Source organism: Streptomyces sp. NBC_00691 (genome assembly GCF_036226665.1).
GTDB lineage: Bacteria > Actinomycetota > Actinomycetes > Streptomycetales > Streptomycetaceae > Streptomyces.
Genome location: NZ_CP109007.1, coordinates 7,500,304 through 7,615,646 on the forward strand (window position 1 = coordinate 7,500,304; position 115,343 = coordinate 7,615,646).

General features: G+C 72.8%; 80 protein-coding genes and 1 pseudogene (1 of these 81 running past the window's edge). 39 read left to right on the forward strand and 42 right to left on the reverse strand.

Going from position 1 to position 115,343, the window contains the following annotated elements:
* Positions 1 to 69 precede the first annotated feature (69 nt).
* Positions 70 to 834, forward strand: coding sequence for a hypothetical protein (locus OG392_RS33780; RefSeq protein WP_329285844.1), 765 nt, complete (start codon positions 70 to 72; stop codon positions 832 to 834).
* Positions 835 to 865: 31 nt separating this feature from the next.
* Here OG392_RS33780 and OG392_RS33785 read toward each other — a convergent pair whose 3' ends face one another.
* The 4 genes from OG392_RS33785 to OG392_RS33800 form a co-directional block, all read right to left on the reverse strand.
* Positions 866 to 2,269, reverse strand: a complete 1,404-nt coding sequence (locus OG392_RS33785) for a GH1 family beta-glucosidase (RefSeq protein ID WP_329285846.1) — start codon at positions 2,267 to 2,269, stop codon at positions 866 to 868.
* Between the two features lie 71 nt (positions 2,270 to 2,340).
* Positions 2,341 to 3,252 (reverse strand): carbohydrate ABC transporter permease, encoded by a 912-nt coding sequence (locus tag OG392_RS33790; protein WP_329285847.1) that lies wholly within the window; start codon positions 3,250 to 3,252, stop codon positions 2,341 to 2,343.
* Positions 3,249 to 4,214: a carbohydrate ABC transporter permease gene (locus tag OG392_RS33795; RefSeq protein ID WP_329285849.1), complete on the reverse strand. Its 966-nt coding sequence runs from the start codon at positions 4,212 to 4,214 to the stop codon at positions 3,249 to 3,251. Before OG392_RS33795 ends, OG392_RS33790 begins: the two co-directional genes overlap by 4 nt.
* 54 nt (positions 4,215 to 4,268) lie before the next feature.
* On the reverse strand, positions 4,269 to 5,588 hold the full coding sequence (locus tag OG392_RS33800; protein ID WP_329285850.1) for an ABC transporter substrate-binding protein: 1,320 nt from the start codon (positions 5,586 to 5,588) through the stop codon (positions 4,269 to 4,271).
* 317 nt (positions 5,589 to 5,905) lie between these two features.
* Between OG392_RS33800 and OG392_RS33805 the strand changes: the two genes are divergently transcribed.
* Positions 5,906 to 8,683, forward strand: a complete 2,778-nt coding sequence (locus OG392_RS33805; RefSeq protein ID WP_329285852.1) for a glycosyl hydrolase — start codon at positions 5,906 to 5,908, stop codon at positions 8,681 to 8,683.
* A gap of 112 nt (positions 8,684 to 8,795) precedes the next feature.
* Here the strand turns inward: OG392_RS33805 and OG392_RS33810 are convergent, their stop codons facing one another.
* On the reverse strand, positions 8,796 to 9,821 hold the full coding sequence (locus OG392_RS33810) for a LacI family DNA-binding transcriptional regulator (protein ID WP_329285854.1): 1,026 nt from the start codon (positions 9,819 to 9,821) through the stop codon (positions 8,796 to 8,798).
* Between the two features lie 295 nt (positions 9,822 to 10,116).
* Between OG392_RS33810 and OG392_RS33815 the strand changes: the two genes are divergently transcribed.
* The 4 genes from OG392_RS33815 to OG392_RS33830 all read left to right on the forward strand — a co-directional run bounded on the left by OG392_RS33815 (position 10,117) and on the right by OG392_RS33830 (position 17,713).
* Entirely contained in the window at positions 10,117 to 10,833 is a 717-nt protein-coding gene (locus OG392_RS33815; RefSeq protein ID WP_329285857.1) for a hypothetical protein, read from the forward strand.
* Positions 10,834 to 10,855: 22 nt separating this feature from the next.
* Positions 10,856 to 11,443, forward strand: coding sequence for a Fic family protein (locus OG392_RS33820; RefSeq protein WP_329285859.1), 588 nt, complete (start codon positions 10,856 to 10,858; stop codon positions 11,441 to 11,443).
* A 49-nt stretch (positions 11,444 to 11,492) separates the two neighbouring features.
* On the forward strand, positions 11,493 to 16,322 hold the full coding sequence (locus tag OG392_RS33825) for a hypothetical protein (protein ID WP_329285861.1): 4,830 nt from the start codon (positions 11,493 to 11,495) through the stop codon (positions 16,320 to 16,322).
* Between the two features lie 305 nt (positions 16,323 to 16,627).
* The gene (locus OG392_RS33830; protein ID WP_329285863.1) at positions 16,628 to 17,713 is read left to right on the forward strand and encodes a branched-chain amino acid aminotransferase; all 1,086 of its coding nucleotides are present in this window, start codon (positions 16,628 to 16,630) and stop codon (positions 17,711 to 17,713) included.
* A gap of 187 nt (positions 17,714 to 17,900) precedes the next feature.
* Here OG392_RS33830 and OG392_RS33835 read toward each other — a convergent pair whose 3' ends face one another.
* On the reverse strand, positions 17,901 to 18,725 hold the full coding sequence (locus tag OG392_RS33835; RefSeq protein ID WP_329285865.1) for a CbtA family protein: 825 nt from the start codon (positions 18,723 to 18,725) through the stop codon (positions 17,901 to 17,903).
* A 14-nt stretch (positions 18,726 to 18,739) separates the two neighbouring features.
* Positions 18,740 to 18,967 carry a CbtB domain-containing protein gene (locus OG392_RS33840; RefSeq protein ID WP_329285867.1) on the reverse strand — a complete coding sequence of 76 codons (228 nt, stop codon included), beginning with the start codon at positions 18,965 to 18,967 and terminating at the stop codon, positions 18,740 to 18,742.
* Positions 18,968 to 19,302: 335 nt separating this feature from the next.
* Between OG392_RS33840 and OG392_RS33845 the strand changes: the two genes are divergently transcribed.
* Positions 19,303 to 19,899, forward strand: a complete 597-nt coding sequence (locus OG392_RS33845) for a histidine phosphatase family protein (protein WP_329285869.1) — start codon at positions 19,303 to 19,305, stop codon at positions 19,897 to 19,899.
* Positions 19,900 to 19,961: 62 nt separating this feature from the next.
* Here OG392_RS33845 and OG392_RS33850 read toward each other — a convergent pair whose 3' ends face one another.
* The 4 genes from OG392_RS33850 to OG392_RS33865 all read right to left on the reverse strand — a co-directional run bounded on the left by OG392_RS33850 (position 19,962) and on the right by OG392_RS33865 (position 23,958).
* A complete protein-coding gene (locus OG392_RS33850) occupies positions 19,962 to 21,062 on the reverse strand; it encodes a FecCD family ABC transporter permease (protein ID WP_329285871.1) in 1,101 nt (366 codons plus the stop codon).
* Positions 21,059 to 22,027, reverse strand: coding sequence for a FecCD family ABC transporter permease (locus OG392_RS33855; RefSeq protein ID WP_329287614.1), 969 nt, complete (start codon positions 22,025 to 22,027; stop codon positions 21,059 to 21,061). Before OG392_RS33855 ends, OG392_RS33850 begins: the two co-directional genes overlap by 4 nt.
* An 81-nt stretch (positions 22,028 to 22,108) precedes the next feature.
* Positions 22,109 to 23,161 (reverse strand): iron-siderophore ABC transporter substrate-binding protein, encoded by a 1,053-nt coding sequence (locus tag OG392_RS33860; protein WP_329285873.1) that lies wholly within the window; start codon positions 23,159 to 23,161, stop codon positions 22,109 to 22,111.
* 206 nt (positions 23,162 to 23,367) lie between these two features.
* The gene (locus OG392_RS33865) at positions 23,368 to 23,958 is read right to left on the reverse strand and encodes a TetR/AcrR family transcriptional regulator (RefSeq protein ID WP_329285874.1); all 591 of its coding nucleotides are present in this window, start codon (positions 23,956 to 23,958) and stop codon (positions 23,368 to 23,370) included.
* A gap of 197 nt (positions 23,959 to 24,155) precedes the next feature.
* Here OG392_RS33865 and OG392_RS33870 point away from each other — a divergent pair.
* The 3 genes and pseudogenes from OG392_RS33870 to OG392_RS33880 all read left to right on the forward strand — a co-directional run.
* A pseudogene (locus OG392_RS33870) lies at positions 24,156 to 24,644 on the forward strand (ABC transporter transmembrane domain-containing protein); the annotation flags it as partial.
* 394 nt (positions 24,645 to 25,038) lie between these two features.
* Positions 25,039 to 25,689, forward strand: coding sequence for an ABC transporter ATP-binding protein (locus OG392_RS33875; protein ID WP_329287615.1), 651 nt, complete (start codon positions 25,039 to 25,041; stop codon positions 25,687 to 25,689).
* A 151-nt stretch (positions 25,690 to 25,840) separates the two neighbouring features.
* On the forward strand, positions 25,841 to 26,344 hold the full coding sequence (locus OG392_RS33880) for a GNAT family N-acetyltransferase (RefSeq protein ID WP_329285876.1): 504 nt from the start codon (positions 25,841 to 25,843) through the stop codon (positions 26,342 to 26,344).
* A gap of 103 nt (positions 26,345 to 26,447) precedes the next feature.
* On the opposite strand, the gene OG392_RS33885 is transcribed toward OG392_RS33880, so the two are convergent.
* Both OG392_RS33885 and OG392_RS33890 read right to left on the reverse strand, forming a co-directional pair.
* Complete coding sequence (locus OG392_RS33885) at positions 26,448 to 27,191, reverse strand: MarR family winged helix-turn-helix transcriptional regulator (protein WP_329285878.1); 744 nt, start codon at positions 27,189 to 27,191, stop codon at positions 26,448 to 26,450.
* A gap of 148 nt (positions 27,192 to 27,339) precedes the next feature.
* Positions 27,340 to 28,287 carry a methionyl-tRNA formyltransferase gene (locus OG392_RS33890; RefSeq protein WP_329285880.1) on the reverse strand — a complete coding sequence of 316 codons (948 nt, stop codon included), beginning with the start codon at positions 28,285 to 28,287 and terminating at the stop codon, positions 27,340 to 27,342.
* Positions 28,288 to 28,527: 240 nt separating this feature from the next.
* Between OG392_RS33890 and OG392_RS33895 the strand changes: the two genes are divergently transcribed.
* From OG392_RS33895 to OG392_RS33910, 4 genes are all read left to right on the forward strand, one after another.
* On the forward strand, positions 28,528 to 29,904 hold the full coding sequence (locus OG392_RS33895; RefSeq protein ID WP_329285882.1) for a lysine N(6)-hydroxylase/L-ornithine N(5)-oxygenase family protein: 1,377 nt from the start codon (positions 28,528 to 28,530) through the stop codon (positions 29,902 to 29,904).
* Positions 29,905 to 30,011: 107 nt separating this feature from the next.
* The gene (locus OG392_RS33900) at positions 30,012 to 31,073 is read left to right on the forward strand and encodes an iron-siderophore ABC transporter substrate-binding protein (RefSeq protein WP_329285884.1); all 1,062 of its coding nucleotides are present in this window, start codon (positions 30,012 to 30,014) and stop codon (positions 31,071 to 31,073) included.
* A 134-nt stretch (positions 31,074 to 31,207) separates the two neighbouring features.
* Complete coding sequence (locus OG392_RS33905) at positions 31,208 to 45,517, forward strand: non-ribosomal peptide synthetase (protein WP_329285887.1); 14,310 nt, start codon at positions 31,208 to 31,210, stop codon at positions 45,515 to 45,517.
* Positions 45,514 to 45,723, forward strand: a complete 210-nt coding sequence (locus tag OG392_RS33910; RefSeq protein WP_329285890.1) for an MbtH family protein — start codon at positions 45,514 to 45,516, stop codon at positions 45,721 to 45,723. The genes OG392_RS33905 and OG392_RS33910 overlap by 4 nt, the downstream gene beginning before the upstream one ends.
* A gap of 168 nt (positions 45,724 to 45,891) precedes the next feature.
* Here the strand turns inward: OG392_RS33910 and OG392_RS33915 are convergent, their stop codons facing one another.
* The gene (locus OG392_RS33915) at positions 45,892 to 47,721 is read right to left on the reverse strand and encodes an ABC transporter ATP-binding protein (protein WP_329285892.1); all 1,830 of its coding nucleotides are present in this window, start codon (positions 47,719 to 47,721) and stop codon (positions 45,892 to 45,894) included.
* 74 nt (positions 47,722 to 47,795) lie between these two features.
* The gene (locus OG392_RS33920) at positions 47,796 to 49,493 is read right to left on the reverse strand and encodes an ABC transporter ATP-binding protein (RefSeq protein ID WP_329285894.1); all 1,698 of its coding nucleotides are present in this window, start codon (positions 49,491 to 49,493) and stop codon (positions 47,796 to 47,798) included.
* A gap of 234 nt (positions 49,494 to 49,727) precedes the next feature.
* Between OG392_RS33920 and OG392_RS33925 the strand changes: the two genes are divergently transcribed.
* From OG392_RS33925 to OG392_RS33940, 4 genes are read left to right on the forward strand one after another with little or no spacing between them, the layout of a single operon-like run.
* Complete coding sequence (locus tag OG392_RS33925; RefSeq protein ID WP_443054992.1) at positions 49,728 to 50,831, forward strand: FecCD family ABC transporter permease; 1,104 nt, start codon at positions 49,728 to 49,730, stop codon at positions 50,829 to 50,831.
* Positions 50,828 to 51,958, forward strand: coding sequence for a FecCD family ABC transporter permease (locus OG392_RS33930; protein WP_329285898.1), 1,131 nt, complete (start codon positions 50,828 to 50,830; stop codon positions 51,956 to 51,958). Before OG392_RS33925 ends, OG392_RS33930 begins: the two co-directional genes overlap by 4 nt.
* Positions 51,955 to 52,872: an ABC transporter ATP-binding protein gene (locus OG392_RS33935; protein WP_329285900.1), complete on the forward strand. Its 918-nt coding sequence runs from the start codon at positions 51,955 to 51,957 to the stop codon at positions 52,870 to 52,872. Before OG392_RS33930 ends, OG392_RS33935 begins: the two co-directional genes overlap by 4 nt.
* Before the next feature lie 20 nt (positions 52,873 to 52,892).
* Positions 52,893 to 54,467 (forward strand): amidohydrolase, encoded by a 1,575-nt coding sequence (locus tag OG392_RS33940; RefSeq protein ID WP_329285902.1) that lies wholly within the window; start codon positions 52,893 to 52,895, stop codon positions 54,465 to 54,467.
* Positions 54,468 to 54,601: 134 nt separating this feature from the next.
* Here the strand turns inward: OG392_RS33940 and OG392_RS33945 are convergent, their stop codons facing one another.
* The 6 genes from OG392_RS33945 to OG392_RS33970 form a co-directional block, all read right to left on the reverse strand.
* Positions 54,602 to 55,780: an acetylornithine transaminase gene (locus OG392_RS33945; RefSeq protein WP_329285904.1), complete on the reverse strand. Its 1,179-nt coding sequence runs from the start codon at positions 55,778 to 55,780 to the stop codon at positions 54,602 to 54,604.
* On the reverse strand, positions 55,777 to 56,829 hold the full coding sequence (argB, locus tag OG392_RS33950; RefSeq protein ID WP_329285905.1) for an acetylglutamate kinase: 1,053 nt from the start codon (positions 56,827 to 56,829) through the stop codon (positions 55,777 to 55,779). Before argB ends, OG392_RS33945 begins: the two co-directional genes overlap by 4 nt.
* A 17-nt stretch (positions 56,830 to 56,846) precedes the next feature.
* Positions 56,847 to 57,998, reverse strand: coding sequence for a bifunctional glutamate N-acetyltransferase/amino-acid acetyltransferase ArgJ (argJ, locus tag OG392_RS33955; RefSeq protein ID WP_329285907.1), 1,152 nt, complete (start codon positions 57,996 to 57,998; stop codon positions 56,847 to 56,849).
* Positions 57,995 to 59,035 (reverse strand): N-acetyl-gamma-glutamyl-phosphate reductase, encoded by a 1,041-nt coding sequence (argC, locus tag OG392_RS33960; RefSeq protein WP_329285908.1) that lies wholly within the window; start codon positions 59,033 to 59,035, stop codon positions 57,995 to 57,997. The genes argJ and argC overlap by 4 nt, the downstream gene beginning before the upstream one ends.
* A 239-nt stretch (positions 59,036 to 59,274) precedes the next feature.
* Entirely contained in the window at positions 59,275 to 60,021 is a 747-nt protein-coding gene (locus tag OG392_RS33965; RefSeq protein WP_329285909.1) for a hypothetical protein, read from the reverse strand.
* A gap of 184 nt (positions 60,022 to 60,205) precedes the next feature.
* Positions 60,206 to 60,844: a beta-glucanase gene (locus tag OG392_RS33970; RefSeq protein WP_329287617.1), complete on the reverse strand. Its 639-nt coding sequence runs from the start codon at positions 60,842 to 60,844 to the stop codon at positions 60,206 to 60,208.
* A gap of 276 nt (positions 60,845 to 61,120) precedes the next feature.
* On the opposite strand from OG392_RS33970, the gene OG392_RS33975 reads away from it, so the two are divergent.
* The 5 genes from OG392_RS33975 to OG392_RS33995 all read left to right on the forward strand — a co-directional run bounded on the left by OG392_RS33975 (position 61,121) and on the right by OG392_RS33995 (position 66,358).
* Positions 61,121 to 61,762: a TetR/AcrR family transcriptional regulator gene (locus OG392_RS33975; protein ID WP_329285911.1), complete on the forward strand. Its 642-nt coding sequence runs from the start codon at positions 61,121 to 61,123 to the stop codon at positions 61,760 to 61,762.
* Between the two features lie 9 nt (positions 61,763 to 61,771).
* Positions 61,772 to 62,650, forward strand: coding sequence for an SDR family NAD(P)-dependent oxidoreductase (locus tag OG392_RS33980; protein WP_329285913.1), 879 nt, complete (start codon positions 61,772 to 61,774; stop codon positions 62,648 to 62,650).
* 85 nt (positions 62,651 to 62,735) lie between these two features.
* On the forward strand, positions 62,736 to 63,776 hold the full coding sequence (locus OG392_RS33985; RefSeq protein WP_329285915.1) for an NAD(P)-dependent alcohol dehydrogenase: 1,041 nt from the start codon (positions 62,736 to 62,738) through the stop codon (positions 63,774 to 63,776).
* A 129-nt stretch (positions 63,777 to 63,905) separates the two neighbouring features.
* Positions 63,906 to 65,492 (forward strand): FAD-dependent monooxygenase, encoded by a 1,587-nt coding sequence (locus OG392_RS33990; RefSeq protein WP_329285917.1) that lies wholly within the window; start codon positions 63,906 to 63,908, stop codon positions 65,490 to 65,492.
* Positions 65,493 to 65,632: 140 nt separating this feature from the next.
* Positions 65,633 to 66,358, forward strand: a complete 726-nt coding sequence (locus OG392_RS33995) for a TetR/AcrR family transcriptional regulator (RefSeq protein WP_329285918.1) — start codon at positions 65,633 to 65,635, stop codon at positions 66,356 to 66,358.
* 218 nt (positions 66,359 to 66,576) lie between these two features.
* On the opposite strand, the gene OG392_RS34000 is transcribed toward OG392_RS33995, so the two are convergent.
* Complete coding sequence (locus tag OG392_RS34000; RefSeq protein WP_329285920.1) at positions 66,577 to 68,136, reverse strand: pectate lyase family protein; 1,560 nt, start codon at positions 68,134 to 68,136, stop codon at positions 66,577 to 66,579.
* A gap of 667 nt (positions 68,137 to 68,803) precedes the next feature.
* Between OG392_RS34000 and OG392_RS34005 the strand changes: the two genes are divergently transcribed.
* Positions 68,804 to 69,178: a VOC family protein gene (locus OG392_RS34005; RefSeq protein ID WP_329285922.1), complete on the forward strand. Its 375-nt coding sequence runs from the start codon at positions 68,804 to 68,806 to the stop codon at positions 69,176 to 69,178.
* A gap of 57 nt (positions 69,179 to 69,235) precedes the next feature.
* On the opposite strand, the gene OG392_RS34010 is transcribed toward OG392_RS34005, so the two are convergent.
* The 3 genes from OG392_RS34010 to OG392_RS34020 all read right to left on the reverse strand — a co-directional run bounded on the left by OG392_RS34010 (position 69,236) and on the right by OG392_RS34020 (position 73,082).
* A complete protein-coding gene (locus OG392_RS34010; RefSeq protein WP_329285924.1) occupies positions 69,236 to 70,588 on the reverse strand; it encodes an amidohydrolase family protein in 1,353 nt (450 codons plus the stop codon).
* A gap of 254 nt (positions 70,589 to 70,842) precedes the next feature.
* Entirely contained in the window at positions 70,843 to 72,138 is a 1,296-nt protein-coding gene (locus OG392_RS34015) for an amidohydrolase family protein (protein ID WP_329285927.1), read from the reverse strand.
* A 206-nt stretch (positions 72,139 to 72,344) separates the two neighbouring features.
* Positions 72,345 to 73,082, reverse strand: coding sequence for a GntR family transcriptional regulator (locus tag OG392_RS34020; protein WP_443054994.1), 738 nt, complete (start codon positions 73,080 to 73,082; stop codon positions 72,345 to 72,347).
* Positions 73,083 to 73,289: 207 nt separating this feature from the next.
* On the opposite strand from OG392_RS34020, the gene OG392_RS34025 reads away from it, so the two are divergent.
* On the forward strand, positions 73,290 to 75,023 hold the full coding sequence (locus OG392_RS34025; RefSeq protein WP_443054995.1) for a BCCT family transporter: 1,734 nt from the start codon (positions 73,290 to 73,292) through the stop codon (positions 75,021 to 75,023).
* Positions 75,024 to 75,038: 15 nt separating this feature from the next.
* On the opposite strand, the gene OG392_RS34030 is transcribed toward OG392_RS34025, so the two are convergent.
* The 3 genes from OG392_RS34030 to OG392_RS34040 all read right to left on the reverse strand — a co-directional run bounded on the left by OG392_RS34030 (position 75,039) and on the right by OG392_RS34040 (position 78,361).
* Positions 75,039 to 76,331, reverse strand: a complete 1,293-nt coding sequence (locus tag OG392_RS34030; protein WP_329285931.1) for a sugar ABC transporter permease — start codon at positions 76,329 to 76,331, stop codon at positions 75,039 to 75,041.
* A complete protein-coding gene (locus OG392_RS34035) occupies positions 76,331 to 77,113 on the reverse strand; it encodes an ATP-binding cassette domain-containing protein (protein ID WP_329285933.1) in 783 nt (260 codons plus the stop codon). The genes OG392_RS34030 and OG392_RS34035 overlap by 1 nt, the downstream gene beginning before the upstream one ends.
* A 162-nt stretch (positions 77,114 to 77,275) precedes the next feature.
* Positions 77,276 to 78,361 (reverse strand): sugar ABC transporter substrate-binding protein, encoded by a 1,086-nt coding sequence (locus OG392_RS34040; protein ID WP_329285934.1) that lies wholly within the window; start codon positions 78,359 to 78,361, stop codon positions 77,276 to 77,278.
* A gap of 192 nt (positions 78,362 to 78,553) precedes the next feature.
* Here OG392_RS34040 and OG392_RS34045 point away from each other — a divergent pair, with 192 nt between their 5' ends.
* Complete coding sequence (locus OG392_RS34045; RefSeq protein WP_329285935.1) at positions 78,554 to 79,318, forward strand: ankyrin repeat domain-containing protein; 765 nt, start codon at positions 78,554 to 78,556, stop codon at positions 79,316 to 79,318.
* Positions 79,319 to 79,345: 27 nt separating this feature from the next.
* Here the strand turns inward: OG392_RS34045 and OG392_RS34050 are convergent, their stop codons facing one another.
* The 5 genes from OG392_RS34050 to OG392_RS34070 all read right to left on the reverse strand — a co-directional run bounded on the left by OG392_RS34050 (position 79,346) and on the right by OG392_RS34070 (position 88,256).
* Entirely contained in the window at positions 79,346 to 83,500 is a 4,155-nt protein-coding gene (locus OG392_RS34050; protein ID WP_329285937.1) for a bifunctional nitrate reductase/sulfite reductase flavoprotein subunit alpha, read from the reverse strand.
* Positions 83,501 to 83,684: 184 nt separating this feature from the next.
* Entirely contained in the window at positions 83,685 to 84,449 is a 765-nt protein-coding gene (locus OG392_RS34055) for a hypothetical protein (RefSeq protein ID WP_329285939.1), read from the reverse strand.
* Between the two features lie 180 nt (positions 84,450 to 84,629).
* Positions 84,630 to 85,880 (reverse strand): serine hydrolase domain-containing protein, encoded by a 1,251-nt coding sequence (locus tag OG392_RS34060; protein ID WP_329285941.1) that lies wholly within the window; start codon positions 85,878 to 85,880, stop codon positions 84,630 to 84,632.
* Positions 85,881 to 86,134: 254 nt separating this feature from the next.
* Positions 86,135 to 86,959, reverse strand: coding sequence for a DUF4436 domain-containing protein (locus OG392_RS34065; protein WP_329285943.1), 825 nt, complete (start codon positions 86,957 to 86,959; stop codon positions 86,135 to 86,137).
* A gap of 112 nt (positions 86,960 to 87,071) precedes the next feature.
* A complete protein-coding gene (locus OG392_RS34070; RefSeq protein WP_329285945.1) occupies positions 87,072 to 88,256 on the reverse strand; it encodes an agmatine deiminase family protein in 1,185 nt (394 codons plus the stop codon).
* Positions 88,257 to 88,683: 427 nt separating this feature from the next.
* Here OG392_RS34070 and OG392_RS34075 point away from each other — a divergent pair, with 427 nt between their 5' ends.
* The 5 genes from OG392_RS34075 (at position 88,684) to OG392_RS34095 (ending at position 92,355) form a co-directional block, all read left to right on the forward strand.
* Positions 88,684 to 89,265 (forward strand): TetR/AcrR family transcriptional regulator, encoded by a 582-nt coding sequence (locus OG392_RS34075; RefSeq protein ID WP_329285947.1) that lies wholly within the window; start codon positions 88,684 to 88,686, stop codon positions 89,263 to 89,265.
* 223 nt (positions 89,266 to 89,488) lie between these two features.
* Positions 89,489 to 89,977, forward strand: a complete 489-nt coding sequence (locus tag OG392_RS34080; RefSeq protein ID WP_329285948.1) for a DUF1269 domain-containing protein — start codon at positions 89,489 to 89,491, stop codon at positions 89,975 to 89,977.
* A gap of 50 nt (positions 89,978 to 90,027) precedes the next feature.
* Positions 90,028 to 91,122 (forward strand): baeRF3 domain-containing protein, encoded by a 1,095-nt coding sequence (locus OG392_RS34085; protein WP_329285950.1) that lies wholly within the window; start codon positions 90,028 to 90,030, stop codon positions 91,120 to 91,122.
* Positions 91,123 to 91,195: 73 nt separating this feature from the next.
* The gene (locus OG392_RS34090) at positions 91,196 to 91,822 is read left to right on the forward strand and encodes an FxLYD domain-containing protein (RefSeq protein ID WP_329285952.1); all 627 of its coding nucleotides are present in this window, start codon (positions 91,196 to 91,198) and stop codon (positions 91,820 to 91,822) included.
* A gap of 29 nt (positions 91,823 to 91,851) precedes the next feature.
* The gene (locus tag OG392_RS34095; protein ID WP_329285954.1) at positions 91,852 to 92,355 is read left to right on the forward strand and encodes a DUF1269 domain-containing protein; all 504 of its coding nucleotides are present in this window, start codon (positions 91,852 to 91,854) and stop codon (positions 92,353 to 92,355) included.
* A 119-nt stretch (positions 92,356 to 92,474) separates the two neighbouring features.
* Here OG392_RS34095 and OG392_RS34100 read toward each other — a convergent pair whose 3' ends face one another.
* Positions 92,475 to 93,737 (reverse strand): arginine deiminase, encoded by a 1,263-nt coding sequence (locus tag OG392_RS34100; RefSeq protein ID WP_329285956.1) that lies wholly within the window; start codon positions 93,735 to 93,737, stop codon positions 92,475 to 92,477.
* Positions 93,738 to 93,792: 55 nt separating this feature from the next.
* Entirely contained in the window at positions 93,793 to 95,253 is a 1,461-nt protein-coding gene (locus OG392_RS34105; RefSeq protein ID WP_329285957.1) for a basic amino acid/polyamine antiporter, read from the reverse strand.
* 565 nt (positions 95,254 to 95,818) lie between these two features.
* Between OG392_RS34105 and OG392_RS34110 the strand changes: the two genes are divergently transcribed.
* The 3 genes from OG392_RS34110 to OG392_RS34120 all read left to right on the forward strand — a co-directional run bounded on the left by OG392_RS34110 (position 95,819) and on the right by OG392_RS34120 (position 99,639).
* A complete protein-coding gene (locus OG392_RS34110; RefSeq protein ID WP_329285959.1) occupies positions 95,819 to 97,228 on the forward strand; it encodes a family 2B encapsulin nanocompartment shell protein in 1,410 nt (469 codons plus the stop codon).
* Positions 97,229 to 97,438: 210 nt separating this feature from the next.
* Positions 97,439 to 98,740 carry a family 2 encapsulin nanocompartment cargo protein terpene cyclase gene (locus OG392_RS34115; protein ID WP_329285961.1) on the forward strand — a complete coding sequence of 434 codons (1,302 nt, stop codon included), beginning with the start codon at positions 97,439 to 97,441 and terminating at the stop codon, positions 98,738 to 98,740.
* 14 nt (positions 98,741 to 98,754) lie between these two features.
* Complete coding sequence (locus OG392_RS34120) at positions 98,755 to 99,639, forward strand: geranyl diphosphate 2-C-methyltransferase (RefSeq protein WP_329285962.1); 885 nt, start codon at positions 98,755 to 98,757, stop codon at positions 99,637 to 99,639.
* Positions 99,640 to 99,712: 73 nt separating this feature from the next.
* Here OG392_RS34120 and OG392_RS34125 read toward each other — a convergent pair whose 3' ends face one another.
* On the reverse strand, positions 99,713 to 100,621 hold the full coding sequence (locus tag OG392_RS34125; RefSeq protein ID WP_329285964.1) for an adenosine kinase: 909 nt from the start codon (positions 100,619 to 100,621) through the stop codon (positions 99,713 to 99,715).
* 263 nt (positions 100,622 to 100,884) lie between these two features.
* Here OG392_RS34125 and OG392_RS34130 point away from each other — a divergent pair, with 263 nt between their 5' ends.
* From OG392_RS34130 to OG392_RS34145, 4 genes are all read left to right on the forward strand, one after another.
* Positions 100,885 to 102,027: a S1 family peptidase gene (locus OG392_RS34130; protein WP_329285966.1), complete on the forward strand. Its 1,143-nt coding sequence runs from the start codon at positions 100,885 to 100,887 to the stop codon at positions 102,025 to 102,027.
* A 126-nt stretch (positions 102,028 to 102,153) separates the two neighbouring features.
* Positions 102,154 to 103,242, forward strand: coding sequence for a chitinase (locus OG392_RS34135; RefSeq protein WP_329285968.1), 1,089 nt, complete (start codon positions 102,154 to 102,156; stop codon positions 103,240 to 103,242).
* A gap of 383 nt (positions 103,243 to 103,625) precedes the next feature.
* Positions 103,626 to 104,483, forward strand: a complete 858-nt coding sequence (locus OG392_RS34140) for a DUF1684 domain-containing protein (protein WP_329285970.1) — start codon at positions 103,626 to 103,628, stop codon at positions 104,481 to 104,483.
* A 237-nt stretch (positions 104,484 to 104,720) separates the two neighbouring features.
* On the forward strand, positions 104,721 to 105,959 hold the full coding sequence (locus tag OG392_RS34145; RefSeq protein ID WP_329287622.1) for an MFS transporter: 1,239 nt from the start codon (positions 104,721 to 104,723) through the stop codon (positions 105,957 to 105,959).
* A gap of 89 nt (positions 105,960 to 106,048) precedes the next feature.
* Here the strand turns inward: OG392_RS34145 and OG392_RS34150 are convergent, their stop codons facing one another.
* The 4 genes from OG392_RS34150 to OG392_RS34165 form a co-directional block, all read right to left on the reverse strand.
* Positions 106,049 to 106,441, reverse strand: coding sequence for a hypothetical protein (locus OG392_RS34150; protein ID WP_329285972.1), 393 nt, complete (start codon positions 106,439 to 106,441; stop codon positions 106,049 to 106,051).
* Positions 106,442 to 106,543: 102 nt separating this feature from the next.
* Positions 106,544 to 108,064, reverse strand: coding sequence for a diacylglycerol/lipid kinase family protein (locus OG392_RS34155; protein ID WP_329285974.1), 1,521 nt, complete (start codon positions 108,062 to 108,064; stop codon positions 106,544 to 106,546).
* A gap of 100 nt (positions 108,065 to 108,164) precedes the next feature.
* Complete coding sequence (locus OG392_RS34160; protein WP_329285975.1) at positions 108,165 to 108,725, reverse strand: hypothetical protein; 561 nt, start codon at positions 108,723 to 108,725, stop codon at positions 108,165 to 108,167.
* A complete protein-coding gene (locus OG392_RS34165) occupies positions 108,722 to 109,096 on the reverse strand; it encodes a PadR family transcriptional regulator (protein WP_329285977.1) in 375 nt (124 codons plus the stop codon). Before OG392_RS34165 ends, OG392_RS34160 begins: the two co-directional genes overlap by 4 nt.
* A gap of 135 nt (positions 109,097 to 109,231) precedes the next feature.
* Here OG392_RS34165 and OG392_RS34170 point away from each other — a divergent pair, with 135 nt between their 5' ends.
* Positions 109,232 to 111,031, forward strand: a complete 1,800-nt coding sequence (locus tag OG392_RS34170) for an ATP-binding SpoIIE family protein phosphatase (RefSeq protein ID WP_329285979.1) — start codon at positions 109,232 to 109,234, stop codon at positions 111,029 to 111,031.
* 51 nt (positions 111,032 to 111,082) lie between these two features.
* Here OG392_RS34170 and OG392_RS34175 read toward each other — a convergent pair whose 3' ends face one another.
* Positions 111,083 to 113,251 (reverse strand): OmpL47-type beta-barrel domain-containing protein, encoded by a 2,169-nt coding sequence (locus OG392_RS34175; protein ID WP_329287624.1) that lies wholly within the window; start codon positions 113,249 to 113,251, stop codon positions 111,083 to 111,085.
* Between the two features lie 53 nt (positions 113,252 to 113,304).
* A protein-coding gene (locus tag OG392_RS34180; protein WP_329285981.1) for a ThuA domain-containing protein crosses the window boundary here: on the reverse strand, positions 113,305 to 115,343 show its 3' portion. 454 nt of this gene lie beyond the right edge of the window; only the last 2,039 of its 2,493 coding nucleotides appear in the window; its start codon lies off the right edge, out of view; the stop codon is at positions 113,305 to 113,307.

A 115,343-nucleotide genomic window follows, 5' to 3' on the forward strand; every position in this document is an offset into this window, starting at 1 on the left:
CGACAGTCTTGGTCAACGACAGGGTGCCGTCGTCGGAACGGCACGTGCGCCTCGCGGGGGAGTCGGCACATGAGCAGGATTCGGGCAGTCGTGGCTTCGGTCGTCCTCACCTCGTCCGTGGCGGTGACACTGACGGGCTGCGGCTCCGGCGAGCCCGCGGAGGCCACCGGGGCGGCGGGGCAACCCTCGACGGGGAAGGCTTCGGTGGGACGGTCCGCCGACGGAGGTTCGGCCTCCGGCGGCGGAGAGGCCGGGACCTCCCCGGCCGCCGCCGGGCTCGCCGCCGACAACGGCGTCCGCTACACGGCCATCGCCGTCCCCCAGCTGGAGGGACTCGTCTGCGACGAGGGCGACGGAGGCTTCCACTACGGGAGCGGCCTCGACATGCGCGTCAGCGGCGACGACGACCTCAAGGAGATCGAGGGTGACAGCAACGACGTCGCCGACGAGGTGTCGTGCTTCGGCAGCCCGAGGAACATCCTCCGCAAGGGCACGATGTCGGCCTCGGCGCCCATGTTCACGGCCAGGAGCCATCTGTACGAGAAGGTGGCGGACCCCGCCGCCGCGCTGAACAAGATCTTCGCCGCGTCCACGGACAACGCGACGAGCGACGGCCGCGACTTCGTCGGCGAGGCCGAGACCGCCACGGACAGCGCCCTCGTCGTCAAGTGCCGGCAGAACGTCACCGACACCTTCCCGATGACCACCTGCTTCTGGGCGAACTACGGGGCGGCGGGGGTCGTCGACTTCTTCCCGGCGGACGATCAGTACATCCCCGTGGAGTCGGCCGTCCCGTGGACCCGGTCCTTCGTCGCCGGCGCGCTGCGGACCTAGGGTCTGTCTCGTCGATCAGGCCGGCCGCCCGTCAGGCCTCCGCCAGGCCCCCGCGCGCGATGACCCCCGCGTACCAGCGGGCGCTGTCCTTCAGGGTCCGCCGCTGCGTCGCGAAGTCCACGTGCACGATGCCGAACCGCTTGCTGTAGCCGTACGCCCACTCGAAGTTGTCCAGGAGCGACCACAGGAAGTACCCCCGGACGTCCGCGCCGTCGACGAGCGCGCGGTGCACGGCCGCCAGGTGCTGGTGGAGGTACGTCACCCGCTCGGGGTCCTTCACGTTGCCGGAGGGGTCGGCGTAGTCGTCGTACGCCGCACCGTTCTCCGTGATCACCAGCGGTACGTCCGGCAGTTCGTCCCGCAGCCGGATCAGGAGCTCGTGCAGCCCGTCCGCGTCGACCGGCCAGTCCATCGCCGTACGCGGCCCCGGCGCCGGCTCGAACCGGACGTGCCGCTCCGCGCCCGCCCACGGCGAGGGCGACTCCGAGCTGCCCGCCCCGACGACCGAGGGGGAGTAGTAGTTGATGCCGAGCGAGTCGATCGGCGCGGCCGCCGCCGCCAGGTCGCCGTCCCGCACGAAGGACCAGTCCGTGACCGACGCCGTGTCGCGGACCAGGTCCTCCGGGAGCCGGCCGTGGAAGACCGGGTCCAGGAAGATCCGGTTGCCGACCGCGTCGATCCGGCGCGCCGCGTCCAGATCCTCCGGAGACTGCGAACAGGGCCGTACCGCGTGGAGGTTGAGGGTCAGCGACACCTCGGCCGAGCCGGGCAGGGCCCCGCGCAGAGTGCGCGCCGCGAGCCCGTGCGCCAGGTTCAGGTGGTGGGCGGCCCGCAGCGAGGCGAGCGCGCTGGTGCGGCCCGGGGCGTGCACGCCGTTGCCGTAGCCGAGGAAGGCCGCGCACCAGGGCTCGTTGAGCGTGGTCCAGGTCGCCACCCGGTCGCCGAGGGCGTCCGCCATGATGGCCGCGTACTCGGCGAACCGGTGCGCGGTGTCCCGCTGCGGCCAGCCGCCGGCGTCCTCCAGCTCCTGCGGCAGGTCCCAGTGGTAGAGCGTCGCCACCGGCCGGATGCCGGCGTCGATGAGGCGGTCGACGAGCCGCCGGTAGAAGTCCAGACCCTTGCGGACGGCGGGGCCGCGCCCGGTGGGCTGCACCCGGGGCCAGGCGACGGAGAAGCGGTAGTCGGTGACGCCGAGCCGCCGCATCAGCTCGACGTCCTCGTCGACCCGGTGGTAGTGGTCGGCGGCGATGTCACCGGTGTCGCCGTTGCGCACCTTGCCGGGCGTACGGCTGAACGTGTCCCAGATGGAGGGGGTGCGGCCGTCCTCCCCCGCCGCCCCCTCGATCTGGTAGGCGGCCGTGGCGGTGCCCCAGCGGAAGCCCTCGGGGAAGCGGAGGGCGGTCGTCGTGTCGGTACGTGCGTCGAGCGCGGTCATGGGATGGGAACTCCCTGGAGTGAGAGGTCTGGGGGATGGTGGAGCGGCGAGGGGGGTGCCGGGCGGAGGGGTCAGCCCTTGACCGCGCCCTGCATGATGCCGCCGACGATCTGCCGGCCCAGCAGGCCGAAGACCAGGAGCACCGGCAGGGTGCCGAGCAGCGTGCCCGCCATGATCACGGACTGGTCGTGGACGTATCCGCCGCCGAGCTGGCGCAGGGCGACCTGGACCGTGGGCTCGGAGGAGGTGAGGGCGACGACCGGCCAGAAGAAGTCGTTCCAGGCGGCCATGAAGGTCAGCAGCCCCAGGACCGCCATGCCGGGCCGGGCGATCGGCACCACGATCGACCAGAAGATCCGGGCGGTGGACGCGCCGTCCACCCGCGCCGCCTCGATCAGCTCGTCAGGCAGCGACTGCATCAGGTACTGGCGCATGAAGAACACACCGAACGCGGACACCAGGCCCGGCAGGATCACCGCCTGGAGCTGGTTCACCCAGCCCAGCTCGGCGATCAGCATGAACAGCGGGATCACTCCCAGCTGCGGCGGGATCATCATGGTGCCGACGGTGATCGCCAGGAGCGCGCCGCGGCCCCGGAAGCGGAGCTTGGCGAAGGCGAAACCGGCGAGCGTGCAGCACAGCACGGTGCCGAGGGTGATCGAGCCGGACACGATGAGGGAGTTGAGCAGGGCCTTTCCGATGTCCGCCTCTTCGAGGACCGCCTCGAAGTTGCGGATCAGGTTCGGGCCCGGCAGCAGCGTCGGCGGCACCTTCGCCAGGTCGGCGTTGGAGCGGCTCGCCGCGACGATCGTCCAGTAGAAGGGGAACGCGGAGAACAGGACGGCGACGACGAGGATCCCGTACGCGAGCGGGCCCGCGTGCAGGGTGCGGCCGGCCCGGGAGGGGCCTCGTGACACCGTGGGACCGGGCGTGCCGCCGGTCCGGGCGGGGTCTCGCGTCACGGTGGGACCGGGCGCGGTCATCGGCCGGCCTCCTTGCGGGAACGGCGGCGCGCGATCAGGGCGTTGGCCCCGACGAGCACCACGATGAGCAGGAACATCACCCAGGCGATGGCGGCGGCCCGGCCCAGGTGGAAGAAGCCCCAGCCCTGCTCGTACATGTACAGGCCGAGCGTCTGGTACTGGTGCGAGATGCCGCCCGAGACGGATCCTTCGAGCAGCAGCGGCTCGCCGAACAGCTGCGTCGCGCCGATCGTCGAGACGATGACGGTGAACAGGATCGTGGGCCGCAGCCCCGGCAGCGTGACGTGGAAGAACTGCCGCCACCGCGAGGCCCCGTCCATCGCGGCGGCCTCGTACAGCTCATGGGGGATCGACTGCATGCCGGCCAGGTAGATCAGCGCGTTGTAGCCGGTCCAGCGCCAGACGACGACGGTCGACACGGCGATCTGTGAGGCGACCGTGCCGTTCTGCCAGTCGACGGGGTCGATGCCGACCAGACCGAGCGCGTAGTTGATCAGGCCGAAGTCACGCCCGAAGAGCTGGGCGAAGACGAGGGTGGCGGCGGCCACCGACGTCGCGTACGGAAGGAGGACCGCGGTCCGCAGGAAGGTGCGGCCGCGCATCTTGTAGTTCAGCAGATGCGCGAGCCCGAGGGCCATGACGAGCTGCGGCACGGTGGAGAGCACACCGATGGTGAACGTGTTCCGCAGCGAGAGCCAGAAGTACGAGTCGCCGAAGAGCGCGGTGTAGTTGCCGAGGCCACGCCACTCCATGTCACCGGGCGTCTGGAGCTCCACCCGGTAGAGCGAGACGAAGGCCGTGTAGAGCAGCGGGAAGAGCCCGAAGGCGACGAACAGGGTGAAGAACGGGGCGAGGTAGGCGTACGGGGAGAACGACTGCCAGGCCCGCCGGGCGGACCCCCGCCGCGCGGGCGGCGGGACCGGCTTCGGCGGGGCCGGCGTCTCGGGTGCGGTGAGGGTCACGGCGCGGCCCTTCGGAGGAGTGGAGGAGACGTGGGGAGGGGACGTCGGCGAGGGTCAGCCGATGGTGTTCTCGACGCCCTTCTTCGCGTTCGACCAGGCCTGCTCCGGAGAGGTCCCCTTGCGCTCGACCTCGCTCAGCGCGTTCGTGATCTGGGTCGTGATGTTCTGGTCGTGCACGCCGAGCACCTGGACCGGGGCCGCCTTCGCCGCGTCGCCGAAGATCTGTCCGATGGGGGCGTCGGAGAAGAACGGGTCCTTCGCGCCGGCGACCTTCTCGATCGCACCCGTGGCGGAGGGGAAGTTGCCCTGCTTCTGGAAGAGCTTCGTCTGCTGCTCGGGGGCGGTGAGCCACTTCACCAGCTCGTACGCCTCCTTCTTGTGCTTGGCGGCCTTCGGGACCGAGAGGTACGAGCCGCCCCAGTTGCCGGCGCCACCGGGAAGCTTGGCGACGTCCCACTTGCCCTTGCCGGCCTCACCGGCCTGGCCCTTGATGTAGCCGAGCATCCAGGCGGGGCACGGGATGGTGGCGAAGGAGCCGCCGGCGAAGGCCTGGTTCCACTGCGGGGACCACTGGTCGAGCTTGGCGGTCAGCCCGTCCTGGGCCGCCTTGACGGCGTGGTCCCAGGCGTTGCGCAGGGCGGGGTTCTGCTCCCAGATCAGCTTCCCGGAGGCGTCGTAGTACCGCTCCTTCTCCTGCCCGATGATGATCGAGTAGAGGCTGCCGGTGCTGTCGATCCAGGAGCTCTTCCCGGGCGCCTTCGCCTTGTACTGCTTGCCGAGGGCCAGGTAGCCGTCCCAGGTGGACCACTTCTGGGCGAGCTCCGCGCGGTCGGTGGGGAGTCCGGCCTGCTTGAAGAGGTCGGTGCGGTAGCACATCGCCTCGGGGCCGACGTCGGTGCCGAGGCCGAGCACCTCGCCGCCCTTGCCGCCGGCGGCGGCCCACTTCGCCGGGGCGAACTGGTCCTTGAGGGAGTCCGCGCCGTACTTCCTGAGGTCCTCGAACCGGTCGGCCTGCTGCTGGGTGACGGAGGCGATCCGGCCCACCTCTATGCCCTGCACGTCGGCCAGGCCGGCACCGCCGGCGAGGCGGGTCTGGAGGGACTTCCAGTAGTCGGCCTCGTCCTCGGTGTCCGTCTGCTTGATGGTGACACCGGGGTGGAGCTTCTCGTACTCGGCGTAGAGCCCGGCCTCCTTGTACCCGAAGGAGCCGAACAGGTCGACGGTGATCGTGACCTCGCCTCCCGCGCCATCGGTGGAGGTGTCGTCCGACGCGCCTCCGCAGGCGGCGAGCAGGGCCCCGGTGAGCGCGACCGCCCCCAGGCGGACGACGGCTCTCCTGGCGGTGGTCGTGATGGCGGCTCGGGCGATGGGCATGGGAAGCCTCCCTTGGCTCCGGAACGAGCGAGAGCGACTGAGAGCGCTCTCAAGCGTGCGGGGGGAGCGTGCCTGTGATGGAGCCCATCCGTCAAGGCTCGAAGGCGTAACGGACGGGAGGAGCTCTCAAGTCCGGCCTGTGTTCAATCTCTTGACACACGTGTTTCGGCGGTTTTACGTTTCCGGCGTCTTGAGAGCGCTCTCTCGGAGTGTTCGCCCCCGGCGTCCACCACGAGACCGTCCCCTCTTCCCGCGCATCCCCGCCCCGCGCATCCCCTCCGTGCCCCACTCGTCGCGAACGACATGAGGTGCCGTACATGCCAGCCCCCCGCACGAGACCGGCCGCCGCGCTGGTCCTGGTCTCCGCCCTCGCCGCCCTGGGACTCGGCCCCGCCGCCGCCCCCGCGGCAGCGGCCACCGTCCCCACGGGCGCCGGAAGCTACTCCGACACCCGACCCGCCGGAACCTCCGGCCCCACCACCAACACCGGCGCACCGGTCACCCCCAAGGTCACCGCCGCCGCCCAGGGCAAGCCCGTCCCCACCAACGACTGGTGGTCCTCCCTCGCCTTCCAGCGCTACGGGGACAACCCGTACTCCACCCCCATGTACGGCCACCCGCTCACCTACCAGGCCGTCGCCGGCGGCCTCGAGCTGGGCTACCCCACCACCCCCGCCATCGTCGGCGACGGACGCCAGTACGAGTTCGCCCACAAGGCCGACCTCACCCTCGGGCTCACCGGGCTCAACTCGCCCGACACCAAGGCCGACGCCTGGTCCGACTGGACCGTCACCCCCTACTGGTCCGACGGCGCCCGCACCCTGCGCACCACCATCGGCCACGGCATGCCCTTCGTGTACGCCAAGGGCACCGGCGGCGACGCCCGGATCACCACCGCCGGCGCGCCCACCGTCTTCGCCGACCAGGGCAACGTCCTCGGCATCACCGTCGCGGGCCACCACTACGCCCTCTTCGCCCCCAGCGGCACCGACTGGACCGTCTCCGGCTCCAGCGTCACCGCCGGGCTCGGCGGCAAGGACTACTTCTCCGTCGCCGTCCTGCCCTCCACCGACGCCCTCGCCACCTACCGCAAGTACGCCTACAGCTTCGTCACCGGATCCACCGTGAACTGGAGCTACGACGCGGGCACCGTCCGCGCCACCTACTCCCTCACCACCGAGGCGAAGGAGGGCACCGAGCGCGGCACCCTCCAGGCGCTCTACCGCCACCAGTGGCTGAACACCACCGACCCGCTCACCCCCTACACCTATGTCTCGCCCCGAGGCACCATGAAGGTCCGGGAGTCGGCCTCCTTCACCACCAGCCAGAAGGCGGCCGCCACGCTGCCCGGCCTGCCCGGCGGCAGCGGCGTCGACACCGCCCGCCTGCGCGGCTACCTGAACGAGGTCGCGAACTCCGCCGATCCCTTCTCCGGGGCGGTCGACACGTACTGGACCGGCAAGGCGCTCGGCAAGCTCGCCCAACTGGTGCCGCTCGCGGACCAGATAGGCGAGACCGCGCTCCGCGACAAGCTCCTCGGCCAGATCAAGGGCCGCCTCCAGGACTGGTTCACGGCAGGCGGCGCAAGCGAGTTCTCGTACGACACCGCCTGGAAGACCCTCACCGGCTATCCGGCCTCGTACGGCAGCGACACCGAACTCAACGACCACCACTTCCACTACGGCTACTACGTGTACGCCGCCGCGATCGTCGCCCAGTACGACGCGGGCTGGGCCGCGGACTCCGCCTGGGGCGCGATGGTGAAGACCCTGGTCCGCGACACCGCCAACCCCAGCCGCACCGACAGCGCCTTCCCCTTCCTCCGCGGCTTCGACGTCTACGCCGGACACAGCTGGGCCAGCGGACACCAGGGCTTCGCCGCCGGCAACAACCAGGAGTCCTCCTCCGAGTCGACCAACCTCAGCGCCGCCCTCGTCCTCTGGGGATCGGCCACCGGCAACAACCAACTCCGCGACCTCGGCACGTACTTGCTCACCACCGAGGGCGAGGCCATCGCCCAGTACTGGTTCGACGCCGACCAGCAGGTCTTCCCCGGCGCCTTCCAGCACGACACCGCCGGCATGGTCTGGGGCAGCGGAGCCGCCTACGCCACCTGGTGGACCGCCAACCCCGAGGAGATCCACGGCATCAACGTCCTCCCGGTGACCGGCGGTTCACTCCACCTCGGCGGTCACAAGGACGCCGTCCGCCGCAACATCGCCGAGATGGAACGGGAGAACCCCGGACCCGCCGTCGAATGGCGCGACATCCTCTGGGAGTTCCAGTCCTTCGCAGATCCGGCCGCCGCGAAGGCCAAGTGGGACGCGGGCAACGCCGGTTACACGCCGGAGGCGGGCGAGTCCAAGGCCCACACCTACCACTGGCTCACCGCACTCGACACGCTCGGCGCCCCCGACGCGACGGTCACCGGGTCCATCCCCACCTCCGCCGTCTTCACCAAGGGCACCACGCGGACGTACGTCGCCCACAACCACGGCACCAGCGCCCGTACCGTCACCTTCTCCGACGGCAAGTCGCTCTCCGTACCCGCACGTTCCACCGCCAGCGGCACGGGGACGGGCGGCACCGACCCCGGCCCGGACCCGGAGCCGTCCACCGGCAACACCTTCCAGCTCCGCACGGGCGGCACGCTCACCACGGCCACCGGCGCCACGGCGGGCAGCGACACCGTCCTCTCCGCGCAGGGCGGCAACCACGACGGCACCCCCAGCCGGCCGGTCGTCTACGAGGCCCGGGGGGTCAACGGCACGCTGAAGGCCGGCGGTTCCACCGCCTTCCGCCTCCAGATCGACGCGGGCACCGCCGTCGGGCTGGGCCAGCAGGCCCGGATCAGCTACGACCTCACCGGTGACGGCACCTTCGAGCGGACGGAGACGTACCACTACTTCGCCACCGACCCGGTCACCGGCTGGGAGGAGTACGGCCAGTCCCGCGGCCTCAAGTCCGCCACCGGGACGCTCGGCAACCTGACGGGCGGCACGGTGCGCCTGGAGGTCTGGAGCGCGATCGGCAACGGCGACTCGCGCGTCCAGACGGGCACGGACCGGTCGGTGGTGGTCATCCCCTTCGACTGACCGTCCGATCCCTTCGGGGAACGGAGCGGCGGGCCGGGTTCCTCCTCACCCGGCCCGCCGCTCCCTGTCCGCCGGCCGGCCGTGCCCCGGGGACCTCGCCGCAGGCGCGCCCTCAGGCCGAGTCGCGGAGGACGAGCGCCGTCGGCGTGATCACGGACGCCGGGTTCACGGAGCCGGTCCCGTCGAGCAGCCGCATCAGCAGCTTCACCATCAGCCGGCCCATGTCCTCGATGTCCTGGCGCACGGTGGTCAGGGACGGGGACGTCCTGCGCACCACCGAGGCCATGTCGTCGAAACCGACGACCGCCACGTCCTCCGGCACCCGCACACCGCGCTCGCGCAGCGTCAGCAACGCACCCGACGCCATCAGGTCGTTGGCGACGAACACGGCGTCGACGTCGGGCCGCCGGTCGAGCAGCTCCGCCATCGCGCGGGCGCCGCTCTCCTCGGTGAAGTCCCCCCGGGACAGCAGGGCGGGGTCGGCGTCGATCAGGACGTCGCGATAGCCGTGGAGCCGGTCGATGGCCGACGTCTGGTCGTCGGGCCCGGAGATGTGGGCGATGTTCCGGCGGCCGAGATCCACCAGATGCCGCACCGCCTCGCGGGCGCCCCCGCGGTTGTCGCAGTCGACGAACGGAACGGTCGGACTCGTACCGGGAGCCGGCCGACCGCCGTAGACCACCGGGATCCGCGTCCGGTCGATGACGGCGGGCAGGGCGTCGTCGTTGTGCAGCGAGAACGCCAGGGCGCCGTCGACGTGCCCGCCCCCGAGATAGCGGGCGATCCTGTCGTGGTCCCCCGGACCCTCCACCCACAGCAGCACCAGCTGGGCGTCGTGCGCGGTCAGTTCCCGGCTGATGCCCCGTACCTGCTGCTCGAAGAACGGGTCCGAGAAGATCCTGAACTCGGGCTCCGCGATGATCACCGCCACGGCGCCGTTGCGCCGGGTGACCAGGGTGCGGGCCGCGTGATTGGGCACGTAACCGAGTTCGTCGACCGCCCGGCGGACCTTCTCGACCAGCGGAGGCCGTACGCCCGCGCCCCCGTTGACGACCCGCGAGGCCGTGGCGCGGGACACGCCGGCGCGAGCGGCGACGGCTTCCAGCGTGGGGCGTGGCCCCGTGGTCTGCTCGGGCAAGGCGTGCGCTCCTCGGCTGCGTGGGTGGGGCTGGGGTCGCGTGCGGTGTACGTTCCCGTACGGATCAGGATATCTGTAGCCCCCACCCTCTGAGAGCGCTCCCAGAAGGATCGGCCGCCACTTTCCCCTGGGCAGGGCGCCGGTCACGGACGCCCCGCGGGGCGCGGCCCGAAAACCAGTCGCGATCCCACGGGCTCCGAGCCCAGACTGAGGGGTCGACCACTTCGAACGGGACGAGTGACCAGCGCTGACCTACAACCTTGACACCCTGCCCTTCCCCGCCAACCGCGTGCCCATGGTCACCTTCGAGGCCATCCGGGACTGGGGGACGTTCGACCCCGCCCGTCAGCCGTTCGCCTGGGACGAGGACGAGGAGGCGCGCCTCCGCTCAATGGTCCGGGAGTGGGTGCCGCCCGTGCTCTCCGGCATGGACGGCTGGTGGCAGGGCGAACAGTGGTGCGCAAGCCAGATAGGCGCGCTCGTCCGGGAGCGATACGGCACCTGGGCCTGGGGCTGGAACTGGTGCTATCGCGACGGCGGGCCCATCGGCCACTGGGCCGGCGGGGCGACCTCGGTGACGACCCCGGACGAGACCGCGGCACGCGTCGTCGCCGCGCTCCTGGAGTGGCGGGCGTGGCTGGAGCGCACGGCCCGGCGTTTCGCCGAACTGGCGCCGCCGCCCGACGTCCCGCCCGAGGACCGCAGCTGGTACCTGGAACGGGCCTGCGTCCGGCTCGTGACCTACGCGATGGACTCGTGCGCGGACAACGCCTGGCGCGGCCAGACCTCGTTCGTCCTCGGCTGGTTCCTCACCAGCACCGGCCTGGACCCGGTCGAGGCCGGGCGAGCGGTGGAGCGTGCGATCGGCGGCCGGTTCGAGAGCTGGGTCGTTCCGAAGCACACGCTGATCGAATCCGTGGCCGAGGACCTCGCCGTCGGCCTCACCGGGCACACCCCGTACCAGGACCACCGCGAGAGGGAGGAGCTGGAGCATCTCCACGACCGCTCCTGACAGCCTGGCGGTGTGGCTGCGCGTGCGCCGTGAGGCCGACTGGCGGAGCGCACCGGCCCTTCACCGCGTCACGCCCGACCGCGACGGGTTCCGGTCCTGGTGCGAGGGACCGGTGCGCCGACGCGACCCGGCGCGCGCCGAGCGACTGCTCGCCGCGTACGCCGTGGCCCGAGCGGACGCCGCACGCCGCGCCCCGCTGGACTTCGCTCTGCTGGCGGGCTGGCAGCGCGAGGTCCTCGCCGTGCCCGAGGCACCCTTCCGCGTGGGCGACGCCTACGCGAAGGCCGGCCGTGAGCGCTACGGCCTGACGCCCCGAACCCGCGCGGACTTCGCCTCCTGCCTGCGCGAGGCGACCGACCCGGCCCTCCCGCCGGCGGCCCGCGCGGCCCGCGCCTACCTCGACGTGGCGTTCTTCCACCCCTTCGCCGACGGCAACGCCCGCGCCGCGCTGCTGACCCTGGTCCATGTACTGGCCCGGGAGGAGATCGTCCTCCCCGAGGTCGGCCCCCTCCAGACGACCCGCTACGCGGACGACCCGGCGGGCGCGGCCGACCTCGCTACCCTCATCGGCGTGCTCCACCACCGCCGGCGCCGAGGCGTTCCGCGGTGAACACCCGCCGCTCCGGGCCGTGTCAGTGGTGCGTGCGACGATTCCGGACATGATCGCCTCGCTCGACACCCTGTTGCCCGCCAGCGGCACGTCACACGTCTCGACCACGTACGCCGACTGGGTCGCCGCGCACGACCCGGACGCGCTCGCGGCCGCCACCCGGCTGGTCGAGGAGATGGGGTCCGAGCTCGCGCGGTCCTGGACCAAGCCCGGAGCGTTCGTCGACCTGATGGCCCGGCGGGCACGGCAGTTGCCCCTCGCGCACCTCCCGTGGTTCTGGGACACCGTCGGGCACCGGCTGATCGGATACGGGAGCCGCCCCGGCGGCCGTGCCTTCGTGGCCGCGCGGGCCGTCGAGGCCGAGCACGGCCTGACCGTGGATCCTGCCTACCGCCGGGCCAACGGACTGTTGTTCGCCCGGGGCGGGGCCATGCCCGCGAAGGAGTTCGGTGCCCATCAGAAGTTCCTCGCCGAGTCGCTCGATCCCGTCGAGGCCCATGCCGCGCTCGGGGAGTTCCTGACCGCCTGGGCGGGATCGAAGGCCGATCTCCCGGCCGACCTCGTGCGCCGCGTGCGGGCCTCCGCCAAGGCCGCCGGGCACGGGGACGACGAGGTCGCGCGCGTGGTCGGCACGATGCTGTCGGTCGCTCGGAAGAAGTCCGTGCCGGACGCCCTCCTCGTCGGCGCCGAGCCGGTCCTGACGGCCCACCGGCCGACGGACGAGGTCGCCGCCGGACTCGTCGAGGTCTTCCCCGAGGGCGCCACCGACGGCGGCCCGTGGCTGCGGGTGCTGATCGGATGCGGCGCCACGGAGGCGATGGAAGCGGGACGGCTCGTGCCGGAGGGCGGACTGCACCACTGGGTCGGCCACTTCGTCCACATGTACCAGTACACGCGCGTGTCCGGCGGCGGCGTCGGGCGCCAGCAGCTGCCGCCCGAGTTCCTCGACCTCGTGGTCAGGCTCGGGCCCCGGCTGAGGGCCGCCGAGGGTGCCGTGACCGCGCACACCACCCGCCACCACTACCAGGGCTTCGACGCCGACGTCCTGGACGCCTGCCTGGCGGCCGGGGCCACCGTCGTCGACCCCGGCCCGGAGGCCCGGATGCGCTTCTGGGGCGAGCGGTCCCGGCGTGACCTCACCGCCCTCGCCGCCGACCCCGTGTTCGGCCCCCGCCTCGAAGGCACCGTGCACGCCCGCCTCAAGCCCACCTGGTACGGCGCACCCGCCCGCAAGCCGGGATCCGCGGTGACCCTGCTCCCCGGCAACGAGGGCATCGCCCACGAGGTGGCCGTCCGGGTCGGCAAGCTCGTCGACGCCGTCGGAGGCGGCGGCATGGCGGGCGCCGAGGAGTCCGTCGCCGAGCTGGAGACCCTCCTCGACCGGCCGACGGTGACGGTGCTCGGCGGGATCGGCGACGCCCTCGCGGCCGCGTCCGCCGGGGGCGCGCTGCGGCGTTCGCTCGCGGCCGGTCTGCCGGAGGAACTGGCCTGGCCCGCCCTCGAGGCCGTGTACGAGGAGTTCGCGGCGGACGCCGTCGGCACCGGGGACACCACCGGTGCGGCGGACGCCGGAGATGCGGCCGGTCCGGGCACCGCGGCGGACGCCTGCGCAGCCGTCGACCTGATCGGTGCCGCCGGACTGCCCGGCGTGGCCGGTGTGACCAGCACCTGGCCCGTGCTGACCGTCTTCGGACGCGACCGCGCCGTCGCCGTCGCCCCGGACGGGGTAAGGGGCTCCTGCCGGTTCACGGTGCCGGAGGACGCGACCCTGTTCGCCGTCCACTACGTCGGCGGTTCGTTCCTCGTCAGCTGGAGCCTCAAGCCGCGCCCGTACTACTGCGACACCGCCGTCTGGGCGGACCGGCCCGAGGAGCCGTTCACCCCGGAGGACATGGGCGGCATGGTGCCGTTCGGCGGCAGCCTGGACGGGGCGTACGGCTTCCAGTTCGAGACCGCCGACGGAGGCGGGCGGCACGGCGGCCTGCGGGTGACCCGGCCCGGCGGCACGGAGGGCATCGACCGGGAGGAGCTGCAGCTCGGCGACGGCACCCGGATCTGGACCAACGCCGTCTACGGCCGACGGGACTGGGAGGTCGTCGACCCGGTCACCGGCGAGCGTCAGGGCCCGACCCCGCTGCCCCACTTCCCCGGCCGCCCCGCGAGCACCGATCCGGCCCTGGAGCCGACCGAGGCGGACAAGACCCTCGACCGCGAGGCGCTGCAACTCGCCCCGCTGCCCGCCGGCATGACCGACTCCCCGCTGGGCAGCCGCGACGGACTCGTCGGCACGCGGGTGCTGTTCCGCACCCGCTACCGGGACAACGCGCCCGACCACTACCTCCTGGAGAGCATCGACGGCCGCAAGGCCCGCTTCGACATCGACCGGCCCGGACAGGAGCCCTGGGGACTCTGGGCGGCACCCGAGGGCGCCCTGGAGGACGTCGTCCTCGCCGAGGCACAGACCCGCACGGGCGTGCGCGCGTACGCCGCGGACGGCGTCCTGCTGTGGGAACTGGACGGCCACCACTCGCCCGCCCACCCGCGCGTGAAGCCGCCCCGCCGTGTCACCGCCTCCCACGGCGTGGCTCTGCCGCCCGCCTTCTGGTATCTGCTCCGGACCCGGGACACGGCCGGTTCCAAGGCTCTGCGGACCGTGGAACAGGCGACGGCCGACACCCTCCTGACCGCCGCCCTCGACGGCCCCGACGCACTGCGCGCCGCCGTGGCACGGGAGTTGCCCGAGGTCACCGACCCGGTCCTGGTCGAGGCCGTCGTCGCGGTGGGCGAGCGGGCCGCCCGCGTGGAGGAGCGCCGGCACGCCCTGCACCGCCGCGTCACCCTGCTCGCCGAGGCACCGCCCGTCCTGCCGGGCCGCGCCGTGCCGGACACCGAGCTGATGCCGGCGCTGTGCGGCCTCGTCGCGGACGGGAAGGACGACAGCCGGCAGCGGAGCGGGGACGTCGGTCAGCCCGCGACCCTGAGCGCGCTCGCCGCCGACGGCGCCTGCCTGGCCGGGACGATCGTGGAGGAGGTCCGGCGGCTCTCCCCGCCCGCCCTGCCGCACGACTGGTCGCAGCTGCTCGGCGCTATCGACGCCGTCGCCTGGCGCGCGGCGGTCGCGCCCACCCCGGACCCGGAGCGGGCCGCCCTGCGCGCCCTCCTGGAGACCTGGGCCGACCAGCCGTTCGCCCGCGAGGGCGGTCGGTGGTGGGTCGGCCGCACGTCCGGGGTCGCACCCCTGGACGGACTGAGGGCCGGCGGGACCCCCGTGGTGTCCGCAGCGCGCTGGGACGCCGGGAAGGCCTGCTGGTTCGTCGCCCCCGCCACCGACGGGACGGACGGCGACCCCGTGCCGGCGGCGGTCGCCGACGCGCGGCTCGTCCGGGTGGAACGGGACGACGCGGGCCGGCTGCGAGCCCTCCTCGCGGCGATCGACGCACACGGACCCCTGCCCGTCCCGGAGTCGGCCGCGGCCCGGTTCGCCGAACTGACGGGCGTACGGCGGCCCGTGGCCCGGCTCGTGGTCGCCGGTCTCGTCGGGCGCTTCGACCGGGACGAGGACCGCGCCCTGGCCCGCAAGGCGCCGTACAAGGCCAGTCCGATGACGGCCGAGGCCTATGAGCGGCTCCGTGCCCGCCTCGGCGGCGCCGGCCGGAGGGCCGTTCTCGCGGCCGCGCTGCCCGGGGACCCGGCCGAGCTGTGGCGGCCCGGCGGCGTCGACGCGGCCGTGGAGCGGATGGCGGACGTGTGGCGGGAGCGGATCGGGGGACTGCCCCCGGTGCACGACGAGGCGGCCGACACCTTGGAGGCCGACCTCGGCCTCCCCGAGGTGTGGGCTCGACGCCTCGCGGGCGGCTACGAGGCCGCCGATGACACGACCGTTCCCGCGGCGGGCTGGGACCTCGCGGCACCCCGGTACGGCCTGGGCGTGGAGGTGAGGGCCCTGCCGCCGGAGGGCCCCGAGCCGCCCTACGGCACCCCCGTCGGCCTCGCGGTCGAGCAGATCGCGAGCGCACTGGTGTGGGCGTGGACCGACCGGCCCGCCGGCGACCCGGCGGTGGCCGGAGCGACGGCCCTGCACGAACGGCTCCGGGCCGAGCTGTCCCGTCCGGAGCTGCTCGTCGAGCTGCCCGGCGGGCGCGTCCGGGACACCTCGGCGCGAATCGCCGAGCGGTTCGGGCCCGCGACGCTGCCGGTCTCCCTGGACCGCCGGAAGGAGGAGGGCGAGATGCCGTCCATGACGGCGTACGACTCCGGCCCCCTGGTGGTGTGCGCCCCCGGCGGCAACGCCTTCCTGCGGCCCGCCGAGGTCGCCGACCCCGAGGTGTGGCGCCGGGTCCGCGAGACCACCGACCTCGCGGAGGAACTGGACCGGGTGGCACCGCTGCTCGTCGGCGGCGGACTCGACCGGATGTGGCGGCGCGCCGCCTCCGGAGCCGTACCGGACGGCGCGTACGAGGTGGATCCCCGGCAGTCCTGCCCGGAACTGGTCGCGCGCGTGGCCGGCGCACTCGGCACCGGCAGGGACGCCGCCGCCCTGTACCTCCAGCTCGCGACGCTGGCCGCCCCCACCGACCGCAACGTGCGCAGGTGGAACGGCTGGACGACCAAGCGGTTCGCGGAGGTCCGGGCGGACGTCCTCGCCACCGGCGCGGTCTTGGAGGCGAAGCGGTCACGGGCGGGCCGGACCCTGTTCCTGCCCGGCGAGTGGACCGAGTTGAAGGCCCCGCACCTCCCGCTGGAGGAGGTGAAGCTGGCGAGCCACCGGGTGCGCACGCTGTGGAGCGACCGGATCCGCTCCCCGTTCGTACGGCTGCTGCCGACGGCCCCGCCGCACGAGATGTTCGCGGAGGCGTGGGAGCGGGAGCAGCGAGCCTGACACGGACGCCGGGTCCCGGCCCGGCCGTCGCCGGGATCGAGGGGAGCCCTCGATCCCGGCGCGGTCGCGGGTTCGGCGTGGACGGCCGGACAGGCGGACGGGCGCACGGGCGGATGGGCGCACGGCGTGGCCGCGCGCCGGCGGTGGCCGGTGCCGGGGCCCGCGCCGCAGTGCCTCAGGAGTCGGCCCGTCGAGGCCTCAACTGTCGCGCACCGTAAGGAAATCGGCCGTCACCGTGTCGAGCCGTCCTCCATCATGGAGTACGTACGCGCCACTACCGAGCGCCCACCGAGAGGGTCCCCGCGATGAGTCTGCGGTTCACGCTTCAGCCCAACCCCACTCCCACGAGTGCCGAGCGACGCGCCGAGATCCTCACCGACCCCGGGTTCGGGCAGTACTTCACCGACCACATGGCCCGCGCGGTGTGGACCTCGGACCGCGGGTGGAACGACGCGGTGGTGGTTCCGTTCGCGCCGATCCCCATGCACCCGGGGGCCGCGGTCCTGCACTACGCGCAGGAGATCTTCGAGGGGATGAAGGCCTACCGGCACGCGGACGGATCGGTCTGGACGTTCCGCCCGGAGGCCAACGGCGAGCGGTTCGCCCGTTCCGCGCGGCGCCTGGCCCTGCCCGAACTCCCGCTGCCGGCCTTCCTCGAATCCGTCACGGCGCTCGTCCGCGCCGACGAGGCGTGGGTGCCGACCGGCGAGGAACAGAGCCTCTACCTGCGCCCGTTCATGTTCGCCTCGGAGGCCTTCTTCGGTGTGCGTCCCGCCGCGGAGGTCACGTACATGGTGATCGCCTCGCCCGTCGGCCCGTACTTCTCCGGCGGCGTCAAGCCGGTCTCGATCTGGCTCTCCACCGAGTACACCCGCGCCGGACGCGGCGGCACCGGGGCCGCCAAGTGCGGCGGCAACTACGCGGCGAGCCTCGCGCCGATGCTGGAGGCCGGTGAGCACGGCTGCGACCAGGTCTGCTTCCTCGACGGCACCGAGGGCCGGTACGTCGAGGAGCTCGGCGGCATGAACCTGTTCTTCGTCACCGACGACGGCCGCCTCGTCACGCCGGGGCTCGGCACCATCCTCGAAGGCGTGACCCGCGCGTCGATCCTCGCCCTCGCCAAGGAGATGGGCCTCGACATCGAGGAACGGGCCGTCGAGATCACCGAATGGCAGGAGGGCGCGCGGACCGGCGCGATCCGCGAGGTCTTCGCCTGCGGCACCGGTGCGGCGGTGACCCCGGTAGGGCGTCTCGTCTGGTCCGACGGCGAGGTCGTCGCGCCGGACACGGGCGCCGAGGACTCGGTGACGCTGCGCCTGCGCCGTCGACTGGTGGACATCCAGTTCGGCCGGGCGGAAGACCCCCACGGGTGGATGCGGCGCCTCGTCTGACGGAGCCGACCGCAGCGTCACCGACGGCGCCCCGGCACCCCGTCATCCAGTCACGCCGTCACCCCGTCACGCCTTCGAACCGTCACGTGCGCGTCGCCGCGCGGAGCGCCGCGGAAACACGGAACCGCCCCGTACGCCGGGCGTACGGGGCGGTCGGTGAGCGGTCCGCGTGGGGCCGTTCGGCCGGTCAGCCCGGGATCGGTGCCCCGACCGGGGCCGGAGCGTCGGCGGTGGACGTCCGGTCGGCGAGGACCTTCTGGGCCAGGACGCCGAAGACCACGCCGAACGCCGCCCACAGCACCGCCTGGACGGCCAGGGAGGCCAGCCTGAACTCCCAGAGCAGCGCGGCGGGGAAGCCCGCCTTGACCGCGTCGTCGTTCGCCGGGAGGAGGGCGAAGGCGACACCGGTCACGACGAGGAAACCGGCCGCGGCGACCAGGGTCGCGTTCCAGTTGCCCAGTCGCGGTGCGAGGCGCCGCCCCGCGATCACCGCGGCGAGCCCGAGCAGCACACTGAGCAGGATCATCAGGAAGAACAGGGTGGTGCGCTTCCCGATGGTGTCAGGGTTGCCGACGGCCGGCGGGGTCGCCGGATACTTCAGGAACGGCACCAGATAGACGGTGGTGAACGCCGCCGCCGCGGTGAGCGCCGCCGTCGCCCGCGGGCTGAACCGGCCGATGCGGCCCAGCGCGAAGGAGAAGGCGAGCGCGGCGATGCCGCCGAGTGCCACCCCGTACACGAGGACACCGGTCGCCAGGCCGAAGGTCGACTGGACGGGGCGGCTGACAGCCTCCTCCTCTTCCTCCGCGGCCGCGGAGGCGGTGCCGCCGTGGCCCGTGTGGGCGTCGGGAGCGGGGTGTGCCTCCTGGGCGGCCTGGGCCTCCTCGACGGCGATCGCGCCGTTCACGGGAGGCTCACCCACCACGTAGGCGACGGTGAAGGCGAGGAGCCCGGCGATCAGGCCCGTGAGCATGCCACGGACCAGCAGGGATCTGACAGTGGAGGCGTGCATGTGCGTATCGCCTCTCAGTGGCAGGGGAAGCCGAGCAGATGACGACCGTCGTGCACCCACTCGTGCACGTCGGAGCCCGCGATCAGGGAGGTGGCGCCCTGCTCGGCACCTACGAAGTACAGCGCGATCAGCGCGAGAAGGCCGACGAAGAACGCCCAGGGCAGAACGGCCCGGACGGGCAACGGGGCCGGAACGGCCACGGAAGGGGCGGATACGGCAAGGGAGACGACAGCCTCGGCCATGATGGAACCTCCTGCGGGAACTCGCGTCCCGGACGGTGGTGCAGGACGACGGTCCACGGGTCTGACTCACCGTGGCACCGCCTCCTGATCGGAGGCGCGGCGCCCGGCTCACAGTGGCGCGACCGTGCCGGATTCTCACCGGACTTCCGTCTCGCCGTCGTCACGCTGTTCAAATGTCGCCCGACCGTACCGCGCAGGGGGTGCGCCGCCAAGGGCGTGAGGCCTGAATCACGTTCGCGCGCCCCCAGGTACGACGATCCGGGCTCGGCGCGGTCCGCGGGCCGGCCCGGCGCTACCCTGGGCGCCGCCCCAGGACCCGACAGAGAAGGACGCCGATGACCGTCCGGCTGACGCTGATCTCCCCCGCCATGAGCGGATCGCCGCGCGACGTCGGTTTCGACGACGACAGCCCCCTCGACCCCGAGGGAATCGCCCGGGCCGAGTCGGTCGCCTTCGCCGTCGACCCGTCCTCGCGCGCGTACCGCTCGCCCTCGGCGCGCTGCCGGCAGACGGCGGAGGCCCTCGGTCTCTCGGCGGTGGTGGACGTGGCGGCGGTGACGGCGCTGGCCGGCTGTGCCATGGGGCGTTGGCGGGGGCAGACCCTCGCGACCGTCGCCGCCGCCGAGGAGGCGGCGCTCGGTGTTTGGCTGTCCGACCCGACGGCGGCCCCCCACGGCGGGGAGTCCGCGCGCGAGCTGCGGATCCGGGTCGGTGCCTGGCTCGACGGACTGCGGGAGGAATCGGGGCGCGTCACGGTCGTCGCCGAACCGGACGTCATCCGCGCCGCCCTCGTCCACGTCCTCGGGGCACCGGACGAGGCGGCCCGGCGGCTCGACGTACGCCCCCTGACCGCCGTGCACCTGAGCGGGCGCGCCGAGCGCTGGAACCTCCGCGTCGGCGAGCCGCTCAGGCCCGAACAGACCCCTCGGTGAAACCTCTTGAAGCTCCTTGAAGCTCCTTGAAGCTCCTTGAAGCCCCTCGAAGGTCCTGACGGTCAGGCGGCGGGACGCCTCCACTCACGCAGCAGCAGATAGCCCAGGTACGCGCCGCCGACGGCCATCGTGTAGAGGCCGACGGGCAGGTTGTCGAAGAGCGGCAACTGCTGCGCGGTCAGGTCGGCCAGGACCAGCAGCAGGGCCCCGAGCAGGGTGGACATGACCAGGTGCGGGCCGCCGCCGCGGGTGACCCGCTTGGCGATCTGCGGCGCGGTCAGGGAGATGAACGCGATCGGTCCCGCCACGCTCACCGCTCCGGCGGAGAGGACGATCGACAGCACGACCGCCCAGGTGGCCGTCCGGCCCGGGCGGGCCCCGAGGCCGGTGGAGAGGTCGTCGCCCATCTCGCCGATGCTCAGGGGCCGGGCGAGGAGCGCGGCGAACGGCAGGGAGACGAGCAGCACCGTCCAGATGGTCGCCGCGTCGTCCCAGGAGCGGGCGGAGAGACTGCCGTTGATGTAGGCGGTCAGGGCGCTGGCCTTGTCGCGCTCGACGGCGTACACCACGTACTGGGTCAGCGCGGTCGCCATCGCGGCCACACCGATGCCGGCCACCACGAGCCGCCCCGGGCTGCGGAACCCGGTGCCGGTGGCCAGGAACACGACCGCCATCGCGAGGATCGCGCCGAGCAGGGCGCCGACGGCCACCGGCATCACGTCGGGCAGGAACAGGGCGGCGGCCGCCGCTCCCGCTCCCGCTCCGGCGCCGAGGCCGATGACGTCGGGACTGCCCAGCGGATTGCGCGTGACGGACTGGAAGAGGGCCCCGGACAGGCCGAAGGCCGCGCCGGTGGCGATGGCCACCACGAGCCGCGGGCCGCGCAGCCGGTTCAGGACGAAGGCGTTCTTGCCCGTGGCGTCGCCCGCGAGGGCGGACGGCAGATCGGTCAGGTCGATGCCGAGCCTGCCCATCGACAGCGTGGCCACGGCCGCGGCACAGAGCAGCAGCAGGGACACCACGGCGGCGATCACGGTGGTTCGGCGCACCGGCACGGCGACCCAGGGGCCGATCCGCAGCACGCCACGGCCCGCGGGCCGGGCCGCACGCGGCTTCGTCACCTCCGTGGTGTCCGGAGTGTCGGTCCGGTCGGCGGTCTTCATCCCGCTCCCCTCATACGGCGAACGGCGAAGAGCAGGGCGGGCGCACCGACGAAGGCGGTGACGACCCCGACCATGAGTTCCTGCGGGCGCAGCACGACCCGGCCGATGACATCGGCGAACAGCAGCAGCGTCGGTCCCGCCACGGCGGTGAAGAGGATCTGCGCCCGGAAGTCGGCGCCCACCAGCGCCCGCACGACGTGCGGGACGGCGAGGCCGACGAAGGCGATGGGGCCGACGGCCGCCGTCGCGGCGGCGGCGAGCAGCGTCGCGGCGAGCAGTCCGGCGCCCTTGACGCGGGCGGGGCTGATGCCGAGGGAGGCGGCCTTGTCGTCGCCCATGGCCATGGCGTTGAGCCCCGGGGCGAGCAGCAGGGCGAGCAGGAGGCCGACCGCGGCGAACGGCAGGACCGCCCAGAAGGCGTCGAAGCCGCGACCGCCGAGCGCGCCCACCACCCAGTAGCGGTACGTGTCGAACACCTGCGGCCTGGACAGGGCGACGGCCTGGATGAAGGCGGCGAGGACGGCGGAGAGCACCGCGCCGGCGAGCACCAGCCGGACCGGTCCACCGCCGCCGCCGGCGGTGCCGACGACATGGACGACGACACCGGTCAGGAGCGCGCCGAGGAGCGCCCACCAGATCGTCTCCCGCTGCCCGGAGGCGCCGAGGAACGCGGTCGCGGCGACGATGCTCGCGGAGGCGCCCGCGTTGATGCCGAGCAGTCCCGGTTCGGCGAGCGGGTTGCGGGTGATGCCCTGCATCAGGGTGCCGGCGACGGCGAGGCAGAGACCCGCGAGCACACCGAGGACGGTGCGGGGGTAGCGGCTCTCGATGACGGTACGGGTGTACTCGTCGCCGCCGCCCGTGACGACCCGCAGGACGTCACCGGCGGACGTCGGCCTGCTGCCGAACATCACGCTGGCGAGCAGCGCCAGAGCGAGCAGCACCAGGCACAGGACGGCGGCCATGACATGCCGGCCAAGGCCCCGCCGTGCGACGGCGGGGCCTTGAGCGGTCTGGGAGAGAGTGGTCACGCTGGGGACCCGTGGTTACTTCCCGGCCTTGGCGACGGCCTTGTCGATCATCGGGAGGTAGCGCTCGATGCTGTACGGCACCGTCAGCGGGTTGATCATCGAGGAGGCGGTGACGAAGGGCGTGTCGTGGCTGTAGACGAGCGCGTCCTTCTTCACGGCGGGGATGGCCGCGTACAGCGGCTGGGCCTCGACGGCCTCGCGGGACTTCTCGTCCATGTAGAACGTGAAGGCGATGTCGCTCTTCGCCAGCTTGTTGGCGTTCTCCAGGCCGATGAGGGAGGAGTCGGTGCCCTCGGTCTCCGGGAAGGTGTTCACGATCGGGTCGACCTTGAGGCCGAGCTTGGAGACCATCGCCACGCGCTGCTCCTCGGGCTTGAAGATGCCGAGGGTGCCGGGGCCGGTGTTGTAGATGTACGAGAACGTGACGTTCTTGTACGCGGGGCGGGAGGCGGCCGCGTCGGCGAGCTGCTTCTCGATCTTCGACTCGAGGTCCTTGGCCTTCTCCGGCTGACCGAGCGCCTTGGCGATGATCTCGATCTGCTGGTCCCAGTTCGTGCTCCACGCCTTCTCGGGGTAGGCGACGGTGGGCGCGATGTCCTTGAGGATGTCGTACTGCTTCTGCGTCAGACCGGACCACGGGGCGAGGATGACGTCGGGCTCGAGCTCGGTGATGGCCTCGATGTCGAGCTCCTCGCCGCCCTTGAACTGCTTGGGCAGCGTGGCGCCGGACTTCTTCACCGCGTCGTGGATCCAGGGGAGGTAGCCGCTCTTGTCGCTGCCCCAGGGGTACTCCTCGATGCCGACCGGGACGTTGCCGAGGGCGATGGCGGTCTCCGCCGAGCCCTGACCGAGGGTCACCACGCGCTTCGGCTTGTCCTTGATGACGGCCGAACCGAGGGCGCTCTTGATGGTCACGGGGAAGGCGCCCGCCGGGGCCTTGCTCGCCGACCCTGCCGCGTCGTCCTTTTTGTCGTCCGAGCCGCACCCGGTCACCATCAGGCCGAGCGAGACCGCGGCGGCGCCCGCCACGAGGACGCGACGGTGAAGGGGGGTGAACACAGAAGGCATGGTGGATCCTTGTCTCCGGGCAGGGGGATGTACGAGGCCCCGACTGACGGCCCCGCGGACGGTGGTCCGCGGGGCAGCGCCCAACTCGGTGCTTGTTAGGTGAGCCTAACCTATTCCTGCCCGGCCTCCGGCGCCAGGGGGTGCGCTCCCGGTGTGATCGGCACGGCGCTCCGGCCGGAGGTCCTGCGGCACCCCGGCCCGACTCCCTACGGCGCGACGGCCTTCCGCAGCGTCCGCAGGCACAGGGAGAGGGCCGTGTGCTTCGGAGTGCCCTGGTCGCGGGCCTGCATCCAGGCGGCGTAGAGCAGTGCCCACAGGACGTCCTGGAGCCAGCCGGCGTCGACCTCGGGATCGAGCGCCCCCTCCTTCTGGCCGCGCCGGACGAGGGCGAGCAGGGCCAGGTCGGTCGCGGACTCCTCCTCGATGCCGGACCACGCCACGAACTGCGGCACGTCGTACAACAGCAGCAGCCGGTCGCCGAGTTCGAAGTACTCCAGGCAGAGCCGCTCCATCGCCTCGGGCGCCGGCCCGTCGTCGAGCCGTGCCCGGTCGGCCGCCGCCGCGACCCGGTCCCGCACGTCCGTGCCGATCGCTGCGAGCAGGTCGGAGCGCTCGGGGAAGTAGCGGTGGACGGTGGTCCGGCCCACCCCGGCCGCCTCGGCGACATCGCCGAGCGAGGCGCCGTGGTCGGCGGTGAGCACGGAGACGGCGGCGTCGAGGATCGCGCGCCGGGTGCGGGCGCGGGTGGCGCTCTCGCGGGTGGCCGCGCCGTGCGCGGGCGTGTCGTCGGACCCCATGCGCACACGGTAACCCCTCATACCGTTTCGGAAACTCTTTGACCTTATTGGAACAGAGATGTTCCATTGTGGGTATGCCGACCTCCCTCGCGCCTCGTCTGAGCGTCCTGTGGTCCTTCGCCCGCCCGCACCGGCGCACCCTGATCCAGGGGCTCTGCCTCGCCCTGGTCGCCTCCGCCCTGGGCCTCGCCACGCCCATGGTCACCAAGCACGTGCTCGACGCACTGGGCAGCGCCTCCTCCCTCACGGGACCCGTGGCGGCGCTCGTCGTCCTGCTCGTCGTCGGCGCCGCGGTGTCGTACCGGCAGTGGACCCTGCTCGGGGCGCTGGGGGAGCGGGTGGTCCTCGACGCCCGCGAGTCGATCGTGCGGCGCTTCCTGCGGGCCACCGTGCCCGGCGTCACCCGGAGCCCCACCGGTGAACTCGTCACCCGCGTCACCTCCGACACCGAGCTGCTCCGGGAGGCCGCCGCCTCCTCCTTCGTCGGCCTGATCAACGGGGCGGTCATGCTGGTGGGCAGCCTCGTCCTCATGGGCCTCCTCGACCCGGTGCTGCTCGCCGCCACGGTGGCCGCCGTCGCCCTGGTCGGCGTGGTCTTCGGCCTCCTCATGCCCGGCATCGCACAGTCGCAGCAGCAGTCACAGGAGCACGTGGGACGGCTGGGCGGCATCCTCGAAGGTACGCTGCGGGCCATCCGTACCGTCAAGGTCAACCGCGCCGAGGACCGCATGACCGAGCGGATCCTGGCCGACGCGCGCGCCTCGGCCGAACACGGGGTACGGGCCGTCCGCCGCGAGGCGCTCGCCTGGACCACCGCCTGGCCAGTCCGGCATCGCCGCCGCCGAACGCATCCGGCAGGCCGACGCCCTCCCGTCCGAGGAGGCCTCGTCGTCCGCGGGGAACGCCGCCCGGGTATGCCAGGAGCTGCGGAGGCTCCCCGAACTCCAGGACCTCCAGCACCCCCGGGAGCCCCGCGGCGACGGGCCCGTCCTGGAGCTGCGGAACGTCACCGCGGCCTACGGCCCGGACACCGAGGCGGCCGTACGGGACATCGACCTCGTCATCCCCCGGCGCGGCCACATCGCGGTCGTCGGCCCCTCGGGAGCGGGCAAGACCACCCTGCTCTCCCTGGTGCTGCGGTTCCTGGAGCCGACCGGCGGCGAACTGCTCCTCGACGGACGGCCGTACCGCGACCACGCCCACGGCGACATCCGGGCCCGCCTCGCCTACGTCGAGCAGGACACCCCCGTCGTCCCGGGTACCCTCCGCGACAACCTGCTGCTCGCCCGGCCCGACGCCACAACGGAGGAACTGCGGCGCGTTCTGCACGACGTACGGCTCACGGAGGCGGTCGACGCCCTGGATGAGGGACTGGACACCCCCCTCGCCACCGCGAACGTGTCGGGCGGGGAGCGGCAGCGCATCGCCCTGGCGCGCGCCCTGCTCGCCACCCCCGACGTGCTGCTCCTGGACGAGGCCACCGCCCAGCTCGACGGGCTCACCGAGGCGGCCGTGCAGGAGTGCGTCCGCGCCCGCGCGGACACCGGTGCGGTCGTGACGATCGCGCACCGCCTGTCGACCGTGGTCGACGCGGACACCATCGTCGTCATGGAGGCGGGCCGGATCCGGGCTCAGGGCCGGCACGAGGAACTGCTCGTCTCGGACACCCTCTACAGCGACCTGGTGGACTCGCTGCGGATCGCCGCTCCCGCCGGCACCCCCATGGCCTGAGCGATCCCGTCCGGCAGTGCGGGCGGGGTGGATGCCACGACGGGCAGGCTTTGATTAGGCAAGCCTTACCTAAATCTCTAAGCTGGGGGAGTCGAGCGGCGGTGCTCCCCGGCGGGTCCGCCGCGTTCAACCCCATGAGAGTGAGACGCCGTTGACCGCAGCCACGCCCCGCCCGGGCTTCCGGTCGGAGCCCGTCGCGGTCGTCCGTGCCGCCTACCTGTCCGACGCCGGCGCCGTGCACCGGCTGTCCGCGCCCTTCGTGCGTCAGGGCGCGCTGCGCGACCGCCCCGCGAGCCGATACGCCCGTGACGTGGCGGACTTCCTCGTCGCCGAGGCGGCGCACGGGGACCTGGCGGGCTGCGTCGCTTGGCGCCGTCGGCCCGACGCGCGCGGCCGGGCGGCGGCCGTGCTCTACAACTTCTGTGTGGCGGCCGGGAGTCAGAGGTGCGGCATCGGCTCCGCGCTGCTGCGAGCCGTGCTCGCCGAGGCCGCGGCCCAGGGCGTCTCCCGGGTGTTCACCGCGACCAAGGGCAGCGGACTGCTCTTCCTGCGCCATGGATTCACCGTGGGCGGTGAGGCGGAGGCGCCCCCGGAGTGGCGCGCCCGCCTCGACCCGGCGCGGGGCTCCCGGGTCCTGGTGCGGGCTCTCGGCTGAACGTGGGTGAGGCCGGTACGGACGCGGTCCGTACCGGCGGGGGCGGAGACCGCCGCGGTCCAGGTGGTCTCCTCGCGAGGCGTCGTGTGGATCCGGCGGGTCGTCAGGAACCGGTGCCCGGAGCCGGCGGCACGCCTCCGCGCCCGCGGGCCGCGCCGGCCCTGGGCCGTTCGAGGTGGCCGTGCACGCGGCGCAGCAGGGAGGCGAGCTGTTCGCGTTCCGCCGCGTCGAGCGGGGCCAGGATCTCGTCGTCGGCGGAGGCGATCTCCGCGCTGAGGCCGGCGAGGTACGTCCGGCCCTCCGGGGTGAGCTGGACGACGACACGGCGCCGGTCCGTCCGGTCGCGGACGCAGTGCACCTGCCCGATGCGGGCGAGGTCGTTGACGATCTTCACCAGGTCGCTGGCGTTCATGTCGAGCCGCGAGGCGAGGGCCGTTTTCATCTGCGGGCCGAGGTCCGCGAGGAGGGCCATCACGGTGAGATGCCACAACCGCAGCCCCCGGGCCTCCAGCCGTTCCGTGAGTCTCCGGCGCGCCACCTTGCCGAGCGCGTACATGAGGTACGCGTTCAGGTCGAGGACGCTGGGAGGGGTCATGCTCAGGGAGGGCGGGGAGACGTCGGCGGGGGTGTCGCCGCCCGCCGCTCCGGTGGCGGCCGCCTCGGCGACGGCGCGCAGCAGGGCCTGCTCGCCACCGGCGCGGCCCTCGGCCCCGCCGAGCGTCAGGTCGGCGTTGGCGAGGGAGCCGAAGACCTTCGCCCAGTCGGTCGGCATGTTCGATATGCCGATGACGGCGAACGCGGCCCCCGAGGCCTCGCACGCCACACCGTTGACGATCGGCTGTTCCATCGCTGCGCCTCACTGTCCGAGCGGTCGGATGCCGACCGCCGGGCCTCACCGATAGGTTGGGTCAACCTACCCGGATCCGACACGGGGGCCGTTCTCCTGCCCGGGCGTGACCGGCGACCCCCGTCGACGTTCTCGGAGCCCATGGCCGTCAGGGACGGGCGACGAGGTAGCCGCCCATGGCGGTGAAGTACTCGGTCGCGGGCAGCTCGCGGCCGTCCTCCGTCCGGACCCGGGTGATGGCCAGGCCGTGGTTGCGGCCCGTGCGGGCGTCGGCGCCGGCGACGATGACGACACCCTCGCCCTCACGGTAGAAGATGCGGCCCGGAGTGCCGCCGTACCGTCCCTCGGAGACGACCGCGGCGAGGACCTCGAGCCGCTTGCCCCGGTGGAAGGTGAAGGCGCTCGGGTAGGGCGCGGACTGGGCGCGGACGAGTCGCTCCAGGGCGTCGGCGGGCCAGTTCCAGTCGATCCGGATGTCCTCCTCGGCCCGCTTGTGGAAGAAGCTGGCCCGGGAGCGGTCCTGCTTCGTGAACGTGGCCTGTCCGGAGGCGATCTGGTCGAGCGCGCCGATCGTGACGGGGGCGATGAGGTCGACCGTCTTGTGGAAGAGGTCGGTCGTCGTGTCCGTCGGGCCGACGGGGACCGCGTGCTGCTGGACGATGTCGCCTGCGTCGAGCACCTCGTCCATCATGTGGGCGGTGACACCGACTTCGGGCTCGCCGTTGATGAGGGCCCAGATGAGCGGCGAGAAGCCGGCGTACGTGGGCAGCAGCGAGTCGTGGATGTTCAGCGTGCCGTGGCGGGGCAGGTCGTAGATGTGCGGCGGGATCCACGTACGCCAGTTGTTGGCGACGATGATGTCCGGCTCCGCCTCCTTGAGGCGCGCGAACAGCTCGTCGTCGTCAGGCCTGTTGCGGATCACGACCGGCACGCCGTGCTCCTCCGCCAGGTCGGCGACCGAGTCGCTCCAGATCTTCTCGTAGGCGTGCTCGCTCTTGGGGTGCGTCACGACGAGCACCACGTCGTGTTCGGAGTCCAGGAGCGCTTGGAGGGTGCGGTGGCCCCAGGTCTGATAGCCGAACATGACGACCCGCATATGGGGTTCCTCCTCAGAAGAGCGATTGACCGTCAGCAAGTAAAGCAAGGCTTACCTAACGACGCAACTGGCTTGATTTATACGGTCGTTAGCCGATGACCTTCGCTCCATGTCCGTTTCATCCCGTCGACAGTCACGCTTAATCAGGTTAGCTTTACCTAAGTTCTGCGGGGCTGCCGGTGACACCGGTGTGCTCGACGCCCCGTTTCCCCAGCTTCTTTCCCGCACGATGGGAGTGACATGTCGCAGGGTTCTCCTGGTGACGCACCTCTGGTCCACGACCTCATCGGAATCGGCTTCGGGCCGTCCAATGTGGCCATGGCGATAGCGCTCAGCGAGCACAACGCACGCGTCGGAAGGCAGGAAGCGGTCACCGCCCACTTCTTCGAGCGTCAGCCGCAGTTCGGCTGGCACCGCGGCATGCTGATCGACGACGCGACCATGCAGGTGTCCTTCCTCAAGGACCTGGTGACGCTGCGCAATCCGACCAGCGAGTACAGCTTCCTCTGCTACCTGCAGAGCAAGGGCCGGCTGATCGACTTCGTCAACCACAAGAACCTCTTCCCGCTGCGGGTCGAGTTCCACGACTACTTCGAGTGGGCCGCGTCCAAGGTCGACGACATGGTCTCCTACGGCCACGAGATCGTCTCCGTGGAGCCGGTCGAGCGCGACGGCGTCGTCGAGTACCTCGACGTGACCGCCCGTGCGGGCGACGAAGTGGTCGTCCACCGGGCCCGAAACCTCGTTCTGGGTACGGGACTTCGCGCGAAGATGCCGGAGGGCGTCGAGCGCAGCGACCGTGTCTGGCACAACTCCGACCTGCTCCGCAAGGTCGAGAGCCTGGAGGGCACGACCCCCGAGCGGATCGTCGTCGTCGGGGCCGGACAGAGCGCCGCCGAGAACGTGGCCTATCTGCACCGCCGCTTCCCCGAGGCCGAGATCTGCGCCGTCTTCTCGCGGTACGGCTACAGCCCCGCCGACGACAGCGCCTTCGCCAACCGGATCTTCGACCCCGACGCCGTCGACGAGTACTTCACGGCTCCCGACGCCATCAAGCGCAAGCTGATGGACTATCACGGGAACACCAACTACTCCGTGGTGGACATCGATCTCATCGACGACCTGTACCGGCAGGCGTACCAGGAGAAGGTCCTCGGCACCGAGCGGCTGCGCTTCATCAACATCTCCCGGCTGACCGGCGTCGAGGACGGCCCGGACAAGGTCCGCGCCTTCGTCACCTCCCTCGTCACCGGCGAGGAGTCCGTGCTCGAAGCCGACATCGTCGTCTACGCCACCGGGTACACCCCCGCCGAGCCCCTCGGTCTCCTCGGCCCGGTCGGCGACCGCTGCCACCGCGACGACCAGGGACGCGTCCGCGTCGAGCGGGACTACCGCCTGGCCACCGACCCCGAACTGCGGTGCGGCATCTACCTCCAGGGCGGGACCGAGCACACCCACGGCATCACGTCCTCGCTGCTCTCCAACACCGCGATCAGGGTCGGCGAGATCCTCGACTCGGTCCTCGACCGCACCCCCGCTCCGGCCTCCGTCCCCGCCCCCTCTTCCGCCGACGAGGTCGTCAGGTCCGTGGTCGACGGCGTGGGCACCGCGCGCTAGCGTCCCCCCGCTCCACCCCCCCCACGCGCCGATCACCACCCCCGCCGCAACGGCACCCCGTGCCCCGGCGGGCGTGGCAGCACTGTGAATCCCCGAAAGGAACGTCCGTGTCCGCTGGTGCACGTCCCGCTCTGGCCCGGTTCGCCAGGTCCGCCCCCCGAGTGGCTGTCCTCGCGGTGGCGGCCCTCGCCCTCGCCGCCTGCGGCGGAGGGACCGAGAAGTCCGGCTCGCCGTCCCCCTCCGCCACGTCGGCCCCCACCGACGGGGGAGCCAAGCCCGCCGCGTTCCCCGTCACGGTCGAGCACAAGTACGGCTCCACGACCATCGACGAGGAGCCGAGGACGATCGTCACCCTGGGTCTCTCCGACCAGGACGCCGTCCTCGCGCTCGGTGTGAAGCCGGCCGGCGCGATCGACTGGTTCAAGGAGAAGCCGTACGGCAAGTGGCCCTGGACCAAGGACAAGTGGGGATCGACCCAACCGGAGATCGTCGGTGAGCGCGACGAGTACAACATCGAGAAGATCGCGGCGCTCAAGCCCGACCTCGTGATCGCCCAGTACTCGGGGATGAAGAAGGAGCAGTACGACACGCTCTCCAAGTTCACCAAGGTCGTCGCCCAGCCCAAGGACCACCCGGACTACGGCGCCCCCTGGCAGCTGATGACCCAGCAGATCGGCAAGTCGCTGGGCAAGGACGCCGAGGCCGCCAAGCTGATCTCGGACATCGACGCCCGCTTCAAGGCCACCCGCGAGAAGCACCCCGAGTGGGCCACCAGGACGCTCGCCGTCGCCGACAGCTTCGAGGCCGGCAAGTACTCGGCCTTCACGAGGACCGACCCGAAGTCGATCTTCTTCCAGGAGCTGGGCTTCAAGCTCAAGCCCGAGATCGACACGCTGTCCAAGCCGGGCTTCAACGTCGCCGACCTCAGCGCGGAGAAGCTCAACGTCCTCGACGTCGACCGGCTCGTCTGGGTCACCTCCAGCACCGAGGCCAACGACCGGATCAAGGCCGAGCCGCTCTACAAGAAGCTCAAGGTCAACCAGGAGAAGCGCGACCTGTTCGTGCCGTACCAGAACCCGGACATCGGCGCCGCGTTCTCCTTCAACACCGTCCTGTCGATCCCGTACGCCATCGACGAGATCGAGCCGCTCCTCGCGGCCGTCAAGTGACGACCACCGGCTGACGCGCCACCGAGCACCAGCTCACCCGACCGACGGCGTGGCGGAACCTCTCGCCACGCCGTCGGCGGTTTCCGCCCGCCGTCCGCCTGCCACGCACCCCCAGGGAAAGGCCACTTCGTACGATGTTTGACGTCGAGTCGTCGGACCGGAACACCCCCTCCGGCCTCCCCGTCACCGGCGGGCAATCCGGCATCTGGCTGGCCCAGCAGATCGAACCGGACAGCTCCGCCTACAACATCGTCTTCGCGCTGCACCTCCGCGGCGCCCTCGACCTCGACCGGCTCACCGCCGCCGTCCGCCAGGCCGTCGAAGAGGCCGAGTGCCTGCACGTACGGGTCACCCCCGGGGACGACGGCCCGCGCCAGACGCCCCGCTCCCTCGCCCTCCCCGTCGACGTCGGCGTCGTGGACCTCCGCGACGCCGCCGACCCCGACGAGGCGGCCTCCGCCTGGATGGCCGCCGACCGCGACCGGCCCGTCAACCTCGCCCTCGATCCGCTCTTCGGCCACGCCCTGCTGCGGCTCGCCGAAGACCGCGTCCTGTGGTGCCAGCGCTACCACCACATCGTGCTGGACGGGATGGGCGTCGCGCTCGTCACCCGGCGGGCCGGCGAGCTCTACACCGCCGGGGACCAGGCGCCCGCGGCACCTGACTGGTCGCTCTCCCGGCTCGTCGCAGCCGACCGCGCGTACCGCGCCTCCGACCGGCACGCGGCCGACCGCGCTTGGTGGCTGGAGCGGATGGCCGGCCGGACCGAGCCCGTACGGCTCGTCGACCGGGCCGCCACCCCCATGACCCGCCGGCTGCGGCGGACCGCGGAGCTGTCGCCCGCCACCGTCGAGCGGCTGGAGGCCGCCGCCCGGACAGCGGGCGTACGGCCGTCCCGGATCCTGCTCGCCGCCGTCGCCGCCCATCTGCACCGCGCCGGCGGCGAACAGGACCTCGTCCTCGGCCTGCCGGTCGCCGCCCGCGAGGACGAGGTCTCCGCGACCGTCCCCGGCATGGTGTCCAACATCGTCCCGCTGCGCCTCGTCGTCCACCCCGGCACGACCGGCGCCGCCCTCGTCGCCCAGGTCCGGGAGACCGTCGCCGACGCCGTCGCCCACGGGCGCTACCGGGCCGAGGACCTGGCCAGGGAACTGGGCCTCGTCGACGGCGTACCGGAACTCGTCGGCCCGACCGTCAACATCCTGCCCCGCTCCCGGGACCTCCGCTTCGACGACCACCCCGCCGAACTCCGTCCGGAGTGGCTCGGCCCGGTCAGCGACCTGGCGTTCGGCTTCGCCGAGGGCACCGACGGCCACGGCTGCACCGTCCACCTCGACGTGGACGCCGACGTCTGCGACGAGGCGACCCTCGCCGATCACGAGCGCCGCTTCCTCGCCCTCCTCGACGCCTTCGCCGACGACCTGGACCGCCCCGTCGGCCGCATCGAACTCACCTCCGCCGCCGAACGAGCCGGTATCCTCGACGAGTTCGGCGTCGCGCCCCGTGAGGTCCCGGAACTCTCCTGGCCCGCCGCGTTCGAGCGTCAGGTCCGCCGCAGCCCCGAGGCCGTCGCGCTCGTCTGCGAGGACCGGGAACTGACGTACGCCGCACTGAACGACGCCGCCGACCGCCTCTCCCGCCACCTCCGCTCCCGGGGCGTCGGCGCCGAGGACGTGGTCGGCGTGGCCCTGCCCCGCTCGCCGGAACTCGTGGTGGCTCTGCTCGCCGTGATGAAGGCCGGCGCCGCCTATCTGCCGCTGGACGCGGACCATCCGCAGGACCGCATCGCCTACATGCTGTCCGACGCCGGCGCCCGCACCGTCGTCACCGTGCGCGACCTCGCGGGCGACCTCCCCGGCACGGCGGGGATCACCCGTCTGTTGCTCGACGACCCGGCCACCGAGGCCGCCCTCGCCGCCGCGAGCGACCCCGGCCCGGCACCGGAGATCGCCCTCGACCAGGCTGCGTACGTCATCTACACCTCCGGCTCGACGGGCCGCCCCAAGGGCGTCGTCGTCTCGCACGACGGCGTCGGCAGCCTCATCGCCACCGCCACCGACCGGATCGGCGTCACCGCCGGGAGCCGGGTCGTCCAGTTCGCCTCCGTCGGCTTCGACGTGACGGTCTGGGACCTGATCATGTCGCTGTGCGTCGGCGGACGGATCATCGTCGTCCCCGCCGAGCGCCGCGTCGCGGGCCCCGCGCTCACCGAGTACATCGCCCGGCACCGGGCCACCCACATGATCCTGCCGCCCTCGCTCGTCTCCGCGCTGCCGCAGGAGTGCGAACTCCCTCAGGGCGCCGTGCTGATCGTCGGCACCGAGGCCGTTCCCAGCGAGCTGATCGCCCGCTGGGGCGGCCGGCTCCGGGTCGTCGTCGCGTACGGACTCACCGAGGCCACCGTCAACTCCACGCTCTGGCTCGCCGACCCCGACCGCCCGGGCCCCGCGCCCATCGGCCGACCGGACCCCAACACGCGCGCGTACGTCCTCGACACCGCGCTCCGGCCCGTCCCCGTCGGCGCGGAGGGCGAGCTGTACGTCTCCGGACGCGGCCTCGCACGCGGATACCTGGGCCGCCACGCGCTGACCTCGGAGCGGTTCGTCGCCGATCCGTACGGGCCTCCCGGCACCCGCATGTACCGCACGGGCGACCGGGTCCGCTGGGGCGCCGACGGCAACCTGGAGTTCCTCGGCCGTGCCGACGGCCAGATCAAGATCCGCGGCCACCGCGTGGAGCCGGGCGAGATCGAGAGCGCCTTCATGGCCTGCGAGGGCATCGCCCAGGCCGCCGTGCTGGCCCGCGAGGACCACCGGGGAGCGAAGCGGCTGGTCGCGTACCTGGTACCCGAAGGGACGGACGAGGGCGGCGAGCCGGCCGTGACCGCCGCACGCGCGCGCGTGACCGACACGCTGCCCGACCACATGGTGCCCTCGGCGGTCGTCGTCCTCGACGGCCCGCTGCCGCTGACCCCGAACGGCAAGCTCGATGCCAAGGCGCTGCCCGAGCCCCGCTGGACCTCCCTCACCGGTACCGACACCCCGGGCACTCCCGCCGAGGCCGCGCTCGCCGCACTGTTCGCCGACGTCCTGGGCCTCCCGGCGGTCGGCGTCCACGACAGCTTCTTCGAACTCGGCGGCGACAGCATCGTCGCCATCCAGCTGGTCAACCGCGCCCGCGAGGCCGGGCTCGCGATCACCCCGCGTGACGTGTTCCGCGGCCGGACCGTAGCCGCCCTCGCCCGCACCGCCGCCGAGACCGGTACCACACCGGTCCGGCCGCGGGTGGCGCTCGACCCGGACGCGCTGCCGGTCTCCCCGCTCCAGGAAGGTTTCTTCTTCCACGCGGAGTACGACCACCAGGCCGCGGACCTCTACTTCGTCCAGGAAGTCCTCGACCTCGCCGGGCCCGTCGCCCCCGACCGGCTCCGCCGCGCGCTCCAGCTGCTCCTCGACCGGCACCCGCTGCTGCGCGCCTCGTTCCGGCAGCTGCCCGGCGGCGAGGTCGTCCAGCGGCTCGCCGACCACGTCACCCTCCCGTGGCGCGAGGCCGACACCGCCGACACCGCCCTGGACGACATCCTCCGCGCCGACCGCGCCGAACGGTTCGCCCTCGACCGGCCGCCGCTCCTGCGCGCCACGCTCATCAAGGACGGCCGTCACCACCGGCTCCTCCTGACCCTCCACCACATCGTCGCCGACGGCTGGTCGGTCGCCGTCCTGCTGCGCGAACTGACCGATGCCTACCGGGGCGCCACGCTGCCGGAGCCCGCGGCCCCGGAGCCGTACCTCTCCTGGCTCGCCGGCCGCGACCGCGACACCGCGCGCGAGGCGTGGCGGCATGCGCTCGCCGGCCTCGACGAACCGACGCGGCTCCCCGCGCTCACCGCCCCGGGAGGCGAGGCCGAGGAGCCCGCCCGACCCGAGCACGTCGACACGCGCCTGCCCCACGACCTCACCCAAGCGCTCACCACGTACGCCAGGACCCGCGGACTGACCCTGGGCAGCGTCTTCCACGGCGTGTGGGGGCTGCTGCTCGGCGCCCTCACCGGCGGCCGTGACATCGTCTTCGGCACCACCGTCTCCGGGCGCACCACCGAGGTCGCGGGCCTGGACTCCGCCGTCGGCCTGTTCATCAACACCGTCCCCGCCCGGGTCACCCTGCGCCCCGAGGAGACGCTGACCGAACTCCTCCGCCGCGTCCAGGACGAGCACGCGGCCCTCCTCGACCACCAGCACCTCGGGCTCGCCGACATCCAGCGGATCGCGGGCGGCGGCGAACTCTTCGACACCCTCGTGGTGTTCGAGAACCACCCCGGCGGCGCAGCGCGACAGGACGCCGGAGAACAGCTCGTCACCGGCGCCGAGGTCTTCGACGCCGTGCACTACCCGCTCGCGCTCGTGGTCGAGCCCGCCGACGACGGACTGCTCCTGCGGTTCAAGCACCATGCCGCGCGGCTCGACCAGGTGGCCGTGGCCGTCCTCGCCAACCGGTTCACCGCCCTCCTGCGGACCGTGGTCGCCGAGCCCGACCGTCTCGTCGCGCGCACCGACCTGCTGTCCGGCCGCGAGCGCGCGCACCTCACCGAGCTCAACGCCACCACCCGCCCCGTCGCCGAGGCGACGCTCACCTCGCTCTTCGCCGACCAGGCCGCCCGTACCCCGGACGCCCCCGCCGTCGCCTACGAGGACACCACCCTCAGCTATGCCGAACTCGACCGGCGGGCCGAGGCCCTGGCCCGGCGCCTCCGGGCGCGCGGCGCGGGCCCCGAGCAGTACGTGGCCGTCGCCGTCCCGCGCTCGGCCGAGCTGATGGTCGCCCTGCTCGGCGTCCACAAGGCCGGCGCCGCCTACCTGCCCGTCGACCTCGACTACCCGGCCGACCGGGTCGCGTTCATGCTCGCCGACTCGGGCGCGCGCCTGGTCGTGACGACCGCCGAGGCCGCCGGACGCATCCCCGCCGAGGCCGCGCTCGAACGGATCGTCGTCGGGGCCGGGGAGCCCGCCGAGAGCCCCGCCGACACCCCCGTACGCTCCGCCGGCCCCGACCACCCCGCCTACCTCATCTACACCTCCGGCTCCACCGGCCGCCCCAAGGGCGTCGCCGTCACCCACCGCGCCATCGTGAACCGGCTCGCCTGGATGCAGGGCGCGTACGGTCTCACCGCCGACGACCGGGTCCTGCAGAAGACCCCGTCCAGCTTCGACGTGTCGGTCTGGGAGTTCTTCTGGGCGATCACCGAGGGCGCCACCGTCGTCCTCGCCCGCCCGGACGGCCACCGCGACCCGGAGTACCTGGCCCGGCTCATCGCCGAACGGGCCGTCACCACCACCCACTTCGTACCGTCGATGCTGGCCGCGTTCGTCCGGTCCATGGAGGCGACCCGGGACGCCCCCGACTGGGCGGCGAGCCTGCGCCGGGTCTTCTGCAGCGGCGAGGCGCTCACCGGGGCCGACGCACGGCGCTGGTGGGAGCTGACCGCACGCTCCGGACGCACGCCCGTACCGCTGCACAACCTGTACGGCCCCACCGAGGCGGCCGTCGACGTCACCTTCTTCCCCTACGAGGGCGGCACCGAGCCCGCCGTGCCGATCGGCCGCCCCGTCTGGAACACCAGGCTCCACGTCCTGGACCCGTTCCTCCGCCCGGTGCCCGACGGGGTCCCCGGCGAGCTGCACCTCGCCGGCGTCCAGCTGGCCCGCGGCTACCACGACCGCCCCGGCCTCACCGCCGAACGGTTCGTCGCCGACCCCTTCGGCGCGCCGGGGGAGCGGATGTACCGCACCGGCGACCTGGTGCGCCGCCGCGCCGACGGAGCTGTCGAGTACCTCGGCCGCACCGACCGACAGGTCAAGATCCGCGGCAACCGCGTCGAACTCGGCGATATCGAGACCGCCCTGGCCGCGCTGACCGGCGTCGCCCGCGCCGCCGTGATCGTCCGCGAGGGCGCCCTCGTCGGATATGCCGTCCCCACCCCCGGCGCCGCTCCCGCCTCCGAGGCCCTGCACGCCGCCCTCACCGAGGCGCTGCCCGCCGCCATGGTGCCGAGCGCCGTCGTCGTCCTCACCGAACTGCCGCTGACCCCCAGCGGCAAGCTCGACCAGAACGCCCTGCCCGCACCCGAGAGCGCACCCCGGCCCGCCGGCCGCGCACCGCGCGACGACCGCGAGCGCGCCCTGTGCGAGATCTTCGACGAGGTCCTCAGGGGCCTCGGGGTCTCCGGAACCGGCGTCGAAGACGACTTCTTCGTCCTCGGCGGCGACAGCCTCAGTTCCATCGCCGTCGCCACGCGGGCGCGTGAGAGGGGCCTGACCCTCAGCCCCCGCGACGTGTTCGAGCACCGCACCCCCGCCGCCCTCGCCGCGGCCGCCACCCCCCACGGGGACGCCGAGACGCCCCTCACCCCTGACTCCACCGAGGTACCCGTGCACTCCGACGGCGTGACCGTCTCCGCCTCCGACGCCGGGCAGGCAGCCGCCGCCCTCCAGGCCGTCCTCGCCCTCCAGCAGCAGTCCGGCGCCGCCGTCGACCCCGCGCTGCGGGCCCTCCTCGACCAGCTGACCGCCGCCGCACCGCTCCCGGCCCCGGAACCCCCTGCCCCCGCGCCGCTCCGCGGACCGGAACTCTCCCCGGAGGAGACCGCCCGCGTCCACGCCGCCGCCGGGCTGCCCGTCACGGACGTATGGCCGCTCTCCCCGCTCCAGGAGGGCATGTACTTCCACGCCACCTACGACGCGGGCGACGCACTCGACGTCTACCAGTCCCAGGAGACCCTGGACCTCGACCGCCGGATCGACGCCGGCCGGCTGCGCGCCGCCTGCCGCACCCTCCTCGACCGCAACACCGGCCTCCGCGCCGGATTCACCAGCGACGGCCTGCCCACCCCCGTCCAGTTCATCGTGGACGGCACCGAGATCCCGCTCGTCGAGGCCGACCTGTCCGGACTGCCCGCCGACGAGCAGCGCATCCGGACCGAGGAACTCCTCGCCGCCGACCGCAGGCAGCGCTTCGACCTCTCCGCCGCGCCCCTCTGCCGACTGCTCCTCATCCGCCTCGGCGACGGCCGGGACAAGCTCGTCGTCACCCACCACCTCATCCTCTGGGACGGCTGGTCCGCCTGGCTGTTCCTCGAGGAGCTGTTCACCCTGTACGAGCGGGCCGGTGACCCCACCGGCCTCCCGCTGCCCGGCTCGTACCGCGACCACCTCGCCTGGCTGGATGCCCAGGACACCTCGGTCGCCCTCGACGCCTGGCGCGGGGCCCTCGCCGGTTTCGACGAGCCGACGCTGCTCGCCCCGTCAGGCCGCGACACCGGCCCGGTCATCCCCGTGGACTTCGACACCCTGCTCAGCCAGGAGTCCGGCGACCGGCTCCGCACCGTCGCCCGCAGCCACGGACTCACCCTGAACACCGTCCTCAACGCCGCCTGGGCCCTGGTGCTCTCGGCCATGACGGGCCGCGCCGACGTCGCCTTCGGCACGGCCGTCGCCGGACGCCCGGCGGACGTCCCCCAGGTGGCCGGCATCATCGGCATGTTCCTGAACACGATCCCCGCCCGGGTCGCCTTCGGCCCGGACGAGCCGCTGCTCGCCCTGCTGCGCCGCATGCAGTCCGAGCGCGCCGCCGTCATGCCGTACGAGCACGTGGGCCTGGGCACCCTCCAGCAGGAGACCGGCCACCGCCGCCTCTTCGACACCCTCTTCGTGCTCCGCTCGGCCGACGGCGAGGACCGCGCCGCCGCCCTCCGCGAACGCCACGGCATCACCGACGTGTCGAACGTGGACGGCACCCACTTCCCGCTCACGCTGATCGTCACCCCGGGCGCCCGCCTGAAGGTCACCCTGGCCGCCCGCCCCGACCTCTTCGACGCGGACGCCGCAGGCACGATCCTCGCCCGGTTCACCACCGTCCTCGACCGTCTCGGCGAGGCCCTCGCGGGGCCCGCCGCCGCGACCGCGCGCACCGTCGGCGTGGACCTGCTGCTCCCGGAGGAGAGCGCCGCCCTGCTCACCGCCCGGGAGTCAGGTCGCGAGCCGGTGCCGGACGAGACCGTCGCCGACATGCTCACCGCCCAGGTCGCCCGTACCCCCGACGCGGTCGCGCTGGTCTTCGGCGCGCGCGCCCTCACGTACGCCGAACTCGACGCGCAGGTCAACCGGCTCGCCCGGCTGCTGCTCGCCCGGGGCGCCGGGCCCGAGAAGGTCGTGGCGCTCGCGCTGCCCCGGTCCATCGAGATGGTCGCCGCGCTGTTCGCCGTCCTGCGGACCGGCGCCGCGTACCTGCCGCTCGACCTCGACCACCCCGCCGACCGGCTCCGCCTGATGGCCGAGGACACCGGGCCGCTCTGCCTGCTGTCCACCACCGCCGTCGCCCCGACGCTGCGACGCGAGGACGGCCCCGTGGCCCCCGAGGTGCTCCTCGACGACGAGGCCGTCCTCGCCGAACTCGCCGCGCTGGCCGGGGACGGGATCACCGACACCGAGCGGCCCGCGTTCGCCCACGGGGTGCCCGACCGCCTGGAGTTCCCGGCGTACGTCATCTACACCTCCGGCTCCACCGGCCGCCCCAAGGGCGTCGTCACCCCCTACCGGGGCCTCACGAACATGCAGCTCAACCACCAGAAGGAGATCTTCGACCCGGCCATCGCCTCCGCCGGCGGCCGACGCCTGCGCATCGCGCACACCGTCTCCTTCGCCTTCGACATGTCCTGGGAGGAGCTGCTTTGGCTCGTCGAGGGCCACGAGGTGCACGTCTGCGACGAAGAACTCCGCCGCGACGCCGAAGCGCTGGTCGCCTACTGCGACGAGCACCGCGTCGACGTCGTCAACGTGACGCCCACCTACGCCCAGCTCCTCATCGAGGAGGGCCTCCTCGACCGGGACGTGGCCACCGGCAAGCACCGGCCGGCGCTCGTCCTGCTCGGTGGCGAGGCCGTCTCCGACACCGTATGGACGCAGCTGCGCCGTACCGAGGGCACCTACGGGTACAACCTCTACGGCCCCACCGAGTACACGATCAATACCCTCGGCGGCTCCACCACCGAGAGCGCCACCCCCACCGTCGGGCGGCCCATCCGCAACACCCGCGCCCACGTCCTCGACACGATGCTGCGGCCCGTCCCGCCGGGCTGCCCCGGCGAGCTGTACATCGCCGGCACCGGTCTCGCCCGCGGCTACCACGACCGGGCCGCGCTGACCGCCGAGCGGTTCGTGGCCGACCCCTTCGGGGAGCCCGGCGAGCGCATGTACCGCACCGGCGACCTGGTCCGGCAGCGCCCCGACGGACTGATCGACTTCCTCGGCCGCACCGACGACCAGGTCAAGATCCGCGGCTACCGCATCGAACTCGGCGAGATCTCCACGGCCCTGTCCGCCCACCCCGACGTCGCCCACGCCGCCGTCGTCGTCCACGAGACCGCCGGCACCAAGCGCCTCGTCGGCTACGTCGTACGGGAGGAGGAAAGCTCCGACGCCACGGCCGGAGGCACGGACGACGACCTCGTCAAGGAGCTCCGCGACCACCTCAGGACCCGCCTCCCCGACTACATGGTCCCGTCCGCCCTGGTCCCCGTCGCCACCCTGCCGCTGACCGTCAACGGCAAGCTCGACGTCAAGGCACTGCCCGCCCCCGACCTCACCGGCACCGGCACGAGCCGCGCCCCGCGCACCCCGCAGGAGGAGACCCTGTGCGGGCTCTTCGCGGAGGTCCTCGGCCTCGCCGGGGGAAGCGTCGGCATCGACAGCGACTTCTTCGACCTCGGAGGACACTCGCTCCTCGCCACCCGCCTCGTCAGCCGGGCCCGGACCGCCCTCGACACCGAGCTGGCGATCCGCGACCTCTTCGAGGCACCGACCGTCGCCGAACTCGTCGAGCGCGCGGCCGCCTCGCGCGGCCCCGCCCGCTCGGCGCTCGTCGCGGCCGAGCGCCCCGAAGAACTGCCGCTCTCGCACGCCCAGCAGCGCCTGTGGGTCATCCAGCAGATCGAGTGCACCTCCGCCGCGTACAACTTCCCCCTGGTCATGCGGCTGAGCGGCACCTTCGACCGCGCGGCCTGGACCGCCGCCCTCGCCGATGTGACCGACCGCCACGAGGCCCTGCGGACGCTCTTCGCCGCGCGCGAGAGCGACGGCCAGGCGTACCAGCGGATCCTGCCCGCCGGCTCGGCCGCCCCGGTTGTGGGGCATCTGCGCGCCACCGAGGACGAGGTGCCCGCCCTCGTCGACGCCGCCGTGCGGCGGCCGTTCGACCTCGCCTCCGAGCTGCCGATCCGTGCCACGGTCGTGGAGGTGGCGCCCGACGAGCACGTCGTCGTCCTGCTGCTGCACCACATCACCACCGACGAGTGGTCCGACCGCCCCTTCCTGCGGGACCTGACCACCGCCTACACCGCCCGCCTCGCGGACACCGCGCCCGACTGGGATCCGCTGCCCGTCCAGTACGCCGACTACGCCCTGTGGCAGCAGCGGCTCCTGGGCGACCCGGGCGACCCCGACAGCCTCGCCGCCCGGCAGCTGGAGCACTGGCGCACGGCCCTGGCCGGCGCCCCCGAGGAGCTGGAACTCCCCACCGACCGGCCGCGGCCCGCCCGCCCCGCCTTCACCGGCGCCGAACTCGACATCACCTTCGACCGCACCGTCCACGAGGGCCTGCGGCGGCTCGCCCGCGACACCGGCGCCAGCATGTTCATGGTCGCCCACGCGGCCGTGGCCGCACTGCTCCACCGGCTCGGCGCCGGCACCGACATCCCGCTCGGCGCACCCATCGCGGGCCGCGGCGACGAGGCCCTGGACGAGCTCGTCGGCTTCTTCGTCAACACCCTGGTGCTCCGCACCGACCTCGGCGGAGACCCGTCGTTCACCGAACTCCTCGGCCGGGTGCGGGAGACCGACCTCGCCGCGTTCTCCCACGCGGACGTGCCCTTCGAGTCGGTCGTGGAGAAGCTCAACCCGACCCGCTCCCTCTCCCGGAACCCGCTGTTCCAGGTGATGGTCGGCTACCACGCCCGCACCGACGAGGCCCTGCGGCTGCCGGGGCTCCAGGCGGGTTACCTGCCGCACCGGATCGGCACCGCCAAGTTCGACCTCGTGTTCAGCTTCACCGAGCACACCTCGGCCGACGGCGTCGCCGACTCCCTCGTCTGCCGTCTGGAGTTCGCCACCGAACTCTTCGACCAGGAGACCGCCGAGCGCATCGCCGACCGCCTCGGCAGGTTGGTGGGAACCCTGGCCGCGGCCCCCGACCGGCCGCTGTCCGAGGCCGGCATCCTCACCGACGAGGAGCACCACCTCGTCCTGCACGGCTTCAACGGCCTGCCCCGCGAGGTCGACGCGCGCACCCTGCCCGGGCTCTTCGCCCGGTGGGTGGCCGAGCGCCCCGACGCCGTCGCCGTCGTCGACCGCTCCCGCTCGGTGACGTACGCGCAGCTCGACGCCCGCGCCGACCGGCTCGCCCGGCTGCTCGCCGACCGCGGGGTCGGCGCCGAGAGCGTCGTCGGTGTTGCCGTCCCGCGCTCCGTCGACATGATCGCCACGGTCGTCGCCGCCCTGAAGCTCGGGGCCGCGTTCCTGCCGCTGGACCTCGTCCACCCCGGCGACCGCCTCAGCTACATGATCGAGAACTCCGGGGCGGCCGTCGTGGTCGGCACCGAGCCCGTCGCCGGGAAGATCCCCGACGTCGACGGCGTCCCGGTGCTGCTGCTCGACGCCCCGGACGTCACCGCCGAGCTCGACGCCCTGCCCGCGACTCCGCCGGCCGGCGGTCCGGTCGGCCTCGACCAGGCCGCGTACGTCATCTACACCTCCGGCTCCACCGGCCGCCCCAAGGGCGTCGTCGTCCCGCACGAGGGCATCGCCAGTCTGGTCGCCACGGCGGTCGACCGGATGGGCCTGGAACACGGCAGCCGGGTGCTCCAGTTCGCCTCCATCGGCTTCGACGTCTTCGCGTTCGAACTGGCCATGGCGCTCTGCCACGGCGGACGGCTCGTCCTCATCACCGACGAGGCCCGGGTCGCCGGACCCGCCCTCACCGACTTCCTCGAGGAGCAGCGGATCACCCACATGATCCTGCCGCCGTCGCTGGTGTCGGCCCTGCCGCCCGGCTGCCGGCTGCCCGAGGGGTCGACCGTCCTGGTCGGCACCGAGACCGTGCCGCCGGACCTGTTCGAACGCTTCGGCGCCACCGCGAACCTGATCTGCGCGTACGGGCTCACCGAGGCGACCGTCAACTCCACCCTGTGGCCCGCCCGTGAGCACGGGGGCCGCGCCTCCGGCCGGGTGCCCATCGGCCGCCCCGACCCGAACACCCGCTGCTACGTGCTCGACGACCACCTCCGGCCCGTCCCGCCGGGCGTGATCGGCGAGCTGTACGTGGCGGGCCGCGGCCTCGCCCGGGGCTACCTCGGGCAGGCCGCGCTCAGCGCCGAACGCTTCGTCGCCGACCCGTACGGTGCCCCCGGCAGCCGGATGTACCGCACCGGCGACCGGGCCCGCTGGCGCGCCGACGGCAACCTGGACTTCCTCGGCCGGGTCGACACCCAGGTCAAGATCCGCGGCTTCCGCATCGAACTGGGCGAGATCGAGGCAGCCCTCGCCGGGCACCTCTCGGTCGCCCAGGCCGCCGTCCTGCCCGACCGTGACGGAGACATCGTCCGCCTCGTCGGCTACGCCGTGCCCGAGCCCGGCGCGAACACCGCACTCGACCCGCAGGAACTCCGCGCCCACGTGGCCGCGATCCTGCCCGAGTACATGGTCCCCGCCCTCGTCGTCCCGCTCGACGGCCCGCTGCCGCTCACCCCGAACGGCAAGCTGGACCACAAGGCGCTGCCCGCGCCGGACTGGGCGGCGATGACCGGCGACGCCGCTCCGGCGACCGAGACGCAGAAGCGGATCGCGGAGCTGTTCTGCGAGATCCTCAAGCTGGACGCCGTCGGCGTCCACGACAGCTTCTTCGCCCTCGGCGGCCACTCGATGGCCTCCATGCGTCTTCTGGGCCGCATCCGCGCCGAGTTCGGCGTCGAACTGAGCATCCGCGACGTCTTCGACGCCCTCACCGTCGCCGGCATCGCGGGCAAGCTGGAGGGCGCGAGCGCGGCACGCCCCGCCCTGCGCCCGGCCGGGCCCGGGGCCCCCGACGGCACGGAACCTCCCGTGGCGCCCGTACAGCGGTGGCAGTGGCAGGCGTACCGGCGCGACCCCGGTTTCGACCACGCGCTCGTCCTGCGCTCGCCCGGCGGCCTGGACGCCGACGCGCTCGCCGCGGCGCTCGCCGATGTGACCACCCGCCACGAACCGCTCCGCACCGCCTTCGCCGACCACGACGGAACCCTGCTCCGCAGAGCCGTCGAGGCACCCGTCCTGGCTCTGGAGCAGTGCGCTGACCTGGACGCCCGACTCGCCGAACTGGCGTCCACCGCACCGGACCTGACGCGGGAGGCCCCGCTGCGGGCCCGGCTCCTCACCGCCGCCGACGGCGCCCAGGCGGTGCTGCTCACCCTGCACTATCTGGCCGTCGACGAGTGGTCGGTCGTCCCGCTCTTCCGCGACCTCACCACCGCCTACGGGGCGCGGACGGCCGGCCGGGCGCCCGACTGGCAACCGCTCCCGGTGAGTTACGGCGACTACGCCCGCTGGGCGAGCGAGGTCCTCGGCGACCTGGCCGACCCCGACAGCCGGGGCGCACGCCAACTGGCCTACTGGCGAAGGACACTCGCCGACGCACCGCGCGAGCTGGCCCTGCCGACCGAAGCGCGCACCTCCGTGTCCCCGCAGCGGGGGAGCCGGGCCGCGGGAATCGTGGAGTTCACCCTCGACGAGCGGCTGCACGCGGACGTGGACCGGCTCGCGCGGGCCACCGGCACCAGCATGTTCATGGTGCTGCACGCGGCCCTCGCCGCCCTGCTCACCAGCCACGGCGCGGGCACCGACCTGCCCATCGGCACGATGGTCGCCGGGCGCGGCGACGACCAGCTGGCCGACCTCGTCGGCTGCTTCTTCAACACGGTCGTGCTGCGCACCGACACGGCGGGCGACCCCTCCTTCGCGGAGCTCCTGACCCGCGTACGGGAGACCACGCTGAGCGCCCTCGACCGCCAGGACGTCCCCTTCGACGACGTCGTCCGTACCGCCGGACTGCGGCCGGAGGGTCCCCAGGTCATGGTGATCCACCACGAGCAGGCCGACCTGGAACGACTCGAAGGCGGCGTCGGCGACCTGGTCGCCGTGCCGACCGGATCCACCCGCGCGGAACTGACCCTCAGCTTCTACGAGCCCCGGGGCGAAGGCCCCGTCCACTGCGGCCTGATCCACGCGACGGAGCGGCTCGGCGCCGAGAAGGCGCGCCGGCTCGCCGAGGAGCTCCAGACCCTGCTGCGCACCGTGACAGACGACTCCGAACAGCTTCTGTCCCAGCTGTTCGGCGTGACACACAAGAGGAGTGAGAACGCATGAACACCAACCCGTTCGAGGACCCGCAGGGCCGTTTCCTGGTTCTGGTCAACGACGAGAACCAGCACTCGCTGTGGCCCTCCTTCGCCGAGGTCCCCGCCGGGTGGCGGACCGTCTTCGGCGAGGACACCCGCGAGGGGTGCCTGGCCTACGTGGAGACCCACTGGACCGATCTGCGCCCGGCGAGCCTCATCGCCCTCCAGGACTGACCCGGCCGCCACGGGGGTCGCGCCCCACACCGCCGCCCGCGAGGGGAACTCCCCCGCGGGCGGCGATCGGTGGCGGGGCCGGTGACGGCGACCGGCCAGGGCGCGGACAGCGCGAAGGGGGCGGTACGACGCTCGTCGTACCGCCCCCTCGGTGTGCCGCCCGCTGCCTCAGCCGACCGGCGAGGCCTGGGCGTCGGGGTCCGGAGCGGGCCGGGGCACCTGCTCCCCGGGCTCCTGGCGGCTGGCCGACCACGCGGCCCACAGGACGGCGTACCGGCCGCCCGCCGCCACCAGTTCCTCGTGCGTGCCGGTCTCCACGACACGGCCCTGGTCGAGGACGACCACCCGGTCGGCGGCCGCGGCCTGCGGCAGCCGGTGCGCGACGAGCAGCCCCGTGCGGCCCTCCAGGGCCCGTGCCGCCGCCTCCTCCAGGACGCGCGCGCCGGCGCTGCCCGCGTCGGCGGTGGCCTCGTCGAGGATCGCGATGGGAGGGTCCGCCAGGACCAGCCGGGCCAGGGCCAGGTGCTGCGCCTGTGTGACCGTCAGCCGATGGCCGCCCTCGCCGACGACCGTGGCGAGGCCCTCGGGAAGTGCCTCGGCCCACTCCAGCGCGTCGACGCGGTCGAGCGCCGCGCGAAGCTGCTCGTCGTCGGCCTCGGGCCGGGCCAGGCGCAGGTCGTCGGCGAGGGTTCCGGCGAAGACGTGCACCTCCTGGCTGATGAGCGCCACCGAGCGGCGGACCCCCGCCGGGCCCAGCTCCCCGGTGTCGACGCCACCGAGGGAGATCGAGCCGGAGGCAGGGCTGTGGACACCGGCGATCAGCTTGGCCAGGGTGGTCTTGCCGGCGCCGCTCGCGCCCACCAGGGCGACCCGCTCCCCGCTCCGCACCCGCAGGTCGACCTCGTGCAGGACCGGCGCGCCGGAGCCGTAGGCGTGGCTGAGCCCGGACACCTCGACCGAGCCGTCGGCGAGGGCGTGCGCCTCGCTCTCGGCCCGCTCGGCCGGGAGGTTCGACACGCCGACGAGGCGGGCGAAGCTCGCCCCGGCCGACTGGGCGTCGTCCAGGAGGTAGAGGGTCGCGTTGATGGGGTTGAAGAGGCTGTGGAAGTACAGCGCGGCGGCCGTGGCCGTACCGATGCTGACGGAGCCGTCGTCGACCAGGACGAACCCGGTCGCGAGCATCGCGGCGAGACCGATGAACTCGCCGAGGTTGAGGCGGGAGAAGAACCCGGTGACGATGTGGATGCCTCGCAGGCCCAGGTCGCGGGCGGCCGCGGACCGCTTCTCCAGGAGGTCGGTGTGCGTGCCGTCGAGGCGGAACGCCCGAACGGTCCGGACCCCGCCGACGCTGTCGAGCAGCTGGTGCTGCAGGGCGCCGGTGGCGACGCGGTGCTCTCCGTACACGGGCGCGGCCCGGCGCGTGTACCAGCGCACCGCGATCACCTGGACCGGGGACGCGAGGAGCGCCGCGATCAGGAAGCGCCAGTCGAGGACGGCGAGTCCGACGAAGGTGAGCAGGATGGTCAGGGCGGAGCGGCTGAACTCCGGCAGTGCCTGACGCACCGACTTGCCGATCATCGACACGTCACTGGTGACCCGGGAGACCAGGTCGCCCGAACCGGCCGCCTCGACGCGGTCCAGCGGCAGGCGCAGCGCCCGCTCGATGAACTGCTCCCGCAGCGCGGCCAGGACGGTCTCGCCCAGCCGGGCCACGAGGGTGCTGCCGACGGCCGCGGCCGCGCCCCGGGCGACGGCGACGACGACGAGCAGGACCAGGGGGAGGGTGAGTGCGGCCGCCCCCTTCTTGTCGACCACGAGGTCCACGATGTGTCCGAGCAGGGGAGCGGTGAGCAGTCCGACGGCGGTGCCGGCGACGAGGACGACGATCGCCACCGCGGCGAGGACCCGATGGCCGTGCAGCATGGTGCGGAGCGCCGCGACCGACTCGGCTCCGGTGGCGGTCGGCAGGAGCACGCGGTCCGGGCTGGTTCCGCTCATGGTCTGTTCCGTCTCCCTCGTCCGTCCTTCGTCCTGCCGCGGCCGGCTGTCGGTCCGTGTCTCGTCGGCGAGCGTCATGCGAGCACCGCCGCCCGGTACGTCGCGTCGGCCGCGAGGAGTTCGGTGTGGTGGCCGGTCGCCTGTACGGCGCCGTCCTCCAGGACGATCACGCGGTCGGTCACGGCGAGGAGAGCGGGGCTGGTGGTGACGAGGACCGTGGTGCGGTCGCGGCGGACCTCGCGCAGCCGGGCGGCGATGTGGGACTCGGTGACGGTGTCCACCGCGGTCGTCGGGTCGTGCAGCACGAGGACGGGCCGGTCGGCGGCGAGCGCGCGGGCGAGGGCGACGCGCTGGCGCTGACCGCCGGAGAGCGAGCGGCCGCGCTCGGCGAGGAGGGTGTCCCCGCCGTCCGGGAGGAGCCGGGCGACCTCGTCGGCGGCCGAGGCCCTGAGAGCCCGCTCGACGGCCGGGGTGTCGTCGCCGGCGCCGGCCCGGACGTTGTCGAGCAGCGTGCTCTCGAACAGGTCGGCGTCGTGGTGGGCGACCAGGACGACCCGGCGCAGCGCGTCGGGGTCGAGCGAGGTCAGCGGCGTGCCGTCGAGCTCGACGGCGCCTTCGGTGGGGTCCGCCTCGCGGGCCAGGCAGACGAGCAGGTCGTTGGCGGCGGCCGCGTCCCGGGCGACGATTCCGGTGAGGCTGCCGGCCGGGAGTTCGAGGTCGACGCCCCGGAGCGCGCCGAGCGTCACCCCGCGCAGGGCGAGACGTCCGGCAGCCCCGTCGGCGGGCACGTCCTGTCCGGTCGCGACGGCTTCGGGCGAGGCCAGGACCTCGGCGATCCGCTTGGCCGAGGCACGGCCCTGGGCGAGCTCGGCGTTCACATAGCCGAGCAGCTGGAACGGGCCGAGGAGGAACTGCGCGAGACCGACGGCGGCGACCAGGTCGCCGACGCTGATGCTGCCGTCCATGGCGAGGTAGGCGCCGACCACGCCGATGACGGCGATGAAGACGCCGGTCAGGGCGAGGACGGCGCCCTCGTGTCCGGCCCGGCTGCGCGCGGCGCGCAGGGCGGCGGACAACGAGTCCTGGCTCGTGGTGCGGTAGCGGGCCACGGCCGCCGACTCGGCGCCCATGCCCTTGAGGACGCGGAGTCCGGAGACGAGGTCGGCGGCGACGCCCGAGGCGTGGGCCGCGCGCTCCTGCTCGGCCTCGCTGCGCTGTTCGAGCGGCCGGCTGATGCGGTGGCCGAGCCACAGCAGCGGCGGGATGCCGAGGAGGACGAGCAGGCCGAGGGGGACGGAGATCCTGAGGAGCGCGACGGCGCTGATCACGAGGGCGGCGACCGCCGACACCCCGTACGCGATGACGGTGGCCACCGAGCCCACGCGGCGGGCGTCATTGGTGGCGATGCTGGTCAGCGCACCGGGCAGGCGGTTCGCGTCGGCGCCGCCCCGGGGGTCGAGCACCCGGGTGGCCAGGTCGAGCCGGAGCCGGTGCGCGGCGAGTTCGCCGCTGCCCTCGGTGATCCGGGCGCTGGTGCGGTAGCAGGTCGACAGGACCAGGAAGAGCACGCCGAGGACGATGAGCAGGCGCAGCAGCGCCGAGGAGGAGCCGGTGGCGACCGCCGTGTCGATGGTGGCGCCGATGACCACCGGTACCAGGGCCTCGCAGCCTTGGTGGGTCATACCGAGCAGAGATGCCGTGATCACTCGGCGGCGTTGTCCTCTGATCGCCTGGCGGAGGACAAGTCCCCCCGTCGGTCCGCCCGTTGGCATGAGACTCCTTCACGGAGGTGGATGGTTGATTAGGTAAGCCTACTCTGAGTTCGATCGGGGTCGGGGCGGGTGCGGACAGGTCGCGGGGGCCTCCGGTCGGGGCGCCGGACGGGGCCTGCCGGGCGCGTTGACCCCGCGACGCGGTTCGGTTAGCCTCACCTAAGTCGTGATCCTTCGGTCTCGCGCCGTCAGGTTCCCGTCGTACATCTGTACCGCCGCCAGGGGGAGTTGTCGTTGTCCGTCGAATCCCGGGTGGTAGCGGGACCGCAGGCCGAGGCACATCCCGCGGGGGAGGCCGGCGCTCCGCCAGGTCCCGCCGGGCCGCCGCGGATCGGCCGCGCGGGGAACACGTACCGGGGCTTAGGGCTGCTGCTCGCCCTCGCCGCGCTCGTCCTCGTCGGACTCCTGAGCGTCTGGGTCGGCACCCGGGGCATCCCCTTCACCGCCACCTGGGACGCGCTGTGGAACCCCGACGGGTCGGAGACGTCGGTCATCATCCACGACTACCGCATCCCCCGCACCCTCCTCGGCATCCTCGTCGGCCTCGCCCTCGGTCTGGCCGGCGCCCTGATGCAGGCCCTGACGCGCAATCCGCTCGCCGACCCCGGCATGCTCGGCGTCAACCTCGGCGCCTCCGCCGGTGTCGTCGTGGCCATCGCCTTCTTCGGCGTCGCGGCCCCGCTCGGCTATGTGTGGTTCGCCCTCGCCGGTGCCGCCGCCGCGTCCGTCGGCGTCTATCTGCTCGGGTCCTCCGGCCGGAAGATCGCCTCACCCGAGCGGCTCGTCGTCGCCGGCGCCGCCGTGACCGCCGTGCTGTACGCCTTCAACTGGGCGGTCCTGCTGCTCGACCCGCGGGCCTTCGACCAGTTCCGCTTCTGGACCGTCGGCTCCCTCGCGGGCCGCTACGACGACATCGTCGTGATGGCCCTGCCCTTCATCGGCGTCGGCCTCGTCCTGGCCCTCGTCCTCGCCCCTTCGCTCAACGCCCTGGCCATGGGCGACCAGGTGGGCCGGGCACTCGGGGTCAACGTCGGCCTGACCCGCGCCCTCGGCGCCGTCGCCGTGATGCTCCTCTGCGGGGCCGCCACCGCCGCCGCGGGACCGATCGGCTTCGTGGGCCTCGCCGTGCCGCACATCGCCCGGTTCGTCGTCGGACCCGACCAGCGGTGGGTGTTCGCGTACTCGATGCTCATCGCCCCCGTCCTGCTCCTGGGCTCGGACGTCCTCGGCCGGGTGCTCGGCGCCCCCGGCGAACTCCAGGTCGGCATCGTCACCGCGTTCATCGGCGCCCCCCTGTTCATCGCCCTGTGCCGCCGCCGAAAGCTGGTCATGCTGTGACTGCCGTACGGGAGGCGAAGGCCTCCGCGCCCGACCCGGCACCCCGCGAGGGCCCCGGCGGGGCGACCGCGCCCGACCTGCCCCGAGTCATCACCGGCCGGGTCGTCCGCACCCGCTCCGGCAGCGTGTCGCTCCGCGTCCGGGGCCGAACCGCCGCCGCCACCGCGGCCCTCCTCGCCGCCCTCCTCGTCGTCGCCGGCATCACCCTGACCACCGGCGACTTCGACCTCTCCGTCGGCGAGGTGATCCAGGCACTGACCGGAAACGGAAGCGGCATCGCCGACTTCGTCGTCAACACCCTCCGCATGCCACGGCTCGTGACCGCGCTGTGCGTCGGCGCGGCCCTCGCCGTCAGCGGCGCGATCCTGCAGAGCATCACGGGAAACCCCCTGGGCAGCCCCGACATCATCGGCTTCACCAACGGCTCCGCCGTCGGCGCGCTCGTCGTCATCGTCCTGCTGCACGGCAGCATGGCCGAGATCGCCCTCGGCGCCCTCGCCGGCGGCCTCGGCACCGCCCTCGCCGTCCATCTCCTCATGATCGGCCGGGGCATCCAGGGCTTCCGCCTCGTCGTCGTCGGCATCGGGGTCAGTGCCCTGCTCCTCGCCGTCAACTCGTACCTGATCACCCGCGCCACCTTCCAGGAAGCCCTGGAGGCGCAGTCCTGGCTGATCGGCAGCCTCGGCAACCGGCTCTGGATCCACGCCCAGGCCATCGGCCTCGCCGTCGCCGTCCTCCTGCCCCTCGCCTTCTTCCTCTCCCGCCGCCTCTCCATGGTCGAGATGGGCGACACCACCGCCATGGCCCTCGGCGTCGACGTCAGACGCACCCGCACCCTCCTGCTCGTGATCAGCGTCGCCCTGGCCGCGTTCGCCACCGCCGTGACCGGACCCATCTGGTTCGTCGCCCTGGCCGCGCCCCAGGTGGCCCGCAAGATCACCGGATCGTCCGGCCCCGCCCTGCTGCCGTCCGCCCTCATGGGCGCCGTCATGCTCGCCCTGAGCGACCTCGCCGTGCAGCGCCTCTTCGCGCCCGCGCTCCTCCCGGTGGGCACGGCGACCGGCTGCGTCGGCGGGCTCTACCTCATCTGGCTACTGGTCACCGAGTCGCGAAAGAGCCGCGCATGACAGCAACGAACCGTCCGGGCTCCCGCCTCCGCGCCGAGAACCTGACCCTCTCCTACGACCAGCGGACCGTGGCGAGCGACCTCGACGTCGAGATCCCCGACCGCTCCTTCACCGTCATCATCGGCCCCAACGCCTGCGGCAAGTCCACCCTGCTCACCGCCCTCGCCCGGATGCTCAAGCCACGCGCCGGACAGGTCTACCTCGACGGCGCCGCCATCTCCTCGTACCGATCCCGCGAGGTCGCCCGCCGACTCGGACTCCTCCCGCAGTCCTCCACCGCGCCCGGCGGCATCACCGTGGGCGACCTGGTCGCCCGCGGCCGCTACCCCCACCAGGGCATGCTCAGGCAGTGGTCGGCCGAGGACGAGGCCGCCGTCGTCGAGGCGATGCGGCAGACCGGCGTCCTCGAACTCGCCGAACGGCCCGTCGACGACCTCTCCGGAGGCCAGCGCCAGCGCGTCTGGCTCTCCATGGTCCTCGCCCAGCAGACCGAGATCCTGCTGCTCGACGAGCCGACCACCTTCCTCGACATCGCCCACCAGGTCGAGGTCCTCGACCTGTGCGCCGAACTCCACGCCCGCCGCGGCCACACGGTCGTCGCGGTCCTGCACGACCTCAACCAGGCCTGCCGTTACGCCACCCACCTGATCGTCATGCGACCCGGAGGCATCATCGCGGCCGAGGGCGACCCGAGGACGGTCATGACCGCCGAGCTGGTCGAGGACGTCTTCGGACTGCCCTGCCGGATCATCCCCGACCCCGAGACCGGCACCCCGCTCATGGTGCCCTCCGCACCCAGGGGGTACGCCCCCGCCGGGGGGACGGGCAGCACCGACGGCGACGCGGACGCCGACGGGAAGGCGAAGGGGACAGGGACGGACACGGCCGACACCGTGCTGGCCAAGACCACCTGACGAGGGGAGACGGAGCACCCATGCTCTGCACGAGGCTGACGAACGCGCGCATTCTCACCATGGACCCGGACCACCCCGTCGCCCACGACCTCGGCATCTGGCGGGGACGGATCGTCGGTCTGGACGAGGCCGTCACCTCGCTCCCCGCCCGCGAGGTCGTCGACCTCCAGGGCGCCACCGTGCTGCCCGGCTTCATCGACAGCCATGTCCACCTGGCCTGGGCGGGACTGAAGGCCGACACCCCGAGCATCGCCCCCTGCGAGAGGATCGAGGACGTCCTCGCCGTCATCGGGGAGGCCGCCTCCCGGAAGGCCGAGCCCGGGGTCTGGGTCGACGTCGCCGGCTACGACCAGCGCGCCCTGGGACGCCACCTCACCGCCGCCGAGATCGACCGGGTCAGCCACGGCCGCAAGATCTTCCTCATGCACGACTCAGGCCACGCCTGTGTCGTCAACAGCGCCGTCCTCGACCTCCTCCCGCCCGACGTGCCGCACCAGGAGGGCTTCCTCGCCGAGAGCGCCATGACCGCCGTACGGCGACTCCGGCTGCCGTACTCCCAGCAGGAACTCGCCGACGCGATCGAGCGCGCCGGCCGCACCTGCCTCGCCGAGGGCATCACCGCCTGCGCCGAGGCCGGCATCGGAGGCGGCCTCCTCGGCCACAGCCCCGTCGAACTCGGCGCGTACCAACTCCTCAGGGACCAGGGCCGACTGCCCCTCCGCGTCCAGCTCATGGCCGCCGGCGACACCCTCCGCCCACGCGCCGCGCACCGGGACGACGGCATCCCGCGCGCCCTCGACCTCGGGCTGCGTACCGGCTTCGGCGACGACTGGCTCTCCCTCGGGGCCCTCAAGATCTACACCGACGGCGGCATGATGGCCCGTACGGCGGCCCTCACCGAGCCGTACGAGGGCACGTCCCACACCGGACAGCTCCAGGACGAGCCCGAGCGGATCGCCGAGCTCGTCGTCGACGGCCACCTCGCGGGATGGCAGCTCGCCATCCACGCCATCGGCGACCGCGCCGCCGACCTCGCCCTGGACGCCCTGGAACGCGCGCAGACGCTCAGGCCCCGGCCGGCCGCCCGCCACCGTGTCGAGCACGCGGGCCTGATCCGCCCGGACCAGCTGCCGCGCTTCGCCCGGCTCGGCGTCAGCGCCGTGGTGCAGCCCCACTTCCTCCGCTCCTTCGGCGACGACTACGCGGACGTCATGGGAGAGCGACGGGCGCCCTGGATGTACCGGGGGAGGGGCTTCCTCGACCACGGGGTCACCCTCGTCGGCAGTTCCGACCGGCCGGTCACGGACGGCTCACCGCTCCGCGCGATCCAGTTCATGGTCGAACGGGCCTCCGCCTCCGGCCGGCGGATCGGCCCGGACGAGGGCATCACCGTCGACGAGGCCCTGCACGCCTACACGGCGGCCGGGGCGTACGCCTGCCACTGGGACGACAGCGCGGGCAGCCTCACCCCCGGCAAGCGCGCGGACCTGGTGGTCCTGGGCGACGATCCCCGGGCCGTCGCCACCTCCCGGATCGGGGACATCGAGGTCGTGGCGACGTACGTCGACGGGCGGGTCGCGAAGGGCTCGACGTGAGCGGACCCAAGACCGCCGGACGCGACCCGTGGGACGGCTGAGGCCGGCACCAGGGCGAGGGCGAGGGTCGGCAGCACGGCTGAGGCCGGCGCCCCCCCGGGGGTGCCGGCCCCAGCCGTCCTGATCGACAGGCCCTAGCGCGGGTCGAGGATCCCCGGCAACGCCTCCACCAGCTCCTCGACCTGACGTGCCGACACGGTCAGCGCCGGAGCCAGGCGTACGGTCCCGGGGCCCGCGGCGTTGACGAGGAACCCGGCCTCCTGCGCCGCCGCCTGCACCTGGACGGCGACCGGCTCGGTCAGGACGACGCCGAGCAGCAGCCCCGCGCCCCGGACCTCGGCCACCAGGGGGTGCCGCAACGCCTCCACCCCCGCCCGCAGCAGCGAACCCATCCGTACCGTGTGCTCCAGCAGACCCTCCGCCGCGATGGTCCTCAGCACGGCCGAACCCGCCGCGCACGCCACCGGATTGCCGCCGAAGGTAGATCCGTGCTGGCCGGGACCCAGCAGGTCGGCGGCCGCTCCGAACACCACCGTGGCGCCGATCGGAAGGCCGCCCCCCAGCCCCTTGGCCAACGTCACCACGTCCGGGGCCACCCCCGGCTCCGCCTGGTGCGCGAACCAGTGGCCGGTCCGGCCGATCCCGGTCTGCACCTCGTCGAGGACGAGCAGGCTGCCCGCGGCGCGGGTGATCTCACGGGCGGCCCGCAGGAACCCGTCGGGCGCGGGAATCACCCCCGCCTCGCCCTGCACGGGCTCGACGAAGACCGCCGCCGTGTCCTCCGAGACCGCCGCGCGCAGGGCCTCGACATCGCCGAACGGCACATGCGTGACGTCCCCGGGCAGCGGCAGGAACGGCTCGCGCTTCGCCCGCTGGCCCGTGACCGCGAGCGCGCCCATCGTCCGGCCGTGGAAGCCGCCCTCCATCGCGACGATCCGCGGGCGCCCGGTGCGCCGGGCGACCTTGAAGGCCGCCTCGGCCGCCTCCGCCCCGGAGTTGGAGAAGAAGACCCGGCCGCCCGGCCTGCCGAAGAGCCCGAGGAGCCGCTCGGCGAGCGCCACCGGGGGCTCGGCGACGAACAGGTTCGAGACATGCCCGAGCCGCGCGACCTGCTCGGTGACGGCCGCGACCACGGCGGGGTGGGCGTGCCCGAGGGTGTTGACCGCGATCCCGCCGGTGAAGTCCGTGTACGCACGGCCGGCCTCGTCCCAGACGGTGCAGCCCTCGCCACGGACCAGGGCCAGCGGGGGAGTGCCGTAGTTGTCCGTCATCACGGCACGCCAGCGGGCCCTGAGGGGAACGGGGACGGTCATGCGGGGGTCTCCTCCGCGCGCGGCGCGACGGCCGGGGCGACCTCCGACGTCATGTCGGGCGCCGCGTCGGGCAGGACCGTGGTGCCGGGGTTCTCCTCGGTGAGGACCCCCCTGAGGACGGCGTGCGGTGTCCGGCCGTCGAGGACATGGACCCGGCCGACTCCCGACCGCACCGCCCGCAGGCAGCCCTCCATCTTCGGCAGCATCCCGCCCGCGAGCCCCGGGAGCAGTGTCTCCAGCTCCTCGGCCGTCAGCCGGGGGACCACCTCGGTGCTGCGCGGCCAGTCCGCGTACAGGCCGGGGACGTCGGTGAGCATCACGAGCCGGTCGGCGCCGAGGGCGACGGCCAGGGCGGAGGCCGCGAGGTCGGCGTTCACGTTGTACGTCTGCCCGTCCGCACCCCGTGCGACGGGGGACACGACCGGGATACGGCCGCCGGCGAGGAGGTTCCGTACGGCGTCCGGAGCGACGTTCACGATGTCGCCGACGAGGCCGATGTCGACGGCCCGGCCGTCCACCCAGGCGGGGCGGCGCTCGGCGGTCAGGGTGTGGGCGTCCTCGCCCGACATGCCGACGGCGAAGGGCCCGTGGGCGTTGATGGCGCCGACGAGATCCCGCTGGACCTGCCCGGTCAGCACCATGCGGACGACGTCCATGGCCTCCGGGGTGGTCACCCGCATGCCCGCCTCGAACCGGACCTCCAGGGCGAGGCGGTCGAGCATCGAGCTGATCTGGGGTCCGCCGCCGTGCACCACGACCGGGTTCAGGCCCGCCTGCCACAGTTCGACGACGTCCTGGGCGAACGACCGGCGCAGCGCCGGGTCCTCCAGGCTGCTGCCACCGCACTTGACGACGACCGTCCGGCCCTGGAGCTCCTCGGACCAGGGGACGTCCGTGGCCGGGAGGCCGACGGCGCCCGCGCTCCCGGGGGCGCTCGCACTCCCCGCGGCGTCCACCGGCCGTGCCGCGTCCCCACGCCGCCGCACGCCGCCCGCGCTCCGCACGGCGTCCACGCGTCGCACGGCAGGCTGCTCGCCGAGCGTCCTCATTCCCGTACTCCCTCGGCTCATGAGCTGTAGGCGCTGTTCTCGTGCACGTACTCGGCCGTCAGGTCGTTGGTCCAGATCTCCGCGGACGCCTCTCCGGCCCGCAGGTCGACCGTGATCGTGATCCGGCGGCCGGACATGTCGACCTTCTCCCGGGGTTCCCCGGCCGCGCCGTCCCGGCAGACCCACACCCCGTTGATCGCCACGTCCAGGCGGTCGGGGTCGAACTCCGCGTCGGTGGTGCCGATCGCCGAGAGCACCCGGCCCCAGTTCGGGTCCTCGCCGTGCAGGGCGCACTTGAGGAGGTTGTTCCTGGCGATCGAGCGGCCCACGGTCACGGCGTCGTCCTCGGACGCGGCGCCGACGACCGCCACCTCGATCTCCTTCGACGCGCCCTCGGCGTCCGCGACGAGCTGGCGGGCCAGGTCGAGGCAGACGGCGTGCACCGCTTCGGCGAGGTCCCCGTCCGGCGGGCTCACTCCGGAGGCGCCCGAGGCGAGCAGCAGCACGGTGTCGTTGGTGGACATGCAGCCGTCGGAGTCCACCCGGTCGAAGGTGGTCCGTACGGCGGCGCGCAGGGCGGAGTCGAGCGTCGGGCCGGCCGCCACGGCGTCGGTGGCCAGGACCACGAGCATCGTGGCGAGACCCGGCGCGAGCATCCCCGCGCCCTTCGCCATCCCGCCGACCGTCCAGCCGGAGCGGGTGACGGCCGCGGTCTTGTGCACCGAGTCCGTCGTCTTGATCGCGACGGCCGCGTCCTCGCCGCCGTCGTCGGCGAGCCGGTCCGCCGCGAGGGCGATCCCGGCCGTGATCCGGTCCATGGGCAGCGGGACGCCGATGAGCCCGGTGGAGCAGACGGCCACGTCGTCCGGGGTGACGCCGACGGCGAGCGCGGTGTGCTCGGCCATGGTCCGGGCGTCGTCGGCGCCGGCCGCTCCGGTGCACGCGTTGGCGCCTCCGGAGTTGAGGACGACCGCGGAGACCCGGCCCGCGGCGAGGGCCCGCCGTGACCAGCGGACCGGTGCGGCCTGGATCCGGTTGGAGGTGAAGACGCCCGCGGCGGCCGGTGCGGGGCCCTGGTTCACCACCAGGGCGAGGTCGGGATCGCCGGACGCCTTGACGCCGGCGGCCACCCCGCTGGCGAGGAATCCTCGGGCGGCGGTCACGGTCACGGAGCCACTCCATTCATGGGCAGGCCGAGCCCTTCGGGCAGGCCGAGGGCGACGTTCATGCTCTGCACCGCGCCACCGGCGGTGCCCTTCGTCAGGTTGTCGATCGCGCTCACACAGATGAGGCGGCGGGCGGTCGGATCGAGCGCCACCTGCACCTGCACGGTGTTGGATCCGAGCACCGAGGCCGTGGACGGCCACTGTCCCCGCGGTAGCAGCCGGACGAACGGTTCGTCGGCGTACGCCGCCTCGAAGACCTCACGGACCTCGTCCGGACCCCCGGCGTCGGCCACGTGCGGGCGCAGTCGTGCGGAGCAGGTGGCGAGGATGCCGCGGGGCATCGGGGCCAGGGTGGGGGTGAAGGACACGGTCACCGGCTCGCCCGCCACGAGGGACAGGTTCTGGGTGAGCTCGGGGGTGTGCCGGTGGCCGCCGCCGACGCCGTACGGGGTCATGGAGCCCATCACCTCGGAGCCGAGCAGACGGCCCTTGGCCGCGCGGCCGGCTCCCGAGGTCCCGCTCGCCGCCACGACGACGACCTCGGGTTCCACGAGGCGTGCGGCGTGCGCCGGGTAGAGCGCGAGGGTGACGGCGGTCGGGTAGCACCCCGGGACGGCGACGCGGGTGGTCCCCTTGAGGTCGTCCCGGGCTCCGGGCATCTCCGGGAGTCCGTACGGCCAGGTGCCCGCGTGCTCGGAGCCGTAGAAACGTCTCCACTCGTCGGGGTCGCGCAGGCGGAAGTCCGCCCCGCAGTCGACGACCAGGGTGTCACCGCCCAACTCCCCGGCGAGCGCGCCCGACTGCCCGTGCGGCAGGGCGAGGAACACGACGTCGTGTCCGCCGAGTGTCTCCGCCGAGGTCTCCGCCAGCACGCGTTCGGCGAGCGAGGTCAGCTGGGGCTGCACCTCGCCGAGCGTGCGGCCGGCGCTGCTGTGGGCGGTGAGGACGCCGACGTCGAGACCGGGATGTGAGGCGATCAGGCGGAGGATCTCCCCACCGGCATAGCCACTGGCTCCGGCCACCGCGACCCGCAAGGTCATGTTCTTCCGTCTCTCCTGATGAATGGGGACGTGGCGCGCACCGAGGGTGGACAACCCGCGTTCGGCGCACCGAAACTTAACTTAGCCTAACCTAAGTACCCCTGGTGGTGGAATCGCGGATGCAAGGCACCGGATCAGGTGAGTGGTGTTCAGCTCCGCTGCGGCCGGGCCGAGTTGGAGCCGGGACGGGGCCTGCCGGTCCTGCCGGGTCCCGCGGGTTCCGTGGGGGAAGCCCCCCGTCAGGCCGGTGACCCCCACGCCGTCGTCAGGCCGTCCAGCCAGGCCGGCGGGAGTTCGGCGGCGTCCCATTCCTCGTGCAGGGCCGACGGCGTCTCGGCGAGGCGCTCGAGCACGGCCACGCTGGTGGGGGAGTGGACGAGGGAGTAGCGGCCGTGGATCGCGATCGGGCTTCCCGGGCCGTACTCCGCGTACAACCGTTCCAGGTGAGCCTGGTGGGCGGACGCGAACCGGGTCAGCCGCCCGGGATACCCGGCCCGTTGCCGTGGGGTCATCGTGCGCAGGACCGCGCCCAGTACCTGCTCGGTGACCTCCGGGTCGAGGTCGGAGACATCGGCGAACGAGAGGTAGAGCGGTGTCACAGCCACCTTGGCCCGTTCCATCTCCGCCCGCCCGACGGGGGAGCGCTCGTCGGGGGAGTCGGCCGACGGGCCGGTGGTGACGGCCCGGATCAGCGCCCGCTCGGTGATGGTGCCGAGCATCTCGGTGACGGCCAGGGCCCCGTCGGACCGGCCCGACGCGTAGGCCTCGCCCTTCTCGTCCCCCTCCTCGCGCGGAGCGCCCGGCCGCGCTTCGGTGATCTCCGCGTGCGCGAGGGCGAGCGCGCCCGCCTCGACCAGCCCGATGAGTTCCTCGGCGTCGCCGGTGTAGACCCCCGCCCGCGCGAGAAGCTGGAGGAGGGTGGTCTTGGCGTTGTGGACGCTGGCCACGTCCAGCTGCTGCTGCCGTCCCTCGTCGGCGGTGTGCATGGGAGGGTCCTCCTCGTCGTACGGGCGGCGCGGTGCGGGTGCGCGGAACGCTCTCTTCGAGCCTACGCAACGCCCGTTCCCTCGGGGCCCGCATCCCCCCTCCCCTGCGCGCGTCGCCGCCGCCCGCCGGCTCACGAACCGTCATGATCCGTCGCGACGTGCCTCGGCTGGCCCCGGCGGCGGATCAGTCCCGGTACACCCGCAACTGCGGTACCTCGTACGACATCTCCGACACCCCGGCGTCCGGCGCCGGGTGGTAGCGGCCCGCGCAGACCGACAGGTTCACGATGAGGTGGGCCCGCCAGGAACGCCCCACCCCGCGGCGGTCGTCGAAGACCCGCGCGCCGTTCACCCACCACACCACGTTGCGGGCACCGAACTCGACCCGCAGGTCGACCCAGGCCCCCGGACGGATCGCCGCGTTCCGGTAGTAGAGATGGCGTCCCCTGATCCGGTTCGACAGTTCCAGCAGGTCGGGATTGTCGGGGTGGTACTCGAAGACGTCGATCTCCTGTCCTCCGTCGAGCCAGGTCCAGATGGCGGGCCACGCCCCCGTCTCCACCGGAAGGCGCACCCGGGCCTCCAGGACGTCGTCGGCCCGCACCAGGAAGGCCTCCGCGCTGCCCTCCGTCGTGAGCAGTCCCGCGTCCCACTTCCCGTCCGGCCGTCGGGTCGCCCGGAACACTCCGCTCCTGCTGTACGCGGGGTCCTCCACGAGATGGTCGAGCTTGTTGTCGCCCGGGTTGGTCGGCCCGCCCCCGGGATAGGCCCAGGAGTGGCCGGCGACCCACTGATCGGTCGAGGAGAAGTCCGCGTCGAGCACGACCCTCCCCGGTGTCCGCGCGGGCCCCCTGGGGCCCGTCCCGGGGCGGCTGGCCGAGCCGCGGCGCCTGAACAGCCGGTCGAAGAGGTCGGACAGCACGGCACGCTCCTTTCGCGCGGGCCGGGTCGGCCCGCGAACGATCTGCCCAAGCCGGTGCCGTTCATGCGGGGAATAGGGCCTATTGGCGACAAGTCGTCACAAGCGCCGCTCTGCCGTGTGAAGCGGGAATTCCCGCCGAATGTCTCACTGGGACATTAGTAGGTGTACGGTGCAGGTATGACTACCGGGCGAGGCGGCCGCGTTCCGCGGCGCGGGCCGAAGGGGACACGGACCCGCGAGGCGCTGGGCGAGGCCGCGCTGCGGCTCGTCCTGGAGCGAGGGCCGGCCGGAGTCTCCGTCGAGAACGTCACCGACGCCGTCGGCGTCTCCCGCCGGACCTTCAGCCGCTACTTCGGCTCCAAGGAGGAGGCCGCCCTCGACGGCTTCCGCGCCGACTGCGCGCGCATCAACGAGGCCCTCGCCGCGCGCCCGGCGAGCGAGACCCCGCTCACCGCCTACCGGGCGGCCGTGCGCAGCTGGCTCGCCGACCCGGTCCACCCGGCCTGGCACCGCCGCGAGGGCGTGCGGGAGATCCTCCGCCTCGCCGAGACCGAGGCCCCGCTCCGCGCCGTCCTCCGGCGTGTCCTCCTGGAGGGCGAGGCCGCGTCGGTCCGGCTGGTCGCGACCCGCATCGGCACCGACCCGGAGGACGACCTGCGGCCCGCCGTCGCCGTCGGATCGGGCGCCGCCACACTCCTCGCGGCCACCCGCGCCTGGGTGCTCGGAGGCCCCCGGGGGGCGCTGCCCGGCCTCGTGGAGGAGGCCTTCGGCCTGCTGGCGACGGAGCCGCCGCCGGTGGAAACCCGTACAACCGATTGAGGAACCACCATGACGCACCCCCGCACCACCGACAGCGTCGCCACCGGCGCCCGCACCACCGACCCGCAGACCACCGGCCCCCAGACCACCGCCCCGCAGACCACCGAGGCCCGCACCCGTGACTCCCGGAGCGTCGACTCGCGGGAGTTCGCCGGAAGGATCGCCCTCGTCACCGGCGGCGCCTCCGGCATCGGGCTCGCCGTCGCCCGCCGCCTCGCGGACGCGGGTGCCGCCGTGGCGGTCGCCGACCACGACGCCGACCGCGCGGCCGCCGCCGTCGCCGAACTGACCGAGCGCGGCGCCGAGGCCGTCGCCGTCGGCATGGACGTCACCGACGACAGCTCCGTCCGGGAGGGCGTAGAGGCCACGGTCGCCGCCTTCGGCGGCCTCCACTTGGCGGTCAACAACGCGGGCGTCGCCGGTGCGCGCGTCCCGGTCGCCGAGACCCCGGCCGAGGAGTGGCGGCGCGTCGTGTCCACCAACCTGGACGGCGTCTTCCACTCGCTCCGCCACGAGCTCCCCGCGATCCTCGCCTCCGGCGGCGGCGCCGTCGTGAACATGTCCTCCATCCTCGGGACCAACGGCTCCGCCGGCAGCGCCGCCTACGTCGCGGCCAAGCACGGCGTCGTCGGTCTCACCAAGACGGCCGCGCTCGAATACGCCTCCCAGGGGGTACGTATCAACGCCGTCGGCCCCGGCTACATCGACACGCCCCTCCTCGCCGGCATCGGGCAGGAGGCGTACGACGCCCTGGTCGCCCTCCACCCGGCGGGACGGCTCGGCCGCGCCGAGGAGGTCGCCGAGCTCGTCGCGTTCCTGCTCTCGGAGCGCGCGTCCTTCGTCCACGGCAGCTATCACCTCGTCGACGGCGCCTACGCCGCCCGCTGAGTCACGCGTCCGCGGGAGGGGCGGGGCGAGGCGCGCTGTCCGCGACGCCGCCCGTCAGAGAAGCGCAACCCGAAAGGAAAGCGTCATGAAGGCACTGCAGTACCGCACGGTGGGCGCCCCGCCCGAGGTCGTCACCGTCCCCGACCCCGAGCCCGGCCCCGGCCAGGTGCTCCTGAAGGTGACGGCCGCCGGTGTCTGTCACTCCGACATCGCGGTGATGAGCTGGTCCGCCGACCAGCTGCCCTTCCCGCTGCCGCTGACCCTCGGCCACGAGGGCGTGGGCACGGTGGCGGCCCTCGGCGCCGGCGCCGGGGGCTTCGCCGTCGGTGACGCCGTCGCCGTCTACGGCCCCTGGGGCTGCGGCAGCTGCTCCATGTGCGCCCAGGGCAAGGAGAACTACTGTCTGAGGGCCGCCGAACTCGGCATCAGGCCGCCGGGACTCGGTGCCCCCGGCGCCATCGCCGAGTACATGATCGTCGACAGCCCCCGTCACCTCGTCCCGCTCGGCGGCCTCGATCCTGTCCGGGCCGTATCGCTCACGGACGCCGGCCTCACCCCGTACCACGCGGTCAAGCGCTCGCTCCCCAAGCTGGTTCCCGGAAGCACCGCCGTCGTCATCGGTGCGGGCGGGCTCGGCCACGTCGCCGTCCAGCTGCTGCGTGCCATGACCGCGGCCAGGGTCGTCGCCCTGGACGTCACCGAGGAGAAGCTGGCCCTGGCTCGCGCGGTGGGCGCGCACGAGACGGTCCTGTCGGACGCGTCGGCGGCCCCCGCGGTCCGCGCGCTGACCGGCGGACGCGGCGCCGAGGTGGTCCTCGACTTCGTGGGCGCCCAGCCGACCGTGACGGCCGCCGGCGCGATGGTCGCGGTCGAGGGGGACGTCACCATCGTCGGTCTCGGCGGCGGTACCCTGCCCGTCGGATTCGGCGCCCTGCCGTACGAGGTCTCGGTCACCTCCCCGTACTGGGGAACCCGGGCCGAGCTGATCGAGGTGCTCGACCTGGCCCGGGCGGGAGAGGTCGACGTCCACACCGAGACGTACACCCTGGACGAGGCGCCGAAGGCCTACGAGCGGCTGCACGAGGGACGTGTCGAGGGACGGGCGGTCATCCTCCCGAACGGCTGAGCCGACCGCAGGGCGCGCGGGACACAGCGCGCGCCCCCGGCGATCCCAGTTTCGGATACGCTGTAGCCGAAACTGGGATCGTGGTGCGCGTACCCCTTCGCGCACCCCGGGCGGCGAGGAGCATCGGACATGGCGGAATCGAAAAAACCAGGCACGGCGTCGGGCGCGCCCGACACCGACGTCACCGTCATCGGCGCGGGGCCCGCGGGCCTCGCGCTCACCCTCGACCTGGCCCGTCGCGGGGTCCGGGTCCGCGTCGTCGAGCGCGACGGGAAGCGCTTCCAGGGCTCACGGGCCAAGGGCGTCCAACCGCGCACCCTGGAGGTCCTCGACGACCTCGGCCTCGCCGACGCCGCCCGCGCGGCAGGCGGTGCGTACCCGCCCATGGGTCTTCACGTCGGCCCGTTCACCAAGGCCTGGCAGATGCACGCCACCGCCCCCGACAGCATCGGCACCCCCTACCCCGACATCCTCCTGCTCCCTCAGTACGCCACCACCACGCTCCTCCACGACGCCGTCGAACGCCTCGGCGTACGCGTCGACTTCGGCGCCCGCGCTGTCGAGATCACCCAGGACGAGAGGGCGTGCGCGGTGCGCCTGGAAGACGGCCGGGTGCTCAGGAGCCGGTACGTGGTCGGCGCCGACGGCGGCTCCAGCACCGTCCGCAAGGCCGCGGGCATCGCGTTCGAGGGCACCACGGACGAGACCGACCGCATGATCCTCGTCGACGGCGCCGTCGACGGACTGTCCCGGGATCACTGGCACATCTGGCCCCGACCGCGCGGGCGCGGCATCGCGGCATGCCCCCTGCCGGGCGAGGACGGCCGCTTCCAGATCATGATCAAGATCCGTCCCGACGACCCCGTCGACCTCACGGCGACCGCCCTCGCCGCCCTCCTGCGCCGCCGTGCGGGCGGCTCCCTCACCCTGCGCGACATCACCTGGTCCTCGGTCTTCCGCCCCAACATCCGTCTCGCCGAGCGCTACCGCAACGGCCGGCTCCTGCTGTGCGGCGACGCCGCCCACGTCCACACGCCCGCCGGCGCGCAGGGCCTCAACACCGGTGTCCAGGACTCCCACAACCTCGGCTGGAAACTCCAGCAGGTCCTGGCGGGCGCCGACGACATGCTCCTGGACAGCTACGAGCGGGAGCGACGCCCCGTCGCCGCGCAGGTCCTCGGCCGCTCCACCGAGCTGTACGAGGGACTGCGCCGCACCCGTCCCGGAGGGCTCACCCGGGGCCCCGGCGAACACCAGCTCGGCATCTCCTACTTCGGCGGCCCGCTGGCCCCGCCGGACGGGCCCCGCACCGCGACCCTGCGCTGCGGCGACCGGGCCCCGGACGCGGCGCTGCCGGAGACGACGGCCGCGACCGGGTCGGCGAGCCGTCTCTTCGACCTCTACCGGGGCCCGCACTTCACCGCCCTCGCGTTCGGCGCCGGCGCCGCCACGGCGCTGGCCCGCCTCCCCTGGCCGCCCGGCGGTGCTCCGTTGCACCGCCACACCGTGCTGACGCGCACCGCACCGCGTACGCCGGCCGAAGCGGCCCTGCTCACCGCGTACGGCATCACCTCGGACACGCTCGTGCTCATCCGCCCGGACGGCTACATCGGCGACATCAGCCCCACGGCCGAAGCCCCCGGCGCCGCGGAGGCACCGCACGAGAAGGAGGCGCGCCCCGCGTCCCCGGCGATCGCCCGCCTGACGGCCGGCTGAGGCCGGCGCTCCGGCGGGCCGGAGGCCCTGCCCGGCCCGCCCGCGCACGACCGGTACCGTGGCACCGCACCACCGATGGCCGCCGGGAGCCGTGACGCGCAGGCGGCGACGACCCGCCCCAGCGAGAGAGAGCCCCGCGCATGGCCGCCACCCCGCCACCCCCCGGCAGCCCGGCCTGGTGGGCCGCACGCCCGGACCCCGTGGCTCCGTCCGCCGCGGCCGCCGAGCCGAGGCGCGGCCGCCCGTCGCTCGACACCGCGCACATCGTCGGCACGGCGCTGCGGCTGGTCGACGAGCACGGCACCCAGGCCTTCTCGCTCCGCCTGCTCGCCGACGCCCTGAACTCCGGTACGGCCACGCTCTACCGTCACTTCGACGGCAAGGACGAGATCATGGCGTACGTCGTCGACCGGGTCCTGGGCGAGGTGGACCTCGACGCGCTGGCCGCGACCTCCGACGGGCGCGAGGCGCTCACCGTGACGGCCCACGGGTTCCACGACACCCTGCGCCGCCACCCGAACATCCTGCCGCTGCTCATGGCGTACGTCCCCGTGGGCCCCCATGGCCTCGCCCGACGCGAGCGCGTCCTGGCGGCCCTCCTCGACCACGGACTGCCGGCCGACCTGGCGGCCCGAGCCTTCACGGCCGTCACGCACTACGTCATCGGCTTCGCCGTCCAGCAGTACGGCCCCGGCGCCGCCCCCGACCACAGCGCCGGACTCGCCGCCTTCTACGGCGGACTCGACCCGGCGTCCTACCCCGCCCTCCTCCGCGCTGCCCGGTCCCTCACGTCCGTGGCGCCGGACGACGAGTTCGACTTCGGCCTCACGCTTCTCGTCCGAGGGCTCGCGGACCTGGCGCCATGAGGCCTCCCGGGAGCCTCACGCAGAAGGCGAGGGTGTCGATCAGCGGGCCGCCGCCGACGCGTACGCACCGCGTGTCGTCACGGACCGGACGACCCCCGGCTCCGGGCGGTCCGGGCACCGGTGCGGGCACGGGTCCGGGGCTGTGATCGCCCCGGACCCGGACCGGTACAGATGAACGAACGGGGTCGGCGCGGCGCGCCGATCGCCCCTCGCCTCGCCTACCCGGCGTACGTCTCGAACTCGGCGACGCGGGGAGTGCCCGTCGAGCCGACGATCTCGAAGGTGATCTTCTTGAGTGCGGTACGGGGGACGGCGATGGCCCCGGCCCCGCTGCCCGAGGCGAGGACGGCTCCGGTGTCGCCGTTCAGGACGCGCCAGGCCCCGATGGCCCCGGCGGAGCCGGCCGCCTCACGGACGGTGATCGCGGACACGGTGGTGGCGGAGCCCCACTTGACGGACACCGAACCGGTCGGGCCGGCGGGCGACCAGTAGGTGCCGAGGTCGCCGTCCCGGACGTTGCCGTAGCTCGTGCCGTCGGCCTTGCTGGAGCCGTCGGCGCCGGCCCCGATGCTCAGGTTGGTCCCGCCGGGGGCGGTCGGTCCGGGTGTGGGAGTGGTGGGGGCCGGGGTCGGCGATGTGGAGGTCGCCGTCGGAGTGGGGTTGGGGGTCTGCGGGGAGCAGCTGCCGTTCGACACGAGGAGTCCCTTACCCGCACCGGCCGTCCGGCCGACGATGTCCGGCACGCAGGCGGCGGAGTCGAGGGTGAAGGCGTACGGGATGGTGACGGTGGTGTTGGACTGCGGGTCCGGTCCCGCCGGGTTGTTCTCGGAACCGCGGGCTGACCAGGTCACGTTGTCGAAGATGTTGCCGCCGACCTGCCAGTACCCGGCCGCGTCGGTGTAGAAGGTGCCGAGGACGTCCTTGGAGTCCTCGAAGTAGTTGTTGTCGACCTTGGCGCGGGCACCGGCACGGGAGTTGATGCCGGACTCGTTGATCCGCAGGTAGTGGTTGTCGTACATGTGGGCGATGCCGCCGCGCAGCAGGGGAGCGCGTGAGTCGATGTTCTCGTAGAGGTTGTGGTGGTACGTGATGAAGCTGTTCGAGAGCTCGGTCTCGCTGGAGCCGACGAGGCCGCCACGTCCGGAGTTGCGCAGGACGCTGTAGGACAGGGTCACGTACTGGGTGTTGTCCTTCATGTCGAAGAGGCCGTCGTAGCCCTCCGACTCGCCGCCCGAGGCCTCCAGGGTGGTGTGATCGACCCAGACGTTGCGGACGTCGCTCTCCATGCCGATGGCGTCGCCGCCGTTGGAGATCGGCGAACCGGACTTCTTGACGTTCCGGACGGTCACGTTCTGGATGATGATGTTGCTGGACTCGCGGATGTGGATGCCGAGTTGGTCGAAGACCGCGCCGGATCCGACCCCGACGAGGGTGACGTTGCTGATCTGCTTGAGCTCGATCACCCCGGCGGCGGTGTTGCAGCTGCTGCCGGACACCTTGGCGGTGTTGGCGTGGTTGATCGTTCCCTCGACCTCGATGGTGATCGGGGTGCTGCTGCTGGCCCGTGAGCACAGAGCCGCGTGGATCGCGGTGCCCGTGGTGGCCCGCACGGTCTGGCCTCCGGCACCGCCGGTGGTCCCGCCGTTCTGGGTGGCGTAACCGGTGGCGCCACCGGTCGCCGCCGATGCCTGGGGCATCGACAGCACTACGCCGGTCGCGGCCGCGAGGGCCAGGGTGGCCATTGCCGCGTGGAGCCGAAGTGCGACTGGTCGTCTCATGCTCGCCGTCCTTCTCGTCTTCGAACGCTGGGGGGTGGTTCCCGGGATGCGGTGCGGTTGCGGAGCGAGGTGCGCGCGGGGAAAGGTCTGTCCGTCGACAGAAGGAAAGCGCAGAAAGAAAGCGCTTTCTGCCCGGGACAATAGGACGCGTCCAGGAGCGTGGCAAGGCTCCGCGCAAGACCTCCGTAGGTGAGGCGCCGGGCTGCCGCGGAGGGGCCGGGGCGGGGGAGGGGGCGCGTGGGGCCGCGACCTCGAACGCATCCCGAGTCCCCCAACCTCCGTACGCGACAAAGAAGTTCGATCGACGGAGAAGCCCGAGCGATGCCCGAGCGGCGGCGATCGGACGCGGGTCCACAGTCGGCCGGAGAGGTCGGCGTCAGCGCGATGGTCGGCGGTGTTCCCCGGTGAGGACCTGGCGGCGGCGGAGCTCCGGTCGGTGGCCGCCGGGGCGGCTTCCCCTTGTCCTCGCGAGAATGATCAAGTAACGTCCCTGGGCGTGAACACCGGACCGGCGATTCGACGCCATACACAGACGGGCCATCCGGTGGACGACTGATCGCTCCGCGGGTGCGTTCGACGCACCCCCGCGGTTCGGCACGCGGACCCCCAGTGCTCAGGCACTGCGACGAGTCCCTTTTCGTGCCGAATCAACAGCGAGGTCATCCACATGGCAGTCACGTTCAACCACACCATCATCGCCGCCAAGGACCGCCACGAGTCCGCGCGGTTCTTCCGGGAGTTGCTGGAACTCCCCGAAGCGCCGTCCTGGGGGCCCTTCGTCAACGTCCAGCTGGCCGACGGCGTGCTCATCCAGTTCGCCGAGCCGCCGGTCGAGATCCAGATGCAGCACTACGCCTTCCTCGTCGACGACGAGCTCTTCGAGCGGGCCCACCAGCGACTCCGCGACCAGGGCGTCGAGCACTGGGCCGACCCGCAGATGAAGCGGCCCGGTGAGACGAACGACGAGCACGGTGGCCGGGGGGTCTATTTCAAGGACCCGGGCGGTCACGCGTTCGAGCTGATCACTCGGCCCTACCTGTAGGGCGAGTCGAGTCCGGCCGGGCACCGGCCTGGTGCCCGGCCGGACCGCGGCCCTGCCTCAGGCCAGGAACTCGCCGTCCCTGGCCACCACGACCCCGCCGTGCACCACCATGTCGCGGCGAGGCATGTCCACGACCACCTGCGGCAGGCACTCGCCCCGGACCAGGACGAAGTCGGCCGGGGATCCGGCCGTGAAGTCCGCGTGCGCCAGACCCATCACGTCCGCGCCCCCGTGCGCCGCGACGTCGTAACAGTCCCTCAGCTCGTCGTCCAGCCGTACATCCGTCACCCAGCCGAGGATGTGCGCCCGATGCATCATGTCGGCGTTCCCGAAGGGGCTCCACGAGTCCCGCACGCCGTCCGACCCGAGCCCGACGCGCACTCCGTGCTCCCGCAGGCGCGCGATCGGGAGGACCAGTGAGTCCGAGGGCGCGACCGTGGTCAGCGCGATGTCCTGATCACCCAGGTCGGCTGCGATCGAACCCAGTTCACGGTCCGTCAGGCCCGGCAGACAGAACACGTGACTGACCGTCACCTTTCCTGCCAGGGACAGCGCGCGCGTGCGGTCCACGATGCCGCGCATCGCCTTCATGCCCTTCTCGCCCCGGTCGTGCAGGTGGATGTCCACGCCCACACCGTGGCGGTCCGCGATGCCGAACACGACGTCCAGCTGATCGTCGAGGGCGTTGTCGAAACCGATCGGGTCGATGCCGCCGATCATGTCGATGAGGCCCTCGCGCGCGGCCTTCTCCAGGAGCGCGGCGGTGCCGGGCGTCCGGATCACCCCGTGCTGCGGGAACGCCACGATCTGGACGTCGAGGGCGTGACGCAACCGCTCACGGGCCTCGGCCACGCCCTCCACCCCCGCCAGGCCGTACGCCGGTGCCACGTCCGCGTGGGCCCGCATGCCGCGGGTGCCCCGGGACACGGCGTGCGACATCAGCCCGTAGGCCCGTTCGACCACCGGGCGCCGCTGGCTGCGGAACAGCTCGACGTCCTGCGCCACGTAGTCGGCGATCGCGCTCGCCGGCCGCCGGGACACCCACGAACCGCCCCAGGTCGTCTTGTCGGGGTGGATGTGCGCGTCGACGAGCGACGGCAGCGCGATCCGGCCGCCCCCGTCGACGACCTTCGCGCCGTGCGGCGCCGGACGGTCCGAGATCCGGCCGTCGACGACCACGAGGTCCCTGACCCTCGCCGCGCCGAACGGGCGGACGTCGCGGAAGACGACCGTCCTGGTCCTGCGCCCCGAGGTGCCGGATGTCGCCGTTCCGGAGGCGGCCGGGGCCGCCGCCGTCGCGGGCCCGGCCGTGGCGGCCGCGGAGGCCGTGGCACCCGCCAGCGCTGCGGCTCCCGCCAGCATCGTGCGACGGGACAGCGGGCCGGGGGAGGAGGGGGAGGACGACTGCATGGGGGCTCCTTCGAGGGGCGGGACGGGACGGCGACGCCGTCGCGGTGAGGGCGGGCAACACGGATGGGGCCGCCTGCCGGATGTGCGGAGACGCCGGTGCGGGCCGCCTGCCGGATCTGCGGCGACGCCGGTGGAGGTCGCACGCCGGATGCGTGACGACTCCGGTGGGGAGAGGGGGCGGCGGAGGGCGGCCGTCGTGGGGGAGCCGTGGGCGGTGGCGTGCCGGGCCGGGGGTGCCGTACGCGCGGGACGGCTCAGGCCACGACTCCCGCCCGTACCACCCCCACGGGACGCTCCAGCACGGTCAGGTCCGCCAGCGGGTCGCCCGACAGCAGGAGTGCGTCGCCGGCGTGGCCGCGGGTGAGGCGGCCCGCCGTGCGGTCGAGGCCCAGCAGACGGGCCGCGCCCGTCGTCGCCGTGCGGATCGCGTCGAGCGGAGACAGGCCCGCGGAGTGCATCAGGACGACCTCACCGCCGATCGGGTCCACGACGCCGCCCGACGAATCGGTGCCGGCGGCGAGCGGGACCCCGAGTTCGTGCGCGGCGAGGACCGCGCGCTTCAGGACCGGCAGGTAGGTGCGTCCGCGCTCGGCGAGGACCGGGTCGGACGACTCGGCCAGTCCGGCGATCGCGGTGAGGGTCGGCGTGAAGTACGTCCCCCGGCGGCGCATTTCGCGCAGCGTGTGCTCGCCGACGAACGCGCCGTGCTCCAGGGAGCGGATGCCCGCCATGACGGCGTCGTGGCAGCCCTGCTCGCTGTAGCTGTGGCAGAGGACGCCCTTGCCGCGGCGCCGGGCCGCCGCCACGATCTCGGCGAGCTGTTCGCGCGAGTAGACCTGGGCCAGCGGGTCCTGCTCAGGGAGCCCGGCGCGTTCGTTGACCCGGGTCTTGATCACGTCCGCGCCGCGGGCGAGGTTCACCTCCACCACCCGCCGCAGCGCCTCCGCCGAGCGCACTCCGTCCTTGAGACGGGCGAGCGGGGTGAGGTCGGGGTCGGCGAGCACGGTGTCGCCGAGGTCCGGGGTCACGAACACGCCGGCGGCCGTCAGACGCGGCGCGAGCGCGGGGCTGTGCCGGGCGAGTTCGCGGACGGCGATGTCCTGGTAGAAGGAGGTCGATCCGCTGCGCGCGCTCGTCGCGCCCTTGCGGACGGCGTCGCGTGCCTCGGCCGCGGTGCTGAGGTGGATGTGCGCGTCGACCAGGCCCGGCAGGATCCAGCGGCCGTGCGCGTCGAGCACCTCGACGCCCTGCGGTACGGCGACTGCGCCCCGGCGGCCGGCGGCCCGGACGGTGCCGTCCTCGATGACGACGACGGCGTTCTCGGTGACCTCGCCGGTGGCCGGGTCCAGGAGGGTGCCGCCCTGGATCACGAGGTGTCCCAGCCGTGCGGCGGTGCCGGGGGCGCGGCGCCCGGAGGAGGCTCCGCGGCCGTCGACGGCGGCGGTCGCCTGCCCCGCCGCGGCCATGGTGCCCGCGAGGGCGGCCGCCCCGGCGAGGATCCCGCGGCGGGTCAGTGTGCTGGAGGGCGGCGGGATGGCTTCGACGCACATGGGTGCTCCTTGGGGGAGTGGGTCGACGGCTTCCGCATTTTGTATACCAAGTGAGAGGCGGCGGACAAGGGCGATGATCCAAGGAATCGGAAACACCCGTTCCGGTCCGGATGTGTCCTAGTTGATGCCCGCCTCGGCGTCTTGAGGGGTGCGTGATCGGGCGTCTTGGTATACGAATGGGGGGCGGCGTCCGGCCGCCTCCGCCCTCAGGCTTCGCCGAAGAGGGACCGCAGCGCCACGGCCCTGCTGTCCCGGACGTGCAGCAGCGCGCTCGCCGCGGCCGCCTCCGCGTCCCCCGCCGCGATGTGCCGGTACATCTCGGCGTGCTGGGCCCGCATGTGCGCGGGCTCCTCGCGCAGGCCGAACACGAGCCGCAGCTGCCAGCTCAGCTGCTCCATCGTGCGGGCCAGCAGCGGGTTGCCCGACATCGCCACCATGCGCTCGTGGAACGCCGTGTGGGCGGCCACCTCGCGGGTCGCCTCGTCCGCGGCGGCCGCCGACTCGGCCTGGTGCAGCGCCGCTTCGAGGGCGGCCAGCCCCTCGGAGTCGCCCGCGGCGCGCGCCCGCGCGGCCAGCCGGGACGCCTGGACCGTGAGCGGTTCCCACACCTCGTACAGGTGCTCCACGTCGGCGGGTTCCAGGCGGCGGACGCGCACGCCGCTGTGCGGGAGCAGCTCCAGGAGACCCTCGGTGGCCAGGGCACGCAGCGCCTCGCGCACCGGCACGCGCGACATGCCGAGCTCCTCCGCGACCTCGCGCTCGACGAGACGGGCGCCCTGGGCGTACCGCCGGTCCACGATCCGCTGCAGGACCGCCTCACGCGCGCGCGTGCTCAGCGGCGCAGGCGAGGAGGTGGCGTGGGCCGGGCCCGGCCCCGGTGCGGGGCTCGTGCTCGCCGTCCCGTCCCCCGCGGCCGTCGAGTCGGCCCGTCGTCCGTCCGTCACTCGCCCCGACCTCTTCCCTGCTCCGCCGTGCCGCTCGTCCCCCGTTCGGGGTGCCCGGGGCGAGGATACGTCGGCCGGTCGGCGGTCACCGGTCAAGCCGTCGGGGTCTGTTGGTCCGCACGGTTCGGCCCCGGCTGTGGTACTGCCTTACAGAGACATCGTCAGGTTTGTGATGAAATACCGCTTTGCCCGGGAAAGGTGCCATCTGTGTCGCAGGAAGATCAGGGGCCGGACGGTCGCCGAACAGGCGCCGAACGGGGCGGGCGGGAAGGGCTGCCGGTGACGGCGGACCTCCCGGGCCGCCCAGACCACCACCAGCGCGCCCGTACCGACCGGATCGTGTTCGGTGTCACCGCAGTCCTCACCGTGGCGTTCGTCGTCTGGGGCTCCACGGCCACGGACAGCCTGGAGAGCGCGTCGAGCGATCTCCTCGAAGGGCTCATCCGCAACGGCGGCTGGGCGTTCATGCTGGCCGCGTCCGGCTTCGTGGTCTTCGCGCTCTGGCTGGCCATCAGCCGCTACGGCCGGATCAAGCTCGGCCAGGAGAGCGAGGGCCCGGAGTTCCGGACGGTGTCATGGATCGCCATGATGTTCAGCGCCGGTATGGGGATCGGCCTGATGTTCTACGGGGTGAGCGAGCCGCTCGCCCACTACGGAACCCCGCCGCCCGGCACCCACCCCGCGGACTCCGCCGAGCGCATGCAGACCGCCATGGCCACCACCCTCTTCCACTGGACGCTCCATCCGTGGGCGATCTACGCGGTCGTCGGCCTCGCCATCGCGTACTCCACGTTCCGGCGGCGGCGCCGTCAGACCATCAGCGCCGTGTTCGTCCCCCTGATCGGTGAGAAGGCGGCGTACGGAGGGCCCGGGCGGGTCATCGACATCCTGGCCATCTTCGCCACCCTCTTCGGCTCCGCGGCCTCGCTCGGTCTGGGCGCGCTCCAGATCGGCAGCGGTTTCGAGGAGCTGGGCTGGATGGAGAAGACCGGCACGGGGCTGCTCGTCGCCATCATCGCCGTGCTGACCGTGGCCTTCGTCTTCTCCGCCGTGTCCGGTGTGGAGAAGGGCATCCAGTGGCTCTCCAACATCAACATGGTGCTCGCCGGGGTGCTCGCCCTGTTCGTGTTCATCGCGGGCCCCACCATCATCGTGCTCGACCTGCTGCCCACGTCGATCGCCGCCTACATCGACGAACTGCCGCAGCTCGCCGGCCGCACGGAGGCCACCAGCGGTGCGGAGATCCATGACTGGCTGGGCAGCTGGACGGTCTTCTACTGGGCCTGGTGGATCTCGTGGACGCCCTTCGTCGGCATGTTCATCGCCCGGATCAGCCGGGGCCGCACCATCCGTCAGTTCGTCGGCGGCGTCATCCTGGTGCCCAGCACGGTCAGCCTGGTGTGGTTCGCCATCTTCGGCGGCACGGCGATGAAGCTCAGCGAGCAGGGCGACCTGGCGGGCGAGTCGACCCCGGAAGGTCAACTCTTCGGAGTGCTGCAGGAGTTCCCGCTCACCGGCACCATGAGTCTGCTCGTGATGATCCTCGTCGGCATCTTCTTCGTCTCGGGCGCGGACGCCGCCTCGATCGTCATGGGCACGCTCTCCCAGCGCGGCGCCTTCGAACCCACCCGCCCCGTGGTGGTGTTCTGGGGCGTCGTGACCGGCGCGGTCGCCGCCATCATGCTCCTCATCGGCGACGGCCAGGGCGATGCCCTCGCGGGTCTGCAGAATCTGACGATCTTGGTGGCGGCCCCGTTCGTGCTGGTGATGATCGGCATGTGCGTGGCCCTGATGCGGGACCTCCGCAAGGACCCGCTGATCGTCCGCGGCGAGGTGGGTGTGGAGGTCGTCGAACTCGCGGTGATCGCCGGCCACGAGCAGTACGACGGCGACTTCGAGCTGAGGATCGGCCCCGGCACCCAGGACACCGACGCGCCCTGAACCCCGCGCGGCCGTTCACGCCCTGCCCGCCGCCTTCTGGGTGCGGCGGGACAGGGAGTCCACGACCACGGCGGCCAGCAGCACCGAACCAGTGATCATGAACTGGACGGCGTTGCTCACGCCCATGATGTTCATGCCCGACTGGATGGAGCCGATCACCAGCGCGCCGAGCAGCGCCGACCAGACGGTGCCGCGGCCGCCGAAGAGGCTCGTACCGCCGATGACGGCCGCGGCGATCACGTTCATCAGGAGGTTGCCGCCGCCGGACGTCTGACTCGCGGACTGGATCTGCCCGGCGAGGAAGAGGCCGCCGACCGCCGCCATCGTCCCGGCGATCGAGAAGACCGTCATCCGGATGAACGGCACGCTGATGCCGGCCCTGCGCGCGCCCTCGATGTTGCCGCCGACCGCGAAGATCCGGCGGCCGTACGTGGTGCGCCGCAGCACGAAGTCCAGGAGCACCAGCAGGATCAGGAAGATCAGCAGCGCCAGCGGCAGCCCCTGGTACTGGTTGAGGATGTACGCGGTGACGAAGGCGATCGCGGCGATGACCACCGTCCGCAGGACGATCTCGGCGATCGGCCGGAACGGCACCCGGGCCGCCCTGCGGCGCTGGGCGTCCAGCAGCGAGGCCGCCAGGAACAGGCCGACCCCGACCGCCGCCGCCACGTAGGCGGCCGCCGGGCTGTGGTAGATCGTCGAGTACAGCTTGGAGACGATGCTCTCGCTGGGAATGTTGACCGTGCCGCTGGAGCCCAGCACCTGGAGCATGAGTCCGTTCCAGGCGAGGTTGCCCGCCAGGGTCACCACGAACGCCGGCACGCCGACTTTCGCGAAGAAGAAGCCCTGGATGAGCCCGACGGCGGCGCCGCCCGCGATGGCGACGAGCAGCGCCAGCCACTCGTTCATGCCGTTCAGGACGTTGAGCACGGCGAAGATCGCGGCGCACAGGCCGCTCACCGAGCCGACGGACAGGTCGATCTCGCCGAGCAGCAGCACGAAGACGATGCCGACCGCGATCATGCCCGTGCCGACGATCTGCTGGCTGAGGTCGGACAGGTTCTGCGCCGAGAGGAACGTGCTGTTCAGGCTGCCGAAAACGGTCCAGATGATGATCACGGCGAGTACGACGGGCAGCGAACCCAGTTCGCCGCTGCGCAGCTTGCGCCGGAACTCGTCGACGTACCCCTTCACGCCCTCCTCGCGGACGAGCAGACGGGTGTCGACGGCGGGTACGGCACCGGATGCCGGCTCCTGGCTCGCGGAGTCGCCGGCGCCGGAGGGGTCGCGGCCTCGGTCGCGTCTCATCACTCCTCCTCCTGCTCCCGCTTACGCGCCTGGCGGCGGGTGACGGCACTGTCGGTGGCCCCCGTGATCGCGGAGATGATCTCCTCGGTGGTCGTCGAGCGCTTGTCGAAGAAGCCGTTGTTCCGGCCGAGGCGCATCACCGCGATCCGGTCGGCGACGGCCATCACGTCCACCATGTTGTGGCTGATCAGGATGGTCCCGAGGCCCTGCTCGCGGAGCCGTTCGACCAGGTCGAGGACCTCGGCCGTCTGCTCCACGCCGAGAGCGGCGGTGGGTTCGTCCAGGATGACGACCTTCGGAGCGCCGATCAGGGAACGGGCGATCGCCACCGTCTGGCGCTGACCGCCGGAGAGCGAGGCCACGGGGATGCGGACGCTCGGGATGCGGATGGACAGGGTGTCGAGCAGCTCACGGGCCCGCTGGTCCATGCGGACCTCGTCGAGCACGCCGAAGCGCCGCAGTTCCCGGCCGAGGAACAGGTTGGCGACCACGTCGAGGTTGTCGCACAGCGCCAGGTCCTGGTAGACCGTGGCGATTCCGAGGTTCTGGGCGTCGTGCGGCCGGCTGATGGAGACCGGCTTTCCCTCCCAGGTGATGACGCCCTCGTCGGGCGGGTTCACCCCGGCGATCGACTTGACGGCGGTCGACTTGCCGGCGCCGTTGTCGCCGACCAGCGCGACCACCTCACCGGGGTGCACGTCCAGGTCGAAGTCCTTCAGCGCCTGGACCGCGCCGAACCGCTTGGAGATCCCCCGCAGTGAGAGCACGGGTGGCTCCGGCAAAGGAACCGCCTCCTCCGCTCGCCCGTCCGCGCGGGCCGCTCCGCCCCCGAGGGGGGCGGAAGGGCCGCGCGTCGGGATGGAAGCCCGGGACCGGTGCGCCCGGGACGGAACTGCCGTGCGCCCGGGCGGAATGGTGTGCGCCGGGACGGAATCACCGCGCGGCTACTGGAGGCCGGCGTCCTTGCAGGCAGCGGCGTACGTCGGGGTGCAGATCTCCTGAACCGTGTACAGGCCGTCCTTCACGACGGTGTCCTTGATGTTGGTCTTGTCGACCACGACCGGCGTGAGCAGGTTGGCCGGGACCTTCTGGCCACTGCCGCTGGTGACGGTGGTGGGCACCAGGTCCGACGGGAGCGGCTTGCCCTCGGCGAAGTCGACCGCCATCTGGGCCGCGATGTCCGCCTCCGGCTTGTACGGCTTCATGATGGTGATCGTCTGCGTGCCGAGCAGGATCCGCTGGATCGCGTCGAGCTGGGCGTCCTGGCCGGTCAGCGGCACGTTGATGCCCGCCGCCTTCAGGGCCGTGGCGATACCGGCGGCCAGTCCGTCGTTGGCCGAGTACACGCCGACGATGTTGTCCTTGCCCAGGGCGCTGATCGCGCCGGACATCTGCTGGTTGGCGTTGTTCGGGTCCCAGTTCGGCGTGTCGTACTCCTTGCCGATCTTCACCTTGCCGTCCAGGACCGAGTGTGCGCCGGCCTTGAACTCCGCCGCGTTCGGGTCGGTCGGCGACCCGTTGTGCATCACGATCTGGCCGCTCGACGCCTTGTCGCCGAGCGCGTCGAGGAGCGCCTGGCCCTGCAGCTCACCCACCTTGCGGTTGTCGTACGAGACGTACGAGTCGACCGGGCCCTGCGCGAGGCGGTCGTACGCGACGACCTTCACGCCCGCGTCATGGGCCTTCTGCACGGAGGACTGGATCGACTTCGCGTCCACGGCGTCCAGGATCAGGACCTTGTCGCCCTTGGCCAGCGCGGTGTTCACCTGCTGTTGCTGGGTGGTGGCGCTCTCCGCGGCGTTGTAGTAGTCGATCTGGGCGCCGGGTGCCAGTTCCTTGATCTTGGCCTCGATGTACGGCCGGTCGAACTTCTCGTACCGCGTGGTCTTGCTCTCCGGCAGCAGCAGGCCGATCCTCACATCGTCCTGTGCCGCCGCCCCCGGCTGGGCCGCCCCGCTGGTCGCCACGGCGCCCAGACAGAGGGCGGTGGCTCCGGCGAGGGCTATCGCGCCCCGCAATGTACGGGTCATGGGAGGCTCCTTCCGTACTCCGCCTCCCGCCGCCTGATGAGTGCGGGACGGAGGATGCACATGTGGCCTATATATCGACATTAGCGTCAAGCTGAGGACCGGCAAGCGGGTGACCCGGCTCCGGCCGGTCCCCCCGCCGCCGCGACGGACCCGGTCCGTGCGCCGCCGTCCCCGGTGCGGCACCCTGGCGGCATGCCGACTCCGCGCACGCTCAGCTCCCGGGATCCGGTGGCCGTCGCCGTCACCGAGGCCATCGTCACCGGCGACCTCGACGCCCTGCGCGGACTGCTCGCCGGGCACCCCGGCCTGGCCGGTGCCCGGGTCGTCGAGGACCGGGAGGGCCGCGGCCCCGGCGGCCGGAGCCTGCTGCACCTCGCCACCGACTGGCCCGGCCACCGGCCGCGCGGCCCGGAGACCGTCGCCGTCCTCGTCGAGGCCGGCGCCGACCCGGACGCCCGTTTCACCGGAGCCCACCGGGAGACCCCCCTGCACTGGGCGGCGAGCAACGACGACGTCCTGATGATCGACGCGCTCGTCGCCGCCGGAGCCGACATCGAGGCCGACGGAGCGGTCATCGCCGACGGTACGCCGCTGACCGACGCCCGCGCCTTCGGACAGTGGCGCGCCGCCCGCAGACTGCTCGAACTCGGAGCCCGCCCCACCTTCCAGGACGCCGCGACCCTCGGCCTCCTCGACCGGGTCGAGGCGCGCCTCACCGCCGACCCCGCCCCCACGCCGCAGGAGATCGACGAGGCGTTCTGGGGCGCCTGCCAGGGCGGCCGGCTCGCCGTCGCCGTACGGCTCCTGGACGCCCGGGCGGACATCGACCGGATCGGCTGGAACGGTCTCACCCCGCTCGACATCGCCCGCGCCGAGAAGGCGGACGAGGTGGCCGGCTGGCTGACCGGCCGAGGGGCCCGGACGGCCGCGGAGCGCCGGGCGGCCGACGGAGGGTGAGCCCGGTCGCCCCCGGGCCGCGGACCGTCAGTACACGTCCCGCACGTACCGCTTGTCGGCGGCCAGCTGCTTGACGTACACCCCCGCCGACTCCTCGTCGAGCCCGCCGTGCGCCACGGCGATGTCGCGCAGCGCCCGGTCGACGTCCTTCGCCATCCGGGCCGCGTCCCCGCAGACGTAGAAGTGCGCGCCGGACTGCAGCCACGACCACAGCTGCGGCCCGTGCTCGCGCATCCGGTCCTGTACGTAGACCTTGGCGCGCTGGTCGCGGGAGAAGGCCGTGTCGAGACGGTCGAGGGTGCCGTCGGCGAGGAGGGCGCCGAGCTCCTCCTCGTAGTAGAAGTCCGTGGCGCGGTGCTGCTCGCCGAAGAAGAGCCAGTTCGGGGCCCGGTGGCCGAGTGCCCGGCGCTCGTCGAGGAAGCCGAGGAAGGGCGCCACCCCCGTGCCCGGCCCCACCATCACCATCGGGGTCGACGGATCGGCGGGAGGCCGGAAGTGCGGGGCCCGCTGGACGTACACGGGGACGGGGGCGCCGGCTTCGGCGTCGGCGAGGAACGGCGAGCAGACGCCCTTGCGCAGGCGCCCGTGACGGTTCTCGTAGCGCACCACGGAGACGGTCAGGGACACCTGATGGGGGTCGGTGAGGGGACTCGAGGAGATCGAGTACAGGCGCGGCCTGAGACGGCCGAGGACCTCGGCCCACTCCTGGGCGGAGGCGCGCACGGGATGCTCGGCGAGGACGTCCACGGCCTGCCGCCCCCAGGCCCACTGGGCGAGCCCGTCCTTGTTGTCGGGCCGGAGGAGGCGCTTGAGGTCGCGGTCGCCGGTCCGCTCGGTGACGAAGCCGAGGAGCGAGGGGGTGGCACGGGTGATGTCGAGGTGGCGGTGGAGGGCTTCGCCGAAGGGCACCGGCTCCTGGCCGGGCAGCTCCACGGGGGAGTCCGCGTCGAGACCGGTGACGGCCAGCCATTCGGCCACGAGATCCGGACAGTTGACGGGCCGTACGCCGAGCGCGTCGCTGCTCTCGTAGCCGAGCGGCGCCCCGCTCTCGCTGGTGTCGAAGGTGAACCGCCGGACCTCCTTGCCCGCGCCCGGCAGGCTGAGCAGCCGGTTGCCGACGAGCCGGGCGGGGGTGGTGGCCGGGCCGGGGCGACGGGCCGGAGCGGGTGCGGGAACCGAAGCGGGGACGGCGGGAGGAGCGGGTGCCTCGGAGAGCGCCTCAGGCACGTCCGAGAGCCCGGCCAGGACCTGGTCGAGCCAGGCGCGGGCGGAGGTCTCGTAGTCCGGTTCGCAGTCGGTACGGGGTGCCAGGCGGACGCCCCCGAGCTCGTCGAGACGATGGTCCAGGCGCCGCCCGTGGCCGCAGAAGTCACCGTACGAGGAGTCCCCGAGGGCGAGCACGGCATAGCGGCGACCGTCGAGGCGCGGGGTGTCGGGCGCGGCCAGCGCGTCCCAGAAGCCGGAGCCGTTGTCCGGCGCGTCCCCGTCCCCGAACGTACTGGTGATCAGCAGCAGGTCGGCGGCGGGAGGCAGCGCCGTGAGGTCGGTCTGGTCCATGCCCGTGAGCGCGGCCCGGTGCCCCGCGGAGAGGAGCCGCTCGGCGGTGGCGGCGGCGAAGTCCTCGGCGTTGCCGGTCTGCGAGGCCCACAGCACGACGACCTCACGGCCCGCCGCGCCCGCGCCCTCGGCCGGGGCGGTCTGCGGCGCCCGGGAGTACAGGCCGGCCAGCACCCCGTTCACCCACCGCGCGTGCTCCGTGCGGAACGGCGCGCCGGGCGGCAGGACGGGTACTCCGGGCGCACCCGACTCCAGACCGGCGAGGAAGCCGACCAGATACTGCCGCTCCTCGGCGGAGAGGACGGGCGGCGGGCTGGGTTCGAGGCCGAAGGCGGCCGCGGGGCCGGGCGCCATGCCACCGCTCGGGATGACCACCTTCGGGACCAGCGGGACCACGGGCGCCTCCGCGGCCGGCGCCGGGGCCGGCGCGACCACCGGAACCGCCGCCTTCGTCAGCGCCACCGCGCACACCTTCAGCTCGGGCTGGAAGGACAGCGGATCGACGGCGTCGTTGGTGACGGCGTTCACGCACAGGCCGTCGCCGAAGAGGTCGTTCCAGTGGAACGGCGCGAAGCAGCTCCCCGGCGCCACCCGGTCGGTGACCACGGCCGGCAGCACGGCCTTCCCGCGCCGCGAGGCGATCTCCACGGGGTCGTCCTCCGCGATGCCGAGCCGCGCGGCGTCCTCGGGGTGCAGTTCGACGAAGGGCGCCGGGTTGAGCCTGTTGAGCTTGGGGACCTTGCCGGTCTTGGTGAGGGTGTGCCACTGGTGCTGGAGCCGCCCGGTGTTGAGCACGAACGGAAAGGCGTCGTCGGGCATCTCGGCGGGGTCGATGTGCGGCCGGGCGTGGAAGACGGCCCGGCCGCTCGCCGTCGGGAAGACGGGCCCCTTCCCCCGCCCGTCGCCGCTCCCCTCCACGTACCGGATCGGGTTCCGCGCCGGACCCCCGCCCGCCGCGGGCCACTGGACGGGGGTGCCCCGCAGCCGCTCGTACGTCACCCCGCTCAGGTCGTATCCGGTCCGGGGGTTCCCGGCGCGCCTGATCTCCTCGAAGACCTCCTCGGCGCTGTCGTACGAGAACGCCTTCTCGTACCCCATCGCGCACGCGACACGGGCGATGATCCGCCAGTCGGCGAGCGCCTCCCCGGGCGGTTCGACGGCCGGCCGGGTGAGGGTGAGGCCGCGCTCGCTGTTGATCAGTACGCCCTCGGTCTCCGTCCAGAGGGCGGCGGGCAGGACGACGTCCGCGTACGCGTTGGTCTCGGTGTCGGCGAACGCGTCCTGGGTGATGACGAGTTCGGCGGCCCGCAGGCCCTCGACTACGGTGCCGCGGTTGCCGACGGAGGCGACCGGGTTGGTGCAGATGATCCAGCAGGCCTTGATCTCGCCGTCCGCCATGCGCCGGAAGAGGTCGATGGTGCCCTGCCCGGAGCCGTCCTCGCGGATCGTGCCGGGCGGGAGGTCCCAGAGGTCCTCGGCGAAGGCCCGGTCCTCGGCGACCAGGACCGAACGCTGGCCGGGGAGGCCGGGGCCCATGTAGCCCATCTCCCGGCCGCCCATCGCGTTGGGCTGGCCGGTCAGGGAGAAGGGGCCCGAGCCGGGGCGGCAGATCGCCCCGGTCGCCAGGTGCAGGTTGATCAGGGCGTTGGTGTTCCAGGTGCCGTGGGTGGACTGGTTGAGGCCCATGGTCCAGCAGCTGGTCCATTCGCCCGCCGCGCCGATCCACTCGGCGGCGGTACGGATGTCGGCCTCGGGTATTCCGGTGGTACGGGCGACGGCGGCGGGCGCGTAGTCGGCGAGGAACGGGGGCATCGCCTCCCAGCCCTCGGTGTGCGCGGCGATGAAGCCGGCGTCGGTGCGGCCGTTCTCGTGCAGCAGGTGCAGGAGTCCGTTGAGCAGAGCGAGGTCCGTCCCGGGCTTGATCCGCAGAAAGAGGTCGGCCTTGTCGGCGGTGGCGGTGCGGCGGGGGTCGACGACGATCAGCTTCGCCCCGGCCTTGACCCGCTCCATCATGCGGAGGAACAGGATGGGGTGGCAGTCGGCCATGTTGGAGCCGATGACGAGGAAGACATCGGCCCGGTCGAGGTCGTCGTAGGAGCCGGGAGGGCCGTCGGCGCCGAGGGAGAGCTTGTAGCCGGTGCCGGCGCTCGCCATGCAGAGCCGCGAGTTGGACTCGATCTGGTTGGTGCCGATGAAGCCCTTGGCGAGCTTGTTGGCGAGGTACTGGGCCTCCAGGCTCATCTGGCCGGAGACGTAGAGCGCGAAGGCGTCGGGCCCGTGCTCGTCGATGATCGCGCGCAGTCGGCGGGCGGTCTCGGTGAGGGCCCGGTCGGTGTCGGCCGGCACGGGATCGCCCCCGCGTTCCTCCCGTACGAGCGCGGTGGTCAGACGTCCGGGGGCAGCGAGCAGATCGGCGGTGGTGGCGCCCTTGGTGCACAGGCGCCCCCGGTTGGCGGGGTGGTCCTTGTCGCCCGTCGCCTTCAGGACGGTGCGGCGCCCGTCGGGTCCGGTGCCGATGTCCAGGAGCAGGCCGCACCCGACACCGCAGTACGAGCAGACGGTCCGCACCCGGTCGGGCGTACCGGCCGTACCGCGCAGGGGGGTCGGCGTGTCCTGTCGGGTCACCGGGGCGCCTCTCTGTGGAACCGTTCGAGCCCCGACCGTACGAAATGCCCGTTACACCTGTGTCAACCCGGCGGATCATGGTCCGTAACACCGGTCACACAGCGGCGGCGGGCGCGGTGTGAGAACCGTGGGTACGCGCGCGTGGACGCCGCTGCCGGACCGGTCTCGCGAGCGGGGCTCGACGTCACGAAGCGGTGGAGCCTCCGGTGACATCGGTGGCGCGCAGCAGCCGCAGGAAGGCCTTGAGGCCGGTGATGATCTCCTCGTTGTCGGTGAGGCGGTTCACCGTGGACTCGAACTCCCTCGCCAGCGCCGCGATCCTCCGGTCGGTCCCGTCGGCACGCTCGTGCGCGGAGAGCGCGACGGCGTCCACCGTACGGCGCAGCTCGGCGAGGGCCCGGTACTGCTCCTCCGCCTTGCCGTCGAGCACCGAGGCCCCGTTCTCCAGGGCGGCGACCCGGCCGGTCAGCGCCACCACGTCGTCCCGTGGGAACGTCACGTCCTTGAGCAGGACGCCGAGCCTCCGCCGCAGCTGGCCGAAGTACGCCCCGGCCGGCCTGAAGAAGGTGCTGAGGAGGAAGAACCCGGCGAACCAGTAGCCCGCCTCGCGGCCGGTCGCCGCGGCCACGGCGAGGGCCACGCCGGCCGTCACCACGTGCCCGGCGACGGCGGCCCGCAGCATCACGCGCGCGATCCGCCGCGCCTCGGTGTCCCGCTCCTTGGGGACGGTGATGCCCTTCTCCCGGCTGACCGCGATCTCGGCGAGGACCGCATGGGCGCGGAAGTACAGGTTCCACGGAGCGGTGAGGAGCAGCAGCAGCCACAGCAGACCGAGGGCGCCGGCCCCCACGGCGAGCAGCGTGCCCGGCGGCACCCCCACCGCGTACGCCAGGACCAGCGCGCCGACCGCGAGTCCCGCAGCCACGAACACACCCACGACCTTGTTCATGCCGCCCCCCTCAGAGCCTGTCCACACCCTCGCGCCATGGTCCCGCCGGGCCCCGCTCCGGGCCATGAGTACGGCTACTCAGATCGGTGCGCGGGCCGGTCGGCGACGGTGAGGCTCCGCCGGTGGGCGGCGGAGCCTCGGTGCGGATCGCGCGATGGTCCGGATCGCGTCGCCCGGGGATCAGCTGATCGCGAGCGGGTCCCCAGGGGCGAGCGCGGCCGCGATCCGCTCGGCGACCACCTCGGCCTGGTTGCCGTCGGGCGTGGTCGCCGTCTTGGTCGCGGAGACCGCGATGGCGAGACGCTTGGACGGGAGGTACGCCTGGATGGCGGCGTACCCGGAGAACGAGGGGTTCTGCAGGATCCAGCCGTTGACCACGATGACCCCGAGGCCGAAGTGCGCCGCCTCGGTCTGCTTCAGACAGATCGTCGCGGGGCAGGTCGCGGTCCCGCCGCCGAGGCCGACCGTGCCCGGGTCGAGCAGGGTGCGGTACGAGCGGGGCGAGAGGAGCTCGCCGCTGCCGATGCCCCGCGCCGAGCGCGCCAGGTCACAGATGTCGGTGGTGATGACGGCCCCGGGCGCGGTGGTCCACGACGGGTTCCAGAACGTGGACTCCTCGTAGATGCCGCGGTCCGAGGTGAAGGCGTGCAGGACGGGCCGCGGGATGTCGGGCGTGAAGTTGTTCCGCGTGTTCCGCAGCTCCAGGGGCCCCGTGACCTTCTCCCTCACCAGACGGTCGATCCGTACTCCGGTGATCTTCTCCAGCGCCTCGACCAGGTAGACGTAGTTGGCGTGGGAGTAGCTCCAGCTCGTGCCCGGCTCGTACCAGAAGGAGTGGCGGAGCGGATACGCGACGAGTTGCTCGGGGGTCCAGGCCCGGAAGGGGTGGGCCTCCAGCTCCTTCAGGAACTCCGGGTCGGTGACGTAGTCGTGGAGGCCCGTGGTGTTGGACGCCAGCATGCGCAGGGTGATCCGGTCCGCCTTGGGCAGGTCGGGCAGCCAGCGCTCGACGGTGTCGTCGAGCCGGACCCGCCGCTCCTCGACCAGCTTGAGGAGGGCGGTCGAGATGTGGGCGAAGGCCACGGAGCCGGCGCGGAAGTGCATACCGGGCTCGGCCGGGACACCGGTCATGGACTCGCCGAGCGCGTCCGTGAGGACCTCGCGCCCGTCGACCGTGACCCGCACCTGCACGGCGTTCAGCCGGAGGTCCTTCTTGGCCGTGCGGGTGATGTCCAGGACCTTGCGGGCCTTGCCGTCGAGGCGGCCCTCGGTCCGTACGCAGTCGGATCCGCCGCGGCCGCCCGGCCCTTCGGCGAGCGCGGGTGCCACGGCCGTCGTCTGGACGGTGAGGGCGAGGAGGGCGGCGCAGAGCAGAGCTGCGCGCGACCGCGCACGCGTGCGCGTGCGCGGGGGGAGGGGGGTGTGCGTCATGCCCCGCACTATGTCCGGGCGGGGCGGCGACCTGCGGTGAACACTCCGCGGACCGCGCGAGACCCGCCCGTGTGGGGCAGACGACAGCCCCGTCCGGACGCGTCGTGCGACGGCCGGCGCGAGCCGCCCCGTGACGGTTCCGCCGGGGACGCCGCCGCGGCCGCCCCGTGGCGCCTCCGCAGCCTTGCGTCTCCGCCCCGTGGCGCCTCCGCCCCGGGAAGGCCGACGCCGGCCCGCGCGCGCACGGCCTCGCGTCAGGGGACGGGTGTGTCGCGCGGTGGCGGCGGACCCTCCGCCCGGACGGCCCGGACGACCACCACGATGACGCAGAACGCGATGAGCATCTCGGCCCAGAAGAAGGCCAGGTAGTCGAGGAGGCTGCCGATGGGCGGCGTCCCCGGGGCGGTGTTCCGGAAGGCGGCCAGGGCGAACAGCGTGGCCGCCATCCAGCCGAGCGCCGGCCAGGTCAGCCCCATCCGTCGCCTGACGAGGTGCCGGCCGCCCAGGAGGACGGCGACGGCGAGCGCCCACATCGCCAGCATCATGAACACGGAGAAGACCAGCACGCTGCGGGAGCGCGCCACCTCCGCCGAGAAGACGGCCGCGCCCTTGATCTCCGAGGTGTCGACGGCGAGCGAGAACAGGGCGTCCCGGTTGGTGAGCGTCATGCGTACGGGGACGCTCTCGCCGCCCTGCACGGCACCGAACTCCATGTCCGTCTCGTACGCGTCGAACGGATAGTCCGTGATCGGGCCGCCCGTCAGCGTGACGGGCACGTCGACGGTGGCGATCCGGCTGTGGGCGGGGAACGTGAGGTCCCCGCGTACGGAGGACGAGGTCTGGAGCGTGAGGTCCTCCGCGGGGGAGATGCCGCCCGCCTCCGCGAGGGCGCCGCGGGGAGTGACGAGGAGCCGCAGGACGAGCTCCCGGCCGGCGGCGTCGACGCGCTGCACGGAGGCGTCGATGTCGATCCGGTCGGGAGCCTGGCCGCCGGCGGTGTACCGGGTGTCCAGGTCCTGGCGCTCGCCGAACTGGAGCCAGAGCCCGCAGAGAGCGGCCGCCACGACGGCCAGGAGCACGAGTCCCACGCTCAGCGGCCCGCCGGGGGACCGCGGTTGACGTCGCTTGACGGACACGAACGTGCTCCAGACGGGAGGAGGACGGGGAGGGAGGGGTGAAGGGGCGGGCGGCTCAGGCGGCGGGCCTGCCCGGCTGGTCGTGGGTCGCGCAGTGGATCCCGCCGCCGCCGGAGGCGATGGTGTCGATCTGCACCTGGACGACGTCCCGCTTGGGGAACTGCTCCTGGAGGATGCCCCGGGCCCGGTCGTCGGCCGCCTTGTCACCGAACCTGGGCATGAAGACCGAGTCGTTGGCGACGTAGAAGTTGGCGTAGGTGGAGACGAAGTCGTCGCCCTCGCCGGTGATCCGGTCGAGGTCGGGCTGCGGCAGGTCGATGATCTCGAAGCGGCGGCCCCGGGCGTCGGTCGCCTTCTCCAGGACCGAGCGTGCCTGGTCGGCCGAGCGGGACCAGGAGTCCGGGGGAGAGCCGGGGAACGCCTGGTCGAGGAGGACCACGCCGGGCGCGGTGAAGCGGACGAGGCTGTCCACGTGGGCGTCGGTGATGTCCTCGCCGCGGACGCCCGCCAGCCAGACCACCTTCTCGACGCCGAGGGTCTCGATCAGCTCGTCCTCGATCTGGTCCCGGGTCTTCCCCCGGTTGCGGTTGTCGTTGACGATCGAGCTCTCGGTGACGAGGAGGGTGCCCTCGCCGTCGGTCTCGAAGGAGCCGCCCTCGGCGACGAGCGGTGCCACCTCGCGGGGGATGCCGTACTTGCGGAGCAGCAGACGGCCCACCTGGGCGTCGTTGGTGTGCTCCTGCTTGTCGCCCCAGCCGTTGAAGTTGAAGTCCACCCCGATGAGCCGGTCGCCGTCCTCCACGAAGACGGGCACGGTGTCGCGGGCCCACAGGTCGTCGACCGGCATCGCGATGACCTCGACCTGCGAGCCGCAGGCGCGCTGCGCCTCGGCGACCTGGGCCGGCCGGGCCATCATGACGACGGCCTCGTACTCGGCGACGGCCCGGGCGATGCGGGCGATGTCCTCGCGTACGTAGGGCAGGTCGTCGCCCCAGACGGAGGCGAGCGCGGGCCACGACATGAACGTACGGACGTGGCTGTCCCACTCGGCGCCGAAGCGGCGCTCGCCGCCCTCGGAGGCGGGGCGGGAGGAGCCGGTGGCCGGGCGGGTGGAGGAGCCGGTGGCGCCGGCCGGCGTGGGGTCGCCGGGGCCGCAGGCCGCGGCGCCGAAGGCGAGGGTGCCACCGATTCCGGCGAAGGCGCGGAGGGCCGTGCGGCGGGTGGGAGAGGGGTGGGACACGCTGTGCTCCGATCGTGGGCTGGCGAGACTATCCAGCGGCGGCGGGCGGATCGTGACGAAACGCGCGCGGCGTGGCGGATTCGCGGGCCTGGGCTTCACACGGATGACCGGCGCCCGGAGACGGTCGGACACCCGGACATGAGTGGGGGCGGGCCGTGGCGCCACTCTGGCACTGACTGGATTTTCAGTCAAGCTCGTGCAGCGCCTGGCCTGCAAGGCTCCCTCCTGCCTGGACCCTCTCGGAGCCGCCGGAAGAGGGGTTCCCGGGTTGTGGAACCTGAAAAGCCGGTCAATGCGGGAGCCGGCCGCGTGACCGCGCCGCCCGGGCGGCGGCCGAGTGCGATCGGGCAGCGGAAGGGCGACGTCCTCCCTGGTGGGCGGGGATCGGCCGGACGGCCGGAGGAGGGGAGCGGATAGGGTTCGGGGCATGTCGTCTCGCAGTACTCAGATCCTGGAAGCGGCCGCCCGGGTGATCGCCCGGCGCGGGGTGCGCGGTCTGCGCGTGGAGGAACTCGCCGCGGAGGCCGGGGTCTCCACCGGCCTGATCTACTACCACTTCAAGGACCGGACCGGGATCCTGCGGCACACGCTGGAGTTCATCAACGACCGCGCCGAGCGGTACACCACGCAGCGCGACCCCGACGAGGAGCCCCTCGGCCCCCGCGGGGAACTCGACGAGGTCCTCCTCCTGGAACTCCAGGACACGCCGGAGGTACGGGAGAACAGCTCGGCCTGGGGCGAGCTGCGGGCGAGCGCCGTCTTCGACCCGGTCCTGCGCGAGGACCTCGCGCGGGCGACCCTGATCTGGGTGCAGGAAGTGGCCGCGCTCCTCGGTCAGGTGCGGCCGATGGCGCCGGCGGCCACGCTCGCCGCCGCCGCGGAACGGCTCACCGCGCTTCTGGAGGGTCTGAGCATGCGCTGGCTGAGCGGCGGCATCGCGATCGACCACGCGCGCACGCTGCTGCGGGAAGCCGTCGACGTGGAGCTGGCCGCGCTGAACCGGCAGTAGGAGTCGGCCGGGCGGCGATCCGTCGTCCGGGCGACCGGACGACCGGGGCGGAAGCCGACCGCCGGGTCGCGCGGCCGCGCGTCCTTCGCGCGCCCCGAGCCTCCGCGTCCGTCGCGCGCCGCCGGTGGGCCCCGTACGCCCATTGAGGGGAACACCGAGTCGCGAGGGTGGATATATCGGGACACGATGACACTTCATGGCCCCTTCTCCGCAGGAGGCGGGAATGGCTGAGCTCATCGTCATCGGATACGAGGACCCCCGGGTGGCCGAGCAGGCGTACGGCACGGTGCAGGAACTGCAACGCGACTACGTCGTGCACCTCAACGGTCTCGCGATCGTCTCCGTCGACGCCGACGGCAGCACCCACGTCGACACCGACAGCCGTCTCGTCGGTGCCTCCGCCGCCTCCGGTGCCGTGTGGGGAGCCATTTTCGGCCTCCTCTTCCTGCTCCCCGGCGTGGGACTGCTGGCCGGAGCCGCCCTCGGCGGGCTCGTCGGGAAGATCAGCAAGTCCGGCGTCGACGACCGGTTCCGCCAGCAGGTGCAGGACCTCCTCAAGCCCGGTACGGCCGCGGTCGTGATCATGGCCTCGAAGGTCACCGACGACAAGTTCACCGTGGCCATGCGACCGCACGGCGGCACCGTCCTCAAGACCTCGCTCAGCGACGAGGACGAGAAGGACCTGGCCGAGCAGCTCACCGGCCCTCAGTAACCGTCCGCCCCCACCGCAGAACCGCCGGAATTCGCCAGGAAGGCTTCCTCATGGACCCCGTGCTCGGCAGCGACGTACTCGCGAAGCTGCGTCAGCCCCGCCCGTACCCCGCCGTGTCCCTCGTGATGCCCACCCATCGCCGCGAGCCGGACAACACCCAGGACCCCGTGCGCCTTCGCAACCTCGTGGCCGCGGCGGAGAAGGCGATCCAGGACGATCCGGCGGTCACCCGCGAGCGGCGCGCCGACGTCATGGACCAGCTGAGCCGTGCGGTGGCCGAGACCGACCTCGCTCATGCCGAGGACGGCCTGATCGTCCTCGTCGCCCCGGGGGAGCACTACGTGTGGACGGTGGCCCGGTCGGTCCCCGAACGCGTCGTCCTCGCCGACACCTTCCTCACCCGGAACCTCGTCGCCGCCCAGGCCGCCGAGCAGCCCTCCTGGGCGCTCGCCGTCTCGGCCGACCGCGTCTCGCTGTGGAGCGGAAGCCCCGAGCGGGTCACCGAGCACACCGGGGACGGCTTCCCGCTCACCCGCAGCCTCGAAGACCCGGACGCGGAGCGCAAGGAGCGGGTCGGCGACCTGCCCAGCACCTTCCAGGACGAGGCCACCCGCCAGTTCCTGCGCGAGGCGCACACGGCCCTGCGCGCCGTCCTCGCCTCCGCGCCGCGCCCGCTGTACGTGATCGGTGAGCCCGCCGCCCTCGCCCTCCTGGAGGACACCGGACCGCTCCGGCCGGGCGCGACGCCCGTTCACCGCGGAGGGCTCGCCAAGGGACCGGCCGGCGCGATCCAGGAGGCCGTCGAGCCGGCCCGCCTCGCCCGCGAGGCCGCCGCGGCGACCACGGTGCTGGCCGAACTCGACGCCGCCCGGGGACGCCGCGAGTTCGCCGGCGGCATCGACGAGGTGTGGCAGGCGGTGAAGGAGGGCCGGATCCGGCTGCTCGCCGTCGAGGACCACTACCGGACCGTCGTACGCGACGAGGGCGGCCATCTGGAACCCGCCGAGCCCACCGAGCCGGGGTCGCGGGACGACATGGTCGACGAGATCGTCGAGCGGGCGCTCGACACGGGCGCCGAGGTCCAGTTCGTCCGCGACGACGCCCTGCTCGACATGGGCCGCATCGCCGGCGTCCTGCGCTACTGACGACCGCGCCGAGCCCCCACGCCGACCGCGGACCGACCGTTCGACGAACGCTCACGAGAAGAGGACGCATCCTGTGAACCCCACAACGGCGCGCGCGGGACGGGCGGCGAGCGCGGCCGCGGCCGTCGTCGTCACGGCCCTCGGCGCGGTCGGCCTCGTGTCCTGCGACACGGGGAACGACGACACCGGCGGTACCGCCGTCAGCGAACGCCCCACGGCCCCCGACACCGCCGGATTCTCGGGCGAACTGCCGTCCTCCGTCGCCTCGTCGGGGGCGGCGGCGGTCGAGTCCGCGCGCGCCTCCGCCTCCTCCGCGGCGGCCTCGGCCTCCGCACGGGAGGCCGAGCGCAAGGCGTCCATCGGCGCCGAGGTGGAGCGCACGCGGAAGGAGGCCGAGGACGAGCTGGAGGACGTGAAGGCCCCGGGCAACGCGCTGAACGAGGTCGCGATGACCGGCAAGCCCCGCGCCGACACCGGCGGCGTCCTGACGGTCGTCCTGAACATCACCAACAAGACGGACGAGGAAGCCTCCTACGCCGTGCAGGTCGACTTCCTCGACCCCTCGGGGAAGGTCGTCGAGACGCAGTTCACCGGCGTCGAGGACCTCGGACCGGGCGAACGCCAACAGCCGTTGGTCATCAGCCGGCAGCCCTCCGAGCCCGTGCTCACCCCGCGGCTCACCAAGGCACAGCGCTACTGACGCCAGGACTGACACAGGAGGAGAGCCGTATGTCCGAACTCATCGTCCTCGGCTACGAGGATCGCGCCGTCGCCGGCAGGGTCTTCGAGGAGGTGCAGAAGCTCGGGGACGGTCATGCGATCGAGCTGACCGGACTCGCCGTCGTCTCGGTGGACGCGGACGGCCGGACCCATGTGGACACCCCGGCGAGACGGAAGGGCGAGGCCGCTCTCTCGGCCACCGCGGGCGCCCTCTGGGGCATGGTCTTCGGCATGATCATCCTCACGCCGGGGATCGGCGTGGTGGGCGCCGCCGTCGGCGGGCTCATCGGCAAGCTGAACCAGATGGGCGTCGACAACACGTTCCGCGACAAGGTCCAGTCGCTGCTGACACCCGGCTCGTCCGCCGTCGTGGTCATGGCGTCGGCGGTCGACGAGAACAGGTTCGCCGCGGCCGTGGAGCAGTTCGGGGGAACCGTGCTCAAGACCTCGCTGTCGGAGGAGAGCGAGCGGGAGCTCGCCGAGCAGCTGGCGGGCCCCGACCCGACCGGCTGACCGGCCCGCACGGAGACACCGGGTGACCTCCCCGCACGGAGACACCGGCTGACGGCCCCGCCCGGAGACACCGGACCGGCCACCCTCCCACGGGGGGTGGCCGGTCCGTTCGCACGTCCTCAGAACTCGACGGCCTCCCGGATCAGCGGGCACGTCATGCAGTGGCCGCCGCCGCGCCCCCGGCCGAGCTCGGCGCCCACGATGGTGATGACCTCGACGCCCGCCTTGCGCAGCAGCGTGTTCGTCTGGGTGTTGCGGTCGTACGTGAAGACGACACCGGGTTCGAGGGCGACGGCGTTGTTGCCGCTGTCCCACTGCTGCCGCTCGGAGGCGTACTCGTCGCCGCCGGTCTCGATGACCCGGAGCTTCGACAGGCCGAGGCCCCTGGCGACCACGTCCACGAACGGGGTGCCCTCCTCGTCGGTGATGTCCACGCCGGGGCCCGTGTCGCCGGGCCGCAGGGTGAAGGTATGGACCGAGTCCATGATCTTCGGGTAGAGCGTGACGATGTCCCGGTCGGCGAAGGTGAAGACGGTGTCCAGGTGCATCGCGGAGCGCAGTTTCGGCATGCCCGCGACGATGACCCGGTCGGCCGCGCCGTTCGCGAACAGCGAGGCGGCGACCTGGGTGATGGCCTGCCGGGAGGTGCGCTCGCTCATGCCCATGAGGACCACGCCGTTGCCGACGGGCATGATGTCGCCGCCCTCGAAGGTGGCCTGGCCCCAGTCCCGCTCGGGGTCGCCCCACCAGACGGTGGCGTCCTTGTAGTCGGGATGGAAGCCGTAGATCGCCTTCATGAGCAGCGTCTCGCCGTGCCGCGCCGGCCAGTACAGCGGATTGAGGGTCACGCCGCCGTACAGCCAGCAGGTGGTGTCACGCGTGTAGAGGGTGTTCGGCAGCGGCGGCATCAGGTACTCGCGCACCCCCGTGGCCTCGCGGGCCAGGGAGACGTACCCGGAACGGAACGCGTCGGGCAGGTCGGCCGTCGACAGGCCGCCGATCAGGTACTCGGCCAGATCGCGGGCCGCGACGGAGTCCAGGAAGGCGCGGGTGTCGTCGATCAGGCCCAGGCCGACCTCATTGGCGATGATCTTCCGGTCGAGGAGCCAGGCCCGCGCCTCGGGGATCGCCATCGTCTCGGTGAGCAGAGTGTGCAGCTCCACGACCTCGACGCCCCGCTGGGTCAGCTTGTTGACGAAGTCGGCGTGGTCGCGCTGGGCGTTCTCCACCCACATCACGTCGTCGAACAGCAGATCGTCCGAGTTGGTCGGGGTCAGCCGGCGGTGGGCGAGCCCCGGGGAGCAGACAAGGACCTTGCGGAGCCGTCCGACCTCGGAGTACACGCCGAGCGCGGGCTTGGCGGAAGCGTCGTTGCTGGTCATGCGGGGCCTTTCGGGTACGGGGTGAGGAGGGGACGGGTCGGAGGGGCGACGTGGTTCAGAGGCTGATCCAGCCGCTCGCGAGCGCCACGACACCCATGACGGCACCCGCGATCGAGACGACGAGGATCACCAGCTCGCGCGGGGAGAAGAGCTGCCTGCCCTGCTCGCGCCGGGCCTTGACGAACAGGAAGGTCGCGGGGGCGTAGAGGATGAAGGAGACCAGGACGAACTTGAGACCGGCCGCGAACAGCAGGAACGCCGTGTACACCGTGGCGAGGGCGGCCACGATCAGCTCGCCGCGGGTGCTCCGCCCCGCCACCTTCTCCCGCTCGGGCCGCACCGCGATCTTCACCGCGAAGGCGGCCGCGAGCAGGAACGGGATCAGGCTGAGCGCGCTGGTCAGGTCGAGGGCGAAGTTGAAGGCGTCGTCGGAGAACGCCGTGACGACGAGGACGACCTGGCTGAGCGCCGTGGTCATCAGCAGGGCCGGGACGGGGACGTCGTCGCCGCTGGAGCGCCCCAGGAAGCGCGGCATGTCCTCGTCCCTGGCCGCCACGAAGAGCACCTCGGCGGCCATCAGGGTCCAGGCGAGATAGGCGCCGAGGACGGAGACGATGAGGCCGACGCTGACGAAGACCTGGCCCCAGGTGCCGACGGCCGCCTCCAGGACCCCCGCCATGGAGGGCTGCCGCAGCTCGGCGATCTCGCCCATCGGCATGATGCCGTACGACACGATGGTCACCGAGGCGAAGACGGAGAAGACGCTGAGGAAGCCCAGGATCGTCGCCCGGCCCACGTCCTCGCGGCGCTTGGCGTGCCGGGAGTACACGCTGGCGCCCTCGACCCCGAGGAAGACGAAGACGGTGGCGAGCATGGTGCCGCGGACCTGGTTGAACAGCGAGCCCGCGTAGTCGGCGCCGCCCCAGTTGTCGGCGAAGACGGAGGCGTCGAAGGAGAAGAGGGCCAGGATGACGAAGACGATGATGGGCACGACCTTCGCCACCGTCACGATCCGGTTGATCGCGGCGGCCTCCTTCACCCCGCGCCGGATGAGCAGGAAGAACGCCCACAGTCCGACCGAGGACAGGACGATCGCGAGGCCGGTGTCGCCGTCACCGAGCGCCGGCCAGATCGCGCCGATCGTCGACATGATGAGCACCCAGTACGTCACGTTGCCGACGCAGGCGCTCGCCCAGTAGCCGAACGCCGAGAAGAAGCCCAGGTACTCGCCGAAACCGGCCTTCGCGTACGCGTAGACACCGGCGTCCAGGTCCGGGCGGCGCACCGCGAGCGCCTGGAAGACGAAGGCGAGCATCAGCATGCCGAAGCCCGCGATCGCCCAGGCGATGAGCGCGCCCGCGACACCCGTCTCCTGGGCGAACCGCCGGGGCAGCGAGAAGACGCCGGCGCCGACCATGGAGCCGACGACCATCGCCGTCAGCGTGACGAGGGTCAGTTTGGCCGTGGGCGAGGCCCCGGCGGTGCTCGCGTCTGTTCCGGTATCAGCGTTCGGCATGACCTACCTCGAGGGCGACTCGGTGGGGTCCCCCGGCGGCTCGGTCCTCGGGATCCTCTCGATCCGGTGGGTCGGTGACGCCGTGGAGGACGCTGAGCGGGGACGGGCGCGGTGGACGACCGGGCGACGAGAGATGACTGGAAGCCGAATCTAGCCGGATCGGGACGTTTTGTCGCAATAGGCAACCATTCGCGCCCCTTGTGTATCGAGGCGCGGAGATCTCCGCCGGAGATGAATCGAACCTGAGTGTGGCTCTCGCGGCGGCATCTGACGCATCGACGGCTCGACCCACGGGCTCTCGGCCACGTGGCCCGAATGCTGCAGATCATCGGGTTAAACCTCGAATGGGGCAAGATCGCCGTTTCGAGGTAATGCCCTCGAATCGATGGGGTGTACCGGGGTCACCGGCCGTTACTGTTCCCCGGGATCTGGACGGATTCCCAGATCTTCATCCCCCTTTCTCCCTCATTCACAGCATTTCCCTGCCTTCTCGTCTTTCTCCTCTTCCACTGACCGGGGCACCCGTGCGCCGGTCACCACCCCCCTGCGAAGGAGAGCCCGCCCCATGACCGTCGACACGAGCCCGGAAGCCCAGCAGGACGCGCCGAAGCAGTCCAGCCTCAGCACCGCCGCCGCCCGGAACCTCGCCACCACGACCAAGTCCGCCCCGCAGATGCAGGAGATCAGCTCCCGCTGGCTGCTGCGGATGCTTCCCTGGGTGGAGACCAAGGGCGGTGCCTACCGGGTCAACCGCCGGCTGAGCTACACCGTCGGGGACGGGCGCATCGAGTTCGTCCAGGACGGGGCCCACGTCCGGGTGATCCCCCGTGAGCTCGGCGAACTCGCCCTGCTGCGCGGCTTCGAGGACGAGGAGGTGCTGAACGCGCTGGCAGGCCGGTGCGTCCAGCGCGACTTCGGCGCAGGCGAGGTGCTGGTCACGCGCGGCACCCCCGCGGACGAGATCCACCTCGTCGCCCACGGGCGCATCAACCAGACATCCCTCGGCAAGTACGACGACGAGGTCGCCGTCGCGGTCCTCGCCGACGGCGACCGCTTCGGCGAGAACGCCCTGCTGGACGCCGACGCCCGCTGGGACTACACCGCCACCGCCGAGACCGCCGGCACGCTGCTCACCCTCTCCCGCGCCGAGTTCGCCGCCGTGCTCGCCTCGTCGTCGGCCCTCCAGGCCCACATCGAGGAGTTCAGCTCGCTCCCGCTGCAGCGCCAGAACAAGCACGGCGAGGCCGAGATCGCGATGTCGGCCGGTCACACCGGCGAGGTCGCGCTGCCGGGCGCCTTCGTCGACTACGAGCTCAAGCCGCGCGAGTACGAACTCTCCGTCGCCCAGACCGTCCTGCGGGTCCACACCAGGGTCGCCGACCTCTACAACGGGCCGATGAACCAGACCGAGGAGCAGCTCAGGCTCACCATCGAGGCGCTGCGCGAGCGCCAGGAGCACGAGCTCATCAACAACCGGGAGTTCGGTCTGCTCCACAACGCCGACTTCAAGCAGCGGATCCAGACCCACTCCGGCCCGCCCACCCCGGACGACCTCGACGAACTGCTCTGCCGCCGCCGCGGCACCAAGCTCTTCCTCGCCCACCCCCGGACCATCGCCGCGATCGGCCGCGAGTGGAACGCCCGCGGCCTCAACCCGGGCACCGTCGACCTCGACGGCCAGCAGGTCCTGAGCTGGCGCGGAGTCCCGCTGCTGCCCTGCAACAAGATCCCGATCACCAAGGAGAACACCAGCTCGATCCTCGCCATGCGCCTCGGCGAGGACAACCAGGGCGTCATCGGCCTCCGTCAGACCGGTCTTCCGGAGGAGTACGAGCCCGGCCTCTCGGTGCGCTTCATGGGCATCAGCGAGCAGGCGATCATGTCGTACCTGGTGACCACCTACTACTCCGCCGCCATCCTCGTGCCGAACGCGCTGGGCGTGCTGGAGAACGTGGAGATCGCCCGCAGGCACTAGGTCCTGTCGTCGAACTGCCGTCTGCCCCGCGGGCGACGAAGGAAGTCGGACGACAGGTCCTCGGGAGGGTCCCCTCCGCCGGTGTGACGACAGGACCCAGAGGAGCTGTTCCGCGGCCGCCACGACGGCCGCGACGGTCCGGAGCGTCCCGGGCCGGCCGACCGTGCCCGGGACCCCGGACAGCCCACCACCCTCACCAAGGAGCCACGGATGCCCGAACCCGGGCCTTCCCCTCTGCAGTCGAGCCTGCCCACCGCCGCCGCCTACTTCGGACTCCACGTCCTCGGACGGGCGGCCGCTCCCACCGACACGGCCGGGGCAGCCGCTCTCACGGCCGCGGCCGCCGCCGCGACCGGTGCAGGCACCACACCTGCGGCCGCTCCCGTGCCGTCGGCCGGCGCCGTCGTGACCGCGCCGGCCGTTCCCGGGCCGGGGTACGTCCTGCCCGGGCCGACCGGCCTCGGCACGGCGGGACTGTCCCTGGCCCGGCGCGAGGCGGTCCCCGCGCTGCCGGAGCCGTCGGCACCGGTCGAGGGCCGGCCGATCCCGGGCCTCTACTTCCACCCGGTACCCGAGCCCGACCCCGTACGCGTGGACGAGGTCAGCCGCAGGATCAAGGCCTGGGCGCTCGACGAGGTGCAGCTCTACCCCGACGACTGGGAGGGCGAGTTCGACGGGTTCTCCGTCGGGCGCTACATGGTCGCCTGCCACCCCGACGCCCCGACCGTCGAGCACCTGATGCTCGCCACCCGCCTGATGGTCGCCGAGAACGCCGTCGACGACTGCTACTGCGAGGACCACGGCGGCTCGCCCATCGGTCTCGGCGGACGGCTCCTCCTCGCGCACACCGCCCTGGACCCGCTCCACACGACGACGGAGTACCAGCCCCTCTGGGCGGAGTCGCTGCACGAGGACGCCCCGCGGCGCGCCTACCGCTCCGCCATGGAGTACTTCGTCGGGCAGTCGACCCCCTCGCAGGCCGACCGGTTCCGGCACGACATGGCCCGGCTGCACATGGGATACCTCGCCGAGGCCGCCTGGGCCGAGACCGACCACATGCCGGAGGTGTGGGAGTACCTGGCGATGCGGCAGTTCAACAACTTCCGCCCCTGCCCCACCATCACCGACACCGTCGGCGGCTACGAACTCCCCGCGGACCTGCACGCCCAGCCGGCCATGCAGCGCGTCCTCGCGCTCGCGGGGAACGCGACCACCATCGTGAACGACCTGTACTCGTACATGAAGGAACTCGACAGCCCCGGTAAGCACCTGAACCTGCCCGTGGTGATCGCCGAACGCGAAGGCGTCTCCGACCGAGAGGGATATCTGAAGGCCGTCGAGGTCCACAACGACCTGATGCGCGACTTCGAGGCCGAGGCCGCCGCCCTCGCCGCCGCCTGCCCCGTCCCGACCGTGCAGCGCTTCCTTCGGGGCGTGGCCGTGTGGGTCGACGGCAACCACTACTGGCACCAGACCAACACCTATCGCTACAGCCTGCCCGATTTCTGGTAAGAAATGGATTACCTGTGACCAGCACCGAGTTCACCACTGTCCACGGCACCTCCGCGTTCGTCCCGTCCCCGGCGACGCCGTACCAGGGGGACATCGCCCGCTACTGGAACAACGAGGCCAGGCCCGTGAACCTGCGCCTGGGCGATGTCGACGGGCTCTACCACCACCACTACGGCATCGGCGACGTCGACCACGCCGCCCTCGGGGACACCGAGGACAGCGGGTACGAGAAGAGGCTGATCAGCGAGCTGCACCGGCTGGAGTCCGCGCAGGCCGAGGTCCTCCTGGACAACCTCGGTGTCATCGGGCGTGACGACACGCTCGTGGACGCCGGCTGCGGCCGCGGCGGTTCGAGCGTCATGGCGCACCAGCGCTTCGGCTGCAAGGTCGAGGGGGTCACCCTCTCCTCCACGCAGGCCGAGTTCGGCAACCAGCGCGCGAAGGAGCTGGGCATCGACGGCCACGTCCATGCCCAGGTCTGCAACATGCTGGACACCCCGTTCGAGAAGGGCAGCATCGCCGCCTCGTGGAACAACGAGTCGAGCATGTACGTCGACCTCGACGACCTCTTCGCCGAGCACGCGCGCTTCCTCAAGGTCGGCGGCCGCTACGTGACCATCACCGGCTGCTGGAACCCGCGGTACGGCCAGCCCTCGAAGTGGGTCTCCCAGATCAACGCGCACTTCGAGTGCAACATCCACTCCCGCCGTGAGTACCTGCGTGCGATGGCCGACAACCGTCTCGTCCCGCAGGCGGTCATCGACCTGACGCCGGACACCCTGCCCTACTGGGAGCTGCGCGCCACGTCGTCGCTGGTCACCGGTATCGAGGAGGCGTTCATCAACTCGTACAGGGACGGCTCGTTCCAGTACGTCCTGATCGCCGCCGACCGGGTCTGATCCCTCCGGCTCCGGGTGTACCGAAGGGCCCGGTCCGTCGTACGACGGACCGGGCCCTTCGGGGCGTTCCCCCTCAGACCCGTGCCGCGGCGACCTCGTCGAGCAGTCGCGCGCGGTCGATGGCGTCGCTCCCGGTGGCCGGTACGGTGCAGGCGTAGGCACCCGCCACCGCGCCGTAGAGCGCGCACGTGCCGAGGTCCTCGCCGGTCAGGCGGCCGAAGAGGAAGCCGGCGGCGAAGGCGTCGCCCGCGCCGTTGGAATCGACCACCGGACCACGGGGCGCGACGGCGGGTACGCGGACGAGCCCGGCGGCGGTCAGCAGGGAGGCGCCCGCGGCCCCGGCGGTGGCGATGACGACCTCGGCGCGGCCCCGCTCCAGGATGCGGCGCATCGTCCGCTCCGTGTCCGTGAGGGCGGTGGCCGAGACGAAGACGATGTCCGCGCCGTAGGCGAAGGGCTCGTGGTACGGGTTCTCGCCGTCCCAGTCGTGCAGGTCCGTGGAGAGGCTGAGCCCCGCCTCACGCAGCAGCGGCAGGGCGAAGGCGCAGGGGTACGTGATCGAGACATGGGCGTGCCGGCTCGCCGCGGCCAGCGGGCGGAGCAGCTCCTCGGGCAGCCGGTCGGACTCCCGGGAGCGGCTGTCGTCGTAGAGCGAGAGCCGGCGGCCGTCGGGGCCGACGAGATTGACGGCCCGCTTCGTCCCGCCGGGCAGGGGCACCTCGGTGAGACCGATGCCGCGGTCGCGGTGGAACGCCCGGACGAGGTCGCCCGAGGGGTCGTCGCCGATCATGTCGATGTGGTGCGTCCGCAGGCCGAGCGAGCTCAGGCCGAGGGCCACGAAGTCGCCGGTCTGTCCGGCGCGGGTCTCGATGCCCGGCCGGATCATGTAGCTGTCGGCGTAGGGGAGGGGGAGCTCGGGCACGTACACGATCGTGTCGACGCCGGACCTACCCAGGACGAGGACGTCGTACCGACTGCTCATCAAAGTTCCTCTCGTGCGCGCGGGGCGGCTCAACTGCCCGTGATCGCTGGTGAGTCAAGCAGCCCGTGAACCCGTCGGCAAGAACTTTCAGAGTGTTGCGGCAAGAGGTTGCAGTGAGGGGCGGTCGGGATCCGGCCTCCGTGTCCTCCGGCTCGAAAGTCCGGTCATGGTATGGACCTGACAAGTGCACTGTCGCTACGGTGGCTCCCGTGCTCGCTTGAGAGCGCTCTCAGTGCCTGCTCCCCCCACACCAGGAGGCCCCTGTGAAACGTACGTCCGCCCTGCGCGCCGCCGCCGCGGCCCTTCTGCTCACCGTCGGCCTCGGCGCCGCCCAGGCCATGCCCGCGAGTGCCGTCCCCACCCCCGGCCCGCCCAGCGCGTCGGCGGGACTCCTCGACGCCATGCGCCAGGACCTCGGGCTCACCGCGCGGCAGGCCGAGGAACGGCTCACGGCCGAACGCACGGCGGCCCGCGTCGAGTCCGCGGCCAAGAAGGCCGCCGGCGGCGCGTACGGCGGCTCCTGGTTCGACGCCGGCACCGGGCGGCTCGTCGTCGCCCTCACCGACCGCGCCGAGGAGGCCGAGGTCAAGGCGCTCGGCGCAGACACCCGGCTCGTCCGGCACAGTGCCGGTGCGCTCGACCGGGCCAAGGCCCGGCTCGACGCCCGCTCCGCCCCGAGCGGTGTGGCCGGCTGGCACGTCGACCCGCGCACCAACAGCGTCGTCGTCACCGTCGTCCGCGCCGAGCGGAACGCCCCCGCCGTACGGGCCTTCGTCGAGCGGGCCCGGGAGGCCGGGTCCGTCACCGTCGCCGAGACGGCGAACGCGCCCCGTACGTACGCCGCCGGAACCGTCGGCGGCGACCCGTACTACACCGGCAACGTCCGCTGCTCCATCGGCTTCTCCGTGTACGGCGGCTTCGTCACCGCCGGGCACTGCGGCGGAGCGGGCGCGGCGGTGCGGGGCTGGGACGGATCCGCGATGGGCACCTTCCAGGGCTCCTCGTTCCCCGGGAACGACTACGCGTACGTGAGCATCCACAGCGGCTGGTGGACGGTGCCCGTGGTGCTCGGCTGGGGGACGGTATCCGACCGGCTCGTCCGCGGTTCCGCAGAGGCGCCGATCGGCGCCTCGATCTGCCGCTCCGGCTCCACCACCAAGTGGCACTGCGGCAGTGTCCTGGCCAAGAACGAGACGGTGAACTACAGCCAGGGCGCGGTGCTGCAGATGACGAAGACCAGTGTCTGCGCGGAGGGCGGTGACTCCGGCGGCGCGTTCATCAGCGGCGACCAGGCCCAGGGCGTCACATCCGGCGGCTGGGGCAACTGCTCGTCCGGCGGAGAGACCTGGTTCCAGCCCGTGAACGAGATCCTCGGCCGCTACGGCCTGACGCTGCACACGGCGTGACGGACTGAGGGGGACCCACAACACCCGTGCCCGCGAGGGTGGTTGACGAATGGTCTGGACCAACCTACGGTCTGCTGGAGCGCGCGCCACACCTAGGAACCCCCCCCCACGTCCCCAGGAGCACGCATGCCAGCGCCCCGGATCGCTCGTCTCCTCGGAGCAGGTCTCGCCACCCTGCTCGCCGCGGCCGCCCTCGCGGCACCCGCCGCCACGGCCGCCCCGTCCGCCGCCGCCACCGGCCCGTCCGCAGCCGCGGCCGACACCTGCGCCCTCAAGCAGAAGCCCGCGGGCAAGGTGCTCCAGGGCTACTGGGAGAACTGGGACGGCGCGGCCAACGGCGTCCACCCGCCCTTCGGCTGGGCGCCCATCGACGACCCGCGCTTCGCCGCCCACGGCTACAACGTCATCAACGCCGCCTTCCCCGTGATCCGTTCCGACGGGACGGTGCTGTGGGAGGACGGCATGGACAGCACCGTCCGGGTCTCCACCCCGGCGCAGATGTGCAACGCCAAGGCGGCCGGAGCGACGCTCCTCATGTCCATCGGCGGCGCGGCCGCCGGGATCGACCTCAACTCCCGTGCCGTCGCGGACCGGTTCATCGCGACCGTCGTGCCCATCCTGAAGACGTACAACTTCGACGGGATCGACATCGACATCGAGACCGGACTGGTCGGCAGCGGCAGCATCGGCACCCTGTCCGCGTCGCAGGCCAACCTGGTGTACATCATCGACGGCGTCCTCGCCCGGATGCCCGCCGGGTTCGGACTGACGATGGCACCCGAGACCGCCTACGTCACCGGGGGCAGCGTCGCGTACGGCTCGATCTGGGGCGCGTACCTGCCCATCGTCAAGAAGTACGCCGACAACGGGCGCCTGTGGTGGCTCAACATGCAGTACTACAACGGCAGCATGTACGGCTGCTCGGGCGACTCCTACTCGGCCGGCACCGTCGCCGGGTTCGTCGCGCAGACCGACTGCCTGAACCGCGGCCTGGTGATCCAGGGCACCACCATCCGGGTGCCGTACGACAAGCAGGTCCCCGGCCTGCCCGCCCAGCCGGGCGCGGGCGGTGGCCACATGGCGCCGTCGCTCGTGAAGCAGGCGTGGAACCACTACGGCGGGGCGCTCAAGGGCCTCATGACCTGGTCGGCGAACTGGGACGGTTCCAAGGGCTGGACGTTCGGCGACAACGTGAAGGCCCTCCAGGGCCGCTAGGTCCTGTCGTCCAACTCCCGTCCCCGGGCGACGACGGGAGTCCGACGACAGGCCCCGGACCGGCGCCCGCCGTGCTCCGCACCGGTGATCCGGAACCCGGGATCACTGGTCCGGAGCACGGCAGTTGTGCTTTGCTGGCCGTATGACCCTGCTCGTGACGCGCCGACACGTGGACTACGTGCGCGTCACGACCACGTCCTGTTCCGGCTGACCCCGAGGCCCTCGTCCCGGCAGCCGGCCGTCGCCCGCGCGACCACCGAGCCCCCGTCACACCCCTGAGCGTCACCCCCGACCGCCCCTGCGGGCACGTCGGCACGGGCCGGCGCGAGAGGCCTCCCGGTGCAAGCCCCGTACGCGCTGCGCAGACGACATCAGGAGGATCCATGACCACGAGCAACGCCCCCGCCCCCACGACCGAGACCGGCGTCGACACCGAGGCGAAGGCCTTCACCGCCGAGTGGGAGGAGTGGCACCGCGACAAGGACGCCCGGCTCGCCGCCGAGCACGGCTTCCTCGCCATCACCGGCCTGCACTGGCTCACCGACGAGCCGCAGCGCGTCACCGACGCCCCCGGGCTCTGGTCGACCGGACCCGACAGCGTCACCGTCGAACTCGACGAGGGGACCGAACTCGTCGTCGACGGCACCGTCGTCCGCGGACGGTACGACTTCGGCGTCATCCCCGAGCGCGGCGGCGTCGACGCCGTCTGGGGCGACACCGTGATCGAGGTCGCCAAGCGCGGCGGCCACCACATCGTCCGGCCGAGGCGTCCCGGCCACCCGCTGCGGGTCGCGTTCGCCGGGACACCCGCGTACGCGCCCGACCCGCGCTGGGTCGTCACCGGCCGGTACGAGCCCTTCGACGAGCCGCGGCCGACCACCGTCGGCGCCTCCGTCGAAGGCCTGCGGCACGTCTACGACGCACCGGGCAGGATCACCTTCCACCTCGACGGCCGGGACCTCGGCCTGACCGCCTTCAACGGATACACCCCCGGCGGCTTCACGGTGCTCTTCACCGACGAGACCTCGGGCGTCACCACGTACGCGGCCAACCGCAGCCTGCGGATCGACGCGCCCGGCCCCGACGGCGCCGTCGTGCTCGACTTCAACCGGGCCACCAATCTCCCCTGCGCGTACACCGACTTCGCGACCTGCCCCCTGCCCCCGGCCGAGAACCGGCTGCCCGTCGCGGTCGAGGCCGGGGAGAGGATCCCGCACGAGCGCGGCCCGGTCACCCCGTGACCACGCGGCCCGCAGGCCGGCCCGCGCCTCGTCCAGCGGCAGCGGCAGGAGCGGCGCGGTCCCGCCCTCGGTGCTTCCAGCGGGGCACGGACCGCTCGCCGTCCTCGTCGACCGGGTGACGTCCACGCCATTGCCGCAGTTCGCGCCCCGGGGTCGGTGGTCGGCGGGGATACGGTCCGCTGCATGGAAGGTGACCAGGGCCTGGAACGCGATCGTGGTGCGGAAGACGTGCGGGACATGAAGGACGACACCGGCGTGCGAGGTGGACCCGGCGTGCAGGGTGACCCGGGTGGCAGCCGGGGCTGGCTGCGGTGTCTGCTCGCCGGAGCCGTGTTCGTCGTGTGCATGGCCGGCACCACGCTGCCGACCCCGCTCTATCCCCTCTACCAGGAGAAGTTCGGGTTCTCCGAGCTGACGGTGACCGTCGTCTACGCCGTGTACGCCTTCGGGGTCATCGGCGTACTCCTCCTGGCGGGCAACGCGTCGGACACCGTCGGCAGACGCCCCACCCTGTTCTGCGGCCTGCTGTTCGCGGCGGCGAGCGCCGGATGCTTCCTGCTCGCCGACTCCCTGGGCTGGCTGTACGCGGGCCGGCTGCTCTCCGGTCTGTCAGCCGGTCTCTTCACCGGCGCCGCCACGGCGTACGTCATGGAGCTCGCCCCGCGCGGCGGCGGCTCCCGGGCGACGTTCGTGGCCACGGCCGCCAACATGGGAGGGCTCGGCTGCGGGCCGCTGCTCGCCGGACTCCTCGCGGAGTACGCCCCCGAGCCGCTGGTCCTGCCGTTCGCGGTGCACCTCGGCCTGGTGGCGGTATCGGCCGGCGTCCTGCTGTGGCTCCCCGAGACCGTACGGGAACGGCGGGGACCGTTCGCCGTGCGACCGCGGCGGCCCGCGCTGCCGCCGCAGGTGCGGCCGGTGTTCGTGCCGGCGGCGATCGCCTCGTTCGCGGGGTTCGCGCTCTTCGGCGTGTTCACCTCGGTGAGTCCCGCGTTCCTCGCCCGGTACCTGCACGTCGACAACCACGCAGTGAGCGGCCTGGTCGTGGCCATCGCCTTCTTCGCCTCCACCGCCGGGCAACTGGCCGTCGACCGCGTCGGGGTGGCGCGCTCGCTGCCCCTGGGCTGTGCGGTGCTCTTCGGAGGACTCGTCCTCCTCGGGGCGGCGTTGTACACGGACCTGCTGGTGCTGATCGTCCTCTCCGCGGTGGTCAGCGGCGTGGGCCAGGGCCTCGCCTTCCGCGCGGCCCTGGCCTCCGTCGCCGCCGCGGCACCGCCGGACCGGCGCGCGGCGGTGATCTCGACGCTGTTCGTGGTCGCGTACACCGGTATCTCCATCCCGGTGGTCGGCGTGGGACTGCTCGCCGATCCACTCGGCCTGGAGGGGGCCGGGCTGGTGTTCATCGCCTGCATGCTGGTGCTCGTCGTCTCCGCCGCCGCGTATCTGATCAGACGGCCGCTGCCGACGAAGGGACCGTGACCGGCCCGCCCCGCCGACGTGAGCGGCGGGTGCCGGTACGACCGGCGGCCCGCCGCGACACGCGGGTCCGGCGGCGGCGAACACGTGGGTCAGACCGTGACGAAGACGTCCCCCGCCGTGTCGCGGAGGACGAACCCGTTGTCGAGCCGCACGCGGACCCGCACCGGGATCTCCGCCTCCTGGTAGGCGATCCACGCCGGTTCGAGCGCGGCGACCCGCTCCTCCAGCTGCCCCCTGCTCCCCGGCGGCATCTGGTGGCCGAAGTCGTCGAGGAGCGACTTGAGCCGGGCGTACTCGCGTACCTCCTCGCTCTCCCGACGGTCGTCGTCCACCTCTTCGACGGTGCCCTCGGTGCCCGCGGCCAGGGCGAGCAATCCGACGACGGTGCCCGGCTCCCCCGGGGATTCCCCGGCCAGGGCGACCTGACCCGTCAGGGTGAGTTCCACCGCCAGCTGTACGCGCCGGCCCACTTTCAGCGTCATCGGTCCTTCGTCTCTCCGCTCGGCCGGGCCACGACCGCGTACGTCCGCGGAACGGCCCGGGGGTGCCATTGTCCCGGGCCGTTCGGGTGCGGACGGACGTCGTCAGCCGTCCCGTCCCGGGGAGCTCGGCACCGGACGGCCGAAGGCCAGGTCGAAGAGCCGTCGCCAGTCCACGCGCGGGGCGGGGACGACGACGCCGGGGCGGTCGCGCGGCACCAGGACCCGCAGGGCGCCCGGACGCAGCGTGCAGACGACCGGCGTGGTCATGCGCAAGGCCTCACCGTCGACCGCGACGGGGATCTCGCCCGCGCCCGGGGAGCCGTTCCGGGCGGCACCCGCGTCGGGACCGTCCGCGCCGGAACCGTCCGTATCCGCGCCGTCAGCGTCCGATCCGTCCCCGGAACCGTCCGTCCCCGCCCCGTCCGTGTCCGAGCCGCTCGCGTCCGCCTCGCCCGTCACGGTCGAGGTCACCTCGACGCGGCGGGCGGTCGTGACGGTCAGCCCGGTGGACTGCGCACCGCGCACCGCGAGGTCCGCGGCCTCCGCGGCGCCCTCCACCCGGATGCCCAGCACGCCCAGCTCGCCGTCGTCGAGGCTGGGCCGACGGCCTCCGCCACTCAGCACGTCGGGCGAGGCGTACGCGTTGTTGCTGACCAGGAGAGCCTGCTGGGACGTCAGGGTCGTGCCGTCGATCCGTGCGTCGAGCCGTCGCACCCCTTCGCCGACCAGCAGGTCGGGCATGAGGGTGAGCGCCGTGCCCGCCTTGTCGTCACGGTATTCGGGGCGCTGCACGACATCGGCGTAGACCCCGAAGGACACGGTGTTGACGAAGGGACGGCCTCCGACGTCGCCGAGGTCGATCCGGAGCTCCTCCCCGTCCGTGAGCGCGTCGAGGCAGCGGGCCGGGTCGGAACGGTCGAGGCCGAGGTCCATCGCGAGGTGGTTGCGGGTCCCGGCCGAGATGACGAGGAACGGCAGATCGTGCTCGGCGGCGACCGCCGCCACCAGCGCCTGCGTGCCGTCGCCGCCCGCGACGCCGAGCAGGTCCGCGCCCTCGGCCACCGCCTCGCGGGCCAGCGCGGCCACATCGGCCGGGGCGTCGGGATCGAGCACGGTCACCCGGGCACCCAGGGCCTCCGCCCGGTCGACGAGACCGAAGCGGCCGACCTTCCCGTCCCCCGACTTCGGATTCATGATGAGGAACGCCCGCTGGGGCCGGCGGGCCGGGAACGACGGGGTCTTCCGCCGGGGCCGGGCCCGGTGCAGCGCGGTCCGCGCGCAGGCCAGGGAGACGGCCCAGCACAGGACCAGCACCAGCGCCGTGCGCCACAGCCCGTCGTGGGCGTAGAGGACCACGACGCCGGCCGGGGCGGCGACCGCGACGAGGGCCCCCAGCAGGCGGACCGCGCCGCGGTGCGCCAGGAACCACCACACGCCCGCGGCACAGACCACGAGCCCCAGCAGACCGGCCAGCACGACCACGAGGCCGCCGTCGCCGATCGTGAGCACCAGGACGACCAGGGAGCCGACCGCCGCGAGCACGGCGATCCGGGCCAGGAAGCGCGCCGCGGTTCCCGCACCGGATCCCGTCGTCCGCGTACCGCCCCTGCCGTCCTGGCTCATCCCGTGTCCCACCTCTCGGCCCGGTCCGTGCCCCCAGCGTTCACGTTCCGGGACGGGCGGGCATCCCTGCCGGGCCGTGCGGGTGAGACCCCGGCCGGCCTCAGGCGGCCGGGGGGCGCGGGGCGCGCCGCCGTTCGACGAGGAGGTACGCGAGGCCCGGCAGTGTCAGCAGGGCGCTGCCCCACAGGGGCAGGAGGAACAGCGTCTCCTCGCCGGCCAGCCTCCGCGTCAGGAGCATGACCGGAAGGCCGACGACCAGGGCCACGAGCCAGCCCTTGCCGAAGCCGAGGGTGCCGCGACGCAGTTCGAGGACCACGGTCGCGGTGCCGATGCTCACCCAGAAGGCCAGCCGCCCGGCGTCGATGTCCACGACCGTCGTCCGGTGGACGAGGTGCGACATCAGCAGCAGCCCGCCCACGACGAGCGGAACCAGCGCCGCCATCCTCGGCAGCCGCCGGTGCAGCGGCGTCCGGGCCCTGGCCCAGGACGCGGCGAAGGACCTGACGTTCCGGCCGACGACGTCCCGCGGAGTGCGTCCGGCCGCCGCGGCGTCCTCCAGGTGGGCCGTGAGTTCGGCGAGCATCTCGCGTACGGACGCGTCGTCGACGCCCCGGTACTCCCAGTTGCTGCGGCAGACCGCGAGGACGTGCTCGTTGGTCATGGTGTCGTTCCCCCGTGGGTCGTTCGAGCGAGGATCCGGTCGGCCTGGGCGGTGAACCCCTGCCAGACGGTCCGGCCGTGCTCCAGCTCGGCCCGGCCGGCCTCGGACAGCCGGTAGTACTTGCGCGGCGCCCCGCCGCTGGACGACGGCGCGCGGAACGGCTCGACGAGCCCGGCGCGCTCCATCCTGGCCAGCAGCGGATAGATGCTGCCCTCGCCGACGAGTTCGAGCCCGCTCTCCGTGAGGGCCTCGATGAACTCGTACCCGTACCGCGGTCGTTCGGCGATCAGTGAGAGCAGGCACAGGTCGAGCACCCCTCGCAGGAGCTGACTCCGCCGTTGGTCACCGGCTGTCGGCAGCTCCTTTGTCATGCGGCGCATGGTAGTCGGCCACTGCCTTGCGCCACAAGACAGTGACAGGACGTGCCGCCCTGATCGGCCAGGAGGGGAAGTCAGGTGCATGATGTGCACCAACAGCGGACGAGTTTCTGTCTGGAGGCCGAAAGAGTGAACGATGGCAACGGGAGACGGCGCCTTGCCCGCCGCGCCTCGGCCGGAAAGGGCGCCTCGGTCCTCCGCTCGGCCGGTGCCCGCGGACGGCTCGGCCGGAGCGACGGGGACGTCCCCCTCGACCGCGTCACCACTCGCGGCCGGCTCGCCTGGCTGAATTCCGCGGGTTCCAGGATCGGCACCACCCTCGACCTGGAGCGCACCGCTCAGGAACTGGCCGAGTTCACCGTGCCCACTCTGGCCGACGGCGCCGCCGTCGACATCCTGGAGAGCGTCCTGCGGGGCGAGGAGGGCTCACGCTGGACGGGTACGGGCGTCCCGCTCCTGCGCGCCACCGCGCTGAGCTTCGTCGACACGCTGGTCTCCCTGGAGCCCACCCCGGTCGGCGAGACCTTCGTCCAGACCGAGGAGACCCACGAGACGCTCCTCCACCGGTACTGCCTGCGGCAGGGCAGGCCCGTCCTCGTCAGCCGCATGCGCCACGAGGACTTTCTCAGGGTCGCGCCGACGGAGAGCGCCGCGGCGAAGATGCGCGCCGCGGGAGTCCACAGCTATCTGGCGGTGCCGCTGATCGCCCGCGGTCTGCTGCTCGGCAGCGCCGACTTCGTCCGCGGCCCCGGAACGCCCCCGTTCTCGGCCACGGACCTCGCCCTGGCCGAGCAGCTGGCCTCCCAGGCCGCCGTCTACATCGACAACGCCCGGCTGTACGGACGCGAGCGCCAGCACGTCGTCTCCCTGCAGCGCAGCCTGCTGCCCCGGGCGACCCCGGTGACGCCGGGGCTGCGCGTGCACGCCGAGTACACGCCCTCGACGGCCCACCACGGCGTGGGCGGCGACTGGTACGACGTGATGGCCCTGCCCGGCGGACGGACGGCCCTGATGGTGGGCGACGTCATGGGCCACGGACTGCCCGCCGCCGCCACCATGGGCCGGCTGCGCGCGGTGGCCCGCACCCTGATGACCCTCGACATGGCGCCGGAGCGGGTCCTCGCCCGGCTCGACCTCGCCACCCGTGACCTGGAGGACGAGCAGGTCGCCACCTTCCTCTGCGCCGTCCACGACCCGGCCGACTCCACCTACACCCTGGCCAGCGCCGGTCATCTGCCCCCGCTGCTGGTCGACGGCGACGGCTCGGCAGCCTTCGTGGACGTACCGATCGGCGCCCCGCTCGGCGCGGGAGTGATCCCGTACGACCCGATCCGCTTGCGGGTCCCGGTGGGCGGCCATCTGGTCATGTACACGGACGGCCTGGTGAAGTCCCGGCACGCGGACCTCGACCACCAGCTGGAGCGGCTGCGGTCGGCGGCCCGCCGCCTCACCCCCGAGGCACTCGAACGAGGGGGCCTCACGGACTGCGCCCCCACCGACTCCAGCCGCTTCGACGAGGCCGTGCTGCTCGTCGCGACGACCGCGTCGGGCACCCCGGACGAGCTGTGCGAGTGGCAGCTGCCGCAGGAGGGGCGGGCCGCGTCCGTCGCCCGCGGTCTGGTCACGGACCAGCTCGACGCATGGGATCTGGCGGAGCTCGCCGACGTCTGCGAACTCGTCGTCTCCGAGCTCGTGGGCAACGCCCTGCGGTACGGGAACGGCCCCGGACGGCTGCGGCTGCTGCGCGGCGAACGCCTGGTGGTGGAGGTCTCGGACACGGGGCCCGACCTGCCCCAGATCCAGCACGCGGACCTCAGCGACGAGGGCGGCCGGGGTCTCCAGCTCATCAACATGCTGTGCCGCCGCTGGGGCTCGTGCCGCACCGTCTCCGGCAAGGTGGTGTGGGCGGAGCAGAACCTGCCCGACTGAGGAACGGGGAAGTGCCCCTCTCCCACCGGGGGAGAGGGGCACTTCCGCGGACTAGAGCTCCTTCACCCGGATGTTGCGGTAGGAGATGACGTCCGTCGTGCCGTGGACCTGGAGCCCGATGTAGCCGGAGGCGTAGCGCCGGCCGTCCGTGCCCGGGTCGTCGCCGCGCGGAGGCTGGAAGAGCTGCCCGCCCGTGTTGTCGAACTCGTTGATCAGCTTGCCGTTGCGGAAGACCGAGTAGTGCTGGCCCTCCACCCGGATCTCGTAGTCGTTCCAGGTGCCCTTGGGCGTCACCCCGGCACCGGCGAGGCCGACGCGGTCGAAGCCGTAGAGCGAGCCCGTCTTGTACATGTCGCCGTCGGGCCGGTCCAGGACCTGGATCTCATGGCCGTACTTGATCGCGACCCACTCCGGACGGGACTCCTCGGGGTTGTCGTGGACGTAGGGGAAGCGGACGAAGACCCCGCCGTTGGCGTTGCCCGCGCCGGGGGCGTCGTCGCGCCACTGGAGCTTGAGCGAGAAGTCGCCGTACTGCCGTTGCGGGAACCACAGCATGCCCATGCCCGGCACCGTGGTGCTGCTGGTCATGGCGCCGTCCGCGCTCAGTCCGAACTTCCCGCCGCCGACGTGCTGCCACTTCGAGAAGCTCGCCGCGGTGCCGTCGAACAGGTCGCGGTACCCCTCGGTCCGGCCCGGCCTGCCGATGCCCGACTGCTTGGCCGCGCGGTAGATCTTCCCGTGCTCGCGGGTGTCGATGACACCGTCGGCGAGCAGCCGGTCGATCACCGTGTCCACGTGCTTGAGGAACAGCGCGTGCGAGGACCAGTCCTTCTCGTCCTCGATGAGTTCGTTGACCGTGCAGCGGCTGTTCGTCATCCGGTTCGGGACACCGGTGTCGACGGTCCCGACGATGACGGTCAGCCGCTCGTCGAACTCGGGACAGTTCGGCGCGGGCACCCCGCCGCCCTCGGCGACGGTGAAGGCCGTGCTCCGGGCCGCGGAGGTGTTGCCGGCCTTGTCCGTCGCCCGGTACAGCACCGTGTGACGGCCGACCCGGTCGACGATCACCGGGGTGGTGTACGCGAGGTACGGTCCGCCGTCGAGCGAGTACTCGATCCGCTCGACGCCCGAGTCCGCGTCGAACGCCGACAGCGTGACCGTGGCGCTGGTGATGTACGCGCCGTCGGAGTCGCGCACGCCCGCGACCGAGGCGGCGGCCTCGGGGGCGGTGGTGTCGGGGGCGGGCTGGGTGACGACCGTGAAGGCCGCCGACTTCACCGGGGCGGTGTTCCCCGCCTTGTCGGTGGCCCGGTAGCGGACCGTGTGCTCGCCCGCCTCATGCACCATCACCGGAGCGGTGTAGGTCTGCCAGGCGCCGTCGCCGAGCGCGTACTCGATGGTGTTGACGCCCGACCCGGTGTCGGACGCGGTCACCGTCACCGTGGCCATGTCGAGATAGCGGCCCTGGTCGTCCCGCTCGCCCGACACGGTCGCCGAGGTCTCGGGTGCCGTCGTGTCGTCGGTGGGCCGGGCGACGACCGAGAACGCGGCGGTCTTCTCGGCGGCCGTGTTGCCCGCCTTGTCGCCGGCCCGGTACCGGATCGTGTGCGCGCCGACCTGGTCGACGATCACCGGTACCGTGTACGGCTGCCACGGGCCGTCCGCGCCGACCGCGTACTCGACCTTGTCGACGCCCGAACCGGCGTCCGTCGCCCCGAGCGTGACGGTCGCCTGGCCGACGTAGGCGCCGTCGGCGTTGCGGTCGCCCTCGACCTTCGCGGTGGTCTCCGGCGCGGTGGTGTCCTCGCCGCCGCCCTCGGTGACCGTGAGGATGCCCTGCATCTGGCCGTGCCCGGGGATCGTGCACTTGAACAGGTACCGGCCCGGGGTCAGCGTCACCTCGGCCGTGTGCCGGCCGCCGTTCGCGTCGCTCGGGTTGGCCAGGATGTTGAGCGGGACGTCGTTGTTGTACTCCGGGTCGGAGACGTCGAACGTCAGGGTGTGCGGCATGCCGGTCGTGTTGCCGGTCGCCGCGCTGTTCTCGAAGACGATCGTCGTCGCCCCGGCCACCGCCGTGGTCGGGAACTCCAGATAGCGGTCGATCGGGTCGCCCGCCTTCCAGGTCAGCACCTGCGCCGCCGCGGTCCGGCGCCCGTCGTCGCCGCGTCGGGCGTCGTCCGCCCTGCCGTAGGCTGCCGCCGAGGTCAGGCCGACGACCATCGCCACGGCGGCCAGCAGGGCCGCCCAGAGGCTCGCGCCTCGGTGTCTCGTGATCACTGCGCCGCCCTCCGTGCCAGCTGGTCCGCGGCCGGGGTGGGCCCGCCGCCCTTGTAGGTGACGCGCCACAGCGCCGACTCGGCATGCGAGGTGAAGAAGCCGCGCCCGTAGTCGAGGACGTACAGCGAACCGTCCGGGGCGAACTTCCAGTCCATCAGGTTGCGGATGCCGCCCTGGCCGACCGGGATGATCTTCTTGAGGGACTCGGCGTGCACCGGGAGTCCGCCCTTGCCGACGGTCTTCGGATCGGTGAGCACGGCGTGCCGCGGCTGGTCCCCGTCGTAGAAGTCACCGACGAACCACTTGCCGTCCCAGTAAGACGGCCACTTGACCGCGGAGTCGCTCGCCGCGTCGTAGCGGTAGAGCGGACCGTTCATGGTCGCCTGCCCGCCGCCCTTGAGCCACGGCAGCAGCAGCTTCTGCTCCTCCTGCTTGTAGCTCGGGACGCCGGCGGCGTCCCTGGGGTAGTCCACGCCGCCGCCCTGCGGCGAGTACCAGATCGTGTTCCCCGTCACCGGCGGCAGGTTCACCAGGCCGTCGTTGTTGGGGGACTCGTTCTTCGGCGCGTCGCAGTCGTACCAGCCGAGCGGCTTGCTCGGGTCGGGCAGACCGCGGTCCCGGTAGGGCTGCTTGTTGCCCATGCAGTACGGCCAGCCGTGGTTGCCCGCCCTGGTGATCGCGGCGAAGGTGTCGTACTTCGCCGGGCCCCAGGTCGTCGACGGCGCGCCCGCGTCGGGGCCGACCCAGCCCGCGTAGAGGATGTCGGTCGTCCGGTCGACGGAGATGCGCGCGGGGTTGCGCACACCCATCACGTAGATCTCGCCGCGGGTCTTGCCGCCGCCCTCGTCGCTCTCCTCGCCGGTGAAGAGGTTGCCCGCCGGGAGGGTGTAGGTGCCGTCGGCCTCGGGGTGGATCCGCAGGATCTTGCCGTTGAGGTTGTTGGTGTTGCCCGCGGTGCGGCGCGCGTCCGCGAAGGAGACGCCCCGGAAGTTCGGTGCGGGGTTGTTGCCCGAGTAACCGCCGCTGGAGCCGGACGAGTTGGTGTCTCCGGTGGCGATGTACAGATTGCCCTTGGAGTCCCAGGCCATCCCGCCGCCCGCGTGGCAGCAGCTGTGGATCTGGACCGGCCAGCTCAGCAGCACCTTCTCGCTCGCCAGGTCGAGCCTGTTCGTCGCGAGATCGAGCGTGAAGCGGGAGACCCGCCGCTCGCCCGTGTGCTCGACACGGTCGATCCGGGAGTGCGGCGTGTAGTGGAGGTAGACCCAGCCGTTGGTCATGAAACCGGGGTCGAGCTCGATGCCCAGCAGTCCCTCCTCGTTCTTGATCAGCTCGTCGCCGCCGCCCTTGTTGCCGAAGACGGTGAGCGCCCCGGCCTTGGTGACCTGCCGGGTCTTCGGGTCGTAGACGTGGATCTCGCCGTTGCCCTTGCCGACGTCCGGGTCGTTCCAGTCGGTGACGACCGGGACGCTGGAGTCGGCGCCGCCGCGGCCGATGTACAGGACGCGGCCGTCCGGGGCGGCGACCAGGCCGTGGGGCTCGCCGATCTGGTCGTTCTGCCCGGGCTGGTTGGGCTTGGTGACGCGCTCGGCGGTGTAGTTGGCGTCGATGGTCGCCTTGCAGTCCGCCCGGGAGATCCGCGCGGTCCAGGCGATCGCGCCGCGCAGATGGTCGCGGAAGTCGGCCTCGGCGTAGCTGTCGACGGTGCCGCCCATGGCGGTGTAGAACGACCGGCCGCCGTCGTAGTCACGGCACCAGGACACCGGGTGGTCCCAGCCGTTGGGCTTGGCGGCGGGCTGGAACGAGGACTCCCGGAGCCGGGCCACGGTGTGGACGGTTCCGGACGGGTTGCGGTCCCAGTTGAACCACTTGTCGGGTCGCTTCCACTCCAGCGGCAGGGACTTCGTGGCCGGGTGCTGCCGGTCGCCGACCTCCACCACCGCGCGTTGCGTGCCGCTCGGGGCGCCGGTGGGGCGGGCGCCGATCAGGCCGGTGAACCAGCGGGAGTACGGCTCGGTGCGGGCGGCCTCGTGGACGC

What these genes read in the sequence shown, in the direction of transcription:
- OG392_RS33780 (WP_329285844.1), top strand. Translation starts at nt 70, where the DNA reads ATGAGCAGGATTCGGGCAGTCGTGGCTTCGGTCGTCCTCACCTCGTCC.
- OG392_RS33785 (WP_329285846.1), bottom strand. Translation starts at nt 2,269, where the DNA reads ATGACCGCGCTCGACGCACGTACCGACACGACGACCGCCCTCCGCTTC.
- OG392_RS33790 (WP_329285847.1), bottom strand. Translation starts at nt 3,252, where the DNA reads ATGACCGCGCCCGGTCCCACCGTGACGCGAGACCCCGCCCGGACCGGC.
- OG392_RS33800 (WP_329285850.1), bottom strand. Translation starts at nt 5,588, where the DNA reads ATGCCCATCGCCCGAGCCGCCATCACGACCACCGCCAGGAGAGCCGTC.
- OG392_RS33805 (WP_329285852.1), top strand. Translation starts at nt 5,906, where the DNA reads ATGCCAGCCCCCCGCACGAGACCGGCCGCCGCGCTGGTCCTGGTCTCC.
- OG392_RS33815 (WP_329285857.1), top strand. Translation starts at nt 10,117, where the DNA reads ATGGTCACCTTCGAGGCCATCCGGGACTGGGGGACGTTCGACCCCGCC.
- OG392_RS33825 (WP_329285861.1), top strand. Translation starts at nt 11,493, where the DNA reads ATGATCGCCTCGCTCGACACCCTGTTGCCCGCCAGCGGCACGTCACAC.
- OG392_RS33830 (WP_329285863.1), top strand. Translation starts at nt 16,628, where the DNA reads ATGAGTCTGCGGTTCACGCTTCAGCCCAACCCCACTCCCACGAGTGCC.
- OG392_RS33835 (WP_329285865.1), bottom strand. Translation starts at nt 18,725, where the DNA reads ATGCACGCCTCCACTGTCAGATCCCTGCTGGTCCGTGGCATGCTCACG.
- OG392_RS33840 (WP_329285867.1), bottom strand. Translation starts at nt 18,967, where the DNA reads ATGGCCGAGGCTGTCGTCTCCCTTGCCGTATCCGCCCCTTCCGTGGCC.
- OG392_RS33845 (WP_329285869.1), top strand. Translation starts at nt 19,303, where the DNA reads ATGACCGTCCGGCTGACGCTGATCTCCCCCGCCATGAGCGGATCGCCG.
- OG392_RS33850 (WP_329285871.1), bottom strand. Translation starts at nt 21,062, where the DNA reads ATGAAGACCGCCGACCGGACCGACACTCCGGACACCACGGAGGTGACG.
- OG392_RS33855 (WP_329287614.1), bottom strand. Translation starts at nt 22,027, where the DNA reads ATGGCCGCCGTCCTGTGCCTGGTGCTGCTCGCTCTGGCGCTGCTCGCC.
- OG392_RS33860 (WP_329285873.1), bottom strand. Translation starts at nt 23,161, where the DNA reads ATGCCTTCTGTGTTCACCCCCCTTCACCGTCGCGTCCTCGTGGCGGGC.
- OG392_RS33865 (WP_329285874.1), bottom strand. Translation starts at nt 23,958, where the DNA reads ATGGGGTCCGACGACACGCCCGCGCACGGCGCGGCCACCCGCGAGAGC.
- OG392_RS33885 (WP_329285878.1), bottom strand. Translation starts at nt 27,191, where the DNA reads ATGGAACAGCCGATCGTCAACGGTGTGGCGTGCGAGGCCTCGGGGGCC.
- OG392_RS33890 (WP_329285880.1), bottom strand. Translation starts at nt 28,287, where the DNA reads ATGCGGGTCGTCATGTTCGGCTATCAGACCTGGGGCCACCGCACCCTC.
- OG392_RS33895 (WP_329285882.1), top strand. Translation starts at nt 28,528, where the DNA reads ATGTCGCAGGGTTCTCCTGGTGACGCACCTCTGGTCCACGACCTCATC.
- OG392_RS33905 (WP_329285887.1), top strand. Translation starts at nt 31,208, where the DNA reads ATGTTTGACGTCGAGTCGTCGGACCGGAACACCCCCTCCGGCCTCCCC.
- OG392_RS33910 (WP_329285890.1), top strand. Translation starts at nt 45,514, where the DNA reads ATGAACACCAACCCGTTCGAGGACCCGCAGGGCCGTTTCCTGGTTCTG.
- OG392_RS33915 (WP_329285892.1), bottom strand. Translation starts at nt 47,721, where the DNA reads ATGAGCGGAACCAGCCCGGACCGCGTGCTCCTGCCGACCGCCACCGGA.
- OG392_RS33920 (WP_329285894.1), bottom strand. Translation starts at nt 49,493, where the DNA reads ATGCCAACGGGCGGACCGACGGGGGGACTTGTCCTCCGCCAGGCGATC.
- OG392_RS33935 (WP_329285900.1), top strand. Translation starts at nt 51,955, where the DNA reads ATGACAGCAACGAACCGTCCGGGCTCCCGCCTCCGCGCCGAGAACCTG.
- OG392_RS33940 (WP_329285902.1), top strand. Translation starts at nt 52,893, where the DNA reads ATGCTCTGCACGAGGCTGACGAACGCGCGCATTCTCACCATGGACCCG.
- OG392_RS33945 (WP_329285904.1), bottom strand. Translation starts at nt 55,780, where the DNA reads ATGACCGTCCCCGTTCCCCTCAGGGCCCGCTGGCGTGCCGTGATGACG.
- argB (WP_329285905.1), bottom strand. Translation starts at nt 56,829, where the DNA reads ATGAGGACGCTCGGCGAGCAGCCTGCCGTGCGACGCGTGGACGCCGTG.
- argC (WP_329285908.1), bottom strand. Translation starts at nt 59,035, where the DNA reads ATGACCTTGCGGGTCGCGGTGGCCGGAGCCAGTGGCTATGCCGGTGGG.
- OG392_RS33965 (WP_329285909.1), bottom strand. Translation starts at nt 60,021, where the DNA reads ATGCACACCGCCGACGAGGGACGGCAGCAGCAGCTGGACGTGGCCAGC.
- OG392_RS33975 (WP_329285911.1), top strand. Translation starts at nt 61,121, where the DNA reads ATGACTACCGGGCGAGGCGGCCGCGTTCCGCGGCGCGGGCCGAAGGGG.
- OG392_RS33980 (WP_329285913.1), top strand. Translation starts at nt 61,772, where the DNA reads ATGACGCACCCCCGCACCACCGACAGCGTCGCCACCGGCGCCCGCACC.
- OG392_RS33985 (WP_329285915.1), top strand. Translation starts at nt 62,736, where the DNA reads ATGAAGGCACTGCAGTACCGCACGGTGGGCGCCCCGCCCGAGGTCGTC.
- OG392_RS33990 (WP_329285917.1), top strand. Translation starts at nt 63,906, where the DNA reads ATGGCGGAATCGAAAAAACCAGGCACGGCGTCGGGCGCGCCCGACACC.
- OG392_RS33995 (WP_329285918.1), top strand. Translation starts at nt 65,633, where the DNA reads ATGGCCGCCACCCCGCCACCCCCCGGCAGCCCGGCCTGGTGGGCCGCA.
- OG392_RS34000 (WP_329285920.1), bottom strand. Translation starts at nt 68,136, where the DNA reads ATGAGACGACCAGTCGCACTTCGGCTCCACGCGGCAATGGCCACCCTG.
- OG392_RS34005 (WP_329285922.1), top strand. Translation starts at nt 68,804, where the DNA reads ATGGCAGTCACGTTCAACCACACCATCATCGCCGCCAAGGACCGCCAC.
- OG392_RS34010 (WP_329285924.1), bottom strand. Translation starts at nt 70,588, where the DNA reads ATGCAGTCGTCCTCCCCCTCCTCCCCCGGCCCGCTGTCCCGTCGCACG.
- OG392_RS34015 (WP_329285927.1), bottom strand. Translation starts at nt 72,138, where the DNA reads ATGTGCGTCGAAGCCATCCCGCCGCCCTCCAGCACACTGACCCGCCGC.
- OG392_RS34030 (WP_329285931.1), bottom strand. Translation starts at nt 76,331, where the DNA reads ATGAGACGCGACCGAGGCCGCGACCCCTCCGGCGCCGGCGACTCCGCG.
- OG392_RS34040 (WP_329285934.1), bottom strand. Translation starts at nt 78,361, where the DNA reads ATGACCCGTACATTGCGGGGCGCGATAGCCCTCGCCGGAGCCACCGCC.
- OG392_RS34045 (WP_329285935.1), top strand. Translation starts at nt 78,554, where the DNA reads ATGCCGACTCCGCGCACGCTCAGCTCCCGGGATCCGGTGGCCGTCGCC.
- OG392_RS34055 (WP_329285939.1), bottom strand. Translation starts at nt 84,449, where the DNA reads ATGAACAAGGTCGTGGGTGTGTTCGTGGCTGCGGGACTCGCGGTCGGC.
- OG392_RS34060 (WP_329285941.1), bottom strand. Translation starts at nt 85,880, where the DNA reads ATGACGCACACCCCCCTCCCCCCGCGCACGCGCACGCGTGCGCGGTCG.
- OG392_RS34075 (WP_329285947.1), top strand. Translation starts at nt 88,684, where the DNA reads ATGTCGTCTCGCAGTACTCAGATCCTGGAAGCGGCCGCCCGGGTGATC.
- OG392_RS34080 (WP_329285948.1), top strand. Translation starts at nt 89,489, where the DNA reads ATGGCTGAGCTCATCGTCATCGGATACGAGGACCCCCGGGTGGCCGAG.
- OG392_RS34085 (WP_329285950.1), top strand. Translation starts at nt 90,028, where the DNA reads ATGGACCCCGTGCTCGGCAGCGACGTACTCGCGAAGCTGCGTCAGCCC.
- OG392_RS34095 (WP_329285954.1), top strand. Translation starts at nt 91,852, where the DNA reads ATGTCCGAACTCATCGTCCTCGGCTACGAGGATCGCGCCGTCGCCGGC.
- OG392_RS34100 (WP_329285956.1), bottom strand. Translation starts at nt 93,737, where the DNA reads ATGACCAGCAACGACGCTTCCGCCAAGCCCGCGCTCGGCGTGTACTCC.
- OG392_RS34105 (WP_329285957.1), bottom strand. Translation starts at nt 95,253, where the DNA reads ATGCCGAACGCTGATACCGGAACAGACGCGAGCACCGCCGGGGCCTCG.
- OG392_RS34110 (WP_329285959.1), top strand. Translation starts at nt 95,819, where the DNA reads ATGACCGTCGACACGAGCCCGGAAGCCCAGCAGGACGCGCCGAAGCAG.
- OG392_RS34115 (WP_329285961.1), top strand. Translation starts at nt 97,439, where the DNA reads ATGCCCGAACCCGGGCCTTCCCCTCTGCAGTCGAGCCTGCCCACCGCC.
- OG392_RS34125 (WP_329285964.1), bottom strand. Translation starts at nt 100,621, where the DNA reads ATGAGCAGTCGGTACGACGTCCTCGTCCTGGGTAGGTCCGGCGTCGAC.
- OG392_RS34135 (WP_329285968.1), top strand. Translation starts at nt 102,154, where the DNA reads ATGCCAGCGCCCCGGATCGCTCGTCTCCTCGGAGCAGGTCTCGCCACC.
- OG392_RS34140 (WP_329285970.1), top strand. Translation starts at nt 103,626, where the DNA reads ATGACCACGAGCAACGCCCCCGCCCCCACGACCGAGACCGGCGTCGAC.
- OG392_RS34145 (WP_329287622.1), top strand. Translation starts at nt 104,721, where the DNA reads ATGAAGGACGACACCGGCGTGCGAGGTGGACCCGGCGTGCAGGGTGAC.
- OG392_RS34150 (WP_329285972.1), bottom strand. Translation starts at nt 106,441, where the DNA reads ATGACGCTGAAAGTGGGCCGGCGCGTACAGCTGGCGGTGGAACTCACC.
- OG392_RS34155 (WP_329285974.1), bottom strand. Translation starts at nt 108,064, where the DNA reads ATGAGCCAGGACGGCAGGGGCGGTACGCGGACGACGGGATCCGGTGCG.
- OG392_RS34160 (WP_329285975.1), bottom strand. Translation starts at nt 108,725, where the DNA reads ATGACCAACGAGCACGTCCTCGCGGTCTGCCGCAGCAACTGGGAGTAC.
- OG392_RS34165 (WP_329285977.1), bottom strand. Translation starts at nt 109,096, where the DNA reads ATGACAAAGGAGCTGCCGACAGCCGGTGACCAACGGCGGAGTCAGCTC.
- OG392_RS34175 (WP_329287624.1), bottom strand. Translation starts at nt 113,251, where the DNA reads ATGGTCGTCGGCCTGACCTCGGCGGCAGCCTACGGCAGGGCGGACGAC.